76 protein-coding genes and 5 tRNA genes (1 of these 81 running past the window's edge) are annotated in these 115,343 nt (G+C 49.5%); 38 read left to right on the forward strand and 43 right to left on the reverse strand.

Annotated elements, in window-relative coordinates; genetic code table 11:
* Positions 1 to 299 precede the first annotated feature (299 nt).
* Both NEV57_RS05190 and NEV57_RS05195 read right to left on the reverse strand, forming a co-directional pair.
* Positions 300 to 815 (reverse strand): DinB family protein, encoded by a 516-nt coding sequence (locus tag NEV57_RS05190; RefSeq protein WP_257657240.1) that lies wholly within the window; start codon positions 813 to 815, stop codon positions 300 to 302.
* Positions 796 to 2,019, reverse strand: coding sequence for a sensor histidine kinase (locus NEV57_RS05195; RefSeq protein WP_257657241.1), 1,224 nt, complete (start codon positions 2,017 to 2,019; stop codon positions 796 to 798). Before NEV57_RS05195 ends, NEV57_RS05190 begins: the two co-directional genes overlap by 20 nt.
* Positions 2,020 to 2,187: 168 nt before the next feature.
* Between NEV57_RS05195 and gltX the strand changes: the two genes are divergently transcribed.
* Positions 2,188 to 3,708: a glutamate--tRNA ligase gene (gene gltX, locus NEV57_RS05200; protein WP_257657242.1), complete on the forward strand. Its 1,521-nt coding sequence runs from the start codon at positions 2,188 to 2,190 to the stop codon at positions 3,706 to 3,708.
* 20 nt (positions 3,709 to 3,728) lie between these two features.
* Here gltX and NEV57_RS05205 read toward each other — a convergent pair whose 3' ends face one another.
* Both NEV57_RS05205 and NEV57_RS05210 read right to left on the reverse strand, forming a co-directional pair.
* On the reverse strand, positions 3,729 to 6,617 hold the full coding sequence (locus NEV57_RS05205; RefSeq protein WP_257657243.1) for a DEAD/DEAH box helicase: 2,889 nt from the start codon (positions 6,615 to 6,617) through the stop codon (positions 3,729 to 3,731).
* Between the two features lie 83 nt (positions 6,618 to 6,700).
* Positions 6,701 to 8,935, reverse strand: a complete 2,235-nt coding sequence (locus tag NEV57_RS05210) for a helix-turn-helix domain-containing protein (protein WP_257657244.1) — start codon at positions 8,933 to 8,935, stop codon at positions 6,701 to 6,703.
* Between the two features lie 717 nt (positions 8,936 to 9,652).
* Here NEV57_RS05210 and NEV57_RS05215 point away from each other — a divergent pair.
* The 7 genes from NEV57_RS05215 to purU all read left to right on the forward strand — a co-directional run bounded on the left by NEV57_RS05215 (position 9,653) and on the right by purU (position 21,832).
* Positions 9,653 to 9,892, forward strand: a complete 240-nt coding sequence (locus NEV57_RS05215) for a FeoA family protein (protein WP_257657245.1) — start codon at positions 9,653 to 9,655, stop codon at positions 9,890 to 9,892.
* 5 nt (positions 9,893 to 9,897) lie between these two features.
* On the forward strand, positions 9,898 to 11,982 hold the full coding sequence (gene feoB, locus NEV57_RS05220) for a ferrous iron transport protein B (RefSeq protein WP_257657246.1): 2,085 nt from the start codon (positions 9,898 to 9,900) through the stop codon (positions 11,980 to 11,982).
* A gap of 1 nt (position 11,983) precedes the next feature.
* Complete coding sequence (locus NEV57_RS15760) at positions 11,984 to 12,154, forward strand: FeoB-associated Cys-rich membrane protein (RefSeq protein ID WP_372340059.1); 171 nt, start codon at positions 11,984 to 11,986, stop codon at positions 12,152 to 12,154.
* A gap of 46 nt (positions 12,155 to 12,200) precedes the next feature.
* The gene (locus NEV57_RS05225; RefSeq protein WP_257657247.1) at positions 12,201 to 12,701 is read left to right on the forward strand and encodes a cupin domain-containing protein; all 501 of its coding nucleotides are present in this window, start codon (positions 12,201 to 12,203) and stop codon (positions 12,699 to 12,701) included.
* 220 nt (positions 12,702 to 12,921) lie between these two features.
* Positions 12,922 to 18,972 carry an alpha-2-macroglobulin family protein gene (locus NEV57_RS05230; RefSeq protein ID WP_257657248.1) on the forward strand — a complete coding sequence of 2,017 codons (6,051 nt, stop codon included), beginning with the start codon at positions 12,922 to 12,924 and terminating at the stop codon, positions 18,970 to 18,972.
* Between the two features lie 144 nt (positions 18,973 to 19,116).
* Positions 19,117 to 20,985: a DNA topoisomerase IV subunit B gene (locus NEV57_RS05235; RefSeq protein ID WP_257657249.1), complete on the forward strand. Its 1,869-nt coding sequence runs from the start codon at positions 19,117 to 19,119 to the stop codon at positions 20,983 to 20,985.
* Positions 20,986 to 20,989: 4 nt separating this feature from the next.
* Positions 20,990 to 21,832 carry a formyltetrahydrofolate deformylase gene (gene purU / locus NEV57_RS05240; protein ID WP_257657250.1) on the forward strand — a complete coding sequence of 281 codons (843 nt, stop codon included), beginning with the start codon at positions 20,990 to 20,992 and terminating at the stop codon, positions 21,830 to 21,832.
* Between the two features lie 21 nt (positions 21,833 to 21,853).
* Here the strand turns inward: purU and NEV57_RS05245 are convergent, their stop codons facing one another.
* From NEV57_RS05245 to NEV57_RS05260, 4 genes are read right to left on the reverse strand one after another with little or no spacing between them, the layout of a single operon-like run.
* Positions 21,854 to 22,192, reverse strand: coding sequence for a cupin domain-containing protein (locus NEV57_RS05245; RefSeq protein WP_257657251.1), 339 nt, complete (start codon positions 22,190 to 22,192; stop codon positions 21,854 to 21,856).
* Between the two features lie 5 nt (positions 22,193 to 22,197).
* The gene (locus tag NEV57_RS05250; protein WP_257657252.1) at positions 22,198 to 23,094 is read right to left on the reverse strand and encodes a class I SAM-dependent methyltransferase; all 897 of its coding nucleotides are present in this window, start codon (positions 23,092 to 23,094) and stop codon (positions 22,198 to 22,200) included.
* A 31-nt stretch (positions 23,095 to 23,125) separates the two neighbouring features.
* Entirely contained in the window at positions 23,126 to 23,878 is a 753-nt protein-coding gene (locus NEV57_RS05255; RefSeq protein ID WP_257657253.1) for an ABC transporter ATP-binding protein, read from the reverse strand.
* 19 nt (positions 23,879 to 23,897) lie between these two features.
* Complete coding sequence (locus NEV57_RS05260) at positions 23,898 to 24,632, reverse strand: MlaE family ABC transporter permease (RefSeq protein ID WP_257657254.1); 735 nt, start codon at positions 24,630 to 24,632, stop codon at positions 23,898 to 23,900.
* Between the two features lie 186 nt (positions 24,633 to 24,818).
* On the opposite strand from NEV57_RS05260, the gene NEV57_RS05265 reads away from it, so the two are divergent.
* From NEV57_RS05265 to ispG, 5 genes are read left to right on the forward strand one after another with little or no spacing between them, the layout of a single operon-like run.
* On the forward strand, positions 24,819 to 25,538 hold the full coding sequence (locus NEV57_RS05265) for an SDR family oxidoreductase (protein WP_257657255.1): 720 nt from the start codon (positions 24,819 to 24,821) through the stop codon (positions 25,536 to 25,538).
* Positions 25,539 to 25,549: 11 nt separating this feature from the next.
* Positions 25,550 to 26,140: a PspC domain-containing protein gene (locus NEV57_RS05270; protein ID WP_257657256.1), complete on the forward strand. Its 591-nt coding sequence runs from the start codon at positions 25,550 to 25,552 to the stop codon at positions 26,138 to 26,140.
* The gene (locus NEV57_RS05275) at positions 26,133 to 27,104 is read left to right on the forward strand and encodes a toast rack family protein (RefSeq protein WP_257657257.1); all 972 of its coding nucleotides are present in this window, start codon (positions 26,133 to 26,135) and stop codon (positions 27,102 to 27,104) included. Before NEV57_RS05270 ends, NEV57_RS05275 begins: the two co-directional genes overlap by 8 nt.
* 2 nt (positions 27,105 to 27,106) lie before the next feature.
* Positions 27,107 to 27,724 carry an RDD family protein gene (locus NEV57_RS05280; protein ID WP_257657258.1) on the forward strand — a complete coding sequence of 206 codons (618 nt, stop codon included), beginning with the start codon at positions 27,107 to 27,109 and terminating at the stop codon, positions 27,722 to 27,724.
* Positions 27,725 to 27,782: 58 nt separating this feature from the next.
* The gene (ispG, locus tag NEV57_RS05285; RefSeq protein WP_257657259.1) at positions 27,783 to 29,783 is read left to right on the forward strand and encodes a (E)-4-hydroxy-3-methylbut-2-enyl-diphosphate synthase; all 2,001 of its coding nucleotides are present in this window, start codon (positions 27,783 to 27,785) and stop codon (positions 29,781 to 29,783) included.
* 118 nt (positions 29,784 to 29,901) lie between these two features.
* On the opposite strand, the gene NEV57_RS05290 is transcribed toward ispG, so the two are convergent.
* From NEV57_RS05290 to NEV57_RS05300, 3 genes are all read right to left on the reverse strand, one after another.
* Positions 29,902 to 30,414, reverse strand: a complete 513-nt coding sequence (locus NEV57_RS05290; RefSeq protein WP_257657260.1) for a T9SS type A sorting domain-containing protein — start codon at positions 30,412 to 30,414, stop codon at positions 29,902 to 29,904.
* A 167-nt stretch (positions 30,415 to 30,581) separates the two neighbouring features.
* Positions 30,582 to 32,264: an amino acid permease gene (locus tag NEV57_RS05295; RefSeq protein ID WP_257657261.1), complete on the reverse strand. Its 1,683-nt coding sequence runs from the start codon at positions 32,262 to 32,264 to the stop codon at positions 30,582 to 30,584.
* Positions 32,265 to 32,358: 94 nt separating this feature from the next.
* Positions 32,359 to 33,033: an ACP phosphodiesterase gene (locus NEV57_RS05300; RefSeq protein ID WP_257657262.1), complete on the reverse strand. Its 675-nt coding sequence runs from the start codon at positions 33,031 to 33,033 to the stop codon at positions 32,359 to 32,361.
* Between the two features lie 190 nt (positions 33,034 to 33,223).
* Between NEV57_RS05300 and tyrS the strand changes: the two genes are divergently transcribed.
* The gene (gene tyrS / locus NEV57_RS05305) at positions 33,224 to 34,507 is read left to right on the forward strand and encodes a tyrosine--tRNA ligase (RefSeq protein ID WP_257657263.1); all 1,284 of its coding nucleotides are present in this window, start codon (positions 33,224 to 33,226) and stop codon (positions 34,505 to 34,507) included.
* Positions 34,508 to 34,627: 120 nt separating this feature from the next.
* Here the strand turns inward: tyrS and NEV57_RS05310 are convergent, their stop codons facing one another.
* Positions 34,628 to 35,362, reverse strand: a complete 735-nt coding sequence (locus NEV57_RS05310) for a DUF4397 domain-containing protein (RefSeq protein ID WP_257657264.1) — start codon at positions 35,360 to 35,362, stop codon at positions 34,628 to 34,630.
* Between the two features lie 209 nt (positions 35,363 to 35,571).
* On the opposite strand from NEV57_RS05310, the gene NEV57_RS05315 reads away from it, so the two are divergent.
* Together NEV57_RS05315 and lolA1 are read left to right on the forward strand one after the other, a co-directional pair.
* On the forward strand, positions 35,572 to 38,103 hold the full coding sequence (locus NEV57_RS05315) for a DNA translocase FtsK (RefSeq protein ID WP_257657265.1): 2,532 nt from the start codon (positions 35,572 to 35,574) through the stop codon (positions 38,101 to 38,103).
* Between the two features lie 7 nt (positions 38,104 to 38,110).
* Entirely contained in the window at positions 38,111 to 38,770 is a 660-nt protein-coding gene (gene lolA1, locus NEV57_RS05320) for an outer membrane lipoprotein periplasmic chaperone LolA1 (protein WP_257657266.1), read from the forward strand.
* A gap of 57 nt (positions 38,771 to 38,827) precedes the next feature.
* Here lolA1 and NEV57_RS05325 read toward each other — a convergent pair whose 3' ends face one another.
* Positions 38,828 to 39,628 (reverse strand): lytic transglycosylase domain-containing protein, encoded by an 801-nt coding sequence (locus NEV57_RS05325; RefSeq protein ID WP_257657267.1) that lies wholly within the window; start codon positions 39,626 to 39,628, stop codon positions 38,828 to 38,830.
* Between the two features lie 245 nt (positions 39,629 to 39,873).
* Here NEV57_RS05325 and NEV57_RS05330 point away from each other — a divergent pair, with 245 nt between their 5' ends.
* Both NEV57_RS05330 and NEV57_RS05335 read left to right on the forward strand, forming a co-directional pair.
* A complete protein-coding gene (locus tag NEV57_RS05330; protein ID WP_257657268.1) occupies positions 39,874 to 41,043 on the forward strand; it encodes a pseudouridine synthase in 1,170 nt (389 codons plus the stop codon).
* A gap of 47 nt (positions 41,044 to 41,090) precedes the next feature.
* Complete coding sequence (locus NEV57_RS05335; RefSeq protein ID WP_257657269.1) at positions 41,091 to 41,558, forward strand: pyrophosphohydrolase domain-containing protein; 468 nt, start codon at positions 41,091 to 41,093, stop codon at positions 41,556 to 41,558.
* 16 nt (positions 41,559 to 41,574) lie between these two features.
* Here NEV57_RS05335 and mnmL read toward each other — a convergent pair whose 3' ends face one another.
* From mnmL to NEV57_RS05415, 16 genes are all read right to left on the reverse strand, one after another.
* Positions 41,575 to 42,525, reverse strand: coding sequence for a tRNA modification radical SAM protein MnmL/YtqA (mnmL, locus tag NEV57_RS05340; protein WP_257657270.1), 951 nt, complete (start codon positions 42,523 to 42,525; stop codon positions 41,575 to 41,577).
* A gap of 158 nt (positions 42,526 to 42,683) precedes the next feature.
* Entirely contained in the window at positions 42,684 to 46,964 is a 4,281-nt protein-coding gene (rpoC, locus tag NEV57_RS05345) for a DNA-directed RNA polymerase subunit beta' (RefSeq protein WP_257657271.1), read from the reverse strand.
* Between the two features lie 35 nt (positions 46,965 to 46,999).
* Entirely contained in the window at positions 47,000 to 50,809 is a 3,810-nt protein-coding gene (gene rpoB, locus NEV57_RS05350) for a DNA-directed RNA polymerase subunit beta (RefSeq protein WP_257657272.1), read from the reverse strand.
* Between the two features lie 171 nt (positions 50,810 to 50,980).
* Positions 50,981 to 51,361, reverse strand: coding sequence for a 50S ribosomal protein L7/L12 (gene rplL / locus NEV57_RS05355; RefSeq protein ID WP_130856890.1), 381 nt, complete (start codon positions 51,359 to 51,361; stop codon positions 50,981 to 50,983).
* Between the two features lie 77 nt (positions 51,362 to 51,438).
* Positions 51,439 to 51,957 (reverse strand): 50S ribosomal protein L10, encoded by a 519-nt coding sequence (rplJ, locus tag NEV57_RS05360; protein ID WP_257657273.1) that lies wholly within the window; start codon positions 51,955 to 51,957, stop codon positions 51,439 to 51,441.
* Positions 51,958 to 51,959: 2 nt separating this feature from the next.
* Positions 51,960 to 52,658 carry a 50S ribosomal protein L1 gene (gene rplA / locus NEV57_RS05365; RefSeq protein ID WP_257657274.1) on the reverse strand — a complete coding sequence of 233 codons (699 nt, stop codon included), beginning with the start codon at positions 52,656 to 52,658 and terminating at the stop codon, positions 51,960 to 51,962.
* 23 nt (positions 52,659 to 52,681) lie between these two features.
* Positions 52,682 to 53,125, reverse strand: a complete 444-nt coding sequence (rplK, locus tag NEV57_RS05370; protein ID WP_257657275.1) for a 50S ribosomal protein L11 — start codon at positions 53,123 to 53,125, stop codon at positions 52,682 to 52,684.
* A gap of 188 nt (positions 53,126 to 53,313) precedes the next feature.
* Positions 53,314 to 53,859, reverse strand: a complete 546-nt coding sequence (nusG, locus tag NEV57_RS05375) for a transcription termination/antitermination protein NusG (RefSeq protein ID WP_257657276.1) — start codon at positions 53,857 to 53,859, stop codon at positions 53,314 to 53,316.
* A gap of 13 nt (positions 53,860 to 53,872) precedes the next feature.
* Complete coding sequence (gene secE, locus NEV57_RS05380) at positions 53,873 to 54,067, reverse strand: preprotein translocase subunit SecE (protein ID WP_257657277.1); 195 nt, start codon at positions 54,065 to 54,067, stop codon at positions 53,873 to 53,875.
* 16 nt (positions 54,068 to 54,083) lie between these two features.
* Positions 54,084 to 54,154 (reverse strand) — tRNA-Trp (locus NEV57_RS05385).
* A 96-nt stretch (positions 54,155 to 54,250) separates the two neighbouring features.
* A complete protein-coding gene (tuf, locus tag NEV57_RS05390) occupies positions 54,251 to 55,438 on the reverse strand; it encodes an elongation factor Tu (protein ID WP_257657278.1) in 1,188 nt (395 codons plus the stop codon).
* 62 nt (positions 55,439 to 55,500) lie between these two features.
* Positions 55,501 to 55,572: transfer RNA gene (locus tag NEV57_RS05395), tRNA-Thr, on the reverse strand.
* A 66-nt stretch (positions 55,573 to 55,638) separates the two neighbouring features.
* Positions 55,639 to 55,711, reverse strand: a tRNA-Gly gene (locus NEV57_RS05400).
* 97 nt (positions 55,712 to 55,808) lie between these two features.
* Positions 55,809 to 55,889 (reverse strand) — tRNA-Tyr (locus NEV57_RS05405).
* Positions 55,890 to 55,896: 7 nt separating this feature from the next.
* Positions 55,897 to 55,969, reverse strand: a tRNA-Thr gene (locus tag NEV57_RS05410).
* Between the two features lie 172 nt (positions 55,970 to 56,141).
* On the reverse strand, positions 56,142 to 58,316 hold the full coding sequence (locus tag NEV57_RS05415; protein ID WP_257657279.1) for an outer membrane protein assembly factor BamB family protein: 2,175 nt from the start codon (positions 58,314 to 58,316) through the stop codon (positions 56,142 to 56,144).
* 171 nt (positions 58,317 to 58,487) lie between these two features.
* Here NEV57_RS05415 and NEV57_RS05420 point away from each other — a divergent pair, with 171 nt between their 5' ends.
* A complete protein-coding gene (locus NEV57_RS05420) occupies positions 58,488 to 59,642 on the forward strand; it encodes a BamA/TamA family outer membrane protein (protein ID WP_257657280.1) in 1,155 nt (384 codons plus the stop codon).
* A 35-nt stretch (positions 59,643 to 59,677) separates the two neighbouring features.
* Here NEV57_RS05420 and NEV57_RS05425 read toward each other — a convergent pair whose 3' ends face one another.
* From NEV57_RS05425 to NEV57_RS05435, 3 genes are read right to left on the reverse strand one after another with little or no spacing between them, the layout of a single operon-like run.
* The gene (locus NEV57_RS05425; RefSeq protein ID WP_257657281.1) at positions 59,678 to 60,427 is read right to left on the reverse strand and encodes a KilA-N domain-containing protein; all 750 of its coding nucleotides are present in this window, start codon (positions 60,425 to 60,427) and stop codon (positions 59,678 to 59,680) included.
* Positions 60,396 to 60,530, reverse strand: coding sequence for a hypothetical protein (locus tag NEV57_RS05430; protein ID WP_257657282.1), 135 nt, complete (start codon positions 60,528 to 60,530; stop codon positions 60,396 to 60,398). The genes NEV57_RS05425 and NEV57_RS05430 overlap by 32 nt, the downstream gene beginning before the upstream one ends.
* 35 nt (positions 60,531 to 60,565) lie before the next feature.
* Positions 60,566 to 63,274 carry a zinc-dependent metalloprotease gene (locus tag NEV57_RS05435; RefSeq protein WP_257657283.1) on the reverse strand — a complete coding sequence of 903 codons (2,709 nt, stop codon included), beginning with the start codon at positions 63,272 to 63,274 and terminating at the stop codon, positions 60,566 to 60,568.
* A gap of 550 nt (positions 63,275 to 63,824) precedes the next feature.
* On the opposite strand from NEV57_RS05435, the gene NEV57_RS05440 reads away from it, so the two are divergent.
* The gene (locus tag NEV57_RS05440) at positions 63,825 to 65,180 is read left to right on the forward strand and encodes a TrpB-like pyridoxal phosphate-dependent enzyme (RefSeq protein ID WP_257657284.1); all 1,356 of its coding nucleotides are present in this window, start codon (positions 63,825 to 63,827) and stop codon (positions 65,178 to 65,180) included.
* 39 nt (positions 65,181 to 65,219) lie between these two features.
* Here the strand turns inward: NEV57_RS05440 and NEV57_RS05445 are convergent, their stop codons facing one another.
* Complete coding sequence (locus tag NEV57_RS05445) at positions 65,220 to 65,693, reverse strand: hypothetical protein (protein ID WP_257657285.1); 474 nt, start codon at positions 65,691 to 65,693, stop codon at positions 65,220 to 65,222.
* A 51-nt stretch (positions 65,694 to 65,744) separates the two neighbouring features.
* Between NEV57_RS05445 and NEV57_RS05450 the strand changes: the two genes are divergently transcribed.
* On the forward strand, positions 65,745 to 66,611 hold the full coding sequence (locus tag NEV57_RS05450) for a transglutaminase-like domain-containing protein (protein ID WP_257657286.1): 867 nt from the start codon (positions 65,745 to 65,747) through the stop codon (positions 66,609 to 66,611).
* Between the two features lie 11 nt (positions 66,612 to 66,622).
* Here the strand turns inward: NEV57_RS05450 and NEV57_RS05455 are convergent, their stop codons facing one another.
* From NEV57_RS05455 to NEV57_RS05465, 3 genes are all read right to left on the reverse strand, one after another.
* Positions 66,623 to 67,942: a sensor histidine kinase gene (locus tag NEV57_RS05455; protein ID WP_257657287.1), complete on the reverse strand. Its 1,320-nt coding sequence runs from the start codon at positions 67,940 to 67,942 to the stop codon at positions 66,623 to 66,625.
* Between the two features lie 2 nt (positions 67,943 to 67,944).
* A complete protein-coding gene (locus NEV57_RS05460) occupies positions 67,945 to 69,297 on the reverse strand; it encodes a sigma-54-dependent transcriptional regulator (protein WP_257657288.1) in 1,353 nt (450 codons plus the stop codon).
* Between the two features lie 181 nt (positions 69,298 to 69,478).
* The gene (locus tag NEV57_RS05465; protein WP_257657289.1) at positions 69,479 to 70,813 is read right to left on the reverse strand and encodes a TolC family protein; all 1,335 of its coding nucleotides are present in this window, start codon (positions 70,811 to 70,813) and stop codon (positions 69,479 to 69,481) included.
* A gap of 320 nt (positions 70,814 to 71,133) precedes the next feature.
* Here NEV57_RS05465 and NEV57_RS05470 point away from each other — a divergent pair, with 320 nt between their 5' ends.
* From NEV57_RS05470 to NEV57_RS05510, 9 genes are all read left to right on the forward strand, one after another.
* Positions 71,134 to 72,384, forward strand: coding sequence for an efflux RND transporter periplasmic adaptor subunit (locus NEV57_RS05470; protein WP_257657290.1), 1,251 nt, complete (start codon positions 71,134 to 71,136; stop codon positions 72,382 to 72,384).
* A 7-nt stretch (positions 72,385 to 72,391) separates the two neighbouring features.
* Entirely contained in the window at positions 72,392 to 74,770 is a 2,379-nt protein-coding gene (locus NEV57_RS05475) for an ABC transporter permease (protein ID WP_257657291.1), read from the forward strand.
* A 71-nt stretch (positions 74,771 to 74,841) separates the two neighbouring features.
* Positions 74,842 to 75,516, forward strand: a complete 675-nt coding sequence (locus NEV57_RS05480) for an ABC transporter ATP-binding protein (protein ID WP_257657292.1) — start codon at positions 74,842 to 74,844, stop codon at positions 75,514 to 75,516.
* A gap of 174 nt (positions 75,517 to 75,690) precedes the next feature.
* Entirely contained in the window at positions 75,691 to 78,123 is a 2,433-nt protein-coding gene (locus NEV57_RS05485; protein ID WP_257657293.1) for an ABC transporter permease, read from the forward strand.
* Between the two features lie 152 nt (positions 78,124 to 78,275).
* On the forward strand, positions 78,276 to 80,648 hold the full coding sequence (locus NEV57_RS05490; RefSeq protein ID WP_257657294.1) for an ABC transporter permease: 2,373 nt from the start codon (positions 78,276 to 78,278) through the stop codon (positions 80,646 to 80,648).
* 39 nt (positions 80,649 to 80,687) lie between these two features.
* A complete protein-coding gene (locus NEV57_RS05495; protein WP_257657295.1) occupies positions 80,688 to 83,141 on the forward strand; it encodes an ABC transporter permease in 2,454 nt (817 codons plus the stop codon).
* Between the two features lie 80 nt (positions 83,142 to 83,221).
* Complete coding sequence (locus tag NEV57_RS05500) at positions 83,222 to 85,606, forward strand: ABC transporter permease (protein WP_257657296.1); 2,385 nt, start codon at positions 83,222 to 83,224, stop codon at positions 85,604 to 85,606.
* A gap of 229 nt (positions 85,607 to 85,835) precedes the next feature.
* Positions 85,836 to 88,211 carry an ABC transporter permease gene (locus NEV57_RS05505; RefSeq protein WP_257657297.1) on the forward strand — a complete coding sequence of 792 codons (2,376 nt, stop codon included), beginning with the start codon at positions 85,836 to 85,838 and terminating at the stop codon, positions 88,209 to 88,211.
* 231 nt (positions 88,212 to 88,442) lie between these two features.
* Entirely contained in the window at positions 88,443 to 90,020 is a 1,578-nt protein-coding gene (locus NEV57_RS05510; RefSeq protein ID WP_257657298.1) for a hypothetical protein, read from the forward strand.
* 69 nt (positions 90,021 to 90,089) lie between these two features.
* On the opposite strand, the gene NEV57_RS05515 is transcribed toward NEV57_RS05510, so the two are convergent.
* The 3 genes from NEV57_RS05515 to NEV57_RS05525 form a co-directional block, all read right to left on the reverse strand.
* Positions 90,090 to 90,887 carry a hypothetical protein gene (locus NEV57_RS05515; RefSeq protein ID WP_257657299.1) on the reverse strand — a complete coding sequence of 266 codons (798 nt, stop codon included), beginning with the start codon at positions 90,885 to 90,887 and terminating at the stop codon, positions 90,090 to 90,092.
* Positions 90,888 to 90,892: 5 nt separating this feature from the next.
* Positions 90,893 to 92,230 carry an OmpA family protein gene (locus NEV57_RS05520; protein ID WP_257657300.1) on the reverse strand — a complete coding sequence of 446 codons (1,338 nt, stop codon included), beginning with the start codon at positions 92,228 to 92,230 and terminating at the stop codon, positions 90,893 to 90,895.
* Between the two features lie 230 nt (positions 92,231 to 92,460).
* Positions 92,461 to 93,054, reverse strand: a complete 594-nt coding sequence (locus tag NEV57_RS05525; protein ID WP_257657301.1) for a Crp/Fnr family transcriptional regulator — start codon at positions 93,052 to 93,054, stop codon at positions 92,461 to 92,463.
* A gap of 137 nt (positions 93,055 to 93,191) precedes the next feature.
* Here NEV57_RS05525 and NEV57_RS05530 point away from each other — a divergent pair, with 137 nt between their 5' ends.
* Positions 93,192 to 93,920 (forward strand): LytR/AlgR family response regulator transcription factor, encoded by a 729-nt coding sequence (locus tag NEV57_RS05530; protein WP_257657302.1) that lies wholly within the window; start codon positions 93,192 to 93,194, stop codon positions 93,918 to 93,920.
* A gap of 76 nt (positions 93,921 to 93,996) precedes the next feature.
* Here the strand turns inward: NEV57_RS05530 and NEV57_RS05535 are convergent, their stop codons facing one another.
* On the reverse strand, positions 93,997 to 96,237 hold the full coding sequence (locus NEV57_RS05535; protein WP_257657303.1) for an inorganic phosphate transporter: 2,241 nt from the start codon (positions 96,235 to 96,237) through the stop codon (positions 93,997 to 93,999).
* 340 nt (positions 96,238 to 96,577) lie between these two features.
* On the opposite strand from NEV57_RS05535, the gene NEV57_RS05540 reads away from it, so the two are divergent.
* Positions 96,578 to 98,962: an ABC transporter permease gene (locus NEV57_RS05540; RefSeq protein WP_257657304.1), complete on the forward strand. Its 2,385-nt coding sequence runs from the start codon at positions 96,578 to 96,580 to the stop codon at positions 98,960 to 98,962.
* 114 nt (positions 98,963 to 99,076) lie between these two features.
* Positions 99,077 to 100,237 (forward strand): tetratricopeptide repeat protein, encoded by a 1,161-nt coding sequence (locus tag NEV57_RS05545; RefSeq protein ID WP_257657305.1) that lies wholly within the window; start codon positions 99,077 to 99,079, stop codon positions 100,235 to 100,237.
* Between the two features lie 44 nt (positions 100,238 to 100,281).
* Here NEV57_RS05545 and NEV57_RS05550 read toward each other — a convergent pair whose 3' ends face one another.
* Positions 100,282 to 101,142 carry a sigma factor-like helix-turn-helix DNA-binding protein gene (locus NEV57_RS05550; RefSeq protein ID WP_257657306.1) on the reverse strand — a complete coding sequence of 287 codons (861 nt, stop codon included), beginning with the start codon at positions 101,140 to 101,142 and terminating at the stop codon, positions 100,282 to 100,284.
* 19 nt (positions 101,143 to 101,161) lie between these two features.
* A complete protein-coding gene (locus tag NEV57_RS05555) occupies positions 101,162 to 101,722 on the reverse strand; it encodes a carboxymuconolactone decarboxylase family protein (RefSeq protein ID WP_257657307.1) in 561 nt (186 codons plus the stop codon).
* 230 nt (positions 101,723 to 101,952) lie between these two features.
* On the opposite strand from NEV57_RS05555, the gene NEV57_RS05560 reads away from it, so the two are divergent.
* The 5 genes from NEV57_RS05560 (at position 101,953) to NEV57_RS05580 (ending at position 114,587) form a co-directional block, all read left to right on the forward strand.
* The gene (locus NEV57_RS05560; protein ID WP_257657308.1) at positions 101,953 to 104,346 is read left to right on the forward strand and encodes an ABC transporter permease; all 2,394 of its coding nucleotides are present in this window, start codon (positions 101,953 to 101,955) and stop codon (positions 104,344 to 104,346) included.
* Positions 104,347 to 104,401: 55 nt separating this feature from the next.
* Entirely contained in the window at positions 104,402 to 106,750 is a 2,349-nt protein-coding gene (locus NEV57_RS05565; RefSeq protein WP_257657309.1) for an ABC transporter permease, read from the forward strand.
* Between the two features lie 206 nt (positions 106,751 to 106,956).
* A complete protein-coding gene (locus NEV57_RS05570; RefSeq protein WP_257657310.1) occupies positions 106,957 to 109,365 on the forward strand; it encodes an ABC transporter permease in 2,409 nt (802 codons plus the stop codon).
* A 94-nt stretch (positions 109,366 to 109,459) separates the two neighbouring features.
* Positions 109,460 to 111,826 carry an ABC transporter permease gene (locus tag NEV57_RS05575; RefSeq protein ID WP_257657311.1) on the forward strand — a complete coding sequence of 789 codons (2,367 nt, stop codon included), beginning with the start codon at positions 109,460 to 109,462 and terminating at the stop codon, positions 111,824 to 111,826.
* 355 nt (positions 111,827 to 112,181) lie between these two features.
* Positions 112,182 to 114,587 carry an ABC transporter permease gene (locus tag NEV57_RS05580; protein ID WP_257657312.1) on the forward strand — a complete coding sequence of 802 codons (2,406 nt, stop codon included), beginning with the start codon at positions 112,182 to 112,184 and terminating at the stop codon, positions 114,585 to 114,587.
* Between the two features lie 97 nt (positions 114,588 to 114,684).
* On the opposite strand, the gene NEV57_RS05585 is transcribed toward NEV57_RS05580, so the two are convergent.
* On the reverse strand, positions 114,685 to 115,343 hold the 3' portion of the coding sequence (locus tag NEV57_RS05585) for a YceI family protein (RefSeq protein WP_257657313.1). 25 nt of this gene lie beyond the right edge of the window; 659 of the gene's 684 nt are visible here — the last part of the coding sequence; the start codon falls outside the window, past its right edge; the stop codon is at positions 114,685 to 114,687.

Below are 115,343 nucleotides of genomic sequence, written 5' to 3' on the forward strand. Positions count from 1 at the left end.
AAAAACCATATGCCGTTCGAAATAGGTGGACCAGACAGCACTACAAGACTATAAAATAAAATTAACAATAAGAAACAAAAAAAACAGGCAAACGATTGTTTTACATCCGATATCGGAAAAAACCGGACCAATCCGGTTTATAATGGCCGTTACGCAACGATCAAAAAAATAGGAAACGCCCCGAAATAATATCAGCGCGTTTCCTACACCTAAACCGTATCATAAAACCATGGATATGATTCTATGGTATGTTAAATACAAGTATGCGCGTAAAATGTTTTAATTGATTTACGCTTACTTTACTGCTCGTTGAGATATCGCTCGCGGATAATGTTACGGTGATGGTTGAGATGTCCGGCAACGATATAGAGGAATGCGCGAACACTGACCAGACGTTCGGACGCCAGTCCCTTCCGGGCCAGTTCCTGGTCGTTAAAACTCTCAAAAAGGAGCAGGTTCGACCGGCGGACCAAGCTGAATTCCTCGGAAAAGCTGGCCAGCGACCGTTCATTGAACCGTGCATTAGCAACAAAAACTTCCTCCTCAAAGCCGGGCAGTTCTTTCGTATCGTTACGGGCGAAACAAAGCGCGCGGTAGGCCATAATGCGTTCGGTATCGATGATATGCCCCACAACCTCCTTAATGGTCCATTTGCCTTCGGCATACGCATATTCTGATTTTCCGGGGGGGATGCGTTCCAAAAATTCGGGAAATGTTTCCAGCTGCTCATTCAGCAGGCCCATTACATCGCCAACTACCGTTTCAATGTAAGGGGCGAAAATTGCGGGGTATTCGTCAGATCTGAGCGGGTTCATACGTTTGGTTACTTGGTAAAATAATTCGGAATGTCGTTCCTTTTTCTATTTCTGATTCTTTTACAAAAATCTGTCCCTTGTGGTAGTCAATCATTCGTTTTGTCAGACTTAATCCTAAGCCCCATCCCCGTTTCCTGGTGGTAAAACCCGGCTGGAAAACGGCATCAAATTTAGCACGTGGTATGCCCTTTCCGGTGTCGCTAATGTCTATAAAAATTTGCTCTTTTGCAATATTTTCGGAGATCACGATATCAATTCTGCCGGCCGATTCAATTGCATTTGCCGCGTTTTTAAGCAAGTTTTCAAGTACCCAGTCAAATAAAGGCACATTAAGCAATGCCTGCACTTTGGTATCTCCCGAAACATTGAACACGATCTTATCACTGGTACGTACTTTAAAATAATTGACAAAATCAACCACCACTTTATAAACGGCATGGGGTTGCAATACGGGAGTGGACCCGATTTTGGAAAACCGGTCGGCTACCACTTCCAATCGCTTGACGTCGTTTTCCATTTCATAGAGCAATGGATCTTTTTCGGCATCAAACTTCGCCCGTACCAGCTCCAGCCAGGCCATCAGTGACGAAATAGGGGTACCCAGCTGATGAGCTGCTTCCTTGGCAAGCCCAACCCAGACCAGGTTCTGCTCGGACTTACGTATCGAGTTAAACACCGTATAGGCAATACCCAGAAAAATCGCGATAAGGGTAAGCTGCACATAAGGGAAAAAACGCAGCTGATTCAGCAGCAGGGAATCTTTATAATAGACAAACCATTGTCCGCCATTGGGCAGATCGATCACAATAGGCGCGTGGCTCTTCTTCATAATGGCCAGCTGGCGCTTGAAATATAGGGGGTCGTATTGCAGATCGGTATCCGCATTGGTACCCTCCAGAATATTGGTTCTCGTCGAATCCAGGTCGCGCCAGTAAATAATGCTATCCTGCCCGTCGGCGATAATTGCGGGCAATGCGAGGCTATCCCGCACGGCGTAGATAAAGGTAATGAGCTCATCGTCCGGATCGGGCATGGTAATGATGCTCCGTGTACTCATGGCCCAGACCTCCGCCTTCGTACGCTCGGATTTAGACAGGTTTCTGACGAGGTAATTGGTATACAGGAGTGACGCTGCCGCGATAAATGCCGCAAAGATAAGCAACACAAATTTCCAGCGCTGTTGGTTATATTGATACGGATTCATCGACAATGGCTACCACACCCCCTGTGTTTGTTAATTTTCGCCAAAATACATAATTCCCTGTAAATGGTGATTTCGCCTTCCGTATTTTTATGTTTCCGCTACAGAAAAAGCCGGTCAAAGACAGCGGATAGACCGATAAATTTTGACAAATTTAGCTAAGTTTGCACCATGGATGAAAACCGGAAAGTAAGGGTGCGCTTCGCCCCCAGCCCCACCGGGGGGTTGCATTTGGGTGGTGTACGCACCGCGTTGTTTAATTACTTATTTGCCAAACGGCATGGGGGCGATTTTATCCTGCGGATAGAAGACACGGACCAGACCCGCTATGTACCGGGCGCGGAAGCGTATATCCAGGACTGTCTGCAATGGTGTGGGCTGATACCGGACGAGAGTCCGGCCCATGGCGGTGCTTACGGCCCTTACCGGCAGAGTGAGCGCAAGGCCATGTACCGGCAATATGCCGAGCAACTGGTTGCAGACGGTTACGCTTACTATGCATTTGATACTTCCGAGGAACTGGAAGCACAGCGCAAACAGCATCCCAACTTCCGGTATAGCCACGAAAACCGGCTGGAACTGCGCAACTCGCTCAGCCTTTCGGAAGCTGAAACCCGGGCACTTTTGGACGGGGGACAATCCCATGTGATCCGGATTAAAGTACCTCCTGGCGAAACCATCAGTTTTGAAGACATGATCCGCGGCCGCGTCACCTTTGATTCTTCGTTAATGGATGACAAAGTGCTGCTCAAGGCAGACGGCATGCCCACCTATCACCTGGCTGTGGTAGTAGACGACCATCAAATGGCAATCAGCCATGTTTTCCGCGGCGAAGAATGGCTGCCCTCGGCCCCCATCCACATCCTGCTATGGGAATACCTGGGCTGGCGCAGCCAGATGCCCCAATGGGCGCATTTCCCCCTGATCCTGAAACCCGACGGAAACGGCAAGCTCAGCAAACGGGACGGCGATCGGTTGGGCTTTCCGGTGTATGCGATGAACTGGCAGGACCCGAAGACCGGCGATCTGACCAAAGGGTTCCGGGAAATGGGTTTTCTCCCTGAAGCGTTTGTCAATATGCTGGCATTACTGGGCTGGAACGACGGCACCGAACGAGAACTTTTTTCGATGGATGAATTGGTAGCCAGGTTCTCGATCGACCGGATCAGCAAGGCCGGCGCCAAGTTTGATTTTGAAAAGGCCAAGTGGTTTAACCACGAATGGATTAAGCAGTTGCCAAACCAGGCGTTGATGCCACAGATCATGACGGAATTGGCGGGTCACGGTATTGATGCCGACGAAAAGTATGTGGACACCATACTTACCCTGGTAAAGGAGCGACTCACCTTCATGGCCGATTTCTGGGAACAGGCAGCTTACTTTTTCAAGCAGCCCGAAGCCTATGACCTCGCCGCCATACAGCCCCGGTGGAACGACGAAAAGACCGTATTTTTCAGGGATATCCTAACGACACTCGCCGCTTTTGAGCCATGGCACCGCGCCGAACTGGAAAGCTGCTATAAAACGGCGATTCAGGCATCCGGAATGAAAATGGGTGAATTGATGCTGCCCCTGCGGGTGATGCTGGTAGGTGGCAAATTCGGTCCTGATGTGTTCGATATTGCGGCACTACTAGGCAAAAAAGAAACGCTAGAACGCATAACAAAAGGCCTGGCCGCCATTGTGGCATAGTTATCCCGGCCGGCAGAAAATTAGTCGAGTAGCTCCCTGATGTCTTCGACGGAGAGGGATTTGATAAAGCTCTCCTCGGTGGTGATCAGCGTATCCGCGATGGTTTTTTTACGGTGCTGCAACGCCAGGATTTTCTCTTCCACGCTGTCTTTGGTAATGAATTTATAAATAAAGACATTGCGGGTCTGCCCGATACGGTGGGTACGGTCAATTGCCTGCTGCTCTACCGCTGGGTTCCACCATGGATCAAGGATAAACACATAATCGGCTTCAATCAGGTTGAGCCCTACCCCCCCAGCCTTGATGGAGATCAGGAATAACCGCGTATCCTCATCTTCCCGGAACTGCTGAACCACTTCGTCCCTATTCTTGGTAGCTCCATCCAGGTAAGCATAACCGATGCCCTGCTTATCAAAATATTGCTTAAAAATAACCAGCTGCTTCACAAACTGGGAAAATACCAATACCTTATTGCCCCGTTGCAGCACATTGTCCAGGGTATGGATCACGCTTTCGAATTTCCCGGATCCACCCTTGTACGCACTATCGACCATCCGGGGATGATTGGCCAGCTGACGCAGCTTGGTAAGTCCCTGTAGCAATACAATCTGCGGAGCCTTGTTCTTTTCTTCATCCAGGCCTTCCAGTATCGCGTTCCGGTATTCCGATTTGACCCGTTCATACGCCACAGCCTGTTCATCGTCCATGGCGCAGTAAAAGACCTGCTCCGATTTCGGCGGAAGTTCGGTGGCCACCTGATTTTTCGTGCGCCGGAGCACGAAAGGTTTAATCAGCGCCTGCAACCGGCGGGCCTTCTCTTCATCTTTCTTTTTTTCAATGGGCTGTACAAATTCCTTCTGGAAATAGGCATAGCTGCCCAGCAACCCCGGATTCAGGAAAGCCATCTGCGACCAGATATCAGCTACCGAATTTTCGATGGGTGTGCCGCTCAAAATCAGTCGATGCCTGCTTTTGAGGCTTCTGACTGCCTTAAACGATTTGGACGTTGGGTTTTTGATGCTTTGGCTTTCATCAAGAATGATGTAATCAAAGTAGAATGAACCCAGCAACGCTTCGTCGCTGCGGGTAATGCCGTAGGTGGTAATCACCAAATCGTAATCAGCAAAGGCATCCGGCTCCCTGGTCCTGCCGATTCCCGTATGGACGAGTATCCGCAGATCGGGCGCAAATTTCCTGGCTTCATCCTGCCAGTTATACACCAGGGAAGTGGGCATAATGATGAGCGATGTCATTGGCCCCTGCTGGTGCAGCGCGGTTTCTTTCTGCCGCTGGAGCAGCGCCAGCGTCTGGATCGTTTTTCCCAGTCCCATATCATCGGCCAGGCATCCGCCAAAGCGGTATTGCTGCAGAAAGTGGAACCAGTTGTACCCCGCCTTCTGGTAAGGCCGCAGCGTACCCCCGAATTGTGCGGGTTCAGGAACGTCAGTAATTTCGCTGAATGTTTCCAGCTGTTTCAATTTACGGTCGAGTACCAATGCGGTGTGCTCCGAAATATCACTGAGCAAACCGATGTGATACTTGCGCAACCGGATGTGCTTTTTGTCATCCGAAAACTGGAACAGGTGGTTATACTGCGCAAACCATTCCTCAGGGATCATTGCAATTTCGCCATTGGGCAATGTCCATTCACGGATGTGGTTCAGGATATGGTTCCGCAGCAGTGAAAACGGAACTTCGTACGGTCCGAAGCGGGCAATGGCCTTCACGTCGAACCAGTCGTTATCTTCACTCACCGTAAGGTCCACAGTCGTATGGCCGAAGAAGAAACGCTTATGGGGATCTTCCTGGACAATTTCATAACCCATATCAAGGAGCGCGTCATTCTTGTCGCGCAGCCAGTCGAGCACAGACGACGTAACATCTTCGGTCTGCCGCCGTATATCCATGTTGCTGAACAGGGCGTCAGATTTTTCCAGGCCCATGTCCAGCAGTTCCTGCATGCGGTGCTCCTCCCATTGCAGCGATCGTTTGATCCGGTGAAAGGTGTACGTGTCCGTCGCGTCATCGTAGTGCATGCGCACAGTCACCGGATTTTTCCCATCCGCGGTAAACAAGTAAGGGCCGTAGCGAAAATTCAGCTGTAATTGAGAGGTGCCATGTGCGGCATAGAGCAGCTTCACAACCGGTGTAGCATTATGCTGGTGCGTTTTGATCTCAAATCCCTCCGCATATACATGATGCTTTTCGATCAATGCACAGACGAACGTTTCAAAATACTTACGCTCGGTGGGCCGGGTTACCGAGATGTAGCGTTTTTGCAGGAAAGGCGACAATTTCTTCCCTTCCAGCGGCTGGTCAAAGTAATACAACATGTTATCCAGCAGCATCCAAGCCTGCTGGTTAATAATAACCTGGGCATCCTTATACATAAATTCGATGCGCTGGCCCTGGTATTTAATGGTCGGAAAGTAGCGGGTTTCCTCGCTATTCCGTCGGAAATGGAACAATACCGACGCCGGCTGGTCGGCAATCTCAATGCGCTGTTCCGCCGCATACCCGTCTTTTCCCATGAGAAACAACGGCTTGTCGCCGATCAGCTCCAGGGTTTGAAGCAACCGGGTTTCTATTTTGGGCCGGATGTACTCAAAAAACTTCTTATCGAAAAATTTGGTAAAAAAGTCGGCCGGCCTGATCGGCTTCTTGTGGTAGCGCTTAATGATATTGTTCTGCTCTACCTCTTCCAGCAGCTTAATCAGCTTAAGATCCGTATCATCCAATACCCGGGCATAGTCCTTGGATGTATTGCTGAATACGCGCCGATGGGTTAATGAATAGCCGCCGTTGGGGTTTAACTGCACCACATGGGGCTCAATGAGATAGCCCAGATATGGGTGTTCGCATAATGAGTAAACCAATTCATAAGGCTGTGCAGTATCGACTTGTTGCATGTAATCTGACGGTATCCCCGAAATAAAGGCGTTAAAGATACGGATTTTTCACCGATTCCGCCGCTTAAAAATGAAACCGCAACTTATTCCGGGTTATCGCGCTTTTGCAGATGCGCCATTGCGATCCGGATTTCGGTGTAAGTCACCTCATCTCCCAACAACGCCTTCAGAGGCCCCATGGATGTACCGGGATTTTTTTGCAGGGTTTCCACGATATAGGTGAGTTTGGGCCCGTCCATTAAATCCGTTGCCGTTATTTCGTTTCCGATGTAATGCATGAGGTGCTGGGTAACGGTTCCTGCTGTCAGACTGCGCTCAGCCGCAATTTCCGGAACGGTTTTACCTGATTTAAACAAGGCCAGACTAATCCGCCTGGTTTCGCCTTTTGCGGCCTTAGGTTTAGCCGCCGTATCAGGCAGCTCGGTTACGTTGGCGGCTATCGAGTGAAAATCATCGGTCTTCTTCATGACCTCTTCCAGCAGTTCCCCCTGAGCCAAAGCTCCGGTGATGTTCAGGCACTGCAGCAGCTGCTCCCGCTTTCGTTTAACTTCAACCAACAGCGCGGTAACATCGTCAATGTACCGTTTAGTCCGCTTCTTAACCGCCCAGGCACGGATATGGGCTTCGAGCGGCGCGATCAGCCGTTCATCCAGTTGCGGCATGAACCAATTCACTGCCTTCGTCGTGCGTTCGTTAATTGCGTCCTGGTTTAGGGTGGTATCGTCACCCAGCAATGTACGCAACTGATTACGGAACTTATCGGCTACCGCTTTTTGCGCACCACAGGCCGCATGCATTGTATGGGTAAACACCTGTGCCTGGGCCGGATCGGCAATGTTCCGCGTTGTCAGTCCATCATGCAGGGCAGCAGCAGACTCCACCAGCCGGTCCCATTTGAATCCATCCAGCAAAATATGCCCTAAATACTGCTGCTGGGACGTCTTCAGCATGCCTGCTACCGCATCTTCGGGCACCACACCGGAAGAAAATGTGGCAACACGCTCGTCGGTATGAATACTATGTGTATTGATCGGGGCATGCAGCACCAGCCCTTCCAGCCCGCGCAGTCTACTTAACGCCACATATACCTGCCCGGCAGCAAACGACGCCCCAGCATCAATCACTGCGCGGTCAAAGGTAAGTCCCTGACTCTTGTGGATGGTAATTGCCCAAGCCAGCCGTAGCGGAAACTGGGCAAACGTGCCCAATAGTTCTTCGTGTACCACGTCAGTTGTGCTGTCATAGTGATAACGGATATTTTCCCAGACCTCGCGCTGTACACGAACGGCTTCATCGCCGTTTTTAAATCCAACCGTAACCACCGCCTCCGCTTCATCGATCTGTTGTATAAAACCGATTTTCCCATTGTAAAACTTACGGCTTTCCCCACTGTCGTTGCGGACAAACATCACTTGTGCTCCCACTTTAAGTGTTAAGGTTTCATCCACCGGGAAGGACCCCTCGCCGAAATCATCTTTGACAATGGCCTTCAGCTGTACCGGTTTGCCGGGCAATGCCTCCAGTTCTTTCTGGTTGATGGCATCAGCGCGGTGGTTGTGCGTGGTGAGCATAATATAGGGTGCCGATGTGTCAGCGGTAAAATCCGGTTTGCAATAATCATTCAGGATGGCCAGCTGCTCAGCCGTACAGCAATTGTTCCGGATATTATTCAGCAGGTCGATAAATTGCTGATCACGCTGGCGATAGATCGTTTTAAGCTCCAATAAAATCGGCGGATGTTCCTGCAATACCCTGGCGTCAAAGAAGAAAGGGCTTGGGTAATAATGCTGCATGATTTCCCGTTCCCGTTCCTTGACCACGGGCGGCAGCTGATACATATCGCCAATAAACAACAGCTGTAAACCGCCAAAGGCGCGCGCATCACGCCGCACCGAACGCAGAATGGCGTCTATGGCGTCGAGCAGATCTGCGCGGAGCATGGAAACTTCATCAATAACCAGCAACTCGATCTCCCGGAGCAACGCCCGGCGTTGTTTGGTCAGCTTTATCTTACTGAACAGCCGGCGGCGGTTGTAGATATGGCTGTCCTCTTGGTTCCATGCCAGTTCATAATCTTCGATATACATGCCGAAAGGCAGCCAGAATAACGAATGCAAAGTCATCCCCCCTGCATTCATCGCCGCTACGCCGGTTGGTGCGGCAATCGCCATTTTTTTATAGCTATGCTGCCGAATATAATGCAGGAAGGTGGTTTTACCGGTGCCTGCTTTACCCGTGAGAAAAATATTGCGGTTCGTATGGTTTACGAATGAAACCGCTTGCATAAATGCCGTATTCTGTACATCCAGTTTAACCATGCGCAATCAAAAATAGGTTTAAGGTTTATTTAAAACAGTGGAACGGCACAAAAATACATAATTCTTTGCTGTATCGCGGACGGCGGCGGATGCATTTCAACTTAACACTACGCATGCGCATGTCAGTTAGCCGGAACGGCCGCGTATGCAATGCGCTTAATGCTGTTGGAAAACTCTCTTTTTTTGTATTTTGCGTACGGCTGGATGGCTACCCTGACCCGCCGATGATACTTCCCTTACCCTTTCTGTATTCCGTATTCACCAGCTTCACACCTGCTTCGCTGAGAAATCGGATTAAGTCAGTCCGGCATCCATAGTGAGTCCGGCTTTTTCCGGAAAAAACTGGACTCACCCTGGACTCACTATGGACTCACCCTGGACTCACTCCGAAGCAGGTGTTGAAAAGGTTCCCTGCCGGTGCATGGACCGGAGTGGACAGGTATCGGAAACAAGGGAAGATTGTCGGTGCGGTTACCCAAATATCGGATAATTTCCGATAATAACAAATGAAGTGTCACCCGGAGCATTTCCCTGTCAAACCATGGAACGCCGAGCGCCTCTTAACCACCGCGGCAGTCTAACGTGCGCCCAGCGCAGCCGGAAGCCCGGAAAGTGGCCGGTCCGTCCAAATCGACCAATAATCGCTATAATTACAGATTAATCATTTAGATTAATTCTAAATTTAATATCTTTGACCACTATTTTCTTAATCGCGTTATGAGTCAGCATCGATCAATTGCTTCGTTAAGTCCAGGGGAAACCGGAACCATCGCCGGTTACCGATCCAATGATATTCCCATTAAGGTCTACGAAATGGGCCTTTTACCGGGGGAAGTGTTTACTTTAACCCACCGCCTGCCTTTCAATGGCCCCGTTTGCATACGCGTTAAAAATAACCCGAATTCGATTGCCCTGCGTGCAACAGAGGCGGATCTGATTTTAATTGAATCGACATAAGCACCATGACAGAAATGAAAATTGCCCTGGTTGGAAACCCCAACGTCGGCAAATCAACCATATTTAACCAGTTAACCGGATTAAGACAGAAAGCAGGCAATTACCCCGGAGTAACCGTGGAACGGAAAACCGGAACCTTCACGCACCAGCAGGTTAAATACCAACTGATTGATTTACCCGGTGCATATGGCATTCACCCGTCGTCATTGGACGAAGAAGTGGTTTACCGCGTGCTGGCCGATCCACAGAACTCCAATTACCCGGAAAAGGTAGTTGTCATCGGCGACCCGTTCAATTTAAAACGGTCTGTCCTGTTGTATCAGCAGATCCGGGAAATGGGATTGCCGGCGATCTTTGTCATCAATATGATTGATGAGGCCGAGCGGGCCGGACTGGTCATTGATGTCCAGCAGCTGGAGAAGGTGCTGGCTACCAAGGTACTGTTAACCGATGCACGCGCTGGAAAAGGCATTGATGAATTGCGGGCCGCCCTGCAGCATCAGCCTGGCGAATACGCCACCGCTTTTGATATTCCGGAAGAATATACGGCTAGCGTAGCGCAAACGAAACAGATTACCGGCGCCCGGAATAACTACAATGCCTGGCTGACACTATCGCAGAAGCACCACAGGTACCTTCCGGCCGACCAGGCGGATGAACTGGCAACGCTGCGCAAAGACCAGGGCATTAACTACCACCGGCTGCAAATTCAGGAAACCTTGGCCCGGTATACGAAGCTGGACCAACAGCTGGCAACCGCGGTTAAAGACACGACTAAGAAACGGGAAAACGCAACCGCGCGTTTAGACAGGCTGCTGATTCACCCATTTTGGGGCTATGTGATCTTCTTTGCCCTGCTATTGCTGATCTTTCAGGCAATCTATACCTGGTCAGGGCCGTTTATGGACGCCATTGACAGCGGATTCGCCTGGTTAGCCGCATCCACCAGCGAGCTGCTCCCGGCAGGGCCGTTCAACGGACTGATTACCGACGGTATCATTACGGGCATCGGGGGTATTGTCATCTTTATCCCGCAGATCGCAATCCTTTTTATTTTTATTTCGCTGATGGAGGAATCCGGTTACATGAGCCGGGTGGTTTACCTGATGGACAGGTGGCTTAAGCCCTTCGGCCTCAGCGGCAAAAGTGCCGTGCCGCTCATGTCCGGCGCTGCCTGTGCGATTCCCGCGGTCATGTCGGCCCGGACCATTGAAAACGATAAAGAGCGGTTAATCACCATCCTGGTAACGCCCTTTATGACCTGTTCAGCCAGGCTGCCGATTTACATCATCATTATCGGTCTTGTCATCCCCCAGACGAAGTTCATGGGACTGGATTTGCAGGGTCTTGTTTTGTTCGGCATGTATGTACTGGGCGTAGTTGCCGCGTTGGGCAGTGCCTGGGTACTGAAACAGGTAATGAAAACAAGCTATAAAAGCTACCTGATTCTGGAAATGCCCACCTATAAATATCCAGTGGTACGGAATGTCCTGTATAATGTGTGGGACAAAACCATGGGTTTCGTGCTGGGTGCGGGTAAGATTATCCTAGCCATCAGTGTCATCCTGTGGGTGCTGGGGTCGTTCGGAATCAGTGAACGTTTTACGAATGCGGAGGAGATTGTCCGGATGGAAAATCCGGGAATTGACGAAGAAGCATTCGAGAACCGCGTACAGTCAGAACGGCTGGAGTATTCATTTCTCGGTTCCATGGGCCGCGCTATTGAACCCCTAATTGAACCGTTGGGCTACGATTGGAAAATGGGTATCGGACTGATATCGTCCTTCGCGGCGCGGGAAGTTTTTGTGAGCACAATGGCCACGGTATACAGTTTAGGCGGCACAGACGATGAGTTGACCATCCGGGAGCGCATGGGTGCTGAAATTAACCAGAACACCGGATGGCCGGCGTATAATTTTGCTTCAGGCATATCCTTACTGCTGTTTTATGCTTTCGCGATGCAATGCATGAGTACGATTGCCATTGTGCGGAAAGAAACGAACTCCTGGAAGTGGACATTTATACAGCTGGCATTTATGACTGGATTTGCGTATCTTGCAGCGTTGCTTGCCTACCAAATGTTAAAATAATATGGATGCAATTACGATTCAATACCTGATCATCGGCACCTTGTTTGTCGTCGCGCTAGTATACCTGATCCGGCGGACCAGGCGGTCTTTCAAAGGTGGAAAATCCTGCTCAAAGGGGTGTGGTTGCGCATTCACGGAAAAAACAGAACCGTTGAATACCAGCCGGCTTTGAAAACGCACCGGGATTTTCTATATTAGCCCAGATCAAAATATAGACCATGACTTACCAAGCAAAGGAGCAGCTTTTCGCCGAAATTGAAGGGAAACTGACAGAACAGGGTTTCCGGATTGTGCAACAGGACCAGACCCGGCCATGGGGTGGTTTTTTTGTTATCGAAGAAACGCAGGCACAGCAATTTGCAAATACCTATTTCGACGGGCTGAATGTACAGGAACTCAAAATAGCCGGTAAGCTCAGTCCCAAGGTCCTGGTTGTCGCACCCGGAAAACGTCTTTCCTGGCAATACCATCACCGCCGCGCCGAGATCTGGCAGGTGGTACGGGGCACCGTTGGCGTGGTAACCAGCGATACCGATGAGGAGCACGAACTGCAAATGCTGAAACCGGGTGACGTGATCCGCCTTAACCAGGGCGAACGCCATCGTCTTGTCGGACTGGATGAGTGGGGTGTCCTGGCTGAAATATGGCAGCACACGGACGCACAAAATCCTTCAGATGAAGATGATATTGTACGGGTGCAGGACGACTTTGGCCGCTAATCCTGCGACATCCCGTCCCGCTTCCTCCGCTTTTCAGCGCTAGTTTCCCAATCACCGATTTCCCGTCCGTATTTTCCGGCGGTTTTCCCCCAATAAAAAACAGGTGTGGAATACGGATTCCTGTAGCATCCTCGTAGCATAATGCGTCATTATGGAATAATAATGCAATTTAAGTAAGTTTGCATTGCGCACATATTCAGGTATCATAAAAAGAAACAGCATGATCCGCAACCTCTTTTCCGTACTGGTGATGACCATCACCATAACCTCTTTAACAATGGCCCAGCAAGAAACGGCTAATCATTCATTTGAACCGGCATGGAAACAGATTGATTCCCTGATGAATAAGGGACTTCCTCAGTCTGCCGCAAAAATTGCACAGGGTGTACTGGCCACCGCACAGGCAAAAAAAGACGGTCCCAATGCCATCAAGGCAGAGCTGTTTCTCATGAGCGTGGACAATGCGGTTCAGGAAAATGCGGAAATCAGCCATATCCAACGCATCGATTCCATTATCGGGGAAAGTACAGGAGTAGAAAAGGCGCTCTGGCAAAGCATCAATGCCGCGTACTATTGGCAATACTACCAGCGTAACCGATGGACGATCCTTGATCGTACACCAATCGTTGGCACGCCGCCCGCCGACATCGCCACCTGGGATGCGGCAACGTTCATTGCCCGGGCCAGCGAAGGCTATCTCGCCTCCATTATTGACAGGGAAACGCTCCAGGCAATACCGGTTGAACGCTATGCCCCACTGTTGTTGGAAGGCAAAAATACCCGGCACCTGCGCCCCTCGTTATATGATTTCCTGGCCTTCCGTGCCATTGAGTTCTTTCAGAATGACGAGAAAGACGTGATTAAACCGGCCTATCAATTTCAGATCGACGGCACGCTGTGGTTTGAACCGGCCGAACTCCTTGCCGAAGTTAAGGTGAATCCCGCGCATCCGGAGGCCCTACATTTCCGGGCATTGCATACGTACCAGCAGCTGCTGGCATTCCACCTTCACGATAAAAATCCGGACGCGCTGATCGATGCCGATTTACAGCGGCTGGCTTTTGTACACCAATATTCGGTACACCCGCAGAAGGACAGTCTGTATTTACAGGCACTCCGGCTGCTGGAACAGCGCTATTCCGCTGTACCGGCAGGTGCACAGGTCGCGTACCGGAAGCTTGAATTTCTATACAATAGCCGCTCAAACAGCGCCGCAGACACCCTGGACCTGCCGGCATTAAAAAAGCAGCTCGACCTGCTTATTGAACACTTTCCGGCAACAGAGGGTGCGGTGAACGCCTCACAACTCCGCTATGAATTGACCAGCCCATCCGTGGGCCTGCAAAGTGAATCGGTTATACTGCCGGACGAAAACAGCAAAGTGCTTGTAACTTACCGTAATTTAAACCGGGCATTCCTTCGGGTCTATCCGCTGCCGGCATCCCAAGATTCCCGCCAACGGGGACTAAGTGATGAAGAACAGGCCCGTCTGTTGAAAAGCAAGCCGCTCCGCACGTGGGATACGGACTTACCGGGTGCGGGCGACCTAAACGAACATCGTATAGAACTTAAAATAGCGCCGTTGCCGACAGGCAGCTACCTGTTGGTTATTTCGGCAAAGCCGGAATTCACGACCGATGAAAATGCATTGCATGCGGTCCCTTTCCAGGTATCGGATGCCAGTGTGATCTTCCAGAACACAGCGCAGGGTAACTGGCTGGTGGCGCTGCACCGGAAATCGGGCATGCCGCTGCGGGGCGCACAGGTAATCTTCTGGGGAAATAACTGGGATTCGAAGACCCGGAAATATGAATACAGCAAACTTGGCCAATCCCGTACGGATGAAGACGGCAAAGCACTCATTACCGGCTCAGGGATCAAAAGCCGGCAGATCGACCGTGTTTCGTTGGTGTACAATAACGACACGTTACAAACGGATGGCTATTTTTACGTACAGAACAACTCCGGGGATCCGGAAAAATTCCACCGGCAAACGTTCCTGTTTACAGACCGCGGCATTTATCGTCCCGGACAAACCATCTATTTCAAGGGTATCCTGGTAGCACATGACAATCAGCGCAAAAGCAATGCTGTATTAGCAGATGTGAAACGGGAAGTGACCCTCTATGATGCCAACGACCAAAAGGTAACGTCACTGGAGCTGACTACCAACGGGTATGGTTCGTTTTCGGGCAAATTTACCGCACCTGAAAGCGGGCTTACCGGACAGATGCGAATCGCCGACGAAAACGGGACCGTCTACTTTTCGGTGGAGGAATACAAACGGCCACGATTCCAGGTGGCATTTGATACGGTAAAATCGGCCATCGCGTTGAACGAGACGGTGGTCTTCACCGGGCGTGCGCAGGCATATGCCGGCAATAACATTAGCGGCGCGGAAGTAAAATACCGAGTGGTCAGACGGGCGCGGTTCCCTTATTTTTGGGCTTTCCGCCGCTGGGGACAACCCCGTTCCCCGGAAATGGAAATCACCAACGGTACCGTGGTTACACAAGCGGACGGCTCCTTTGAAATTTCATTTACCGCCATTCCCGACAAACAGATAGACCCGGAAACCTTACCGGTATTTACCTACTCGGTTTATGCTGACGTGACGGATATCAACGGGGAAACACAAAGCGGGAACCAGGATGTCAATGCCGGTTATCGGTCGTTGCAGATCCAGGCCAATGTGGCCGAGCAGCTTGATGTCCGAAAGGCACATCAGCTGACCGTGCAAACACAGAACCTCAATCAGGTACCCGTGCCAACCGAGGTATCCATTTCAATTGTTCCGCTTCGTTTCCCGGGCAAACTGTACCGGGAACGCCGATGGGAAAAGCCCGATCAGCACTTATTATCTGAATCGGAGTTCCGCAGCACCTTTCCGGACGACGAATATGGTAATGAGGCCGATTATACTTATTGGCCAGCAGAAGCATCCATCTATCACGCAACGCTGAATACCGCCCAGCAGACCGTCCTGGAATTACCTGCTTCCCTATGGAAAAACGAAGGATGGCATGTGATTGAGTTGCAGGCGACGGATAGCCGGGGCGGTACCGTTACCGAAAAGAAATATATTTATGCCAGCGATCCCATTGCTTCGGCAAAGGCACAATCCGCATTTTCGGTGAACCTGCAGGAGAACGCATTACGTCCGGGCGATACGCTATCCATCGCCGTGAAGACAGGCTTCGACAGCACTTATGTATTAGAAAGCAATACGGATGTCAGCCCGGAATTCACGGCATTTTCCGAATTCCGGCAGATCAGCCGTCCGGTTACCGAGCGCGACCGCGGCGGATTGGGCTATCGCTGGATTTATGTGCATAACAACCGCGTGTATACCGCCGAACAGCAGATCGATGTCCCCTGGTCAAATCGCGACCTTCGGCTGGAGTGGGCGACCCACCGAGATAAACTGCTGCCCAGCGCACAGGAAGAGTGGCGGCTCACGATCACCGGCGATAAAAAAGATATTGTTGCCGCTGAAGTGGTGGCAGGTTTGTATGATGCGTCGCTGGATGCCCTGAAACCGCACAGCTGGTCATGGGATAAGCTTTCACCAAACCGTTACCTCAACGGTTATTGGAATGTACAGGGATTTGATGTGAATTATGGTTCCTTATGGCTGAATAACCTGAATGGCAACCGTCCGGAAAGTTATGACAAACGCTACGATCGGCTGTTCAGCTATGCATCGGTCTTATATGGCAGAAACTTACGGTTACGGGGTGCCACCCGTATGGCCACGCCCGAGGCAGTCCCGGTGATGGAAGAACAAAGCCTTGCCGAAGGAATTGCGGGAAAAGCCAGCGGCATACAGGCATCAGCGGATGCCGTCACTGCCGGTTACGGTGAAGCCGATGACAGTGTTGCCAACCAGGTCGGCGCACCGCCGGTGGAAGCTGCGGAGACTACCGTACCCGCACGCACCAACTTACAGGAAACTGCTTTTTTCCTTCCGGAATTAACGACGGATGCCGAGGGCAACGTATCCATTAAATTTACCATGCCCGAGGCCCTGACCGAATGGAAACTCATGGCGCTGGCCCATACAACCGACTGGAAAACCGGTTACCTGGAGGGCACGGTAAAAACCCAGAAAGACCTTATGGTAATGCCTAACCTGCCCCGTTTTCTCCGTCAGGGCGACCGGGTCCGGATCAGTGCCCGCATCAGCAACATCAGTGCAGCGGCATTGGACGGCGTTGCCGAACTGACGCTGCTGGATGCGACAACCCTGGAGCCGGTACAGGGCTTCGGTCAGGGGGTTATCCAGCAGGACTTTACCATTGCCGCCAGTCAAAGCACGGCGGTGGATTGGATGCTGGATGTTCCCAGCGACTATTATACGCCGGTAGTCGTACGCATTACCGCCCGGGCAGGTAACTTCACGGATGGCGAGGAAAACACCCTGCCTGTCATCACCAACCGCATGCTCGTAACGGAGACCTTGCCGTTACCGGTCCGCGGCAATGAAAACCGGACCTTCACCCTGCCCAAGCTACTGGAGGGCGAAAGCAGCACGTTAACGCATCATGCGCTTACGGTAGAATTCACCGGTAATCCGGCATGGTATGCAGTACAGGCACTCCCCTATTTAATGGAGTACCCTTATGAGTGTGCCGAACAGGTATTCAGCCGATTCTATGCCAATGCACTGGCTGCGCATATCGTAGCCCAGGCACCTCGCGTAAAGGCCATTTTTGATCAATGGAAATCGAGCGACACGACGGTTTTGCTCTCCAACCTGGAAAAAAACCAGGAATTAAAAACCGCGCTGCTGGAAGAAACGCCCTGGGTAATGGAAGCCAAGAATGAAAGTGAACAGAAACGCCGCATAGCGTTGCTTTTCGATAGCCATAAACTTGCCCGCGGCTTGCAGCAGAACCTGGCGAAACTGGCCGAAATGCAGCTTGCCGACGGCAGCTTCCCCTGGTTCATGGGAATGATGAGCAACCGGTACATCACCCAGTACATCGCGACCGGAATTGCCCGCCTGCAAAAACTGGGTGTAGCCGGCGCAAACAGCGAAACGGCAAACGAGATCCTTGCCCAGGCAGTTGGTTACCTGGACAGGCAAATCAACACCGATTATAAACGGTTGATAACGGATAAGGCCGACCTTAAAAAACAGCATATTGGCAATACGCAGGTCCAATACCTTTACCTGCGCAGCCTCACCGGCAACCTGCCAATATCAGACGAATATCAGACCGCATACCGCTATTACCTTACCCAGGCAGGCACTTATTGGCCGCAGTTTAACCCTTACCTCAAGGGCCAACTGGCACTGGCGCTTTACCGCGCCGGCAACGGAAATACGGCTGTTGAACTGGTTAAATCGCTTCGCGAGACCGCTATCCAGCAGGAAGAGATGGGCATGTACTGGAAGGCTATGCCGCACGGATATTGGTGGTATGAAGCACCCATTGAGGCGCAGGCGCTGCTCATTGAAACGTTCTCGGAAATAACGGGCGACACCAAAACGGTAGATGATCTGAAAGTATGGCTGCTTAAACAAAAGCAAACACAGCATTGGAAAACAACGAAAGCAACGGCGGATGCCATCTATGCCCTCTTGCTCAAGGGAAGCGACTGGCTGGTAAACGAGCCCGCTGTCACGATCCAGGTAGGCCCGGAAACTGTCCGGTCTAATGAACTGTCAACGGAAGCCGGAACGGGTTACTTCAAAAAACGCTTTGACGGCAGTGCCGTTACTCCGGCGATGGGCAACATTTCCGTAAATGTGGAAAAAGCAGTTAACGAAGGGGTGGCCTGGGGAGCGGTATATTGGCAATATTTTGAAGACCTGGATAAGATTTCCCACGCGGAAACTCCGCTCAGCCTGCAAAAGCAACTGTACATTGAGCGGAATACCGACCGTGGACCGGTGCTGGAGGAGATTACCGCCACGAATCCATTGAAAGTCGGCGATAAGGTACGTGTGCGGATTGAACTTCGAGTGGACCGCGACATGGAATTTGTGCACCTGAAGGATATGCGTGCCGCGTGTTTCGAACCGATTAATGTGCTGAGCGGATACCGCTACCAGGGCGGTCTCGGTTATTACGAAAGCACGCGGGACGCAGCCACCAACTTCTTCTTCGATTACCTTCGGAATGGAACCTATGTATTTGAATATCAGGTATTTGTATCACAGGCGGGTGACTTCTCCAATGGCATCAGCACAATCCAGTGTATGTATGCGCCGGAATTTAGCAGCCACAGCGCGGGCATCCGGGTGACGGTAGCGGGCGATTAACGTCCTGTTAAGGTTATTGCTGGTCTGTAACGGGTACGGGGAGCGGGCAGAATAAGTAAAAATTGCGTATAATTGCGTGGCAATTGGCAGCCAACGGCTAACCACTGACAGCCGGCAAGTTAGAGCCAACAACGAATAATCAGCATGACAGCATATAACGAAGATAGTATACGTTCACTGGACTGGAAAGAGCATATCCGGCTGCGGCCGGGTATGTATATCGGTAAGCTGGGGGACGGTTCGGCCTATGATGACGGGATCTATGTGTTGCTTAAAGAGGTAGTGGATAATTCCATCGACGAATTTGTGATGGGTGCCGGGAAAACCATTGATATTACGGTAAACGAACACAAGGTTACCGTACGCGATTACGGACGCGGCATACCCATTGGGTCGGTAGTGGATGTGGTTTCCAAGATTAATACCGGAGGTAAATACGACAGTAAGGCATTCCAGAAGTCCGTCGGTCTGAATGGTGTGGGAACCAAAGCGGTAAACGCGCTTTCCAGCTCATTTACCGTGCAGTCTTACCGTCAGGGCAAGACCCGGATCGCTGAATTCAGCAAGGGTGAGCTCCAGCGCGACGAAGAGAAAGAAACCACCCAGCGCAACGGTACTGCGGTGACGTTCTATCCGGATGACAGCATTTTCAGAAATTACCACTACCGCACCGAATTCGTGGAAAACATGATCTGGAATTATGTGTTTCTGAACTCGGGACTGACTGTTAATTTCAATGGGCAGAAGTTCATATCCGAAAACGGGCTGCGGGACCTGCTCGAACGCAACATCGATGCCGAATCGATGCGTTACCCCATCATTCACCTCCGTGGCGAAGATATTGAAATTGCCATTACCCATGGGCAGCAATACGGGGAGGAATATTATTCGTTCGTCAACGGCCAGCATACCACCCAGGGGGGTACCCACCAGGCGGCATTCCGCGAAGCAGTGGTTAAAACCGTGCGCGAATTCTATAAAAAGGATTTTGATGCATCTGACATCCGGGCTTCCATTATCGGTGCCATCGCCATTAAGGTGCAGGAACCGGTATTCGAATCGCAGACCAAAACGAAACTTGGGTCGCAGAACGTCGGCCCGGAGGGTCCAACCGTGCGCACGTTCATCAACGATTTTGTAAAAAAGGCGCTGGACGATTACCTTCATAAGCATGGTAGTACTGCCGATGCCCTATTGAAGCGGATTATGCAATCCGAACGCGAACGAAAGGACATTGCCGGCATTAAAAAACTGGCCAACGAGCGGGCAAAAAAAGCATCCCTGCATAACCGGAAACTGCGCGACTGCAAAGTCCACTACGGTGATAAGCATGAGCGGGTACAGGAGACTACGCTGTTCATCACCGAAGGGGATTCCGCGAGCGGATCCATCACGAAATCGCGCGATGTACAAACACAGGCGGTGTTCAGCTTAAAGGGCAAGCCACTCAATGCGTTTGGCCTGACGAAAAAAGTCGTTTATGAAAACGAAGAGTTCAACTTGTTGCAGCACGCTCTTAACATTGAAGATGGTTTGGATGGCCTGCGTTACAATAACATTGTAATTGCAACGGATGCCGATGTAGACGGCATGCATATCCGCTTGCTGCTGATGACATTTTTCCTGCAATTTTTTCCCGACATCGTGAAAGCGGGGCATGTTTCGATCTTGCAGACACCGCTATTCCGTGTACGGAATAAGAAAGAAACTATTTATTGCTACAGTGATGAGGAAAGGCAGCGCGCTATTCTGAAATTAGGCGGCAAGCCGGAAATCACCCGCTTTAAGGGGTTGGGAGAAATTTCCCCCGAAGAATTCGGCCTTTTTATTGGAAAGGATATGCGGCTGGACCCGGTTATTCTGTTAAAAGAAAACAAGATTATGCAGCTGCTGGAGTATTATATGGGTAAAAATACACCCGATCGGCAGAAACACATTGTCAACAACCTGCGGGTTGAGGTCGATATCGCCGAAGAACAACATCCGAAGAATACTGAAGAATTGGTAGCCTGACATCATGATAAACCAAACCCTGATTCTCATCCAATGCCGTGATGCCGTCGGCTTGGTTGGCCTGATTGCAAATACGGTAGCCGCACATCACCTGAATATCGTAACCATGCGTGAATATGTCGATGAGGCGGCCAATCGATTTTATGTACGCATTGTCTGTGCGGGTGAAACCACCGAACCCGGACGGCTCATTGAAGAACTGACGCAACGGCTTCCGGCAGGAGCTACCGTAAAGCTGAACCCGCCACAGCAAAAACGCTTTGCCATTTTGGTGACCAAAGAACACCACTGCCTCGGCGACATTATTGTGCGGCATTTTTTCAATACGCTGGGTGCGGAAGTATGCTGCGTGGTGGGCAATTACGACGATTTAAGTGCATTCACGGCACGGTTTGATATTCCTTTCCATCACGTTAGCCATGAGGGAAAATCACGGGAGGAATTCGAGGAACAGGTTGCAGCCGTACTCCAACCTTATCAGCCGGACTACCTCGTGCTGGCTAAATTCATGCGAATCCTTTCACCCGACTTTGTAGCGCGATATCCCGGCAGGGTCATCAACATCCATCATTCTTTCCTTCCGGCATTCATCGGGGCTAATCCGTACAAGCAAGCCCACGTACGTGGCGTCAAATTAATCGGTGCTACCGCACACTTCGTAACCAATGATCTTGATGAAGGACCTATCATTGCGCAGGATATCCGTACCATTAATCACAGTTATACGGTAAAAGACATGGTCCGTGCGGGGAAGGAAGTGGAAAAATCCGTGTTGAGCAAAGCGCTTGCACTGGTAATTGAGGACCGCGTAATCATTACCGGCAATAAGACCGTTGTTTTCGAATAGCGCTCACCGTTTATCGGGATGCTATGGAAGAAAATCTTCGCGCATCGGACTAAAAATATCAATCAGTACTCCGGCGGCTATGCACCGGCAACCGTGCACGGCATTTGGTGGCACATAGCAACTATCCCCGCTTTGGATGGTGTAGGTACGTTCGTCGACGGTGTACTCAAATACACCGCTCGCCACATAAGTTACCTGGGTATGCGGGTGCTGGTGTGTAGTCCCGATTGCATGTAATTCAAACTGGACTTTGACGACCATTACATCCGCATTGTACGACATGACCTTCCGCCGGACACCCTCGCCGAGGTCCTCCCATGGGTGTTTACTGTCTTCAAAAAGCAGCTGATCTGGTTCCATGGTGGTTAACGGGTTTTACGGAATTTACCGAAGACGCCCAGTGGCAATTTATTGCCGGCGGTGGCCTGTAGATACAGCTCGCCGGTTTCCAGCTGCGTTACGGAGGGAATAGCGGCGCGGATGAGGTTTTCCACGATAACCGAAGAGAAGCCCAACGAATACGTGTTCAGGATCAAGAAGTGTTCCTGCGGATCCAGTAACTGGACCACGTCACGCATCATTTCAGCAATGTGATCTTCCAGTTTCCATTTCTCACCTTTCGGACCGTGGCCGTAGGCCGGGGGGTCCAGGATAATTCCGTGATAGGTGTTCCCCCTTTTTAACTCGCGTTTCACGAACTTCAGCGCATCCTCAACCACCCACCGGATATCCGACAGGCCCGATAGTTCCTGGTTTTCGTTCGCCCAGGTGACCACCTGTTTGATGGAGTCGACATGCGTCGTATCAGCGCCCGCGGCACGCGCAGCCAGTGATGCGCCGCCTGTGTAGGCAAAGAGGTTCAATACTTTGGGTTTGGGTGCCTGAAATAACCGGATGGTATCGGCAATGTAATCCCAATTGACAGCCTGCTCCGGAAATACCCCAACGTGTTTGAACGACGTCAGGCCCAGCCGAAGTTTAATGGAGATTGCCTTGGTTCGATAGGTAATGTGCCAGCGGTCAGTCAATTGCGGACGCTTCTTCAACCACTCGCCCGTTGTGGCAGACCGTCCCCGGAAGCGGATATCATGGCGTTGCTGCCATACCGAATCGGAAAGTGCTTTTGGCCATACGGCCTGCGGTTCGGGGCGGATCAGCACCACGTTGCCGAAACGCTCGAGCTTCTCAAAATCGCCGCAGTCGATGAGTTCATAGTCTTCCCAATGCTGGGGAGTGAGAAGTTGGATACTGTTTGCTGCCAAAGTAATCGTTTTTTCCGCCAAAGATAAAAAATTAAAACCGCTCTCTGGCTGCCTTCATAAATGGACTGGCAAAGACAAAGTCATTCAGTTCCTTCACATCGGTATGGGCAATTTCCTTATTGGAACCTTCCCACCATTTCTTCCCTTTATACAGATACAGGATATAGTCGCCGATGCCCATTACTGAATTCATGTCGTGGGTAACGACCACAGTCGTACAATTGTACTCCGCCGTTAGGTCGGAGATCAATTCATCTATTAAAATCGCCGTTTCGGGATCAAGGCCCGAGTTGGGCTCATCGACAAACAGGTACTTCGGACTCATGCTGATTGCCCTGGCAATGCCCACACGTTTTTTCATACCGCCCGAAAGTTCAGCCGGGTACAGCTTGTTTCGGCCGGCCAGGTTTACCCGTTCCAGACAAAAGTTGGCGCGGTCAAGTTTCTCGCTCTTGCTCATTTCAGTGAACATCTCCAGAGGGAAAATAATATTCTGCTCCACCGTCATGGAATCGAACAGTGCCGAATTCTGAAACAGCATACCGATTTCTTTACGGATCGGGATCCGGCTCTCAAAATCCATGCGCGTAAAGTCCTGATTATCGTATAATACCTTTCCCTGTTCGGGTGTATGCAGGCCCACCATGCATTTCAGCAATGTACTCTTGCCCGAACCGGACCCTCCAATAATCAGGCTGATTTTACCGGGTTCAAACGTGGCGTCAATACCGTTCAGCACCTGGTTATCGCCAAACGATTTATGTATATGCTGTACTTCAATCATGTATGTGAATCTGCTAAAGCTAAAGCATTAATGCGGTTACGATATAATCGGCTGCCAAAATACTGATACAGCTGATGACTACACCCCGGGTACTGGCCTGTCCGACTTCCAGCGCCCCGCCCCGCACATAAAAGCCCTTAAACGCCGAAACGGAAGTGATGATAAAACCAAACACAAATGCCTTCACCAAGGCAACAGCAACCGTATATCCTTTGAACCCGTCGGTAATTCCATTGATGTAATCCACGGGGGTAACGGCACCTGAGAATGCACCCCCCATTAATCCGCCAACCAACGCCAGAAAAATAGACATAATAACCAACATCGGAATCATGGTGATGCCGGCGAGTATCTTCGGAAGGATCAAATAGCCCGGCGCATTGATGCCCATAATTTCAAGCGCGTCAATCTGCTCGGTTACCCGCATCGATCCGATCTGGGAAGAGATGGACGAACCTACCTTTCCGGCCAGCACCAACGCCGTGATGGTGGGGCTCAGCTCCAGGATACTGGAATCGCGGTTAATCTGGCCAATGACCGATGACGGGATGAGATCGGAAACCAGCTGAAAGGCAATTTGCATGGTCATTACCGCACCGACAAACGTCGAAATAATCGCGATAAGGCCAAGAGAACCCACCCCAATTTCATTCATCTCATGGATGATTTCCTTCCAGTAAATCCGCCATTTTTCAGGCCGTCTGAATACTGATTTCAATAAAAGCAGGTATCTGCCGAAATAGGTAAAAAACATAAATCTGCCTGAATAGTCCGCTAAATATACGTGTTTTGAAATTATGCCGGAACAATAAATGCCCAAAGCGGTTGCATTGCCTGCACAGGCAAAACGAAACGGCGTATATTTTGTTTGTTATTCTTGATAAATAAAACTTAGTATTTTTGGCAAAACCGGCAAATTGAACAATAAAATCCAGATCGTATGACGCCCCTATCCAATAAAACCGCACTCATTACCGGAGCAACCAAAGGAATGGGTGCCGCTATTGCGGAAAAGCTAGCCCAAAACGGGTACAATCTTTTGCTGTGCGCCCGTGATACGCACGCATTAAACCGCGTTAAACATCAGCTGGAACAGACCTACCCGGCAATTTATGTAACGACCTACCCTGTTGATTTCTCGCAGAAGCAGCAGGTGCACGACCTGGCAGAACAGGCCACCGCGCAAAAGGATGCCATAGACATTCTTGTCAATAATGTGGGTATCTACCGGCCGGTATCCGTGCTGGACGAAACCGCAGAAGACTATGAAGCACAAATGCAGGTTAATTATTATACAACCTACCACCTTTGCCAGGCAATCGGCCGTGTCATGCGTAAAAATCGCAGCGGCCATATCTTCAATATCAGTTCCATTGCAAGCCGGTCGCCTGTAGCGACAGCGGGAACGTACACTGTAACAAAGTATGCGATACGTGGTCTAACCCAGGTATTGCGGGACGAATTACGGCCTTACGGTGTGCGAGTTACGGAAATCGTCCCCGGTTCTACTCTGACGTCATCATGGGAAGGGACAACAATACCGGCTGACCGTTTTGTATTACCGGAAGACATTGCTCAGGCTATTTTGACCTGTCTTCGGGTAAGTGAGGGTGCTAATGTGGATGAATTGGTCGTAACACCGAGGTATGGTAACATATAATTTGAAAAGATATGGAAAAGAAACTTCAGCGAATCCCGCACGAAGGAGCGATCGCGGGGATTTGTGCCGGCTTAGGGGAATACTTTAACATTGATAAAACCTGGGTCCGGATTGTATTTATACTCAGCGTCTTTTTTGCCGGGTATGGTATTGGCCTCCTTGGCCCCATAGTCTATGTGGTATTGTGGATTGTATTGCCGGTAAAGGCAGCATTTCTGTCCAGGGATCCCTTCGATGTCGACTACCGCGCGCCGGGATTCCAATCCCGGGAAGCCCCTGCATATGAAGCAGCAAATGCCACCGGCCGGCAAACCAAAAAATCAAAAGACCGATATGTTGCGGGAATCATCCTATTGATGGTGGGAACCTTTTTCCTGCTGCATCAGCTCAATGTATTTTATTGGCATGATTTCGCCCGCTTTTGGCCGGTGGCGATCATCATTCTCGGAATAGCGTTGCTCGTTGGAGCGTTCAATACGAACCAGCGCACCGCGCCATTGCAACATGAGGATGAATATGCAGCTACCGCTCCATCCGAACCGGATGAAAAGGGTGCACCTCAGGCGGACAATGACACACTAAATCATCGCGATCATGAATAAGGAAAAATTTGGCTGGGGGCTCGTCCTGCTGTTTGTGGGCGGTATCCTGTTACTTGATAATTTATCGATTATTGACTTTTACTGGCGCTCGGTGCTCCATATGTGGCCCGTTATCTTAATTGTCGTAGGCGTGAACCTGCTGGTACCAAAACGTGGTGCAGGCTCGTTAATCTCCATTGTCGTAACCGTCGTTGCCTTGGCTTTTTTAGCGTATCGGGGTACCATCCCTCCCAATGGCCGGCAGTGGTTCAGTGAAGAACGCCGGGGTTGGGATTCCGAACGCAGGGAACGTAATGAAAGGCGCAGGGAACGGAACGAGGGGCGCAGGGAGCGGTCGAGCGGAACGTTTACCCACGATTATGACAGCGCCATTACGGAGGCGCACCTCGACATCCGCGGCGGGGCGGTAGCTTATGAAATTACCGGCCATACCGAGCGTCTTTTCAATGCTGAAGCAACGAATACTTTCGGTGCACATCACCTGGAAACCACCACTACCGGCAATGTCGCCCGGCTGCTATTCAGCATGAAAAACGATGGTGATGGCCGTTGGGATTTGGATGCAGATGATAACCAGGCCCAGATTAGCCTCAATACCCGTCCGGAATGGCATATCAATCTGGAGATGGGTGCCGGCAGTGCGGAATTCGACCTCACTGAATATAAGGTTGCCAGTCTTCGTTTCAAGGGTGGTGCCGCATCATTTGAAGCCCGACTGGGTATGCCTCTAGCGGAAACGGTCATCAGCGCGGAGTCGGGTGTAGCGGATATCGAAGTGGAAATACCCCGCGCTGCGGCTTGCCGGATTGTTATTGACTCCGGGCTTTCGTCCAAGGATTTTCCTGGATTTACGAAACAAAACGACGGATCATATACCACGGAAAATTATACCGGAACAGCGAATCATTTTATTATCAACCTCAAAGGCGGGCTAAGTTCTTTTTCGGTGCAACGTTATGACTAAGCGTGGAAATACAGCATGATCAATATGAAGTTGTTCTTGCGGGAAAGCCGGCGGGACCCTTCACGTTGGATGAACTGCGCGATATGTCGCTCCATCCAACGGATTTCGTAAAACCTATCGGTCAGCCGGAGTTTAAAGAATTACGGGAATGGCCCGAGCTGAGCAGGCTCTTGCATGTTGAGCATCAGCTCACGCCGCCCCAATATTTCGCTACGCTGGATGTACGCTTATTGAGTACAGCTATCGATTACTTTATCGCATTTTGTTGTTACGCCATCCTGGCAGCCATTTATCTGGCTGGCGTAGCAAATAGCCGGGAGCATATTCCCACGCTTCTTGCCGGCCTAATATTGGTCCCGATCATCAAATTTGTCTTTTGCGTGATTGCCGAAGGTTCAAAAAGACAGGCTTCAGTCGGAAAGATGCTTGTTGGGATTAAAGTTACCGATCAACAGGGCAAACCGATCGGCTATGGACGTGCACTGCTGCGTAATGTGGCTAAGCTGGTGGGGGTCGCTACGCTGGGCATTGGCTTTTTTGCTGGTTTCTTCGACCGGAAACAGCGCTGTTGGCACGACAGGATTGCGGACACGCTGGTAATTAAAGATCGGCTTCTCTGATTTCTCCCGTGGCCGTCTGTGTATGCTTTTCGCTTTTTATCGCTAACTTTGCGTTATTATGGATACCAAAATCGGAAACTCCCTACCTGGCGGTTACTGCAATTCACTGACGGCATATTCGAGGTGGCATACCCGTGAAGTTTCCATTGGCGACGTACCCATGGGGGGGACTCATCCGATCCGTATCCAGAGCATGACTACCGTAGATACCATGGATACCCAGGGCTCGGTAGAACAGACCATCCGGATGGTGGAAGCGGGTTGCGAATACGTGCGTATTACCGCGCCCAGTATCAAGGAAGCGAACAACCTCGCCGAAATTAAAAAAGCACTCCGCAAACGGGGATACACGGTTCCGCTTGTTGCGGACATCCATTTTACACCAAATGCCGCAGAGGTGGCCGCACGTATTGTGGAGAAGGTGCGTATCAACCCGGGAAACTATGCCGATAAGAAAAAATTTGATCAGCTAAATTACACCGAAGCGGCGTACCGTGCCGAGTTGGACCGTATCTACACAAAATTTGCCCCACTGGTAAAAATCTGCAAAACATACGGTACTGCCATGCGCATCGGCACCAACCATGGTTCACTGTCCGACAGGATCATGAGCCACTATGGCGATACGCCGGAGGGCATGGTGGAGTCTGCGATGGAATTTATCCGGATCTGCGAAGATTTAAACTATTACAACCTGGTCATCTCCATGAAGTCCAGCAACCCACAGGTTATGGTACAGGCGTACCGGCAGCTGGTTGAAAAAATGGTGGCGGAGGGGATGAACTACCCGCTGCATCTGGGGGTAACGGAAGCCGGCGATGGCGACGACGGCCGTATCAAATCGGCCGTGGGTATAGGGACATTACTGGAAGACGGCCTTGGTGATACCGTCCGCGTTTCCCTGACTGAAGAACCCGAACTGGAGGCGCCGGTAGCTATTGCATTGATAAACCGTTACACCAACCGGCAGGCAAAAGCAGAACCGGTAGAAACGGCACGTAATACATCATATCCCGAGGACCTCACCCCATCGCCTTACCGCACAGAAGAAGTCAATGCTTTTATTGGCGGATCATTGGTACCGCGTGTCGTTGTCGACATCTCCCGAAGTAACCTGAAAGATCCCCAGGTGCTCTCCGATGCGGGTTACCGATATGACATCCTGTTAGACAAGTATCACATGGGTGAGCAGTCGGTCGATTTTGTATACCTGGCAGATGAGTTACCCTCATTTACCATGCCCGGGAACCTCAAGCAACTATATAATTATAAGACATGGCAGGGCATCAGGGACAAGGCGAACATTCATCCCGTATATCAACTGGGCGAGTTTGTAACGGCTACGGAAAAAGACAGCTATCTTAATCTGGTTCGTATCCGCCGCGCCGACCTGTATACGCCGATCTTCGAATCCCTCCCACTGGATAAGACACTTGTTTTCATTGTGGAAACTGATGAACTTCACGGGATGGCCGACCAGCGGCTATTCTTTTCAGCCATCCGTACACTCGGCCTTACTAATCCGGTAATCATCCGGCGGTATTATGCCCCTGAAACTTTTTCCGGACCGGCAGGTGATTTTATGAGTCCCGAAGAGCCTGTCTCTAAATTACAGCTTTACGCAGCTACCGATATGGGAGCGCTGTTGGTGGATGGGATGGGTAATGGCGTATGGATCGATTCGCCGGCTACGCCGCTCAATAAACTGGTAGCAACTTCATTCGGGATCTTGCAGGCAACCCGGTCACGCATTTCCAAAACCGAATATATTTCCTGCCCAAGCTGCGGACGTACATTATTTGACCTTCAGGAAACTACACAGATGATCCGCAGCCGGACCAATCACCTGAAGGGACTTAAAATCGGGATTATGGGATGTATCGTTAACGGACCGGGGGAAATGGCCGATGCGGATTATGGATATGTTGGCGCAGGTCCTGGAAAGATCACGCTGTATCGTGGAAAGGAAGTGGTTAAACGCAATGTGCAGTCGGCCGATGCACTGGACGAGCTCATCGAAATTATCCGCGGAGACGGCCGCTGGATAGACCCCGAATAATCCCATAGGAACCATTCCGGAACCGAACAATAAAATAAGAGATAGCTGTAGGGGTTAAGATCTTCGTCCCGCACGAAGGTGCGATGGAAAGGATTGTACTAAAAACGTAAATGGAAGGTTACAATACGGAAATCCGCTTTATCACGGTTTCGGTACCTGCAGAAACCCGGATAAAATAGAACCCGTTAGTGAGTTTGTCGTTGGTTTCAAACGCGTGGTGCTGGTTTCCTGCATCCAGCTGCTGGTCAAGCAATGTCATTACCTCATTCCCCAATGCATCCATCACCTTAATGGAAACGGCCTGCTGTTTACTGAGCCTGAATGAAAGGTTAATCTGATCGACCACCGGATTTGGGAATACTTTTACGTTACTCAGCAATTTATCGTCCATGGAGGCATTGCCCATCCGGAATGGGAAAAATCCTTTTAGGGCACCGAAAAAGGAACGCTGCCTGCTTTCCATATCCTCACTCTGAAATGGCCGTAATGATTCAGGGGCCTCTCCCTTTCTCATCAGGCTGCTATCTGCTGCTGTAGGAGCCGCCGGCATCAGTGCAGCGTCCACACTTCCAATCAGCGTGGCTGCACCTACCATTAGCATGACAAAAATGTCTCGTAAAAACTTCCTCATACAGTAATTAGCAATGACGACTAAGGTTATCCGTTGGTGTAAACCCACACCCTTCATGACAAATGTAGAATAAAAATGATATATTACCTAAGTAACGTTAAAAAAAGTCTTTTTTTTAACAATTTTTAACAGGCTTTTACGTTGGCGCGGGATTTCATTACCGCTTTTTATCTGCGGGTCTGATTCAATACGGAGTGCCGATAGCCGTATCCGAAATACACCAGCAGCCCCATCGCCAGCCATACCAAAAATATCATCCAGTTACTGGCACCCAATTGGGACATCAGGTATAGGTTAAACAGAATACCCGCTACCGGAAAAAGTGAGAAATTAAATTTAAAGCCCATGACGCTGAGTACGGCCCACGTCAGCCAAAAAATAATGATCAGTAATTTGTGTGCTATAATTTCCGTTATTGACAGTTGGCGCCATTCAGCGATCAGCTCCGGTTCCCCATAATAAACCCATAGCATGGCAATGATTAACCCTAATGAAATCAGGTATTTGCCATTTATATAGGGCACCCTGAATTTCGATTGCCTGGAAATTCCTGAATGATCCATATAAAGCACACCCGCACATACCAGAATAAATGCAAAAAAGGTACCTACACTGGTTAAGTCGACAAAGAAATCCATTTTAAAAAACAGCGCAGGTACGGCTACGATGATGCCGGTAACAATAGTTGCAAACGAAGGTGTTTTATATTTCGGATGGATCGTGGAAAAACGTTTCCAAAGAAGACCATCGCGACTCATGGTCATCCAGATACGGGGCTGTGCAAGCTGAAAAACCAACAATGCGCTGGTAATCGCTACAACTGAGGTTACCGAAACAATACCGGCCATATAATCCATGCCTACGTATTCAAACACATACGCCAGCGGGTCCTTTACATTTAACTCCGTATAATGGACCATGCCTGTCAATACCAGTGTAATCAAAATATATAATACCGCACAGATCAGCAGGCAAAGAATCATCGCCCGCGGCAGATCCCGTTGGGGATTCCTACATTCTTCCGCCGTCGTTGATATGGAGTCAAATCCGATAAAAGCAAAGAAAACGGCCGCGACACCACTCATAATGCCATCAACGCCATTCGGCGCGAATGGCACCCAATTTTCCGGCTTTACAAAGAAAATCCCACCGAATACAACCAATAAGATAACGCCGATTTTCACGGCAACCATGATATTGCTCGCTGTCCTTGATTCCTTGATGCCAATGTAAACCAGCCAGGTAACCAGAAAGGTGATGAGGCCTGCGGGTAAGTCAAAAATAATCGGAATATCTCCTATCCGCGGGGCATCCACGTATGCTGCCGCGGCCGCCTGATCCACCTTGGAAAGTGACGCCATACCACCTGCCCCCAATTTGGCATGTGCTTCAATAGCATAGGCCGGGGCCATGGTGAGCCATCTTGGGATCACGATCCCGAAACCTTCCAGCATACTTACAAAGTATTGCGACCAGGAAATAGCCACTACCATGTTGGAAACGGCGTACTCCAAAATAAGCGCCCACCCAATAATCCAGGCAAATAACTCCCCGAAAGCAACATATGCATAGGTATAAGCGCTGCCCGAAACAGGTACGGTGCTGGCAAATTGCGCATAGGAAAGTGCGGTAAATACACAGGCAACCGCCACAAACACAAATAAAAGCGATACTGCAGGCCCGCCGTTGTAACTGGCAAGACCGATGGTGCTGAAGATACCGGCCCCTACGATAGCTGCAATCCCAAGCGATACCAGATCACGTACGCCCAGTACTTTGGCCAATCCACCGTGTGGTGCACCTGCCAGCAACTGATCGATCTGTTTTTTTTGGAAAAGTCTGTTTGCCATACGCGGATAACATTTGGTTAGCCCACTGTTAACCGGTCAAACTTATAAAAAAAACCCGACGGAGCAGCCAATTTTCGGCAAGGAGGAAAAGAAGTTATGGCAATAATGGTCCGATCTCATCAAATATAAGGTTAAAGTCCCCGTTCATTTTTTTTGCGTAGTCCCTTAAGCTTGCCGTGATCTGTTTTTTTTGGTCCGCTGTAATAACGACACGCCAAAGCCGTCTGCAAATGTTGATCAGCGCAAAAGTAATCTGCTCAAACTCCCGGTAACTGCCTACATACCGTGCCTTTATAAAGCCGTCGAAATAAGTAAAGAAGAACTCCGTATCAGGTACGTCACATATTTTCAGAAACCGGGCTACCGTATCGCGGTCGGCCGCAGTTAGGTAAGCATAAAAATCGTTTTCATTCACCATCCCGTTTTCAAGCAGCAGGTGATCTAAAAGTAATTCAAGGGCGATATGCGATAAAAACGACGGCCGTATCGCCGTAGTCTCCACTGCGGGCGCCAGCAGCAGTTTCAGCTCGTGGGTGTTTTCATAAAAAAAAGGCGCATTGTGAAAAAGCCGATCCGTTTCGATATGCCGCATCCACCCCTGATACAGGCTATTCAATTTGGGGTTATTACCCAGTTTGGTTTCGTATTTATGCGCCTGTATGTTAACTTCTTTAGCTGCATTTTTTACTAAATCGGGCAATATACTGCCCAGCACCAACTCAGGGTTGTGGCTATATCGTTCAAAATAATAGTGCGAAAGGAAATTCATGCAGCCCGTTTTAGCTTAACGTGCACTTATTGTGCCAATGTCTCCTGTCGATATTCCTCCCTGCTTCAAAGGCCTATTATGCATCATCTGATACCAAGATAACAATTTCAACGCATAAATTTACGCATAATCTACTATCTTTGCGGTCGTTTTACGGGAGTCATCCGAAAGCTTAAAACAGGGAATTACCATGAATTTTGTAGACGAATTACGTTGGCGGGGTATGTTGCAGGATATCATACCGGGTACTGAAGAATTACTGAATAAAGGACCGGTTTCAGGTTATATCGGCTTTGATCCGACGGCAGATTCACTGCATGTGGGGCACCTGACCCAAATCATGACCCTGATTCATTTCCAGCGTGCAGGGCACAACCCTATCGCGTTGGTTGGCGGTGCCACCGGCATGATCGGCGACCCATCTTTCAAATCCGCAGAACGGAACTTGCTTGATGAAGCGACCTTGCAGCACAATGTAAACTGCCTCGAAAAACAGCTGCGGCAGTTCCTGAATTTTGGCGAAGGACCGAACCCGGCAAAAATGGTCAACAACTACGACTGGTTCAAAGAATTTAGATTTCTGGATTTTATCCGTGATGTCGGGAAACTGATTACGGTGAATTACATGATGGCAAAAGATTCTGTCAAAAGTCGGCTGGCAAGTGAAAACGGCCTGTCGTTCACTGAATTTTCATACCAGTTGATCCAGGGCTACGACTTCTACCACCTGTGGAAGCACCACAATTGCCTGATACAAATGGGCGGGTCAGACCAATGGGGAAATATTGTAACTGGAACCGAATTTATCCGCCGACAGGACGCCGGTACCGCCTACGGCGTTACTACGCAACTGATCAAAAAAGCAGACGGCAATAAGTTTGGGAAAACCGAAAGTGGGGCAGTCTGGTTAGACAGAACAAAGACCTCACCATACCGGTTTTACCAATTCTGGCTCAACGCAAGCGACGATGATGCAAAAAACTGGATTAAGATATTCACACTGAAATCCCGGGAAGAGATCGATTCGATTATTGCCGAGCACGACACAGCACCGCATTTACGTATTGTACAAAAGGCCCTGGCCAGTGACATCACCGTCCGGACACACGGTGAACAGGACTACGAAACCGCCGTTAAAACCTCGGAATTTCTATTTGGCAGCGGTTCCCTGGAGTTCCTCAATGGAATGGACCCCGCAGGCGTACTTGACGTATTTGACGGCATCCCGCAGTTCGAGATTGATAAGACCCAGTTTGAGACTGGCATTAATGTATTGGACCTGCTGGCGCAATCTTCGTCTGTTTTCCCTTCCAAGGGCGAAGCACGTAAAATGATACAGGGTGGTGGCGTTTCTGTTAACCGGGAAAAACTCGGCAATACGGAACAGGTATTTACAACTGCGGACCTGGTGAACGGCCGTTACCTGGTTGTGCAACGGGGTAAAAAGAACTATTTTCTGCTAACAGCGGTATAAAAGTATCGCACGAACCATTAGCCAAAAAAAACCGCTCCCGGGCGGGAGCGGTATCCATCCACCGGTTGGCGGATGGACTTCAATCAACCTAAATTTATGGAGAATCTTAAACTACAACGATCAGTGGGTAATTACCTCATGGCCGAAAGCCAGCGATTCATCGCCCTCACTTTCAAATAAGCCTTTAACCCATATCGTGTAAATTTTATTATTTTCCGGCGTAAAATCGAACGTATGGACGACATCGGTACTGCCGTGTTCCAGGATATTAAATGTGTGAGCCGTACCAGCTTCCACATCAAAAAAGTCGACAACATCCTTAAATTCCATGTCGCTTGCCAGCACATCATCTTCCCCTTCCTCTACAATATCCAGCGATGGGGCATCCGGGCTCAGTTGAATAAACCGGATTTTCGCATTTCCCTCAGCCGGAGCCGAAGGGTCGTCTTCCGTCACCATGATTTCCAGTTCATCATAACCCACTACATACAGGGTATAAAAAGTACCGGGAACAAAATTTACCGTCGCATAGGCCAACGGCGGGGTATCCACGTTGCGCTGGGGGTCAAATACGCGGGCCAGCCGGCTTCCGGGATAAGCATTCTTGTAAGGCAGCACATCCGTGTATGCAAATTCTTCACCCCAGTAGCGGTCATTCAGCTGGTTGTTGTCCAATCCGATATCAAGCCCTTCCGAACCTGGTACGGCATTCAGCGCGGCAGTTGCAGAAATTTGACTTGGTCCGGTATCGTCCTTCAGACAGCTGCCAAACGCGATCACTACGCCTAACATCAGCACGGCCAGCGAAAGGCGGTTACGTTTTCCTGTTTTTCTAAATTGTATCTTTTTCATCATTATATTTTCTTTAATAACTAACCATTGTTGTTATATCGTCATCACGTATATCTGCAAACAACTTTTTAAACCGGATGTTTTGATAAAACGCGGCCCGCGTATAAAACGCTACAGTCCGAAAAAAAACCGATCAAACAGCATCCGGTTAGCCACAATCATTTTATCTGTAAAAAATCGTAAGTTTGTCTCAAACATAACGTGTCCGCTAAATGTCTGGAAAAGGAAACTCATTCAGAAAAAACACACCATACGATACCGGAAGCAAGTCGCCCGAACGAAAAAAAACCGAGCGTAGGCGTAATTCCGGCACAGCTTCAGGAAAGACCGTAGGCGCAAAAATTGTCAAAATTGCCGGTCTGTTTCTACTGGCCATGTCGGTTTACTTCCTCATTGCCTTTATTTCCTACTTATTTACCTGGCAGGAAGACCAGAGTTACATCTCCGCAACCAACGGAAGCTGGGACACGCTGTTTAAAACCCGGGAAGAGCTGGAGCTTGCCGGTGTTGAGCAGCCTGTTGTGGAAAACTGGATGGGAAAATTCGGCGCATTGCTTGCCCATCAGTTTATTTATAAGTGGTTTGGGGTGGCTTCATTCATTTTTGTGGGTATCTTTTTTGTCATCGGGTATCGCCTGTTGCTGAAAGTGCGGATTATCTCCATTTGGAAAACACTGGTCTACTCCTTATGTGCGTTAATATTCATTTCGGTCACGCTCGCCTATATTCATGGTTTTGCCAGCAATTACCCGCATTTTCTGGAAGGTGAATTCGGGTTTTGGACCAATCGGTTGCTGCAGGCGCAAATTGGTGTGGCCGGCGTAGGCGGTTTGCTCATTTTCGTCATACTCACGGTACTGATTATGGCGTTTAACCTGGATTTTAAGCTACCTGTCCGACAACCGAAGACCACGAATCCGACACCGGAAACGGCCTATACCGCACGTGAAGAAAACCGTTACCTGGAAGAATCGGAGTACCGGATCGATCCGGTTGAATTCAGCCTCAATAAGATGAAAGACGAGGCACCGGTGGAACCGCCTGTGCCGGCAGCTGCGGAATCCGGGCAACAGCCGGATAAGCGTCCGGAAACACCCGATTTCACGGTAGCGCCCGTGGCTGAAAAGCCCGAACCAAAAAAAGAGACCCTGGCACCCGCACTTACGGTTTCAGCCATTAAGGAAGAGAAAAGCATTACTACGGCCGACGAGTTAGTCGAGAAGGTAGGACAGTACGACCCCAAACTGGATCTATCGGGATACCAATACCCAACACTCGATCTCCTTCGTGATTATGGCTCTGGAAAAATAACGGTCAATAACCACGAACTGGAAGCCAACAAAGATAAAATTGTCGAAACGCTGGGGAATTATAATATTGAGATTGCCAAAATCAAAGCAACCATCGGCCCTACCGTTACACTGTATGAAATTATCCCCAAACCGGGGGTACGTATTTCCAAAATCAAAAACCTGGAGGACGATATTGCACTGAGCCTTGCCGCATTGGGCATCCGGATCATTGCGCCCATGCCGGGCAAAGGTACTATCGGCATTGAAGTGCCCAACAGCCATCCGGAAATGGTATCCATGCGATCCGTACTGGCCACAGAGAAATTCCAGCATACCGATATGGACCTACCCATCGCACTGGGAAGAACTATTTCCAATGAAGTCTTTATTGCTGATTTGGCGAAAATGCCCCACTTGTTGGTAGCCGGTGCTACTGGCCAGGGTAAGTCTGTGGGTATCAACGCCATCCTCACCTCTTTACTGTACAAAAAACATCCAGCGGAACTGAAGTTTGTACTGGTGGACCCCAAAAAGGTGGAACTTTCGTTATTCAAAAAAGTAGAACGGCACTTTTTAGCCAAACTGCCCGGCGAAGAAGATGCTATCATTACCGATACCAAAAAGGTAATTAATACCCTCAATTCACTGTGTATCGAAATGGATAGCCGTTACGACCTCCTGAAAAACGGACAGGTCCGTAACCTCAAAGAGTACAACGCCAAATTCATTAACAGGCGCCTGAACCCCGAAGAGGGCCACCGTTATCTCCCTTTCATTGTATTGATTGTCGATGAATTCGCCGATCTGATGATGACTGCCGGCAAAGAGGTGGAAACCCCCATTGCCCGCCTGGCACAATTAGCCCGTGCTGTCGGTATTCACCTGGTAATTGCCACCCAGCGCCCATCCGTGAATATCATTACCGGTACTATCAAGGCCAACTTCCCTGCCCGGCTTGCTTTCCGGGTACTCTCCAAGGTGGATTCACGGACTATTCTCGACTCCGGAGGTGCCGACCAGCTGATCGGCCGTGGGGATATGTTATTGGCTACGGGAAGCGACCTGATCCGGATACAGTGTGCTTTTGTAGATACGCCCGAGGTCGAAGAGATTTCCGAATTCATCGGCAGCCAGCGGGGTTACCCTTCGGCATTCCTTCTCCCTGAATATATCGACGAAAACGGCGAAAGCGGAACCGGAGATTTCGACATGAGCGATCGCGACCCGATGTTTGAGGATGCCGCACGCCTTATTGTGCTCCACCAGCAGGGATCGACTTCACTTATCCAGCGTAAATTAAAACTGGGATACAACCGGGCCGGCCGGATCATCGACCAACTGGAGGCCGCCGGCATCGTAGGGCCATTTGAGGGCAGCAAAGCCCGCGAAGTGCTATTCCCTGACGAATATTCATTGGAACAGTTTTTGGATGGGTTAAAGAAAGATGCTTAAGATAGCCATGAGAGAAGCGAAACGATTTGGACTGTTCATCCTGTTTTTAGTTGCTGTAACCAGCGTTTATGCACAGACGGATGCAGCGGCAAAAGCATTGCTCGATAAAATGAGCAGCACATATAAAGGTTATAAAACGGTTCAGGCTAATTTTACCGTCACTGCCCGGCAGTCGCCGCAGGCAGCTGCTGACTATTCGGAATCAGGGGTCATCCTGATCGAACCGTCTAGCGGAAAATATCACATTACCATGGATAGCCAGGAGCTGATCAGTGATGGCAAAACGCTGTGGACGGTACTCAAGGACGTCAGTGAAGTACAGGTTACCGATGTAGACAACAGTGCCACGGCCATTTCACCGGTCAATATCTTCTCATTTTACAGCAGTGGGTACAAATACGTATCGGCCGCGGACGAACGTGCTGGAAATACGGCATTGCATGTGATTGAACTTTCACCGGAAGATACGCAATCGCCGTACTACAAAATCAAGCTGCGGATCAGTCAATCCACGAACCTGCTCTACGATGTAACGGTTTTTGATAAGAATGGTATGCGGTATACCTATGCAATTAAAGGTACGAAAGCGAATCCAACGGTTCCGGCAGGCCGGTTTACTTTTCAGCAGAGTCAATACCCGGGGGTAGAAATTGTAGATCTTCGCTAGCCGGCAAAGGCATACCTCTCAGCCGGTTATCCGGCAACAGGGGGTGCCCCTGACAGCCTATAATTTATGATCTTCTTCCTGTGCATCCGGTGTTGCATCAGCCAGCAGTGCTTTGTTACGCTCGCGGTGCAGCCCTGGATGCTCGATAATCTCTTTTACCGAGATCAGCTTGTACACATAGCTGCCTGTTTCCCGGTTAAGTTTCAGCTTGAAATAGTTATCTTCCCGTTGACGGCTAATTGCACGCTGTAAATTTCCCTCACCGATATTGTAGGCGGCTGCAACCAATGTCCAGCTATTAAAGACGCGATATAACGACTTCAGGTATTTCGCAGCGGCCACAGTTGATTTTTCAATATGCTGGCGTTCATCAACTTCATTGTCGACGCGGAGACCAAAAGCCCGGGCGGTGCTGGGCATAAACTGCCAGTAACCCGACGCACCCCGGTGCGATGTCGTGCCATGTGCGAGGCCACTTTCCACCAAGGGAATGTATTTAAAGTCTTCAGGGACGCCATACCGGCGTAAAACGGAAGCCACTTCCGGTAAATCGGACTGCGCCTTACGGTGCAATAGCTTCGACCACTGTTTCCGGGAATATGCCTTGAGATAGCGCATCATTTTCTGTTCAATTTGCTTGTCACCTAAAGGCAGGTTCTCTTCCGCAAAATTCAATGATGCAAAATAGGGGGAGTTTCGAACTTGATTAATATCATCCAGCCAAAAATCGCTGTACGATATGGTGTCCTGTTGCAAAACGGCCTGTTCTTCACTGACTGCTGAGTTATATGAATATAAATTAGACAGCAACACCAGCCCCAAAACCGCACTGCAACAGAGCAGTTGTTTTTTTATCATGCATTACCTTTCTGTAATAGACCGCCCGGTTAAAAATGGGGGGAAATTATTACTTGATCCAAAAGTTGGTCGCAAATGTAAAAATTATCTCGCTATCTTACAAACACTTAGTTAACAACGGCTTGACTTTTAACAAAATTTAACGTACCTTTTCTGGTTATTTTTTTGTAAAAAACAAGGTCACTCGCCGTTAAACGCATATTTTTAGCTACCTTTGCGGTTCACATTTTTCTACGGTAAAAATCATGCCATTAAGTAACAAACGGAACAGTCGCGACGACAAATCCAGAAAAAAAGGTAGATCGGCAAGCCCTTCCGCTCCCAGCGGCTATAAATCCAGGGGTCAGGACACACAGGCAAGTAACAGGAATCAACCGGGACGGAAGTCCGGTCCTTATAAAGGCCGCTCCGGCGAGTCAGGTCGCCCCTACAGCGGCGGCCCACGGAAAACCTGGGAAAACGATGAACCATCGAACGGACCGGACCGTAAACCCGCACCTTATAAAGGCCGATCGTCCGGACCGGGGCGCCCTTATAGTCGGGACACGCGAAATGCGCATGAAAACGACAATACCCAGCATCGTGCCTACCGTGAAAAACGGGCGGATAGCCGCCATGGTGCCGACGCAACTAAGCCTGTATATGAACGGCGTCGGGGAACATCCCGGAAGCCATTCCAGCAGGAACCTGAAAATAACGGACTGGTCCGCCTCAACCGGTACATTGCCAACGCAGGAATCTGTTCCCGGCGCAAGGCAGATGAATTGATCGAGGCAGGCGTCATCCGGGTAAACGGCGAAGTAGTTACCGCGTTAGGTACCAAGGTCGATCCGGCGAAAGACGATATTCGGTATAATGGCGAACGCCTGCAACGTGAAAAAATGGTGTATGTGCTACTAAATAAGCCAAAGGACTATATTACCACCACTGACGATCCACAGGAACGGCGTACCGTTATGCAATTGGTTGCCAAGGCCACCCGTGAACGGATTTATCCGGTAGGGCGGTTGGACCGCAATACGACCGGATTGCTGTTGCTGACAAACGACGGGAATCTCTCTGAGAAACTTTCCCATCCACGGAATAATGTCAGCAAGATTTACCAGGTGGAGCTCCATAAGAACCTAACGCAGGGCGACCTTAATAAAATTGCATTTGGCGTGGAACTGGAAGACGGTTTTGTCAAACCTGATGCGATCAGCTACGTCCAGGGTGGAAGCAAACGGGAAATCGGTGTCCAGATCCATAGTGGGAAAAACCGCATCGTACGCCGCATATTTGAATCACTCGGCTACGACGTCGTGAAGCTCGACCGGGTAGTCTATGCCAACCTGACCAAGAAAGACCTGCCCCGCGGCCGCTGGCGTTTCCTGGAAGAAAAAGAGATTATCCAGCTCAAGCATTTCATTAAATAGCAGTTAAGCGTGCTATATTCAATACTTACGACGAAAAACCATTAAGCATGACAGACCCGAAGACGTTGACAGCCGTTGCCGAATTTCACCGTACGTTTCAACACCCTATATTGGCCCAGCCTGCCATTCCTGACGAAAAACGATGCAACCTGCGTGTTTCCCTTATCTCCGAAGAGCTGAAAGAACTGGAGGAAGCCATCGCCAACCGAGATATTATCGAAATAGCCGATGCCCTTTGCGACATTCAGTATGTGCTTTCCGGTGCCGTTCTGGAGTTTGGCCTGGCCGATAAATTCGCCGCATTGTTCGACGAAGTCCAACGGTCGAACATGAGCAAGGCCTGCAAAACCGTACAGGAAGCGGAAGCTACCATGTCACATTACAAGGCAAAAGGCGTAGAATCATACTATAAGGAAGTCGATGGATTATTTCTGGTATTCCGTACCGAAGACAACAAGACATTGAAATCAGTTGCGTATTCGCCTGCCGACCTGAAACAGGTGCTGGAAGGTTAAACCACACGCGATCGGATTATTTCGCTTTATACTGACTCCCTTGGTAAGCACCCCGGCGTTCCAGTTCTTTATCAATATGGGTCTGAATAGCCGATTTTCCCTTGCCCCAATTCGGTGCAATCAGTAGCTCCTGATCCGCCAGGCCAAACAGGCGCTGGATGACGATATCAGGCCTAAGTAAGGGAATAAATGCACAAAGAAAGTCGGTATAGCCGGCTAAGCTGAACACCGGAAAAGGATTACGTTTATACTGTACGCCCATAATGGATCCCTCGACAATATGCAAATGATGCAGTTTTACAAACTTAATCTGCGGAAACCGGTTAATCTCATCGGCATAGCGCAGCATCATTTCCCTTGTTTCCCAGGGAAATCCGAAAATGGTATGCACACAGATATCAAGCGGGCTGTTGGCAACCAGGCCGAGGGCTGATTCCAGTTCCTCGTGGCTGCAGCCCCGGTTGATGCGCTCCAGCGTATCGTTATAAATCGACTCCATACCCATCTCCAGGTCCACATCATATCGGTCAGTGTAACTTTCAAGCAGCGCCACCTTTTCAAAGTCGATGCAATCCGGCCGGGTGCCAACGGACAGGCCCACCACGTTTTCCGGAGCGACGCTCAATGCTTCATCGTACAATGCCTTGAGGTAGTGGGTCGGTGCGTACGTGTTGGTATTGGGTTGAAAGTAAATCACGAATTTCTCTGCACCGTAACCATTTATCGCGCGTTGAATCCCTTCTTCCACCTGCTGACGGATAGTGGGTAATGTACGGGCAGATTCGGGGGTGAACGAATCCACGTTGCAGTAGGAACAGCCCCCATACCCCTTGCTGCCATCGCGATTCGGGCATGTAAAATTGCCATCCACGATAATCTTGAATACGCGTTTACCGTCGTATTTAGCACGCAGGTAGGCGCCATAATGATTGTACGGCTTTTGTCCGATATCCAGTAGGGTACCCATAGCGATTGCAAAGATACGATTTAGCCGTTAGCTTTCAGTGGTTGGGATTCAGCGGAAACAAAAAAACCGCCGGGCATTTTCCAATGCCCGGCGGTTCATTTTATCCTGATCGGCCGGCCGGTCAGTAAACACCGGCTACCGATCAAACAATCCACTGATTAATCCTCTTCTTTGGAAGCCAGCAGCTGATCGTATTCCTCCTGGGAGCCCACGATAATCCGTTCGTAATCGCGTAGCCCGGTTCCCGAAGGAATCAGGTGTCCTACAATCACGTTCTCCTTCAGTCCCAACAGGTTGTCACGCTTACCTGCGATTGCCGCCTCATTCAGCACTTTGGTTGTTTCCTGGAAGGAAGCCGCCGAAATGAATGATTTGGTACCCAATGAAGCACGGGTAATTCCCTGCAGTATCGGGCTGGACGTAGCAGGAATGGCATCCCTGACATCCACTAATTTCAGGTCGCGGCGTTTTAGGCTGGAATTCACATCCCGCAATTTACGCAACGAAACAATCTGGCCGGGTTTCAGTTCATTGGAATCTCCAGCGTCTACCACTACTTTCTTATCGTAAATGTTATCGTTCTCTTCCATGAAGTCCCACCGGTTAACTGCCTCTTTCTCGAGGAAACGGGTATCGCCTGGATCGGCAATTTCCACCTTCTGCATCATCTGATGCACAATGGTTTCAAAGTGCTTATCATTGATTTTTACCCCTTGCAGGCGGTATACTTCCTGAATACCATTTACCAGATACTCCTGTACTGCCGATGGACCTTTAATCGCCAGGATGTCTGCTGGAGAAATCGACCCGTCTGACAACGGCATACCGGCTTTCACAAAGTCATTATCCTGTACCAGGATGTGCTTGGAAAGCGGCACCAGGTATTTCTTGATCTGTCCATCGCGTGACTCGATGGATATCTCGCGATTACCGCGTTTGACACCACCAAGTGTCACCACACCATCGATTTCGGTTACTACTGCCGGGTTAGACGGATTACGGGCTTCAAACAGCTCGGTCACCCGTGGCAGACCACCTGTAATGTCCCGCGTTTTACCAGTAGAACGGGGTATCTTGGCCAAAATCATCCCTTCTTTCACATCCACCTGGTCGCTCACAGAAACGTGGGCACCAACCGGGATGTTGTACGTACGGATAACCGCACCTTTTTTATCCAGGATCTTAATGGCCGGGTTTTTCGTTTTATCCCGGGTATCAATAATTACCTTCTCACGGTGTCCGGTTTGTTCATCGGATTCCTCGCGGAACGTAACCCCTTCGATGATCGATTCAAACTCCACTTTTCCGGCAAATTCGGAAATGATCACCGCATTATAAGGGTCCCAGGAGCAGATACGCTGCCCTGCGGTTACCTTATCCCCCGCATTGACATACAGGTATGACCCGTAAGGGATGTTATTGGTCATGATCACCTTATTGGTTTCCGGATCAACGATACGGAGTTCGCCAGAACGGCCAATCACTACCTGATCCGGCCCTTCCTCGCCTTCGTGCGGTACCGAGCGAATATTTTCCAGTTCAACAACACCGTCAAATTTTGCCAGAATCTGGGATTCTGCCGCAATGTTCGATGCCGTACCACCCACGTGGAACGTACGCAGTGTAAGCTGTGTACCCGGCTCACCGATGGACTGCGCAGCAATCACACCAACAGCCTCACCCTTTTGCACCCGTTTGCCGGTTGCCAGGTTACGGCCATAGCAGAGCGCACATACGCCACGCCTACTTTCACACGTCAATACCGAGCGGATTTCCAGTCCTTCTACGGCCGAATTTTCAATTTTCGCCGCAATCTGTTCGTCGATATCCTGATCTGCCGCTACCAGCTGTTCACCCGAAATGGGGTCATATACATCGTGCAGCGATACACGGCCGAGTATCCGGTCATATAACGGCTCAATAACATCTTCGTTATCCTTCAGGGCAGTCGTATAAACACCCCGCAGGCCACCGCAATCCTCGTCCACCACAATCATATCCTGGGCCACATCATGCAACCGCCGGGTCAGGTAACCTGCGTCGGCCGTTTTCAGTGCCGTATCCGCAAGACCTTTACGGGCACCGTGTGTCGAAATGAAGTATTCCAATACCGAAAGTCCTTCCTTGAAGTTCGAAAGAATCGGGTTCTCAATAATCTCACCTCCGGAAGAGCCCGATTTCTGCGGTTTAGCCATCAGGCCCCGCATGCCGCATAACTGGCGGATCTGCTCCTTGGAACCCCGGGCGCCTGAATCCAGCATCATATAAACCGAATTGAAGCCCTGGTTATCCGTAGAAAGAATCTCCATTACATTAGCCGTCAACCGGCTGTTAATGCGCGTCCAGATATCGATAATCTGGTTGTAACGCTCATTATTTGTAATGAAGCCCATGTTATAGTTGTTCGTCACTTCCTCTACTTCGCGGGTTGCCTGGTCGATCAGGTCAGACTTGGCATCCGGAATATTGAGGTCCTGCAGGTTAAACGAGAGCCCACCCCGAAATGCCATCTGGAACCCAAGCTCCTTAATGTCATCCAGGAACTGCGCCGCACGTGCCATACCCATGGTCTTTACCACGGATCCGATAATATCACGAAGCGACTTCTTGGTGAGCAGTTCATTTACATAACCGATTTCCTCGGGAACAACCTGGTTAAACAGCACACGCCCCACGGTCGTTTCGATAATCCGTTCTTCCAGCGTACCTGCCTGATTGCGGACAACCGTTTTTACTTTGATAAACGCGTGCAGATCGACCTGCTTCTCGTTATAGGCAATGATCACCTCCTCAGCGGAGTAAAAGACCATATCCTGCCCCTTAATTACGCGGGTTTCATCTGTTTTCCGGCCCTTGGTCATGTAATAAAGACCCAATACCATGTCCTGCGAAGGAACCGTAATCGGGGTTCCGTTAGCCGGGTTCAGGATATTGTGTGATGCCAGCATCAGGATCTGTGCTTCAAGGATCGCCGCGTTGCCCAACGGCAAGTGTACCGCCATCTGGTCACCGTCAAAGTCGGCGTTGAACGCCGTACACACCAACGGGTGCAGCTGGATGGCCTTACCTTCCACCAACGTGGGCTGGAAAGCCTGGATACCCAAACGGTGCAGCGTAGGTGCCCGGTTAAGCAGCACAGGATGTCCCTTCAATACATTTTCGAGGATATCCCACACTACCGGATCCTTGCGGTCCACAATTTTCTTGGCCGATTTCACGGTTTTTACAATACCGCGTTCAATCATCTTGCGGATGATAAACGGCTTATACAGTTCGGCTGCCATATCTTTCGGCAGTCCGCATTCGTGCAGTTTCAGGTTCGGCCCGACCACAATGACCGAGCGCGCCGAGTAATCCACCCGTTTACCCAACAGGTTCTGGCGGAAACGGCCCTGCTTACCTTTCAGGATATCGGACAACGATTTCAATGCGCGGTTACCTTCCGTTTTCACGGCATTTACCTTACGCGAGTTATCGAACAGGGAGTCAACCGCTTCCTGCAACATCCGCTTTTCGTTCCGGAGAATTACTTCCGGCGCCTTGATTTCCATCAGGCGTTTCAGGCGGTTATTCCGGATAATCACCCGGCGATACAGGTCGTTCAGATCGGATGTCGCAAAACGTCCGCCTTCCAATGGCACCAATGGGCGCAGCTCGGGCGGAATGATCGGTACAATTTTAACAATCATCCATTCCGGGCGGTTCTCGATCCGATCCCGGGAACCACGGAATGCCTCCACTACCTGCAAACGTTTCAAGGCTTCGTTTTTCCGCTGCTGCGACGTTTCGTTGGCTGCTTGATGGCGCAGATCATAAGAAAGTTGATCCAAATTAAGGCGTTTCAACAGCTCCTCCAGCGCCTCCGCACCCATCTTGGCGATGAATTTCTGCGGGTCGGTATCATCAAGGAACTGATTTTCCTTCGGCAGGGTATCCAGGATATCCAGGTATTCCTCTTCCGTCAGGAAGTCCATGTAATTAATACCATCCTCTTCTTTAACACCCGCCTGGATCACTACATACCGTTCGTAGTAAATGATCATATCAAGCTTCTTGGTGGGCAGACCCAGCAAGTAGCCGATTTTGTTAGGGAGGGAACGGAAGTACCAGATGTGTGCCACGGGAACTACCAGGCTGATATGCCCCATACGTTCACGGCGCACCTTCTTTTCGGTTACTTCCACCCCGCAACGGTCACATACGATCCCCTTGTAACGGATACGCTTGTATTTACCGCAATGGCATTCGTAGTCCTTTACCGGACCGAAAATACGTTCGCAGAACAAACCGTCACGTTCCGGTTTGTACGTCCGGTAATTGATCGTCTCCGGTTTTACCACCTCGCCGCTTGAGCGTTCCAGAATGGTTTCCGGAGAAGCCAGACTAATGGTAATCGAGGTGAAGTTGCTTTTTATTTTATTATCCTTTTTGTAAGACATACTTTCTTTTCTAAAAGTTAAAGCGCTATGCTTGATTAATCCAGCGTGATATCCAATCCTAAACCACGCAGCTCATGAACGAGTACGTTGAAGGATTCCGGTACAGACGGTGTTGGCAGATTATTGCCTTTGACGATCGCTTCGTACGTTTTCGCCCGGCCCACCACGTCGTCCGATTTAACGGTAAGGATTTCCTGAAGAATATTGGAGGCACCGAACGCTTCCAGTGCCCACACTTCCATCTCACCAAACCGCTGGCCACCAAACTGTGCTTTACCGCCGAGTGGCTGCTGGGTAATGAGCGAGTACGGACCAATGGAACGTGCGTGCATCTTATCATCCACCATGTGGCCTAATTTCAGCATGTAGATAACACCTACCGTGGTCGGTTGGTCAAAACGCTCACCGGTCAATCCATTGTACAGGTACGTACGGCCCGATGCAGGAAGTTCGGCCTTAGCCACCCATCCTTCCACCTCTTCCGTAGAGGCTCCGTCAAAAATCGGCGTCGCAAATTTGACACCCAGTTTCTGTCCGGCCCAGCCCAATACCGTTTCATAGATCTGACCCAGGTTCATCCGCGAAGGCACACCCAATGGGTTCAGCACGATATCAACCGGCGTACCATCTTCCAGGAACGGCATATCTTCATCCCGCACAATCCGCGCAACGATACCCTTGTTCCCGTGACGGCCTGCCATCTTATCACCTACCTTCAGCTTCCGTTTTTTAGCGATGAACACCTTGGCCATCTGTACGATGCCCGACGGCAGCTCATCCCCCACGCTAATAGCGAATTTATCCCGCTTATAAGCACCCAACTCCTCATTTAACTTGATGTTATAGAAGTGAAGCGTCTGCTTGATCAGCTCATTCTTTTCGTCGTCAGTTGTCCAGCCCGTAGGATTTACATTCGTATAATCCAGATCGGTCAGGATTTTCTGGGTAAACTTGGCGCCCTTAGCGACCAGCAGCTCCTTATACACATTGTAAACACCCTGTGAAGTTTTGCCGTTTACAATCGCAAACAGCTTTTCAATCAGTTTGTCCTTCAGCACTTTCAGGGCCTTAGCATGTTGCGCATCCAGCTGGTCAAGCACGCGTTTTTCTTCTTCTTTACCCACTTTCTTGGCCCGTGAGAACAGCTTCGTATCAATGACAACACCGTTAATTGAAGGCGGCGTTTTCAATGAAGCGTCCTTTACGTCACCGGCCTTGTCGCCGAAGATCGCACGGAGCAGCTTCTCTTCCGGTGAAGGATCCGATTCCCCTTTCGGCGTAATTTTACCGATCAGGATGTCACCCTCCCGCACCTCCGCACCAATGCGGATGATGCCTTTCTCATCCAGGTCTTTCGTAGCCTCTTCCGATACGTTCGGGATATCCGCCGTCAATTCCTCTTCACCCCGTTTGGTATCGCGCACTTCGAGCTCAAATTCCTCAATGTGCAGTGAAGTAAAGATGTCCTGGCTGACCACCCGTTCCGAAATCACGATAGCATCCTCAAAGTTAAATCCTTGCCATGGCATAAAAGCCACTTTCAGGTTGCGTCCGAGTGCCAGTTCGCCATCCTGGGTTGCATAACCCTCGCAAAGCACCTGTCCTTTTTCCACCTTTTGGCCGGTTTTGACAATCGGCTTCAGGTTTATGCAGGTACTCTGGTTGGTTTTCTTGAACTTAATCAGTTTATATGTTTTTACGTCATCGTCAAACGACACCAGCCGGTCGTCGTCTGTCCGGTCGTAACGGATCTTGATCTCCTCGGCGTCCACATATTCCACTACACCGCTGCCTTCGGCATTGATCAGTGTACGTGAATCGCGTGCCACGCGTCCTTCCAATCCAGTTCCCACAACCGGCGCCTCAGGCCGCAATAGCGGTACTGCCTGCCGCTGCATGTTGGAACCCATGAGGGCCCGGTTAGCATCATCGTGTTCCAGGAACGGAATCAGCGAAGCAGCGATGGAAGTAATCTGGTTCGGCGCAATGTCCATCAGGTCCAGTTTTTCCGGCTCGATAACAGGGAAGTCACCTTCATACCGGGCTTTTACCCTCGGCGTAACGAAGTTACCCTTATCATCGTATTCCGCGTTGGCCTGAGCGATGGTTTTACCATCTTCGTCTTCGGCAGACAGGTAGATCACCGGTTCTTCCACGACTACCCTTCCGTCTTCTACTTTACGGTAGGGGGTCTCAATGAATCCCAGGTTATTGATTTTCGCATGTACACAAAGCGAGGAAATCAACCCGATATTCGGACCTTCCGGTGTTTCAATGGTACATAAACGGCCATAGTGGGTATAGTGCACGTCGCGCACCTCAAATCCCGCCCGTTCACGCGACAAACCGCCGGGCCCTAAAGCCGACAAACGGCGTTTGTGGGTAATTTCTGCCAGCGGGTTGGTCTGGTCCATGAACTGTGACAGTTGGTTGGTACCAAAGAAGGAATTGATCACAGACGAAAGCGTCCGGGCATTGATCAGGTCCGTAGGCGTAAACACCTCGTTGTCGCGGATATTCATCCGTTCGCGGATTGTACGCGCCATACGCGACAGGCCTACACCAAACTGCGTATACAATTGCTCGCCCACGGTACGTACGCGCCGGTTGGACAAGTGGTCGATATCGTCGACCTCTGCCTTGGAGTTGATCAGGTTGATCAGGTACTTCACAATGGCGATGATATCCTCACGGGTGAGCACTTTAGTATCGTCCGGTGTATCCAACTGCAGCTTGCGGTTGATCCGGTAACGGCCCACGTCGCCCAGGTCATAACGTTTGTCGGAAAAGAACAGGCGCTCGATGATGCCGCGAGCGGTTTCCTCATCGGGTGGTTCAGCATTACGCAACTGGCGGTAAATATGCTCAACAGCCTCTTTCTCCGAGTTCGATGTATCTTTCTGTAACGTATTGTATATAATGGAATAATCAGCGTTGTTCGACGCATCTTCCTTCGTCAGGATGATGGATTTCACACCGGCGTCGATAATCAGGTCGATATGGTCATCTTCCAATACCGTTTCGCGTTCCAATACGACCTCGTTTCGGTCGATTGACACCACCTCACCCGTATCTTCGTCCACAAAATCCTCAATCCATTTTTTAAGTACCCGTGCCGCAAGTCTGCGGCCCACATATTTTTTGAGCCCGGATTTGCTCACTTTCACTTCATCGGCCAGCTCAAACAATTCCAGGATGTCCTTGTCCGAATCGTAACCGATGGCCCGTAAAAGTGTAGTTACCGGGAATTTTTTCTTACGGTCGATATACGCGTACATGACGTTGTTCACGTCTGTCGCGAATTCAATCCATGATCCCTTAAACGGAATAACCCGAGCTGAATACAACTTGGTACCGTTCGTGTGGCGGCTCTGTCCGAAGAATACGCCCGGCGAGCGGTGCAGCTGGGATACAATAACGCGTTCAGCGCCATTGATGACAAAGGTTCCCTTCGGGGTCATGTAGGGGATAGTCCCCAGATAAACGTCCTGCACGATGGTTTCAAAATCCTCATGTTCTTCGTCGTTACAGGACAGGCGGAGTTTCGCCTTGAGCGGGACGCTGTAGGTCAGGCCACGTTCGATACACTCCTGAATATCGTAGCGCGGCGGATCAATAAAATAATCCAGAAACTCAAGCACAAAGATGTTCCGTGAATCAGAAATGGGAAAGTTTTCTGAAAATACCTTGAACAGCCCTTCCTGGTGGCGGTTGTCTGAAGTTGTTTCAAGCTGAAAAAACTCCCTGAAAGATTGCAATTGCACATCCAGAAAATCGGGGTAGTCGATCACCTTTTTACTGCTTGCAAAATTCACTCTTTCGTTTTGAATACTTTTGTTTGCCAAGGGAATAAGAATTTAGTTTAATTTAAACTGTGCACACGATGCCGTTTTCTGCCTTAGGGGCCCATGTACGGCATAGACATGGTATGATAGGGGAAATATCATAAATAGGAATAGACTCTGACGAAATACACGTCAGAGTCTAACCCGTTCAGGTATGTTGTATGACCTAATTTATTTGATCTCAACAACAGCTCCTGCTTCTTCAAGTTGTTTTTTCAAAGCTTCTGCTTCGTCTTTTGCAACACCGGCTTTCAATTCTTTAGGTGCGCCGTCAACCAAGTCTTTCGCTTCTTTCAGGCCAAGTCCTGTCAGGTCTTTCACCAGCTTTACAACAGCCAGTTTCTGGCCACCGGCTTCTTTCAGGATGACATCAAAGGAAGTTTTTTCCTCAGCAGCAGCAGGTGCATCACCACCTGCAGCCGGACCAGCAACAGCAACAGCTGCAGCAGCAGGCTCAATGCCATACTCATCTTTCAGGATTTGAGCTAACTCGTTAACTTCTTTTACTGTCAAGTTTACCAACTGCTCAGCAAACGCTTTTAAATCTGCCATTTTATTTTAATTTTTTGAATTACGTTTTAAAAAAATTTTAATTAATCACGCGGAATTTTTCCGTTGGGAGCCTCCGCTTAGCCCCGCTCCTGTAAAGTTTTAACCAATCCGGCCAGGGTGTTACCACCGGACTGCAGTCCGGAGATGACATTCTTGGCAGGCGACTGCAACAATCCAATGATGTCGCCGATCAATTCGTTCTTCGATTTCAGTCTGCTCAACACATCAACCTGGTTGTCTCCAATGAAGACCGCCGCATCAATGTATGCGCCTTTCAGTACCGGCTTATCGCCTTCTTTCCGAAGTTCCTTGATCAACTTGGCCGGTGCACTTCCCGTTTCTGAAAACAGCATCGTAGATGAGCCCTTCAGTACGCCGAGTAATTCTTCCGAATCCACTCCAGCTTCTGTAAGTGCTTTTCTGATCAGCGTGTTTTTCACCACCTGCATCGCAATGCCTCTATCGTAGCATTTGCGGCGGATGCCATTCACGGTAGCTACCGTCAAATCAGCAGTATCAGCAATGTAAAAATTACCGTAAGATTTAATCTGCTCGGCTAAAGCTTTAACAATTTCTTGTTTCTCTTCTCTTTTCATGATTAAATACCTGCTACTGATTTACTCTCTATTTGGATTCCCGGGCTCATGGTAGAAGAAAGGTAAATGCTCTTGAAATACGTTCCCTTTGCAGCCGATGGCTTCAACCGGGAAATCGTTTGCAATACCTCCAGGGCATTCTCATAGATCTTCTCGGGAGCGAAAGAAGCCTTACCGACCGATGTATGAATGATGCCTGTTTTGTCTACCTTGAAATCAATCTTACCGCCTTTAACGTCGGTTACTGCCTTGCCGATATCAGTTGTTACCGTGCCGGTTTTCGGATTTGGCATCAGGTTACGCGGACCGAGGATACGGCCCAGTTTACCTACTTTTGCCATCACGCTGGGCATGGTAATAATGATATCAATGTCGGTCCATCCACCCTCGATTTTGCTGATATAGTCGTCCAGTCCCACATGGTCTGCACCCGCTGCCTTTGCTTCTTCCTCCTTGTCCGGAGTACAAAGCACCAGTACGCGAACGGTCTTGCCTGTACCATGCGGTAATGTTGCGATACCGCGTACCATTTGGTTCGCTTTACGGGGATCCACGCCGAGGCGTACATCGATATCCACCGAAGCGTCAAATTTGGTATTGGTAATATCCTTCACCAGGGCTGCTGCCTCTTGTAAAGTATATGCTTTGCCAACTTCAATCTTGGATAGTGCCGCTTTCTGATTTTTTGTTAATCTTGCCACTTTCTTAAATTGATTTCGTTAAATTAATTGTTCCAGGGCGCGTTACCGCTCACCGTGATGCCCATGCTGCGTGCCGTACCGGCAACCATACGCATGGCAGACTCCACCGTGAACGCGTTCAAATCCGGCATTTTATCCTTCGCGATGGTTTCCACCTGTTCCCAGGTTACCGACCCCACTTTTTTCCGGTTAGGTTCACCGGAACCACCCTTTAACCCTGAAGCCTCAACCAACTGGATTGCAACAGGAGGGGTTTTAATGATAAAATCGAAAGATTTGTCGCTATATACCGTGATAACAACAGGCAATACTTTGCCGGGTTTATCCTGGGTACGTGCATTGAACTGCTTGCAGAACTCCATGATATTCACCCCTTTCGCACCCAAAGCAGGTCCGACTGGAGGAGATGGATTTGCAGCGCCGCCCTTCACTTGTAATTTTACTAACGCACTGACTTCTTTTGCCATTTTACGATGTTGAATTAATTAATAAATGTTTGTTAGTAAGGTGGAAGCATTATAACGTAACATTTAGATTTTGAAGCGCTTTTGTGTAAATTGCAAATGCACCCCAAAAGGAGTGCAAAGGTACAAATATTTTTCTAATCACAAAGCATTATGAAAAATATAGGCGAATTTTACCAATTCGCCTGCAATTATTCTTTCTCCACCTGGATATAGTTCAGCTCCAACGGGGTTTTACGGCCGAACACTTTTACCATGACTTTCAATTTCTTTTTCTCCTCGTTCACCTCTTCGATCTCACCGGTGAATCCATTGAACGGTCCGTCGTTGACCTTGACCAATTCGCCCACATAGAAAGGCACATTCATCAGCTCGCCCTGCTCCGACATTTCGTCTACCTTGCCGAGAATACGGTTGATCTCGGCCGGGCGCAATGGGATCGGTGTTCCGGCTTTATCACCCAGAAACCCGACAACACTATTAATATTCTTGATTACGTGCTCCAGCTCACCATCCAATGCCGCTTCCAACAGCACATATCCCGGATAAAAATTACGCTCTTTCGCTACCTTCTTCCCATCACGCATCTGGTAATATTTCTCCATAGGGATCAAAACCTGGGGTACAAGGTGGTTAATGCCCAACCGGTTTACCTCAGCCTCGATATATTGCTTAACCTTTTTCTCCTTTCCACTAACGGCCCGTACAACGTACCATTTCAGTTCTTGATCTGCCATTTTCACTCAACAATTAAGATGCAATACCGTAGAACAACTCGAGCACGCCACTTGAAGCCTTGTCCATCGCGAAAATCACCAATGCGATGATGATCGATGCCACCAACACTACGATGGCTGAACTCTGCAGTTCAGACCAAGTAGGCCAGGTGACCTTTTGGGTCATTTCGGTATACGAGTCTTTTATAAAACCAAGTACATTTGCCATGTTCTATCAAAATTTGCACGGGCACCAGGATTCGAACCCAGATCAAAGGTTTTGGAGACCTCTATTCTACCATTGAACTATGCCCGTGTGTCAGTATTTAGACACGATTAGCTAACCAGCACAGTGACTGATTAGCTAATCGTTTATAGAGAATACGCTAATCAACCCTTAACGGATTGCGTATTACTTAATAATCTCAGTCACCTGACCGGCACCTACCGTTCTGCCACCTTCACGGATAGCGAAACGAAGACCTTTTTCCATCGCGATTGCGTTGATCAGTTTTACTGTGATCGTTACGTTATCGCCAGGCATTACCATTTCCACGCCATCAGGCAACGCGATCTCGCCGGTTACGTCTGTGGTACGGAAATAGAATTGCGGACGATATTTGTTGAAGAAAGGCGTGTGACGGCCACCTTCAGCTTTTGACAATACGTAAACTTCTGCTTTGAACTCGGTGTGCGGAGTTACCGTACCGGGTTTACAGATAACCATACCCCGACGGATATCGGTTTTCTCAATACCACGCAACAGCAGACCTACGTTATCACCAGCCTCACCGTAATCCAGAATCTTGCGGAACATTTCCACACCAGTAACGGTAGACTTCAGGTTTTCAGCACCCATACCCAGGATTTCCACAGGATCTCCGGAGTTGATCACACCGCGCTCGATACGGCCGGTAGCAACGGTACCACGACCTGTGATCGAGAATACGTCTTCGATCGGCATCAGGAACGGAAGATCTGTCAACCGTGGAGGAATCGGAATGTAGTTATCCACTGCATCCATCAGCTCCATAATTTTGTCTACCCATTGCTCTTCGCCGTTCAGGCCACCCAGTGCAGAACCACGGATTACCGGAATATCATCACCAGGGTATTCGTAGAATGACAGCAACTCACGGATTTCCATCTCAACAAGATCCAACAGCTCAGGGTCGTCCACCAAGTCAACTTTATTCATGAAAACCACCAGGGCAGGTACACCTACCTGACGGGCCAACAGGATGTGCTCACGGGTTTGCGGCATCGGACCGTCCGTAGCAGCAACCACGATGATCGCACCGTCCATCTGCGCAGCACCAGTAACCATGTTTTTCACATAGTCAGCGTGACCCGGACAGTCAACGTGTGCATAGTGACGGTTTGCAGTTTGGTATTCAACGTGTGATGTATTGATGGTAATACCCCGCTCTTTTTCTTCGGGCGCAGAGTCAATCGAGTCGAAAGACCGTGCTTCTGAAAGCCCCTTATCTGCCAATACTTTGGTAATCGCTGCGGTAGTTGTCGTTTTCCCGTGGTCAACGTGACCGATTGTACCGATATTCAAGTGCGGCTTACTGCGGTCAAATTTCTCTTTTGCCATGTTTATGCGAATTAGTAATTTAAAATTTTATTGTATTTGAATAATTGTATGTTACTCTTACGAGCCAATGATGGGACTTGAACCCATGACCTCTTCCTTACCAAGGAAGTGCTCTACCGCTGAGCTACATCGGCTTGTGCCTATAACTAAACTCCGCCAATACACTGCTGTGACTTGACAGAGCTGGTTAACACATTAAGAGCGGAAGACGGGTCTCGAACCCGCAACCTATAGCTTGGAAGGCTATCGCTCTACCAATTGAGCTACTTCCGCTTTTTTATTTTGCCTTATTTTTATTCGAGCCTGCCCGGCTTTCTGGGCCTCGAAACTGCGACCGGCAGCCCGATCAATCGGGCTACCTTTGCAGGAGTGGGGGGAGAAGGATTCGAACCTTCGAAGCCGAAGCAACGGATTTACAGTCCGTCCCATTTGACCGCTCTGGAATCCCCCCAACTTAGAGCCCCCTGCCGGGATCGAACCAGCGACCTACTGATTACAAGTCAGTTGCTCTACCAGCTGAGCTAAGGAGGCAAAATATTTCAAAAAAACGTCTATTCCCACATGTCCCGCTCTTCTCCCGACTACTTGATTACAAGTTGGTTCAAGCGCCCTTAGCACCCTTCGCTTTAGGGACTGCAAAGATATACAAACTTGAATGAATTCAAAAAAAATTTAGAAAAATCAATTCATGCGTCGCGACGGATTATTCCGGTAGGGCAAAGGCAACATAGGAATCACCCGACTTAGCTCCCAATTTCCCTCCCCCGCATGCGATAACCACGTATTGCTTGCCATTTACTTCGTATATAGCCGGTGTGGCAAATCCAGCAGCCGGCAGGGCTGTTTCCCATAGGAGCGCGCCTGTACGCTTATGGAAAGCCCTGAATTTCCCGTCCTTGGTTGCCCCGATAAACAGCAGTCCGCCCGCGGTTACCGCGGGACCGCCGTAGTTCTCCGTTCCGGTCGTTTCCACTCCCCTGGACTGCAGCTCCGCGTCTTCGCCGAGCACTGTCTTCCATACCAGTTCCCCGGTATGGAGATCGATGGCATTCAGCGTGCCCCACGGCGGCGCGATTGCCGGTTTCCCCGATGTGCTCAAAAACCGGTTATATCCCGATATGTTGTACGGAATCCGGCGAAAGGCCTCTATCGGTGTCGGCTTCCTTTTTTCAAAAGGCATATCGGCCGCCGGCCCGGCACCAAGCACATACGCGGTAATGGCGGCCTGCTCCTCCGCTTCCAGGTGGCGGAATGCCGGCATCATCCCCCGGCCGGCCCCGATAAATTCAGTGAACGCCTTTGGCGTATACCGCTCCGCAACGCCCGCAAGCGAAGGATAGTTCCCGCTTCCCTTCCGGTCGGCACCATGGCAGGCCATGCAGTGCTGCTGGTACAGGGCCCTGCCTGCTTCCCCATAGGTAACGGTTTTCTGCTCCGCCTCATCCACATCCCACATTTCCATCACCCAGGCCATCTCATTGGCGTTTACGTAGAGCATCCCCGTCGTTGGGTCCACGGCCGGACCTCCCCACTCGGCACCGCCATCAAAACCCGGAAAGATCACGGTTCCCTGGCGGGACTGGGGCGTGAACAGGCCGTCCGATTTATACGACCGCAGCCGTTGCCGCACTTCTTCATATTCTTCCTCCGATAAATGCGGGTTGATGTCCTTTTCCGTGAATGACTGTCGCACAAACGGGGCAGGTTTCTGCGGAATGGGCTGCGTAGGCCACAGCTTTTCCCCCACCAGTTCCGTAACGGTATCTACCGGTGTTTCGCTGATCGGAAAAAGTGATTTGCCGGTTTCCCGGTCAAACAGAAACACAAAACCGGTTTTCGTTGTCTGGGCCACCGCATCGATCTCCGTCCCGTTATGATTCACGGTCAGCAGCACCGGTGCCGACGATGGATCCCAGTCCCAGGTATTGTGGTGGATGTATTGGAAATACCAGCGCAGCTCCCCTGTTGCCGCGTCCAATGCCAGCAGGCAGTCGGTATACAGGTTGGAGCCCGTCCGCTTCCCGCCGTAGAAATCCATGGCGGCCGAGCCGGTGGGGGCATATATGATTCCCCGGTCGTGGTCGATGGTCATCCCCATCCAGTTGTTTCCCCCGCCCGTCCATTTCAGCATTTCCTGGTCGTCCCAGGTCTCCGAGCCCGGCTCGCCCGCCCGCGGGATGGTACGGAATGTCCAGGCAATTTCACCCGTACGGACATCGTAGGCCCGGATGTGTCCCGGGGCCGCGTCCATGGCCTCCGATACGCGCGTACCGGATATCACCAGGTTCTTGTACACCGACGGAGGTGAGGTATTGGTAATGAAAAGATCGGCGAAGTCCGCACCCAGTCCATCGTGCAGGTCTTTCCTGCCATGCACCCCGAAAGTCTCGACCGGCTTGCCGGTCTTGGCATCAACTGCATGCAGGAACGGGCCCGCACAGTAAAAAATGCGGCTGTTGCCCGCGTCGTCGCTCCAGTAAGCGACACCCCGGTTGTTGTTTAATCCGAAATCCGCCGGACGGTCAGCATCCTCCCCGAAGGGCGCATACACCCATTTTTCCCTGCCCGTCGCCGCATCAATGGCAAAGAGGTTCAGCTGGGGCGAAGTACCGTAGAGCACACCATCTACCATAATGGGGTTACATTGGATCTGGGAACCTGCCGCGGTATCGGCGTCGCCGGTATGGTATTCCCATGCCACCGTAAGCAGGTGCACGTTGCCCGTGTCGATCTGAGTGAGCGCCGAGTACTTATTTCCCGTCGCATTACCTCCCGCGGTTTCCCAGCCTGCAAAATGAAGGTTTTGGCCACGGTTGCACGCACAGCATGCAGCGAATACAGAACCGGCCATCAAGAGGTTGCTAATGTATTTATTCATGAAATTACCCATTCCGGGGGAGTGTAATGTTTAAACTGGCTGCGCAAGCGCGCTAATCCAAAGAAAGGAATATTCGGACATAATTCCAAATAGCGTCCCGAAGCCGGCACAAAAACATACCATTAGCGGGGATTCTTCGGGAATCCGTATCTTCGCTGCACAAAATTCACTATGGGTATCGCACCACGTTTCTTCATCAGTATAATGTTTTGCACGCTGTTGCTGCCCGCGGCAGCGCAGGAAAAGAAAAGCCTGTGGGACCACAAGCTGATCAAGCGCTTCATCTCGTCCGAAAAGGACAGCAGCCGGTCAGCGGGTTTCGTAGCCGTACCGGCGCTGGGGTATGCCCCCGAGACCGGGCTGGAGTTCGGTCTGGCCGGTGTATATAATTTTTACCTCAACAAAGCCGACACCACAATCCGCACCTCGAACGCTACGTTTGTCGGCACATTCACCACCGAGCGGCAGACCAACCTCAAACTGGAGTCCGATATCTGGACCACCGGCAACCAATACCATTACAGCAGCGAGCTGCGTTTCCGTAATTTCCCGTTCAATTATTATGGGCTCGGAAATGCTACAAATCATGCCGACGAGGACGTGCTGGTCCTGCGGCTTATCCGTATCCGGCTGGAAGGCGAACGCAGGCTGGCGCCCCATTATTATGCGGGACTGAATTTTGCGTTTGAGGACTACGGATTCAGCGATAAGGAACCCGGCGGAATTTACGGCACACAGGTGCCTGTCGGACACAGCGGGGGTACCCACGTTGCCGTGGGCATTTCCCAGTCGTATGATACGCGTAACATTAATACTTACACTACCAAAGGTTATTATGCCCACCTGAAATATGCTTATTCGCCGGGACTGTGGGGTGGCGACAGTTTCAAGGGAAGCCTGCTCGAGACCGACCTTCGGGCATTTTATCCGCTGACCGGCTCCCTCACGCTCGGACTGAATGCCATTTACAAAACGACCATCGGATCCCGCATCCCCTTCTATGTATACCCCGAGCTCGGAGGCGATATGATGATGCGCGGTTACTACACCGGGCGGTACCGCGACCGCAGCCTGCTGGCGGGGCAGGCTGAATTCCGCTACCGCTTCCATCCGCGGATCGGCGTAGCGGCATTTGCCGGAACGGGATCAACTTACCGGGACGGACTTCAGAACGCCCGCTTTATTCCCTCCTATGGCGGCGGGGTCCGTTATTTCTTCGACCTCGAACACAACAGCAGTATCCGTCTGGAATACGGTGTGGGTGAAAAACGCCCCGGAGAGAAACGCCAGGGCGGATTTTATTTGTCGTTGAGCGAGGCTTTTTAGATTAAAGCACGATGTATCTGAAACAATAGTCTGTTCTATCTCAATTTTTTAATGCTACTGTTTTCTAACAGTGACTTCATTTGTATAATAGCTACTCGGTTTAACTCTTTTAATCTACTAGTCTGTGATAGCCCTTTTCTGATCAACAGCGCGTTAATACTTTCCAGATTACTGAGTCTGATCAACAGCGCGTTAATACTTTCCAGATTACTGAGTACAACCAGCTGTTCAATGGTCGCTTCATCACGAACATTCCCTTTTGCTTTGGGATTCTGTTCCCTCCATTCTTTCGATGTTATGCCAAAGAGCGCGACGTTCAATAGGTCAGCTTCATTAGCATAGACAAAACTCGCTTGTTGTTTTGTGATTTCTTTGGGTATCAGGTTTTCTTTGATTGCATCGGTATGGATACGGTAGTTGACTTTGGCCAACGTGCGTTGGAAATTCCATTCTAATCTGGACTGCTTGCTTTCAGTTTCTTTTAGGCGTTGAAATTCTTTTATCAGATAGATTTTGAATTGTGGACTGATCCACATCCCAAATTCAAAAGCAATATCAGGGTGCGCATAAGTCCCTCCGTATCTACCGACAGCTGCTTTTATCCCAACAGCATTAGTTTTTTTAACCCACTCTTTTACACTTAGTTTATAACTGTTCAGGCCTGCCTGACTTTTAATTATGGCAAATTCGCCATAATTAAAATCAGGATTATAGACACCTTCCCAAATCCCAAGATATTCAACGGTATTCCGGTTACGAAGCCAATCCGAAATAAAAATCACCATCTTTTGCTTTGAGCATGTCTGTCAGAGAAATATATTCTTTCCCTTTGTCAAGGATAATACTAATCTCCTTACCTTCAACCTCAATTTTCTTGTTCTTTGCCATGATATCAGGTTTATTGATAGGATTGATTAATTAAGCTACCCCCCATGTACCGATAACGTCCGGTCAATCAGAAACACCAAATGCTTCCGGTGCGCTGCCGACTGCGGATCGGAACCTCCGGCACCGTCCAGTTTGGTCCGGATTTCCATCAGCGCGGCGAACGATGCCGACTTGCTGGCATAATCATACCCGCCCGTAGCTTCCAGGATGCTTTTCAGTGCATTTACATAAACCGTCTGGAGGTTCTGGCGCACCAGGCTGACTTCGCCCTGAAGGTCTGCATCAAATATGTTCGATGTCAGGTCGTGCATCACCTCAGCTACCGAATAATCATTGCCATACAGGCTACTGTTGTTGATACGAGACAACGTGCTGGGATGCAATATGTGGGAAAGGGTGGTCGTTTGCAGCGAACGGAACGTATTCTGTGGCTTGTAATCTTCCGTTGTGCTGAAAAAATTAAAGCCGCGGCGCTGGGGTTGCAGGTAAGGGAACAACGGGTAGTCCACCGTAAACGCATCGGGGGCATAAATGTAGCGGCCCAATAATTCCATGGCTTTCTTCTGGGTTTCCAATGGTACCGGTGTGTAGGGTTGGGCGTCCGTCTCCTGTCCCACGAAACTGCGATCCACATATACCCCGCCGATATAACGGCTGATGGCGTTGGCCATATCCGCACGCTGGCGGTTGAGCTGGCCGTACCGCAGCAGCAATTCCTGATACCCCTGGTCCGGGTGGCTGAACCGCGCTTTTAACAGCACCATCATATCGTTGACCAGCAACAGCCGCTCCTCACCATAAGCCATCATGTCATTGGAAAGGTCATTGACATTGACCCGCGGGTCAATAGCCTTGCCCGGACTGCGCATATCATCGGCATCGTTTCCGAAAGCCAGTTTCGGGTCGGTGCTCCGCGCCAGGATGCGGTGAAGCCCCGCTTCTTCTGTTTCCGGGGAAAAGGGGGTATACCCATATTCAATTGCCCAGATATCATACGGTCCGGCTTTCGTCGTGTAATAATCGCCCTGCCGGCTGCGGTCGCGGCTCACATTGATGGCCGGGTAGTCCATGACCGAACCCTGTAACCCAAGCTTATGGGTCAACTTCATATCGTGCAGCTGTTCCGGACTGAGCATCTGGCTCGCCCGCATGTTGTGGTTAAGGCCAAGGGTATGGCCCATTTCGTGCATAATCAGGTAATATAGGAATTGTTTATGCATTTCCCGGACAGTTTCGGCCCGGCGTTCCGCAGTCAGCTCCGCATCCAACGTTTCCACGGCCACCAATCCGGTCTGGAATTGCAGGCTCAGCTCATTACCTATCCGGCACAGCAAGGCCGGGTTTGGCGGCCCCTCCGATATCGCTTGTTCCTGCGGTGAAACCGCCTGTTCCGGATGCGCCCAGGATGGTGCTACGGCCGGGATTCCACCATTAAACAAGTAGTCGTATACCGGCGTTCCCGCACCGGTCTTCCATTCCACGGTAATATCTGCCCCCATGATCTGTCCGGTCAGCGGGTTGAAGAAACTCGGGCCAATGGCACCGTAACTTGGCTTAGCGGACGATTTCCAGCGGATCACATTGTAAGCAACATCCGCGGGATCCCAGGTAGCTGTGTCAGGCATCTCCTTCATCACAATCGCATTGCGGAAACCTGCGGCTTCAAACGCCTCGTTCCACTTTTCTCCTGCCTCCTTGATAATCGGGCGGTATTCCAGCGGTGTGGTGTTCTCAATCCAGAATACGATCGGCTCCACCGATTCGCTGATCCGGGCATCGGGGTTTTTCTTCTCCAGGTGCCAGCGGCTGATGAAGTCGCGGTACGGGGTAGCGGAAATGGATGTCAGGTCGTCGACCTGCGCACCGAAGTAACCCACACGGGGGTCATCCCGCCGTGGACGGTAGCTGTTTTCAGGCACAGCCAGAAAAGAATGCTGCATCCGGACAGTTACATAACGCGCATCCGTGATGTCCTTCCCCCCACCGTTCAGCGGCGCGGGGTTCTCGTATGCCAACCGCACCACAATATCCGTATTGCCGGGAAATGAACGCACCGTATCGTAACTCGACTTCGAGGTGCTCAGGCTGCCGAGGTTAAACACGGTTGCCGGTGATGTGCCCGGCGGAATCACCGGTTTCACGGCATCCAGCTTATTGCTGATGAACAGGCCATCGATCGGGATGAGGTAGCCCGTGCTGTCAGAGGCAGCAATTTTCTCCGAATGAAAAATGGCTTCTGCAACGTCGGCATTAGCGGCCTTGCTCACCGGATTGGCCGGGTCATAATAGAAAGCGGTGTTTTTCCGTAGGAATTCGATCTTGTCCTGGTTCCTGCGGATACTGAACAGCCACGTTTCACGGATCATGTTTTCATTGAGGTACAGCTCGTTGGGTCCGCCCATGGAAAAGCTTTGGTAAATAAAATCCCTGTCCAGCTGGTCCTTGGCGACGTAAAGCTGCAGGCTGGATGTTGCGGTATCGCGGTATAACGTAAACAGCCCTTCGATTTTTCGGCTCGACTTTACCTTATCGGCAATGGTGGGTTTTTCCTCTTTTTGCTTTTTCGCATCAGTCGTATCTCTTTTCGCGGTATCGGTTACGACAGTCGTGTCCGGCTTGCGTTTCAACGTATCGGTAACCAGCGTATCCATTCCGCCGGATGTTCCCCCGATCCCGCCTGCAAAAGCAGCGCATACCAGTGGACTGATTAGAAGCAACAACGCTGACCATTTTTTTATTTTCATGATGACCATTCCTTTCGCTATTTTTTATTTTTTTAGGTTTCCGTCCGGTTGACGAATGCAAATATAGTGAAAGATCTTTTCGGGCAAATCGCATCGGCCGCACAACGGTGCAGAGGCCGATATAAAATGATTTCATTTTTGCCTTTTTGTTGTAATTTATTCAATATCATCCGGTTCTTTCAAAAAAATCATTTATTGGATACGGTATTTGACCGATGATTTAATAAAAATGAACAACATCGGATTTTGATCGGCTTTTCATCAGGATGACCTCCAGATTTCATCGTACCTGTTTCGAAATGAATCCGCGGTAAGTCCACCATGAGTCCACGGTGAGTCCACGTTTTTCCGACAAAACCCGGACACACCGCGCAGGCAATGCAGCTGCACCGTCCATGGATATTGTAGCAGGGCCGACCCATATCCGAACCGGCCGCCTACGTTGCCAGGCCCGCACCGGACCAGCCGCAAAACAATTTTCGCACACCCGAAGCAAAGTCGGCCAAAGTTCATTAGCTTAGTCCCCGTACACCTAACTCGTTATAAACTTATGGAAAAGAAGATTCTCCTGAATGAGCGTGATATGCCCACGCAATGGTATAATATTGTGGCTGATATGCCCAACAAGCCACTCCCGCCACTGCATCCGGCCACCAAGCAACCGGTGGGTCCGGATGATCTGGCACCGTTATTCCCCATGGAACTCATCAAACAGGAAGTGGCTACGGCGCCGTATATCGATATACCGGAAGAAGTACAGCAAGCCTACCGCATCTGGCGGCCTACGCCCCTGGTTCGGGCAACCAACCTGGAAAAGGCGCTCGGTACGGACTGCAAAATCTACTTTAAATACGAAGGAACAAGCCCCAGTGGCTCGCACAAGCCCAACACCGCAATTCCCCAGGCGTACTACAATAAGCAGGAAGGCGTAAAACGCATCATCACTGAAACAGGTGCCGGCCAGTGGGGCACGGCATTGAGTTTCGCCTGCAGCCACTTCGGCATTGACTGTGAAGTCTATATGGTACGGATCAGTTTCGACCAGAAGCCTTACCGCAAAATCCTGATGAATACGTTCGGCGCTAAGGTATATGCCTCCCCTACCAGTAACACGCAGGCCGGCCGGAATGCCCTCGCCGCCAACCCCAATACACCCGGGAGCCTGGGCCTGGCAATATCCGAGGCCATCGAGGTCGCCGTGGGCGACGGACAGACCAAATACGCGCTAGGCTCGGTGCTCAACCACGTCCTGCTCCACCAAACCATTATCGGGCAGGAAGCCAAAAAGCAGCTGGAATATACCGGGGATTATCCGGATATCATCATCGCGCCGTTGGGCGGCGGCTCCAATTTCGCGGGCATCTCCTTTCCGTTCCTGAAAGACAAGATCGCGGGGAAACCCCTGCGCTGCGTCGCCGTGGAACCGGCCTCGTGTCCGAAACTGACCAAGGGGAAGTTTATGTATGATTTCGGCGACACCCAGGGATATACGCCGCTGCTCCCCATGTATACGCTGGGACATACCTTTACCCCCGCCGCAATTCACGCGGGTGGCTTACGCTACCACGGCGCCAGTGTGCTCTGCAGCCAATTGCTGAAAGACGGACTGATCGAAGCACAGGCTATCCAGCAGCTGGAATGCTTCGAAGCCGGTGTCCTGTTCGCCAAGGCCGAGGGTATCGTACCCGCTCCCGAAGCCAACCATGGCATCGCGCAGGTGATCCGGGAGGTCAATAAGGCCCGCGAAGAAGGTGTATCAAAAACCATCCTCTTCAACCTCTGCGGCCATGGTTTTGTGGATATGGCAGCCTACCAGGATTACTTCGACGGCAAACTACAAAATCATACGTTTACGGATGCCGAACTAACCGCAGAACTGGCCAGCCTGGAAGCGCTGCAGCCCTAATGGACTACCGGGCCGGCGAATGGCCAGCCAACGCTTCGGCTAACGGATCCGGAAATGCTCCCGTGCCTGGCCGGAGCGGAAAAAAACCAGCTGCACCCGGAAGAGATCGACCGTGACGGTCACTTCCGGGCGTGCCTTGATAGATTGCCAGAGCAGTTTTGCCTTTGCATTCCGATAGCTATCGGTAAGCAGCAGTACGCTGCCGGAATGAAGTTTTGGCCACAGCGCCCGAAGCCCATCGGCAGTCTCCCCGGCATCACGCCCGGTAGCCAAAACGAAATCCAGCGGTTCGGGTGCCGGACCGCTGCCCGGTTCATATACCTCCCGGGGCCTGAAATGGTCGACCAGCCGCGCGACCAGCCGCACGACCCGGTCGCGGGATTCCCCCGGCTGACGCCTGGCATAGATCACTTCATCAACCAGCCGGTACACAAAAGGCGAATGAGTGCCATGCCGCGTATTGGCGGTCAGCAAATGCTGCACGTAATCCAGGTAAAACCGGGCGCTTTTCATGCGGACAAATATGTGGATTTTTTCTAATCCATATTTTGTAACTTTGTCTTAATGGATAATAAAGAGTTAGATTCGTTAATCAGGCTGCTGGACGATCCGGACTCGGAAGTTTTCGAGCACGTAGAACAGCGGTTGCTCACCATGGGCCCGGAAGTCATCTCCCAGCTGGAGTCGGTGTGGGAGCAGTCTTTTGATGTGCTGCTCCAGACACGGATCGAAAACCTGATCCACAAGATCCAGTTCAAGGATGTGCTGGAGGAGCTGGAGCTGTGGCGGCTGAGCGGTTCATTCGATCTTTTGCAGGGGCTCACCATTGTCAACAAGTACCAGTACCCCGATGTGGATGAACAGAAAATCATCAACCAGATCGAAGCCATTAAAAGGGACGTATGGCTGGAAATGATTTACAGCATGAGTGCGGTGGAAAAAGTGCGCTTGCTGAATAATGTCCTGTATAATGGATATGGTTTCTCCGGAAACACCAGTAATTACCACGACCCGCAGAATTCTTACATCAGTCAGGTACTTGAAAGCCGCAAGGGCAACCCCATCCTGCTTTCGTGCGTTTACAGCATCATTGCCCAGAAACTGGACATTCCCATTTACGGGGTAAACCTGCCAAAGCATTTTATCCTGGCCTACACGGAAGACCATACCCCCGTTGAGAATAAGAACGGTGTGCTGTTTTACATTAACGCCTTTAACCGGGGCCAGATTTTTGGACGGCACGATGTAATCGCTTTTCTCAAGCAGCTTAATTTAACGCCCAATGACGATTTTGTGCTGCCCTGCAGCAATTTGGACATCATCACCCGGGTGCTGCGCAACTTATCCACTTCCTATGCCCAGGCCAGCAATGCCAGCAAGCAGGCGGAAATTGACCAGCTGTTGGACGTGCTGACGGCGGACGAGGTATAGTGGACAGTTACCTAAAACACAAGCGTAAACACACTGCCTTCCCCTTCTTTGCTGTCGACGAGTATATTGCCACTGTGCAATAGCATGATCTGTTTGCTCAGCGTGAGGCCGATGCCGCTTCCGTTTTTCCGGGTGGTAAAGAAAGGGATAAAGATGTTCTCCAACAGATCAGGGGGAATACCTTTGCCATTGTCCTGCACCTTGATATAAGCCCGTTCGTTCTTCCGTGACGCACTGAGACTGATATACGGAAATTTCGTCGTGCTCACGGCTTCAATGGCATTGATCAGCAGGTTGATCAGCACCTGTTCGATCAGGTCGACATCCAGGTCAAGTTCCAGCTTGGTATCTTTGAGAATAATATCAAGTTCGATGTTTTTCTGCATCAGCGTCGGTTCCATCAGCTGGTAAAGATTTTCGAACACATCGGCAATCTGCACCCGGCTGGTATTCAGTCGGTCGATCCGGTTGAGCGACCGGTAAGTACCGGCGAACTTAAGCAACCCTTCGCTCCTTCCCCGGATGGTCTGCACGCCGACACGGATATCTTCGAGCTCCTCACTCTGCGGCATCTGCTGCAGCCTGTTTTTCAGGGTATCGGCCAGCGACGATATCGGTGCAATGGAATTCATGATCTCGTGGGTAAGCACACTCAACAGCTTCTGCCAGGCTTTTGACTCGGTCTCATCAATGGTTTCGTTGACGTTCTGATAGGTGATCAGCCGGTAGCTGCCTTCGGCGGTCTGAAAATCCCGCGCATAGAGCAGCACCTTTAGGTTTCCGCCCGCCGCCGGCAGCGTTTGCAGCAAAGCGTTTCCGATGACCAGATCAACGGTCTGCCGGTAAAGTTCTGGATTCCGCTTTTCCAGCGCCGAAAAATCGTGGAGGTGGGGAATGGCAAAAAGGTCACGGAAGGCTTTATTCATCCAGATGACCTTGCCGGAATTTTTATCGTATGACAGGATGGCCGTACCCACAATATCCAGGATCTGTTGCAGGTATTGGTATTGGATTTCCCTGTCGCTGCTTATTTTCCGCAGTATGGCGTTTACATTGTTGAACGCCTCGTACATCGGCCTCAATTCCGCAGACATGCCCTGGGTGCGGAATACGCGGGTAAAGTCCCGGTATTTTGCGGCTTCGGCAAATTCATCAAGTTCCCGGTAAATACGCCATTGCGCACGAAAATTGATCACAAACAGCCAAATACATACAAGCGCTACCAGAAGTGCCAGCCAGTAGTTGGCCTGCACAAGCAAATAAAGGAGTACGCCCAGTGCGATGAATAACGCCAGGCCCCGCCACAGCATCAAGCGCCTGATTGCCTTCATGATCAGATATCGTATTTGTTGAGCCGCCTGTACAGCGCTGCGCGGGTGATTCCCAGCTCCCTTGCCGCCTTGGTGATATTACCATTATGCTTATCGACCACATTCCGTATGGTTGCGCGTTCAAGTTCACCTAAATTATGCGCTGCCTCGGCGACTTCAGCTGGTGCGCTGCCGGGTTTGTTTTCTATCGGAGAAAAGATAATGTCGGCCGGTGTAAGCAATTCCTGCTCGGCCATGATGACTGCGCGTTCCATGCTGTACTGAAGCTCCCGTACATTGCCTGGATAGTGATAGGTCAACAATTTCTGGCAGGCTGCTTCACCCAGTTTTACTTCGGGTTTCAGGTATTTGGCTGCATATTTTTTCAGGAAATGATTCGCAATCAGAACGATATCCTCCCCGCGTGCCCGAAGAGGCGGCACCTGGAGCTCCACCGTATTAATCCGGTAGATGAGGTCGCGCCTGAACCGGCTTTCATCGGCCAGTGTCTCCAGTGGCACGTTCGTGGCGCAGAGCAGCCGGATATCCACCGGCACCGGGCTGTTGCTTCCCAGCGGCACCACCTGCCGGTTTTGGAGGGCGGTCAGCAGCTTAGCCTGCTGGCGCAGGGGAATGTTGCCGATTTCATCGAGGAACAGCGTTCCTGCGTTGGCCGCCTCAAACCGGCCTTCCCGGTCGTCACGGGCATCGGTGAATGCCCCCTTTTTATGCCCGAACAATTCACTTTCGAACAGCGTGTCGGTAAGCGAGCCCACATCTACCTTGACATAGGGTTTCTCCGCCCGCATGGATTGGGTATGTATTGCGGCCGCGATCAGGTCCTTGCCGGTGCCGTTTTCGCCAAGGATCAGGATATTGGCATCGGTGGGTGCTATTTTTTTTATTTTGTAGAACAGTTCCTGCATGATGGCCGATTCCCCGATCAGTTCCATCGGCGGGGCCACCGAAACCGGTTTGGCGGATTTGCCCTTCTTCTGGTTCGCGAGCGTTTCTTCGATGATGGCCATCAGCTGCTCGTTCTGCCAGGGTTTTACCACGAAGTCCACCGCACCCTGTTTGAGCGACCGTACGGCCAGGTCAATAGCGCCGTAGGCCGTAATCAGGATCACGGGAAGCTGCGGCTTTAATGCATTGACCCGGTTGAGCCAGTACAGCCCTTCGTTCCCTGTGTTAATGGCGCTTTTGAAATTCATATCCAGCAGCATCAGGTCTACGTCGTTCCGGCTTAACAGTGTAGGGATATTTTCGGGATTGTACTCGGTGATGACTTTCTTTACCCGGTTTTTCAGCAGTAAGGTTACTGCGGTGAGTAAATCCCGGTCGTCATCTACTACTAAAATGGTTGCATTTTTCACGGTATATGTATTAGGTAAGTCCGGAATCTTATTCCATTTTTATCAAAACTACTATAAAATATCCATGCTGACGCGGGTCAACCCTACTTTTTTATTCGTAAGCCCACAAGATTTAAGGCGACATGAAAACGGAACGAAAGACCGGTGCTTCTATCTATAGCGGAATGCGCCGGCCGTCTACCTAAAACTGCAGGTTCCCACTGTAATAATCGATCATCAGCTGCCGCATGATCCATTCGTATTTCGAGATGAGGAGCCTGGCGTTGGTCGTATCCATTTTATTCTTGGCGATCAGAAAGGGAACTGAATCAATATCGCCCGCCTCAAACCTAATTTCCGCAATCCGGTATGAAGCGCTGAAACTGGCGGATTCCTCGACGAGGTTATTGTAGCTGTCCTTGGCCAGTGCCAGGTCGAAGATCGCCCGGTCTGTCTGCTGCCGCAGCGCATTTCGCTGGTTTTCCTCCAGGTATTCGGCATTGGACACCGCCAGCTTGGCACGTGCCACATTATTCCGGGTGGTTAACCCGTTGAGCAGCGGGATGGATAGGGTGAACTGCAAATACCGGCCCAGGTTATTCTGCATCTGACGGCCATAAGACAGGTTCTCATTGCCCGAATAATTGCTTTCGAAGCCGGCACCGACCTTCAGGGATGGAAAATAAACAGAACGGGCTACTTTCAGTGCAACACTGGCCTCTTTTGCCCGTAATGCAGCGGCCCGAATGGCAGGCAGCGTATTTACCGCATAATCGTAAAGCTGTACATTGTCAGCGGGCTGCGGGTCGGCCAGCAGCTCCTCGCCCAACGGACGGATTTCAACCGCACTTCCCGGCGGCAGATTCAGCAGGTTGGCCAGCGCCACGCGGCTATTGTTGCAGCTGATGAGCAAATCATTAACAGCAGTCTGGTCGGCCATATATTGTCCCTTGAGGTCGTAATAATCACCCGGATTGATGGCTCCTTTTTCATGCTGTATGGTTGCCTGATTCAGCTTTTGCTCGGTTACCGCCGCATTCAGCTCGGCCTGTTTCAGCATATCCTGCGCAGTAAGCAGCTGCACATATGCAAGCATGACATCCAGTTTTACCTGGTCCTGGACATTGTTGTTTTCCATTTCTGTTGCCTGCAGGGCGATGGCCTGCTGGCGGATGTTGCGGAGTGTACCCAGTCCGTCAAACAGTGTCAATGAACTGCTGATATTCTGGTTGCCTGCGGTAAACCGCCGCTCGATATACTGGTTGGTGGTCGGGTCGATCCGCCGGCCCTGGCTGAGCGAATGGCCCAGCGTGGCGTTCAGGCTGGGCAGCTGGTTCTGCCAGGCTTGCCGCCGGTCAATTTCCGCCTGCTCAATCAGCAGCCGGCTCTGCTGGGCGTTGATGTTCTGCTGGAGTGCAAGCGCGATGCATTGTTCCAGGCTTAAGGTATCCACATCGGCGACCTGGCTTCTGGCTGCGGAAAAAACCAGGCATAAGCAACTGATCAGGGTAAAACTATATAAATGATAACGTTTCATTGTTTATTTACTTTGCTCCTATCCTTCCATAGCCTGTGCCAAACTAACAGGAAGCTGAAAAACAACACCTTATCGTATATGGTGTTCGCCTGAGGTGTTCGCAAACGGACACCCGCTGTCCGCTTTCGGATAGCTTTCATTTTTCAGCACCCGTGTTAATTATTGAAAATCAATGCATTAATTTTATGGCACAACATTGCATAGCTAATTGGCACGGATGAACAGGTGATGGCTGGCAAGGCAACCACCTGGCCGACGAGAAGGAAACAACAATAGAAAAGGACCGGAAGCACAGGACTGCCGGCTGATAGCTAAACAAAATGGACAGAACATTACCAAAGAAAAAATGGAACAGTAAACGGATTACCCTGGTTGCCGGTGTATTGGGTATCCTCGCATTAATATCCGCCAGTTATTATTTCACTTCCGGCAATTCGCAGCTCAACGTGGATGCCGAGCGCATTACCATATCCGAAGTAAAAGAAGATGCCTTCCGGGAATTCATACCCATTAATGGTACGGTATTACCGATTACGAGTATTTTCCTCGATGCTTCCGTAGGTGGCCGTGTGGAGGAAAAATTTGTGGAAGACGGGGCACACCTCAAAAAGGGAGATCCGATTATGCGGCTTTCCAATACCGACCTGGAGCTGAGCCTGGTAAGCCAGGAGACCCAGGTATACAATAACCTTACCCAGATGCAGATCGCGCAGACCAGCGCCCAACAGGCCTCTATTGCCACCCGCAACCAGATGGCCGATGTGGAAAATGCCCTGAAGGAGGCCGAACGGGTATATAACCTGAATAAGTATCTTTACGAGAAAAAGGCGATCGGTTCGCAGGAATACCAGAAAGCCGTGAATGAATTCAATTACCAGAAAGAGCGGCTTACGCTGACCCGCGAAAACGTGTTGCAGGATTCCATCCGCAGCAAGCAGTCGCTGGAACAGAGCAAGCAGGTGTACGGGAGTACGATGTCGGCACTGGAGCTGATGCGCCAGAAGGTGGGCGACCTCATCCTCCGTGCGCCCGTGGATGGACAGTTGACCTCCTTCGATGCTGAAATCGGCCAGAACAAAACACCCGGCGAACGCTTAGGGCAAATTGACGTGCTTACCGGATTCAAAGTGCGCGCCGACATCGACGAGCATTACATTTCACGGATCTATCCCGACCTTGAAGGCGAGTTTACCTTTGCCGGCAAGAGCTATCGGTTGGTCATCAAAAAGGTATATACCCAGGTAACCAATGGCCGTTTCCAGGTGGACATGGAATTCGTAAACGAGGTCCCTGATGGCATCCGCCGTGGGCAGACACTGCAGATCCGCCTGGCGCTGAGCGATGAAACAAAAGCCGTGCTGCTGGCCAAGGGCGGATTTTATCAGCAAACCGGCGGCAACTGGGTGTTTAAAGTTTCGGAAGACGGAAATACGGCGTATCGGGTAGACGTGCAACTTGGCCGGCAAAATCCCGACTATTATGAGGTGATCAGCGGGTTGCAGCCCGGGGATAAAGTGGTAACATCCAGTTATGAAACGTATGACCGCGTGCAGGAATTGAATATTAAGTAACAACGAGATGATCAGAAATTACCTTAAGATCGCATTCCGGAACCTGGTTAAGAACAAGGTCTATTCCACCATTAATATTACCGGACTTGCCATCAGCCTGGCGGCGACGATCCTGATTTTGCTTTGGGTATGGGACGAGCTGGGTTACGACCGGATGCACAGTAAGGCTGATCGCATTTATCAGTTGTCCAGTACTTTTGATATCACTTCGGATAATTTATGGCCGGTTGGGCCTCCGCCGCTGGCCGAATTTGGTAAAGCGGAGATACCAGGCATTGAAACTGCAACCCGTCTTTGGAAAAGCCGGGCGGTCATCACTACCATCAACGACAACCATAAGTTTACCGAAAAAGGTCAGCATGTTGACCCGGCTTTCTTCGAGATTTTCGATTTTCCGCTGTTAGCCGGAGACCGGCAGCATCTTTTTCCTGACAATCAATCCATTATACTAACAAAAGCATTGGCCAAAAAATACTTCGGCAACAATGAAGCGCTCGGGCAGACGGTGCTTGTAAACATGGACCCCCTTGTTGCAGCCGGGGAACGGAATTTCACAGTGACAGGCGTTATTGATGATTTCCCGCTGAATTCATCCATACAAACGGATTTTCTGCTGCCCTTTGATCTGCTCGATGAAATTCCGGGTACGGAAGGGATCTCCGAACAATGGGGCAACTTTGGCTTCCCAACTTATTTCCTATTAAAGGCAGGCACAGACCCACAAAAAGCAGCGAAACAGCTGGTCGACATTCACCGCAAAAACAATGAAAGTGAATTTTTCAACAGGTTAGTCTATTTTTTGCAGCCGCTTGAAAAAGTGCATTTATTTGACGCCAAAGGAACGGAACGGGGTATGCAACAGGTACGCATTTTTGTGCTTGTCGCCGGTATTATTTTATTGATTGCCTGCGTGAATTACGTCAATCTCATTACCGCACGTACCGCCCGGCGGGGAAAAGAGGTAGGTGTAAGAAAGGTCGTAGGAGCAAATCGCACCCACCTCTTTTACCAGTTTATTACCGAATCGGTTCTGGTATTTCTCATCGCAACGGTGCTTGCCATTGCATTGACATATGTGGGGATGCCCCTTTATAATAACCTGTCTGGCAAGGAGATGGAATTTAGCCTCCTGGATACGCGCATCTGGTTGCTGTTCGGCAGCACCCTGTTAGCGGTTGTGATACTGGCCGGCATCTATCCAGCGTTGCTGCTAACCACATTTAACCCCATACCTGCATTAAAGGGAATGATGGCCGGCATTGGAAAAAACAGCGGTTTGCGTAAGACGTTGGTTGTATTCCAATTCAGTTGTTCCATTATCCTTATCATTTCCACCATTATGATCAGCAGGCAATTGGATTACATCCGCCAAAAGGAATTGGGCTATGACAAAGCGAACGTATTCTTGTTTCCACAGCTCAATTTTTTAAGTCGGTTTGAAGCGATCCGGACGGAACTGGAACGCCAACCGGGCATTAGAGGTGTTACTGCGGCCAGCGGCGACATCAGTAACATGGATACGGGCACAGGCGACATCGAATGGGAAGGGAAACCAGCAACTATGGCGAATTACATGGTGAGCTACATGGCAATTGACCATAAATTCATGGATGTTCTTGACGTACAGCTGACTGAGGGCCGGGGGCTCACCGGTACCCCGGCCGATTCTGGCTATATGCTGCTCAACGAAACGGCGGTCAAGCAAATGGGACTGAAAAATCCCATCGGCATGTCTATTGTTTTCCGCGACCGGCCCCGCACAGTCATCGGTGTAATAAAGGATTTCCACTTTAACGACTTAAAACAGGCTATCGGACCCTGTGTTTTGTTTTCGGATTCACGTTACGCGCTCGGAGGTATGTATGTCAAAACTTCGGGGACAGATGCATCATTAGCTTTGGATGCCGTAAAGAAACTATGGAAGCAGTATAACAGTGCATTCGAGTTAGATTACCATTTCATGGATGAATCGTTTGATAATTTTTATAAAAGCGATATTCAGGTGGGAAAACTGTTTAACATATTCGCCGGCATCGCCATTTTAATCTCCTGTCTCGGCCTATTCGGACTGGTGACATTTACGGCGGAAACCAAGGTGAAGGAAATCGGCATACGCAAAACACTCGGCGCCAGCGTGACCAATGTGGTGCTGTTGATATCGCGTGACTTTCTCCTGCTAGTTGGTCTGTCACTGTTAGTCGCTTTTCCAGTTGGCTGGTGGATGATGAACAGCTGGTTAGCCAATTATGTATACCACACCGGTATCGAATGGTGGGTATTCGTTGTTGCAGGAACGGCCGCCTTCGCCATTGCAGCTATCACGGTATGCGGAAAGTCCGTAAAAGCGGCGCAGGAAAACCCAATAAAAGCGTTAAGAACAGAATAAGTTAACTATAAACACATGTGCCCGCGCGCTCAGTTTAACTGATGCAGCTAAGGCCAATTGCTGATAACAACATGATCAAAATCTCCAATCTCCAAAAATTCTACCGCACCGAGGAAGTGGAAACGGTAGCGCTCAACGACCTGAGCATCCACGTCAAAGAAGGTGAATTCGTTGCCGTCATGGGACCATCGGGCTGCGGAAAGTCGACACTGCTGAATATTGTTGGTCTGCTGGACGACCTGGATGAGGGAAGCTACCTGTTTAACAATATTGAGGTGGCCAAATTCAACGAACGCAAACGTTCTGATCTGCGCAAGCACAATATCGGTTTCGTGTTCCAAAGCTTCAACCTGATTGATGAGCTGACGGTATTTGAAAACGTGGAACTGCCGCTGATTTATACAAAAGTACCTGCGGCTGAACGTAAAAGACGGGTGGAGGAGGTGCTGGAAAAAGTGCAGATCATGCACCGGCGCAATCACTTTCCGCAGCAGCTCTCCGGCGGACAGCAACAGCGGGTGGCCGTCGCCCGTGCCGTGGTAAACCATCCCAAGCTGATCCTGGCGGATGAGCCCACGGGTAACCTTGATTCGAACAACGGTAACGAGGTAATGCAGCTGCTGACGGAGCTCAACGAAGCGGGAACCACCATTGTAATGGTAACGCACAGCGAGCACGATGCCCGCTTTGCCGACCGGGTAATCCGCATGCTGGATGGCCAGGTGCTGATGGAGACGGTGGGGTAGGTGCTGTTTTAGCCTATTGCTCCCCGTCTGGATCCGGGGCGCTTCGCTGCCGTCTCCAAGGCCGGGATCGCAACAGGCTAAAACAAATAGTGGGTGGAAGCGAAAGAATAACGGCGAACTACTTTTAACCGGAGGACAATGCCAAAGCTAATTGCTAACGGCTAACAGCTATAAATGATGAAAAATACGCTCAAAATCACGCTACGAAACCTGAACAAGAGCAGGCTGTTCACTGCACTCAATGGTATTGGGTTAGCGGTGGGACTGGCCGGATTCATGCTCATTGCCGCCTATGTAATCGATGAGCTGAGCTTTGACCGTTTTCATGAAAATGCCGAACGGATTGTACGTGTTGATGCCCATATTGGCATCGGCGAAAGCAGCCTGGACATGGCACAGACCAGTGACATGATGGGCGGGGTATTAAAGAATGACTATCCCGAAGTGGAGGAATATGCGCGTATCTATGCCGCAACAGGATCGAAATTAATCAAAAAACAGACGCATTGGATTAATGAACCCAGTGTAGCGCATGCAGATTCCACCTTCTTCCGGGTGTTCACGTTCCAGGGGATAACCGGCGACATCCAAACGGCACTGGCCGGCCCCAACAAGGTGGTGCTTTCCGCTTCAGCCGCCAAAAGGTATTTTAACACCACGGATGCGGTTGGCAAAACGCTGGAAACAAATGACAACGGGAATACCGTGTATGAGGTGACCGCAGTCATCGAAGATATGCCCCGGAATTCGCATTTCCGGTATGACATGCTGTTTTCCATGGACAATGCCCATTATGGCGACTGGGGCGAATTTTTATCCCATAATTTTAACACTTACCTCCTGCTGCGGCCGGGAACGGATACGGAAGCACTGGAAGCGCGGTTGGAACAATACGTTCAAAAATACTGTTTGCCCGCGGCGAAGGGTATCATGGATATTTCCAGCATGGAGGAGTTCCGTCGGCAGGGTAATCGGTTCTATTACGCGCTTACACCGCTTACTGACATTCACCTGCATTCAAACCTGACTGGTGAACTGGGGCCGAATGGCAATATCCAGTATGTGTATATTTTCGGGGCGATATCCCTGTTCATCCTGCTGATTGCCTGTGTGAACTTCATGAACCTCTCGCTGGCCCGGTCAGCTAACCGCGCCAAAGGTGTGAGTGTTCGCAAAGTGCTCGGCTCCTCAAAAGGAGCATTGATTGGGCAATTCCTAGCCGAGTCTGTCTTCCTGTCGGTATGCGCAACTGTACTGGCACTGCTGCTCGTTTTTGCCATTCTGCCCCTGTTCAATACGATTTCGGGCAAGTCCCTCATTTTTGCCGACATCATAAATTGGCGCACGCTTCCGCTGGTTCTACTGCTGTCGCTGGGCACCGGCGTGGTTGCCGGCTACTACCCGGCGTTGTTTCTTTCGGCAGCCAAACCGGTAAAAGTGCTGAAATCGCAGACTGTTATTGCATCAGCAAAAAGCCCCATGCGCAATGCACTGGTGGTGTTTCAATTTACCGCTTCCATTGTCCTTATCATCGGCACGTTGGTCGTTGCCCGTCAACTGCAATATATCCAAAGCAAACAGCTGGGTTACGAGCGTGAAAACATGATCCTCGTTAACGATTACTATGCGCTGGGCAACCAAACGAAAACATTCCGGGACGAGGTGCTGCAACTATCGGGCGTAAAAATGGGTACGATCAGCGGATTCCTGCCGGTGTCGTCCTCAAACCGCAGTGACAATACATATTCCCGCGGGGCGGTGATGTCGGGCACCAATTCGGTATCCATGCAGAGCTGGCGGGTAGACGATCAGTACCTGCCTACATTTGGCCTGGAGCTGAAAGCGGGGCGGAATTTTGACCACACCCGGCCTGCGGATTCAACGGCGGTGATCCTGAACGAAATTGCAGTCAGGAACCTGGGCTACACCGGTGATCCCGTTGGCGAAAAACTTTATTTCACCTTGAATGGCGAGCCGGTGGCATACGACATTATCGGCGTGGTAAAAGATTTCAATTTTGAATCGTTGCGCGATCCCGTAACACCGCTGGGCTTTTTCCTGAAGGATCACCCGATACAGGCTGCATTTAAGGTACAGCAGGCCAATATACCGGCGTTGATCAGCCAGATGGAACAGCTGTGGGATAACATGGCTCCCGGATATCCATTTTCCTACCGGTTTATGGATGACGCATTCGACGCCATGTACCGCAGCGAGCAGCGGACAGGGCTATTAAGTTTGTGTTTTTCTACCATAGCCATCCTGATTGCCTGTCTGGGCCTGTTCGGCCTCGCCGCCTTCACCGCGGAGCAACGCACAAAGGAAATCGGTGTCCGCAAGGTACTGGGTGCTTCGGTATCCGGCATCGTGCAGTTGCTGTCCAAAGATTTTATAAGACTTGTGCTGTTTGCCTTGGTCATCGCCTCACCCATTGCCTGGTGGGCGATGAACCATTGGTTGCAGGATTTTGCCTACCACATCGACATCCAGTGGTGGATGTTTGCGGTGGCTGGCCTGGCGGCCGTGGTGATTGCTTTACTGACGGTGAGTTTTCAGGCTGTAAAAGCGGCGGTGGCCAATCCGGTCGAATCTTTACGTGATGAGTGATCGGTGGTTTGTGATCAGTAATGAAAACAAGTAAAGGGTGATGGGTAATTGAATAAGCAGAAATGAAGTAGCATCAGGGTAATGGAGTAAAAATAGCTGTAATGGCATGGTGGGTTACTACCATCGGCCACCAACCACTGAAAACGAAAAAAATGATAAAGAACTATTTCAAAACCGCGTGGCGAAGCATCGTAAAAAATAAGTTTTATACGATGATTAACGTGATCGGGCTATCGTTAAGCATAGCTACGTCATTGGTTATCTTCTGTATCATCCGTTTTGAGACAAGCTTTGATCATTATCACCATGCATCCGACCGCCTGTATAAAGTGATGTCGCACGATGTCTTCGGTGAATTAAATTCCCATATTCCCCAAGGATTGATGAAGGCCCTTCGTCAGCAGTTTCCAGAAATAGAAAAGGCAGCTACGGTGTATCGTTTTGATCCCTCGGTTATCCATGCGGGTGAACAAAACTTCAAAGCGGAGAACTCCTATTTTGTACACCCGGAGTTTTTTGATATGATCGATGTGGAATGGGTAAAAGGTTCTCCGGATGTTTCGCTTACCCAGCCTTACCAGGTTGTATTGGATGAGCCTACCGCGCTCCGTCTCTTTAATGGTGACGCTATGGGTAAAACCATCCGATATGACAATAAATTTGACGTAACTGTATCAGGTATTATTAAAGCAGTTCCACCGAACTCAGACTTTCAGCTGAGGTTCATTTTTTCGCATGAAACACTGGCAAAATATATGCCTGAAATGGCCAATGCGGATTATTGGGATGGTGGGGATTCCTGGCATCAGGGTTACGTCTTACTTAAGCCTGGCGTAAATCCGACTGATATTGAATCGGGTATTAATAAACTAATTCAATCTTATCTGGCCGACAACAAAACACATTACAAAAGCTTTACCTTATTACCTTTCTCTGCAATCCATTTTGATACCATCACCGATATTTTCAATTATGCAACCCCGGGATGGCTGTTATATGTTTTAGGAGGTGCGGCAGTTTTACTATTGCTCATTGCCTGTATTAATTATATCAATATTGCCATGGCACAGGCTATGTTGCGTGACAAGGAAACAGGTATACGAAAAGTACTGGGCGGAACCCGATGGCAGATTATCGCCTCTTTTATGGTTGAAACAGCGGTGATTGTGTCCATATCCTTAATCGTCGGCGTTTTCCTGGCTAACGCAATGCTTCCTTACTCGGGCCAGTTATTAAATACACAGGTATCATTGGCCGACTATTGGGATATCGGTGCTATACTTTTTATAGGCTGCACCTCGCTTTCGCTTTGTGTGGTAGCGGGTGGATATCCCGGATGGATGCTGGCACATTTCTCACCTGCAAAACTCCTCCGTACCACGCTGTTTGTCCCTCGCGCAGGAGGATTTGCCCTGCGGAAAGTATTGCTGGTGTCTCAATTTATCATCGCACAGTTGTTGATAATCTGTACAATCATAGGCATCCGACAGGTAAACTACCTTTATGATAAAGAATTGGGATTTGATAAAACGGGCATTATAGCCGTCAATATGCCCAACGCTGAACATATTTTCAGGGAACGATTACGGAATAACCTCTTGCAACATCCAGCAATTAAAGAAGTAACATTCGGTTTAACTACGCCATCAAGTATTCATAACTGGTGGTGGGGACAGGTTAAATACCCAGGCCTGATTCACGGTGAGGAGCAGTTTCGCCAGCAATTCGTCGATACGAATTATTTTAATTTTTTTAATATCGCTTTAATTGCGGGACGTAATTTTAATCAGGCTGACACCACAAGAGCCGTCGCGATGATAAATGAAAAAGCCGCACACGAAATGGGGCATTTAAACGCGTCGGCAGCTATCGGAAACCGCATAGAAATGTGGGGCGACACGTATGAGGTTACCGGGGTTGTCGATAACTACATTTCCCAAAGCCTAAAAGAAGACATTACACCACATATTTATTTTTACAATGGCCGCTTCTTTACAGCCATGATCCGAATAGCTCCGGCAGAGCGCAGTGAGGCAATAGCGGCTATCCGCGAGGAATGGAAGCCGATTTTTCCAAACAACTTTTTTGAATACCGCTTCCTGGATGATGAGTTAAAAACCTTTTACAGCGGGGAAAACAAGTTTGCTGGCATGCTCTCCTTATTCACGGTAATAAGTGTGATAACCAGCTGTTTGGGGATATTCGGGTTGGTTTCGTTTATCTGCCGACGCAAAACGAAGGAAATTGGGATCCGTAAAGTGCTTGGCGCGTCAGTAGTTCATATCGTGCGGATGCTGGCATCCGATTTTATGAAACTTATTGCTGTAGCTATTCTTATTGCCTCCCCTATTGCGTGGTGGGCTATGAATAAGTGGCTAACTGAATATACTTACCGCGTGAATATAGCATGGTGGATTTTCGCTATTGCGGGATTGATAGCAGTTGTTGTTGTGACAATTACTGTAAGCTTCCAAACTATCCGGGCGGCCGTGGCCAACCCCGTGGACTCGTTGAGGGATGAATGATGTTGCAATAAGCTATAAAGCGGTATAAAGCATACAACAATGATAAAGAACTATTTAAAAATCGCCTGGCGGAACCTCGTGAAACACAAGTTGTATTCCGCTATTAAGATCGGGGGCTTTGCCTTTAGCATTGCCGCCTGCGTGTTAATCACTTTATTTATCCGGCATGAAATCAGCTATGATCGCTCGTACCCCGATTCGGATCGACTTTACCGCGCGGTCATGTCCATCAACGATGACAAAGGCGATCCGCGAGAAGGCACCTCATTTATGGCGCCTTTTGCGCCGACGATGAAAGCTAACTTCCCCGAGATTGAACACGCAGGACGGCTGTTACCCAATCCATTATTTGGCGCAGGGAGTAATCAGGTGTCCACGGCAGACAATCCGGAAAGCCTGCATGAAGACGGAATTGTATATGCCGACCAGGAATTGCTAAATGCCCTTCAGCTCCCCATGATTCAGGGCGATCCGCAACATGCCTTGGATGAGCCCAATACAGTGGTATTGACCGCGACTAAGGCAGGTAAATATTTTCCGGATGGAAACCCTGTCGGTAAGGTCATCTACCTGAACGACAACAAGGAAAAACCGTACACCATTAAGGGTGTGCTGGAAGATATTCCTAGCAATTCACACCTTTATGGTTTTGATTTTTTCCTTTCACTGGCCGGAGAACCGTTTTACCCGGGAGAACAGACGAATTGGCTGGCCACCAATTACGTGACATACTTTAAGGTAAAATCCGGAACAGACTTGAATCAACTGGCAAAAAAAATGGTTTCGAGTGTCATGGATACCTATTATATTCCCGCCCTCCAGGGAGCCGGAATGCAGGTAGCTATAGCCCGGGTAAAATCAGCAAAACTCATATTCCAGCCCGTATCGGATATTCATTTGCATTCGCATGAGATTGCGGATTACGATGTAACTACAAGGAACAGTGGCGACATCCGCTTTGTGTGGTTGTTTGGAGGTGTTGCCGGATTTATTCTGCTGATTGCCTGCGTCAATTTCATTAATTTGTCTACCGCCAAATCAGCCAGCCGTGCCAAGGAAATCGGTTTGCGGAAAGTAGTCGGGTCGTACCGCAGCGGGCTCATCCGGCAATTCCTGACCGAATCTACATTATATAGCCTGCTTTCCATTGCACTGGGCGTCCTGCTGGCGTGGCTGTCCTTGCCGCTTTTCAATCAGCTGGCCAACAAACAGCTGGTATTCCCTTGGGACAACCTGTGGCTGGCTCCCATCATTGGGCTATCCGTGATCATTATTGGGCTGCTTTCAGGACTTTACCCGGCTTTTTACCTCTCGGGATTTAAGCCGGTGCAGGTGTTGAAAGGTCAATTGAGCCGGGGCGCTAAAAATCCACTGCTGCGCAATGGGCTGGTGGTGTTTCAATTCACGACTTCCATCATTCTGATTGTGGGAACACTGATCATTAATAATCAGATGCAGTTTATCCTGAACAAAAAAATCGGGTTTGACAAAGATCAGGTGATGGTGATTCAAGGCACCCACACGCTCGGTGACCAGCTACAGACGCTGAAAGACGAGCTGGAAAAGCTTCCGGAAGTACAGCATGTTACGGTGGGCGATTACCTGCCTGTACAGATGGGTGGTGTAAAACGCAACGGCAACCCGATTTGGAATGAAGGGAGAATCAATGAGGATGTTGCCGCCCAGGGACAGTTCTGGGAGGTAGATGATGATTATTTGCCGACGCTGGGCATCCAGCTGATTGACGGGCGCAACTTTGACAAAAATAGAGCCGCTGATGCCGACGCGGCAATCATTAACCAACGGATGGCCAAATTACTCAACCTGGAAAACCCGGTTGGTAAACGCATCACCAACGGCGGGAAAAATATGCTGGTTATCGGTGTGGTGGAGGATTTTAATTTTGAATCCATGCGTGATGAAGTGGGTGGGGTTGTCCTCGCGCTGGGTAATAGTCCCACGATGATGGCAGTGAAGTTGAATGGGCAACACATGGCTGAATCAGTTGCGGGTATTTCCGCATTGTGGAAAGAATTTTCACCTAACCAGGCTATCCGGTTTACCTTCCTCGACGAAAGCTATGCCGCCATGTATGAGGGTGTGCAACGCACGGGAACGATTTTCACATGTTTTGCCGTATTGGCCATTATGATTGCCTGCTTAGGGTTGTTTGGCCTCGCTGCCTTTACCACCGAGCAGCGTACGAAGGAAATTGGTATCCGCAAGGTGCTCGGTGCATCGGTTACGGGCATCGTACAGCTCCTGTCAAAAGATTTTATACGACTTGTGTTGTTTGCCTTGGTCATCGCCTCGCCAATTGCCTGGTGGGCGATGAACCAATGGTTGCAGGATTTTGCTTACCGCATTGAGATCCGGTGGTGGGTATTTGTCCTGGCAGGGTCGGCGGCAGTGCTGATTGCATTGCTGACGGTAAGTTACCAGGCCGTAAGGGCAGCCGTAGCGAATCCGGTCAAGTCGTTACGCGACGAATGATCGGGCATTGTTGCAATAATGAGTTACAATAACACACGGGTTGCTGACTACTGGTCGTTAACCACCGAACACGAAATAAAATGATAAAAAACTATTTCAAAATCGCTTGGCGGAACCTGGTGAAAAGCAAAGGATACAGCGCCATTAATATCGGCGGTCTTGCTGTGGGTATGGCAGTGGCCCTGCTCATTGGCCTTTGGGTACATGATGAGCTGACATTTGATCAGTACCATAAAAATTATGCCCACATTGCGCAGGTGATGCAGCATGCTAACTTCAACGGCACTGTGCAGTCACAGACATCCAATCCGGGAGTAATGGGACCCGAGCTGCGCACTAAATACGGGAGTGATTTCAAGTATGTCGTCCAGGCTTCATGGCCGGGCAGCCATTTGCTTTCCGTCGGCGATAAGCACCTGACTCAAGACGGGATATACTTTGAACCGGACGGTCCGGAAATGCTTACGCTTAACATGCTGGAAGGTACACGGGCTGGTTTAACAGATCCGCACTCCATTATGCTTTCCGCCTCCGCAGCCGAATCGATGTTCGGTAAGGAAGACCCGATGAATAAAACCATTACGCTTGACAGGCATTTTGAAGTAAAGGTTACCGGGGTTTATGAAGACCTGCCGGACAACACATCGTTCCGCAACTTGAAAATTATCATGCCGTGGGAATTGTGGTATATTCAGAACCCCTGGGGTAAAAACATGAACAATCCCTGGGGAAGCAATTTCAGCCAAACTTTTGTGCAAATCGCGGACCAGGCAAGTATGGAAGAGGTGTCTGCGAAAATTAAAAACGTCAAACTTGATAATGTCAACGAAGGAGCTAAAAAATACCAATGGGTAGTGTTCCTTCACCCGATGCAAAAATGGAATCTGTACAGCGAATTCAAGAACGGCGTGAATACCGGCGGAAACATCAGAAATGTCCGGCTGTTCGGCATCATCGGTGTGTTTGTGCTGTTGCTGGCCTGTATTAATTTCATGAACCTGGCAACTGCCCGGAGTGAAAAACGGGCGAAAGAAGTGGGCATCCGAAAAACGGTAGGCTCCTATCGCAGTCAATTAGTATTCCAGTTTTTTGCGGAATCTTACCTAGTTGTATCACTTGCCTTCGTGCTGTCTCTGCTCCTTGCGCTGCTATTTCTACCCTTGTTTAATGATGTGGCGGGTAAGCATATGGCCATCCCCTGGTTAAGTCCGTTGTTCTGGTCGGCCAACCTGACCTTCATTTTGATTACCGGGTTGCTGGCGGGCAGTTACCCTGCGCTGTATCTTTCCTCTTTCCAGCCATTGAAAGTGCTGAAAGGAACGTTCCGCGTGGGCAGGTTTGCCACAGCGCCCCGAAAAGTGCTGGTCGTCGTGCAATTCGCGGTATCTGTCATGCTAATCATTGGGACAGTCATCGTTTACCAACAGATCCAATACGGCAAAGGCCGGCCCGTCGGGTATACCCGGACCGGCTTATTAAACCTGAATCTACAGGATGAAATAAAAGATCACTTCGATGTGGTAAGGACAGAGCTGAAAAACGCAGGGGCAATCACGGAAATGGCAGGAAGTTTCAGTCCCTTAACGAGCGTCTGGAATACCAATGGCGGCTTTGAATGGGAAGGCAAGGACCCGAATTTAGCGGTCGATTTTCCAAACAACTCCGTATCCTATGACTTTGGTAAAACCGTGGAGTGGGAAGTTAAGGCCGGTCGGGATTTCTCACGGGATTTTGCTACGGATTCGCTGGCATTCGTCATCAATGAATCGGCCGCCAAAATTATCGGATTTGATGAGCCCGTGGGAAAAACACTTCGGTGGGACGACGGTGTTTATACCATAATTGGCGTAGTAAAGGACATCCTGCAGGAATCGCCTTTTTTTCCGGTCCGGCCTACGGTATACCACCTGGGTGCCTCCGGCAACCTGTCAAACCTAGTGGTAAGACTGAACCCTGACCAAAGTACCTCCCAGTCAATACGCGCAATAGAAAAGATCTGGAAAAAATACACACCCACCGTGCCGTTTGATTACCAATTTGTAGATCAGGAATTCGGAAACAAGTTCATGGCGGAAGAACGGATCGGGAAGCTTTCTTCTTATTTCGCCGTTCTTGCCATTTTCATTTCCTGCCTGGGATTGTTTGGCATGGCAAGCTTTGTGGCGGAACAACGGACCAAAGAAGTTGGCATCCGCAAAGTATTAGGCGCCAGCATTGCGAATCTTTGGGGGTTGCTTTCAAAAGAATTTGTGGTGCTCGTCATTGTGGCCTGCATGATCGCTACCCCGATTGCTTATTACTACCTGCATAGTTGGCTTGCAGGTTATGATTACCGGGTCACAATCAGCTGGACCGTATTTGCGGTAGCCGCTGCTGCTGCGCTGGCTATCACGCTGGTGACAGTAAGTTTCCAGGCGATAAAAGCGGCGGTAGCTAACCCAGTCAAGTCTTTGCGCAACGAATAAGCTGCGCAACAGCAAGATCCCGAAGGGTTTGGGGATAAATGCATTGGGGGATGAGTGACCGGAGATACGGGGTCGGCGAACGGTGATCTGTGATCAGTAGTGAAAACAGGTGATGATTGAATAAGTAGAAACGACGTAGCACCAGGATAATAGCGTAAAAATAGCTGTAATTAACGGTTTGCAATAGCACGGTAGGTTACTGACCACCGGCCAATGAACACGAAATAAAATGATAAAAAACTACCTAAAAACCGCACTTCGGAATCTAAGACGGCATAAGTCGTTCTCGCTACTGAATATTGCCGGGCTGTCTATTGGCATGGCGGCCAGCATTTTGATACTATTATGGGTACAGCATGAGAAAAGCTACGACCGCTTTCATGCACATGCCGGTCAGCTGTACCGGATCGCATCGATAGCCAGTGAAGATTTCCAGGCGGCGGTAAATCCAGCAGCCATGCCTGCGGGACTGCAGGCTGAAATCCCATTTATCAAGAATACTGTCCGGCTCAGCCATCCTTCTACCAATGTCTTTGAATACAACGACAGCAGGTTTGAGGAAAAAAATGGTTTTTATGTGGATTCCACATTTTTTGACGTGTTTTCCTTTCCGTTAGCCGCAGGCAGTGCCAATACCGTACTTCAGCGACCTGATGCCATCCTGATCACGGAAGATATGGCCAAAAAGTATTTTGGGAACGCCGATCCGATTGGCAAAACACTGCGGAAAAATAACAGCGAATGGGTTACGGTAACCGGTGTACTGAAAAACCTGCCTTCCAACTCGCACCTCCAATTTGATTATATTATGCCGATGGCCGCAATCGCCCACACGCATAATGACCTAATCAACAATGCGTGGGGTAACTTTAATTTCTATTCCTATCTGCTATTGGATGAAAGTTTCCATCCTTCAGCTGCCAATCTGAAACAGTTTGAAGCGCAGATAAATGCCATCTACAAAGCGAATGCAAGCCCGACGAAAATAACCTTCAGGTTACAGCCCATCACAGACATCCACCTCCACTCTCACCTTCAGGTAGAATTGCCCGGCAATGGCAATGTCCAGTATGTAAATATTCTCTTCGTGGTTGCCATCTTTATCCTGGCCATCGCCTGCATCAACTTTATGAACCTGTCTACGGCGCGTTCTGCAAGACGGGCCCGGGAAGTGGGATTGCGAAAGGTGGTGGGCGCAGCACGCTGGCAGCTGATTACCCAGTTCCTTGGCGAAGCCATTGTGATTGCGTGCTGCTCCCTGCTGATCGCCATCACCCTGGTTTGGCTGACGCTTCCGCTGTTCAATCAATTGGCGGGAAAGGAACTGGAAATCAGTTTTGACGGAAAACTATGGTTCCTGCTAATCGGCATTGCGCTGGCGACCGGACTGGTTGCCGGCAGTTATCCGGCGCTGTTCCTATCCGGATTTCAGCCCATCAAGGTACTGAAAGGGAAGCTCAGGCTCGGCGGAAGCGCTAATTTACTTTTTAGAAATGTACTGGTTGTATTGCAATTTGTTGTGTCTATTGTATTAATTGTGGGTACCATCGTGGTCTATAATCAACTGGAATATATCAAAAAACGGAATGTCGGATTTGAAAAGTCAAACCTGGTATATGTACCAATTAAGGGGGATTTAGCCAGCAAGCCCGATGCCTATCGGAACGAATTAAGCCGACTGTCGCTAACGGCGGATTTTACCATCATTGACGATGTGCCTACCAACCTGACGACGGGCATCATGGACGTACAATGGGAAGGCAGGGACCCCGAGTCTTCCATCGTCATCCCCACATTAGATATCGATGAAAACTTTGTGGATGTTTTCCAGGTGGAGATGGCGGCCGGGCGGGCCTTCTCTCGGGAATTCAGCGGTGATTCAAGCAATTTTATCATTAATGAAAAGCTGGCAAGCATCATGGGACTGGATGCAGAAACAGCCGTCGGCAAGCCGCTGACTGTTTGGGGCCAGCAGGGCATGATCGTCGGCGTAACGAAGGATTTTAACTTTAAACCCATCCAGCAGGCGGTTGAGCCGATTATTATGGAATTCAACCGGTGGCCGTGGGACGGCAAAGCAGTCGTACGCACAAAACCAGGTGCTACAGAGGCCACTATCAAGGCACTGGAAAACATCCATACCAAGCTGGATCCTACATATCCCTTTTCGTATCACTTCCTCGATCAGGACCTGGAGAATCTTTACCGGGGAGAGCAGCGGCTTGGCAGTCTGTTCAACTTGTTCGCCGGCCTGGCTATCTTTATCTCCTGCCTGGGGTTGTACGGGCTGTCGGCCTTTATCGCTGAACAACGGGTTAAGGAAATCGGTATCCGTAAAGTGCTGGGTGCTTCGGTGGGCAGTGTAGTCCAACTGTTGTCGCGGAATTTTGTTGGCCTGGTGATGATTGCCATCGTTATCGCTATTCCGGTTGCGTGGTACATGATGAATAGCTGGTTAATCAGCTTCGCCTATCGGATAGACATTGGATGGCCGGTATTTCTACTGGCGGCCACGATCGCCGTAGCGATCGCTCTGCTAACGGTAAGCTACGAATCGATCAAAGCGGCGGTAGCGAATCCGGTTGAGTCTTTACGCGACGAATAAATTATGCAATAGCAAGGTCCTGTTTCCGGGACCGATTCGTTGGGGAAGGCTGTTGAACAGCTTTCCCTCTTCGATTGACATCCCTTTTTATCGGCTTTCCCAGCTGCTTGTCGACCCTAAACGTATCTTATCGATTCACAAACCACGACCCTGGGGGAATGGCTTTCTTTGTGAAAAAAATCGAAATGATGTGTCATCAAATTATGCAAACCTCAACCTACGGGGAAACGGTTGAGCTACCCGCCCTGGCAGGTACTGAGCAGGCTGAAGTACCACCCCCATGCCCCTGTATCCACACAGGTCAGTGTCTACGTTCTCCGGCATACATACTGGATATGCCGGTTCTGGAAGCCCATATTCTTTTACTACTTGGAATTGACTGATATGCGCCTTTTTACCATCGCAATAGTACTGTGTATGCTGACGATTAGTACCGAGGCCACATTAGCTAAACCAGCGGAACAGGATAGTACGACCGTGTATCCACTGCAAATCGACCTGCCTATACTCGACCTGCCATTCCAGCGAGATGCGGCACGCGCGGGAGAATTGTTTGACAGTTATTCGATGCAGCAGGCACTGGCAGTGACACAGAACCTACACCGCGTTAACTACCACTTTAACAATAAACTCTGGCAGGGTATCATCCGTCCGGACAGCAAACGAAGGCACGTGTATAACCGTATTGCCGCTAACGTCACTTCCGGTCTGGTTGATTATGTATTTACCTACTACGGTATTGTACTCTCCGCACAATGGATGCACGAGGAATTCCACCGAGCCGGATTAACCATCAAAGGCATATCGTCTTATGACGAAACGTATAACCGCTTCAATGGCGGATTTGCCAACGGGTCGGTGAGCCGCGTAAAGGACGAAGACCTCATCCGACTGAAAAAGGAGGTTCCCCAGGCGCTGGTCCGTAGCTTTGCCGCCGGTATTGAAAGCGAATTCCTGTTATTGCGGGGACTGCAGAAGGACAACTTTTTCAGTGGATCCAAGTATGCCAATATTGCGTTGAACATCCTGCTCACCAAGCATGCGATCAACTATGTGAACCAATTCAAACAAAAAGACTATAATGCCAGCATCGACAGTATGAATGCGCATGGGCTGGCCGTGGCCGACCGTGATTTCGTGGGCTGGGACTTTACCCCATGGGTATACGATCTGCACCGTCCGGATGAGCCTTACGAAGCCCGCGGCAGGCATCCGAGCGGTGTGGGGATAGACCGGGCGATCAAGACCACGTCACTGACCGACGAAGAGTATCGCTACCTGGAACGGATGGGCAGGATGCAATATCTCAACTTCCTTTCACCGTTCATGATCGGAGTCAACCGCATCCGGCTGAATGACCAAACGGCATTCAACGTGGCCGTAAGGCATTACCTCAATTCTTTTGGATACGACCTAACGGCGGATTTTTTCATTGACCACCGCGAAAAGCAATACCTAGTCAGTCTGCATGGGTATCGTAACAAATACCGGTTGCTGCCGGGTGTTGAAGTGGAACGGAGCCCTTATGTGGTCCGTATCAATGGACAGAAACCTCTTTTATTGCAGCCGGCAGTGCTATTATGGTTGCAACCCAACGGCTTTTATGACCGCAAAGCCCGGCCCGGCGGCCTGTTTCGTGTGCAGGGCTCCTATGCGCTGGATAACATCTGGCGCATTGTTGCAGTAGCTGAAGGAAAGACCAATGGCTGGGTAGCGGGTAACCCTTACCTTGATGCGAAGGCCGGTTTCCGCTTCGGGGTATCGGCTTCTTTCAATACGGGGAGCAGACGCATCGCGACGCTGATGTAATGAGCGCCGACACAGGATGCCAAATGCGATACGCTGCTGTGCCGCTGCTTATTAAGCGCGCTGATGGCATTACCGATACGGTTGCAATGCTTCCACCAACTCCCGATAGTCCTTTCGTGTCAATCCCGGCCCATCGGTAATTTCCCATAGGGCACTTTGGATCAGGGTATAAATGATCCGCCACTCCGGTGTTTTATAGTCTTCGTCGAACATTTCCTGCGGATTATAGTGCTGTGTGAGCCGTAGCTTGGGATAATCTTTCAGCAAATCCAGCAGTTTGCGGACGTTCGGGTCGGTTGTAACCATTCCCAGTCCGTACATGTCTTTGCCAATGGGATAGTCCTGCGTATCCCACTGCTGGTTTTCCTCCCAAGGGAATGCCATGGAATAGTTAAGACAACCCAGGCCAAGGTATACGGTAGTCGTGTCCGCGGGCGTACTGATATCCACATAAGTAGGTGGCACCTGAATGCGTACGGCAGATGTTAGGATACCATTCTGTGTGCGCCCTTCATGCTTAAACAGGCAAATCAAACCACCCGGCACTTCGACGGTGACCGTTACGTTTAAGTTATTGACAAAGCTCACGTCGGCATAAAACGTATTCAGGCTTCCGTATAGCAATCCCAGGTCCGGATCGAATGGCTTATCCGGTCGAGCCACCACTTCAATTCCCTGGGGCAGCTCCCAGGGTATGCCTGAAGGGATGCCTCCTGTATCCCCTAAACCAGGCTGATCTTTCGATGAAGGGATGACAATATCCCAGTCGTTTCCTTCTTCCAGCGGATCGGGCATGCCCGGACCTTCGCCTTTACCACAACCTACCAATAGCCAAATCATCGTGGTGTAATACATCCATTTATTCATTGTTGTTATAATTTAATAAATTCCACTCTTCTGTTTTGTACCCGGCCCGCTGCGGTTTGGTTATCGGCTACCGGCTCAGCTTCGCCCTTGCCGCCTGTTTCCAACCTGTTGCCATCGATCCGGTATTCGGTCTGCAGCATTTCGCGCACGGCGGCGGCACGGTGTTCGCTGAGTTCAAGATTGGCTTTATCATCGCCCACTGCGTCTGTGTGGCCAATAATGCGGACACGGATATCCGCGTGCTGGGTGAGTACGGCTGCAATGGCTTTCAGTACACCGGCAGATTCCGGTTTAACCGCCGCCGAACCGGTATCAAACAAAATGCCTGTCGTGCTGAATTTACCTTCCTCCACCAGTTTATGCCGGGTATCGGGCAACCCTCTGGAAATTTTGATATTGCCGAAATACACGCCGATCTGCTCGTCATTGTAGGGACTGCTACCCAGCTGGAAATACAATTGGTTAAACTCACCTGCTTTGGGGATGCCTTTTGGTACATCATATAATTTTTCGCCGTCCACCCAGATGCGCAGCCGCTCCTTCTGTCCCTGGATGGCGACGTGTGATACTTTCCCGTACCATTGGCGCACCGATTGATTCCTGGTGGGCGGACTATTGAAATACCGGCTATATTTCTCGTAACTCTCGAGCACGACATTTCCGGCATCGGCAAGCGGGGAGACTTCCATATAAAAAGATTTATCACCCTTCGGGTCGGACAAAAGTTTGTTGGAAGTCGCGGACTCGCTACCTGAAGCCAGCAGCCCAAACTGAAACGACGGTGGCAGCCAGCCTTTGAAATCGTACTGCAGTACCATGTCGAATTCCACTGTAAAGTCAGGACCGAAAGGTTTTTCGTTATCTGTTAAGACAACCGTGCGCTGCGCCATGCGCAACCATTGGCCGGGAATCCCACCCAGGCTGACAATCACCGAGCTACCGTTGCTATTCCATCCGGTCGGCAGCTCGCCGATGGCCTCTCCGGAAAAGTCGTTAGCGTACAATACCGAGTCGCCCGGAACAAAATCATACTTGCTGAATGCTTGGATAGCTGTCGTTGGGTTATCGGTCGTGTCATTTCCGGATACCGCACGCTCACCTGCCGCGGGCTGGCCATCCGGCTCCTCGGTTTTCCCACCTTCCGTTGCCGATTCGATGGCCTTATCGACTCCTTTGGAGACCGCCTTTTCAGTTTCGTTCAATACTTTCTGCGTAGCAGCCTGTGCCGCCCGATCTTTGATTTTGCGAAGAATAGACTGCGCCTGCACCGCTGTCGGCACAGCGCCGAAAAGTACGGCCACCATTGCGGCAATTACCACTTTGTTCACTGATAGATGCTTCATGACATTAAAATTAATAGTCACAAAGCTAGCTGCTCCGGTCAACGAGCGCCTCCCGTTTCGATAAACAGCAATATAACGGCATGAACGCATTATAGCTTCGATGAAGCTCCGGTTCCACTTGTCAGTGTCTTTGTGGCTTCATCGACTCCATAAATCGTTTATCAAAAAGCAAGCAACGGAAAAGGATCCGGTGTCAGAGAGCTGCCAGTGGATGGCATCGGACTCAACAGCTATTTCTGGCCAAGCGTCTTCCTGATCCGGCTTAGGCTGTCCTGGTGAATCGCCAAAAATGAAGCAATATATTTCAGGGGTACCTGCTGAATGACCTCCGGCTGGGTGTCCATTATTTTTTTATACCGTTCTTCTGCCGTCATACATATCGCATCAATCTGGTTGTCCTGCAACCAGGTCAACAGCCGATCCATGATGGCCAAATCCATGTCATACATCCTGGGTATCGCTTGTTTTAATAACAGGGCGCGCTCCTTATCCCATACCAAGACATCGATTTCAGTCAGCGACTCCAACGCGCAGGTGGATAACTGTCCGCTCTGGAGGTATAGCGGCGTAGACAAAAAGTGATTTGTGGACACAATACCCAATGTGTGATCAACGCCCTTTTCCATCCGGTATAAGCGTGCAATACCGCTGTTCAGGAAGTACAGCGTATTAACCGCTTTGCCCTGCTCCATAATAACGGTGTGCGGTGGCAAAACCCGGTGCTGCGTATGGGAGCTGATGAATTTGAACTCATCAGGCGTGAATAGTATTCCATACTGTTGCGCAATGTGGCAGACATTTTCAAAATGTTTCCGCGGTATCATCAATAAATAGTTTATTATCAGTCTAGTACAGCACTAAAATACAAAAAAAAGTGAACCGGCGCAATTTCTGACATATGTCAGTTTAAGGCGTGGTCGCAGCGGATAACTTTGTACAACCATTATAACGAATAAATACAATGGGAAAACAGACCATATTGATTGTGGATAGCGATCCTTCCGTTAGGCTGTGGCTGCGGGAATACATCAAGCACCAGCCCTATCCGTTTGTATTCTGGGAATGCTGCAATGGCCTGGAAGCCGAAAAGTACATCAACGCCTTACAGCCGGACCTGGTATTTATCGCGGTGCAACTTCCTGGGAAAAGCGGCTTTGCGGTCATGGACTCCGCCGAATACCAACCATCCGTGATCTTTACATCCACATCTACCCAAGATGCAGCGAAAGCATTCGAACATCAGGCAATTGACTACCTCATCAAACCATTGACAGCTGAGCGTGTAAAGCTCGCCCTGCAACGTTTTGATCATTGGCGGGGAGCTGCCCACAAAAAAAGTACTGCGAGCGAACCACAAATTAGTTATCCGGTACGGATCCTGGCAGAAAAAGGACAGCGGTTAACCAGTATACCTGTCAACAAGATTACGCACCTGAAAGCTGATAAAGATTATACCTGGATTCATATGCTAAACGGAGAATCCTACCTGAGTACCACCGGCATCGGTCAGCTCGAACGTAAGTTGAATCCGCAATGCTTTATCCGGATTCATCGTTCTTATATCATTAACATCGATCACATACAGGAGTTGTATCGCGATATCAGTAAACTTTTTGTATCGCTGCCGAACGCCATTGAAATCAACGTTGGCCGCAATTACATTCCTGCCGTAAAGGAGCTTATTTTTTGATCTTGATTTGGCAAAGACGAGGCGTTACCTTCGCTCAGTACTACCCAAATCAGAACAATTTTAATAGCGAGTATGTTTAGTTCTCAAACTTGTCGTAAATCTTACATATTCTGAAAAGTACAGCCTGGATATCCCGGCTCTGAAGGAAAATACTGGTCTGAAGCAGTGCCTGCTTACTGCCGATATCTTTGCGACGGATAATATCCAACTCATTCCCGAAATTGATATTGATGAATTCCCGGATTTCATTCCTGCTTTGGCGAAGCAGGGGTAAATCGGGCCCATCTTCTTCGTTGAGCTCATTTATCGCCAGCCGGAAAAATTTATCCATCTTATCTCCCAGTCCCTCCAAAGTAACAATAAAACCATCGGCAAGCGGGGCATGCAGGTTTTCGATATACTGTACGCTTTCCGCACTCATGAATTTTGCCGACTGGAGCATATCCTGTATGAGGTCGGCACCATGCACGATGACTTCGGCTGATCGGCGGTCTGCAGCACCTAGCTTCCGGATAGCCCGCAGGCTGTTACGCTTCAGCTTGTACGAGTATTTGATCAGGTCCATCAGTTCCCTATCGGTCTTCCGGATGGCCGACACATCACCCGCCCGTATCCCGTTCAGCACCGTACTGTAATGCCCAGAGATTTCAATGATCATCGTCACCAGCATGTTCTTGCTGCGGATGTATACGTCGAGGTCTGGCTCTTCCAGCAAACTAAGTCTGCTTCTTTCGATTTTCGATTTCTGCTCTCGATTAGCGAATTTTATGTTGGACACAATGATGTAAACGAGCACTACCCCCATCAATAGCCCGGTTGCCAACACTCCCTGAAAGATCACAAATACGAAAAAACCCGCTACCGAAAACGCAATCAACGCAGTGATAAACCACCCACCTATTACGCTGAGCACACCGGTGACCCGATACACTGCCGATTCGCGCCCCCAAGCCCTATCGGCCAGTGAAGTCCCCATGGCTACCATAAATGTGACATAAGTGGTAGACAGTGGCAGTTTCTGCGATGTTGCCCAAGCAATCAATATACTGGCCAATATCAAATTGGTTCCCGCCCGCACTAAATCGAAAGCGGGTGCATCCTCGTCAACCTGCGTAGCTTTGCTCAGCTTATCCCGTTCGAAACTCAGGTTGTATCGTCTTTTGACATTCCGTGGGATAACCGCATCGAATACATTTCCCAGCAGCATTGCAGTTTTGACCACCCTTCGCGATACGCTATTGGGTTTGAATCGGTCATCGTTGCCGTCATCACCTTGTTTACCAAGGTTTATTTCCGTCTCGGTTACCTTTTTCGCTTTCGCACTCAGCCAGAGTGTCAGCGCCATGACCACACCCGCTATCCCCAGCATATAATTGGGTACGATGACATCGCTTGTGGCCAGGTAATCTTGATACATTGCATCGGCCGGCACGCCGCTTCCTAACCAGTTTTGGTAGGCCAGCAACCCCGTAATTGGCACCCCAATGAAATTGACGAGGTCATTACCTGCAAACGCCATGGCTAGGGAAAAGGTTCCCGCGAGCACAACGATTTTGAGTGGATTTATCCCATACTGCCGCTGGAGCCAAAAGCATATCCCCGTCGCGACGACCAGCACCAGCAACATCACAAAGACTACATTATCAAGGATCATCCCCACCCACTCGCCTTGTGCCAATGTGGTTCCCTTAAGCCCTTTGATCAACAAGAAATAAATGATAATCGCGATTCCTACACCAGAAAACAATACGCCTAAGCTTTTTATCCGCGTTTCATATTGGAATGTAAACGCAGCGCGCATAAAGAATTGAACAATAAGCCCGGTTGAAAATGCGATGAGAATAGACAGGAAAATCCCAGAGACAATGGAAAAAGTGCTGTCCATGTTGATGTATTTCATCACTTCACCAATGGTTTCTCCCTTTTCAGCAGCAAACAGGAAGCCCATGATCATGGATGCGCCTAGTAATTCGAAGACAATGGAAACCGTTGTTGACGTGGGCAGACCAAGCGAATTGAAAATATCGAGCAGTACGATATCAGCCAACATGACAGCCAGGAAAATCCACATAACCTTGTCGAATGTAAAATGTTGAGGCTGGAAAATCCCTTTCCGGGCAATTTCCATCATTCCGCTGGAAAAAAAACATCCGATCAGAATACCCGCCGAGGCGATGAGGATAATATTCCTGTAGGTAGTGACCTTACTGCCGATTGCTGAATTCAGGAAATTAACGGCATCATTACTGACACCCACAATCAAATCTGCGATAGCCAACACAAGTAGTACCGCAACGATAAACAACATGTAATCCATAGAAGCTACTATCTACTTATTCGTATTGCAAAAATGTAAATTTATTGTTATCAGATAATTTCCAATAAGTTAAGTTAATGTTAATAAAAACTAAGTAAAATACAAGGAAATGAATTTCCCTGATAAGGTAATTCCGTCCGCCCAACAGTATTTCATCACTCGGCCTGTAACCTTGTTTGCACAAAAAATACAAATTCCTTTGTTCGCATCCGAACAATATCTGTTCAATATCGAACACTTTCGCCAAAGCAATAAAAAATAACCCACTGATTCAAAATAACTTACTAACTTGGCGTAATAACTGGGATAAGTTATTAACCAATAGCTGAAGCCTAAAGATATGTTGAAGAACTATTTCAAAATCGCTATTCGTAACCTTTGGCGTACTAAATCATTCACGATACTCAATGTATTGGGGCTGGCCATCGGCATGGCCTCAGCAGCACTTATTCTCCTATGGGTGCATAGCGAATATACATTTGATCGGTTTTATGCCAATACCGATCGGCTTTATAAAGCTTATAACCGAGATAGCTTTGATGGTCTTACGATCATGTGGGATAGGACGACAAACCCTTTGGGGCCGGCATTGAAAAAAGACTATCCTGAAGTGGAACGCACGTCCCGATATACAAAGGGAAACTTGTTGCTCAGTATAACTGATCATTCTTTTAGCCCTGATGGCGCGTATGCAGATAGCGGTTTTTTCTCCCTGTTTGATTTTGAGTTCATACATGGAAACAAGGGAAGTGCCCTGCATTCCGTCAGTGGCATCGTTATTACTCAATCACTAGCCAAAAAGCTATTCGGCAGGAAAGACGCAATCGGAAAAATAATTACCGTAAACAATTCGGATAATTTCACCGTAACCCATGTTATTAAGGATCTGCCGGATAACAGTCATTTCAGGAACGTCGAATATTTACTTCCATGGTCTTACCTGGAAAAACTGGGGTTATGGCTCCCCAAAGATTCATGGGCCAGAGGCCCTGCTACTACATTTGTACTATTAGATAAAAATGCGGATATCTTGGCCGTCAATACTAAAATCAATTCCATTTATAAAACGTATGCCGGTGAAGATATAGCATTGGCCGCCGATCGCGAAATCGTACTACACCCCGCTGAAAAATGGCACCTTTATGCAGAGCCTGTCAATGGCGAATTGATCGGTGGCCAACAACTTCGCATGGTTCAGCTTTTTATTGCCATTGCAGGATTCATTTTGCTGATTGCCTGTATTAATTTTATGAACCTGAGTACGGCCAGAAGCGAGAAACGAGCGAAGGAAGTAGGCATTAGGAAGGTCATGGGAAGCCGTAAACATACATTAGTCGGCCAATTTCTAGGAGAATCTATCTTGTTGACCATTATAGCGGGAATATTAGCTTACCTTATACTGGTAATCAGCCTACCTGCATTTAACACGTTGGTACAAAAGGAGCTTTCGTTAGAGACCGATAACCCACATTTTTGGTTGCTGACGTTCGGCGTTATCCTGTTCACCGGTATCCTTGCCGGTAGCTACCCAGCATTTTTTCTATCTTCCTTCCGTCCTATCCATACCCTCAAAGGTAGCCAGTATGCCACTCAACATACGTTTTCGCCGCGCAAAATCCTGGTGGTATGCCAGTTTACCTTTTCCATTCTGCTGATTGCCTGTACCCTGATTATCCGAAATCAAATTGCTTATGGGCAGGCACGGGATACTGGTTACGATCGAAATAACTTAATCCGTGTTACCCTCACTGGAAAGATATCCGAAAACTACAATATCATTCGACAACGGCTACTCGATGAAAGAGCGGCCATTGCTTTGACTAAATCCCTCGGCAGTATTACCGGATGGGGCAATGGTTCGTTTGGCTTTTCATGGCGGGGCAGTACAGAAGCAGACACGAAGCAGGTTTTCGTGGTATTAAGTACCGACATCGACTTCCAAGCGGCTATGGGTGTACAAATCGTACAAGGACGGGACATTGATGTTTATACGTATGCGACAGACTCTGCTGCTATCTTGCTGAATGAGGCTGCGGTAAAGGACATGCGATTGGAGCGTCCTATCGGGGAGGTAGTACGGCACGGTGAAGAAGCATTTACAGTGGTCGGCGTGGTTGCTGATTTCATCATGGATTCACCGTATGAGCCGGTATGGCCGTTGATGGTCTTCGGTCCGCCAATGGGATTCAATTTCACGTACATCAAACTCAATCCGCAAAACAGCACTGCAGAAAACCTTACCATTGCGGAAAAGATTTTTAAAGAATACAACCCCGGCTACCCGTTCGAATATCAATTTGTCGACGAGGCCTATGCCCAAAACTTCAATGATGAGCAACAGATCGCTACGCTTACCGGACTTTTCTCCGGACTAACCATTTTTATCTCGTGCTTGGGCCTTTTCGGTTTAGCCGCTTATATGGCCGAGCAGAGAAGCAAGGAAATAGGTATCCGGAAAGTGTTGGGTGCTACGATAAGCGGCATTGTCAGACTACTTTCAACCGAATTTGTAAAATTGGTGGCCATTGCCTTTATCATTGCATCGCCTATTGCCTACTACCTCATGAATCGATGGTTACAGCATTTCGCGTACCGTATATCATTTGAATGGGATGTGTTTGCGATTACTGGGGCGCTGGCGGTAGCCATCGCGATAGTGACCGTTAGCTTTCAGGCGATACGGGCTGCAATAGCCAATCCGGTCGAGTCTTTACGCGACGAATAAGTCGTGTAATGGCTAATTCCAAAGAATTTAGGATTGACACGCTATAGGGCGAATAGTGGAGGAAATCCAGCGGAATTTCACAATAGTATTTTGGTATGTCGAATAAGATTTGTTATGAAAAGAACCGCCTACATAATTAGTATACTTTGCCTATGCTTCAATTGTTTCACCGTGTATGCGCAGCAGTCACAGCAACCCGACAACGACAAACTGCTTAAGCTTTACCAAACTCAACAATATCTGGAAGCTGCCGAATACCTCAAGACGTTTTACTCGGATACCGTGGCAGATCCAGCAGTATTGGATCGATTGGGGTACTGTTATCGAATGGCGGGCGCCTACGCACAAGCGGAGCCGTATTATCTCCGATTGTATACATTAGACAGCCTACAAGTTTCGACTTTATTGAATTTAGCCACCATTTATGTACAGCGCGGACTTTACGCACCAGCGACAACTTATTATCAGCGGATTATTGCATTGGACACGGCCCACGTTACGGCTTATACGGCGCTTTCCGCGATGATGAGAAGGAAAGGTGACCTCCCATCGGCCTATGCTTATTTGGAACAGGCGAACCATCACCAATCATCAAATAGTGATATAGCCTATGATTTTGCTCAGCTGTGCATAACTTTCGAGCAATATGCCAAAGCTGACTCCGTTCTGGAGTTGGCACTGACGACAGATCCTGGTCATGGTCTGCTCCTGCTGGGCAAATTGCAGGTGGCCGAAAAATTGGAGAATTACAGCGATATGGTAACAATCGGAGAACAACTGGTTACACAGGGTGACGAAAGCCAGCAGGTAATGTCACTACTTTCCCGTGGATATTTTCATACTAATGATTTTGCAAGTTGTCAAGCAACTTACGAGCGATTGCTGGCCATTTACGAACAAATGGGGGAAATTGATTACTATTACCTTGCCATGGCCTATAAGGCAACTAAACAATATAAAGAAGGTCTGGCCTGTATGGACAAGGTATTGGAGCTTGCCATCTCACCCAACACGGCCTTCTATTATGGCCGCATAGCCGACCTGCATGATCTCGCTAATCAACCATCGGCAGCCGCATCGAGTTATCTGCGCAGTTTCCAGTTTGAAACCATACCGCTCCACTATTATAGCCTCGCCGTTATTTATGATCATAAATTAAACAATCGCCACAATGCCCTTCGGTATTATCGGTTGTACCTCAAGCAAAACCCGCCGATAGAAGAAAATCAATATCGCCAATACGTACAGCAACGGATCAAAGAGCTGGAACCTTAGCTATCAACATAAACCTCACCAGTTAACGGCCCCGTTATCGGTATTCAGAAGGCCGTATTTGATTGCCTGATCTGGAGCTTATCAGGGTTGCGAACATATAACAGGCGGATAATTTCCGTTTCCGCTGTTTCAACGCATAACACCGAATCGAGTTCGCCTGTTAAACGGTGAATAAAAAGTATCGCCGGCCTGCCATTCACGAAGGCGGCCCGATATTCGAAGTCGTTAAATTTATTTTCCGGAAGTTGCATAACCCCAAAAAGAAATTTCAGCACCTTATCCCGGCCGAGAAGCGGTTTGCGCGCGGCTTCTCGTTTGCCCCCCCCATCACTGAAAAATTCGACATCACTGCGGAGCACTGCTTCCAGTTGCGTACGGTCTTCACACTGCAATGAAAAAAGGAACGCATCGAGCAGCGAGCGATGCTTTGATGGATCAACGGGTTTGAATCGCTTCCGGCTAAGTTTCTTATGCGCACGGTGCAACAACTGCCTGCAATTTTCCACTGACGTACCTATCAGCTCCGCGATATAATGGTATTCCTCGGAGAAACTTTCGCGCAGGATAAATACCGCACGTTCAACCGGGTTGAGGCGCTCAAGCAGGAAAAGCAGTCCGTATTCAAGTGTTGGAGGTGTTTCAAAATCGAGGGTGATATACGGCTCGGGCAGCCACGACCCGATGTAGCTTTCCCGTTGCCTTTTCAACTCCTGAAGACGGTCAATACTTTGGTTAACCGTCATGCGTCCCAGATAAGCCTTTGGCTGTTTAACCCCTTTTACGGAAGTCCATTTTTCATAGACATCATGAACGACATCTTCCGCATCTGCCACAATACCCAGCATGTTGTAGGCAATATGGAAAAGGTATGGTCGAAGTGCAATAATTTCTGCTGTCAGTTCCATATCATTTCCACAAAGATAGTCAGTTAGCTTTTCTTTTCGCGATATCGCAAAGCATATCCGAATGGATGTTGAGGCCAATATTGCCGATGTTGTAGTAAAACTCTGTGGCGACGACCCAAACGATTTCACAGATCGAGCGCTCGTCATAATGTCTGGCAAGTTCGGCAAACAGGCTGTGTTCCATTTTTCGGTCGCGCGCCAATTGGGTAACAAAATCAAGCAGTGCCCGCTCCTTATCACTGAAAAGCTCGCTGGTCTGATAACTGTCCAGTGCATCAAATTTTGCCTGGTCCATGGCAAACCTAATCGTTTGCGCCCGTCCGATATCGATGCAGAAATGGCAAACATTGATTCGTGCCACGCGTTCACGGATAAGCATAACCGTTTCATCCGGCAATTGCAGCTTCTTATCGAGTTGGGCGATTTTCCCGGAGAAACTCCCAAAGCTGAGCGGAAGCCGGGCGGCCATTACTTTAATAGGTGTCAATACTTTCCCGAACCGTTTACGGGTGAAAAAATAAACAAGTTTCCAAAGCACGTTTTTAGGTGCTTCGATGGGTGTAAGAAATGGAGTATCCATAATAGTCAACAGTGTTATATGTGTGCTGTAGACCGTAGACCGGAGGATGGTCGTTTTGTGACAAAATAGGAGAGAAATAATCGATGAGCGTGCCCGCTTCCGAACAGAAGATGTCCGATATCGGACAGTTTTTGCAATATATCCCCTAATAAGCTGCTGATTAAAAAAGGTTTATTACTTTGGCGTAATAACTGGGGGAAATATGATGTCTGATCTTGCGACCCTATATTATGATAAGCCACTATCTCAAAACTACGTTTCGATACCTGTCCGAAAATAAGGGTTTTTCGATCATTAATCTTTGCGGCCTGGCAATAGCGCTTTGTATCGTTTACCTCACCTTCTTTTACATACGGTTTGAATTAAGTTACGACCGGTTCCATACCAATGGTGAGCGTATTTATCGGGTCAGTACTGACATTGAATATACCTCGGGCACAACGCAAGAAACCAGTGCAGCCCCATTGGCGGGGGCGCTCCTGCAGCATTTTCCCGAAGTAGAAAATGCTGCCCGTCTATACCTCGACTATTTCATCATTTCCAAAGGTCAGGAGAATTTCGGTGAAGAAACCCTTTTCTATGCTGATTCCGCAGTGTTCGATGTATTTTCCTTTCCCCTGTTAAGGGGTAATAAGTCCACCGTTTTCGACGCCCCTTTTAACCTCGTCATTTCTGAGACCGCCGCCATTAAGTACTTTGGCACGACAGACTGCCTGAACCAGACGCTGCTGCTCAGCGGAACGGTTACTGCCACCGTTACCGGCATAATGAAAGACATTCCATCCAATTCACATATTCAAACCGATATGCTGCTGTCTGTATCGTCTTTGTTTTCCTTCCCTGCTAACAGGAACCGGCAGGAAAACTGGCAGCAGTTTGGTTTTCTCACCTATGTGTTGCTCAAAGATAACATGGCAATAGCACCGTTCCAAAAAAAGCTTAATGCCTTTGCCCACTCGCTCCCGTTGACCGACCAGCAGCAGTACAGTTTTGTGATAGAACCTTTAAAGGACCTATACCATCACGGCAGCACCCGGGGCAATAAGGCAGGAACCACCGTTTCCGGTAATTATACCAACATTTATATTTTCGCTTTTGTAGCTTTTTTCGTGTTGTGTATTGCCTGTTTCAATTACATCAATTTAACCACGGCACTTTCCATAAAAAGAGCAAAAGAAATCGGCGTCAGGCAAGTTATGGGTGCTACTACTCGGCAGCTGGCGACACAGTTTTTTATGGATGCGCTGGTGCTTTCCACCCTGGGTTTCCTGGCCTCGGTCGCCCTGTCTGCTATTGCGATCCCATGGTTTAATGAATTGGCCGGCAAAGCCATCATCAACAATTTTTCAACTTATCTGGCCTATCTTCCTTATGCGTTGGCCATTGCCCTTTCTACCGGAGTACTTGCTGGCATTTATCCAGCAATTTTCCTGTCCCGGTTCAAACCCATCACCACATTAAAAGGAAAATTCTCCGGCAGCAACCATGGTATGGTATTGCGGCGCAGCCTTGTCATTACACAGTTTGTCATTTACACACTCTTAACGGTAGCCACCCTTGTCATTTACCGGCAGGTTCATTTCATGCGTAATACACAGCTGGGCTTTGAAAAAGCCCACAACATAGCTATTGATTTTCACTACGATACACGGATCAGAAACCATCAGGAGCATGTTAAGCAGTTGCTTACTGAAATACCGGGTGTAACCGCTGCAAGCTTTTCCGCGTATATCCCCGGCAAGCCCAACCGGGAATTCCCGACATCTATTGAGGGCAGCAACGGCACAATGGAAGAAATACAGTCCGATGCTTACTTTATCGACAGCGATTTCTTGCATCAATACGGCATCCAGGTCGTAGCTGGGCGCGGGTTTTCAGCAGCAGTTTCCGATGATATTCGTACACGCATGCTGGTAAATGAAGCCTACGTCAAGCAGCTGGGCTACAGTAATCCTCAGGATATTATTGGCAAACGATTCAGTCAGCTGGGCAGCACCGGCGAAATCATTGGCGTGGTAAAGAACTTCCATTTCCAGTCTATGCGTGAAGAAATCCAGCCCCTTGCCATGCAGATCGCCCCTGGCTTTTTTACGTTTTTAACGCTTTCCATTTCACCGGGCAATATTCCCGCCACCCTCGAAGCGATCGAGCAGAAATGGCACGACATCGCACCAGGCCTTCCGTTGATTTATTCCTTTACAGATGAAACCTTTGACGCCCAGTATCAGGCAGAAGAACGTTTCGGCAAATTATTTGTCACGTTTGCCGGCTGCTCCATTTTTATTTCCTGTTTGGGTCTTTTGGGATTGGTATCTTTCAACACCCTGCAGCGCACCAAAGAAGTGGGTGTCCGGAAAGTACTGGGTGCATCCGTTTTTCAGGTAATTATATTGCTCACCCATGAGTATATCCGGCTGGTAGCAATTGCGTTCCTTCTGGCTGTTCCGCTCGCCTGGGTTGTTATGCATCAATGGCTTGTCAATTTTGCTTACCGCATTCAGATCCAGTGGTGGATGTTTCTGCTTACAGGAATCAGCGCGGTATTAATTGCCATACTCACCATTGGCTTGCTGGCGATACGGGCTGCTCGGGCAAACCCGGTAATCGCATTGCGGGATGAGTAACGGTCACGCACAGTTAAATGAAATCAAACCGGCATATCTAAAATAAACAATAGCCATGCTAAACCATACTTTACTCCTCATCTATCGAAACTTAAAACGGTACAGCGGTACATTTATCATCAATCTTATCGGTCTCTCGTGTGGCTTAGCCTGCGTGCTGATGATTTACCTATGGGTAGCCGATGAACTAAGCTTTGATAAATACCATGAGCGTGTCGACAGGATTTATCAGGTCATGAGTAATACGGCTAGGGAAAACGGTATTGAAACAAAAAAGGACACCCCACATTCACTGTCCGAAACCCTGGCCTCAGACATGCCGGCAGTTGAATACGCGGCCACCGTTACGCCGCCGCAGTTTTTCCCTGCATTTAGCCTGTCCATTGATGACCGGCAGGTAAAAGCCATAGGAAAATTCGCCGGCACGGATTTCTTCCGGATTTTCTCCTATAAACTTATCGAGGGGAATAGTCAACAAGTACTGACGAATCAACATGCTATCGTGTTGTCCAAAAGCCAGGCGATGAATCTGTTTGGCTCCACATCGCGTATTGTTGGCAAAACCGTTACTTGGGAGGTCGCCGGTATCCAACGACAATGTGTAGTAACCGGTATGTTTGAGGATATTCCGGCAAACAGTTCCGAACATTTCGACTTCGTTTTACCCTTCTCCGATTTTTTGGCTATCATGGATATGGAGCCAAGCTGGAATCCTGAACCTTTTAATACCTATTTAGCGGTTAAAGAAGGAGTGGATGTTCATTCATTTGAGCAGAAGCTTAATACTTACATTGCCAATAAAAGCGATAATAACAGCACCGCTTACTTCCTTAAACCGTACGCTGATAATTACCTATACAGTAAATATGAAAATGGAAAGGTCGCAGGGGGAAGAATTGAATATGTGCGGATTTTTTCACTTATCGCTTTTTTTGTCCTGGTCATTTCGTCTATAAATTTCATGAATCTTACCACTGCCAAAGCGTCAAAAAGAGTTAAAGAAATTGGAATAAAAAAAGCGATGGGTGTAAAAAGAGGAATCATTATCGCCCAATTTTTACTGGAAGCACTTGCCATAAGCATCTTGGCATTATTCATTGCATTCGTTATTACATTCGCTCTGTTACCACAATTTAACCAGATTACACAGAAAACGCTAAGCTTCCATTTTAACACCGACTTTTTACTGACAATTTTAGCTATTACTTTGGCTACCGGCTTCTTATCCGGCAGTTATCCCGCGTTATATCTATCGAATTTTAAACCTGTAACTGTATTGACAGGGAAGATCAGCAAAGGCAAAGGAGAATTATTTACAAGGCAGGGGCTGGTAATATTTCAGTTTGTACTCTCGATTATATTAATTGCATCTGTTTTCGTACTCCATCAACAGTTGAATTATATTCAGAACAAGCACCTTGGGGTCAATAAAGACAATGTCGTTCATTTTGAATCGGGCGCTGTCTCCGAGGCCTTCCTCAATGAAATACGGAATTTACCCGGTGTATTGGATGCTTCGAATATGATCGGAAATTTTATTGTCAGTGATTTCTCATCCAAAGGTAGTATTGCTTGGAACGGCAAGCAAATCCCCACACAATCATTCGGTGTAAATTACGGACTGATTGAGACGTTGGGGATAAAGGTTAAGGAAGGCCGATCATTTTCCAGGGATTTTAGTCGAGGCAACACCCAAGTTATTCTAAATGAAGCCGCTGTCAACACCATGGGCCTTAAGGAAGCTGTCGGCACAATCATCAGTGGTGGGCGAAATGACATTGAAATAATTGGCGTTGTCAACAACTTTCACTTTCAATCACTTCATGAGGCCATAATGCCCGCTCAAATTCGATTGGATACAACCGGGGCGACAACTTTTTTCGTGAAAATTGAGAACGACAGACAACAAGAAGCACTCCAGCGTTTAGCCGACCTTTATGAGAAATTCAATCCCGGTTTAACGTTTGATTACGATTTTTTAGATCAGGACTATAAAGCACTATATGCCGGAGAACAGCGGATCTCTGTATTAGCGCGCTACTTCGCCGGGCTGGCGATCGTTATTTCCTGCCTCGGTCTTTTCGGGTTAGCTGCATTTTCCGCGGAGGCGAGATTCAGGGAAATAGCCGTCCGAAAAGTCCTGGGACTGAGTGTACCCGGTGTCGTTTGGTTATTATCAAAAGGGTTCTTAACGCTTCTGCTGATTGCCATTTGCATTGGTTTACCAATCAGCTACCTACTCATGTCCGGTTGGCTTCAAAACTTTGCATTTCGGATCGATCTACAATGGACGTACTTTGTTGCTGCGGCATCACTTGTTGTGGTTGTCGCACTATTTACGGTCGTGATGCAATCGCTTAAAGCAGCAGTGGTTAATCCAGTGAAATCACTGCGGTCAGAGTAAGCTTCATTTGAGCCATTTACAGCTGGTTGCATGCTTATCGCTCAGCGATATAAAATCATTGAGGTGCTATTGCCCGCTTTCGAACAGAAGCTGTCCGATATCGGACAGCTTCCACAATATATCACCGAATAACTCATTGATTAAAAACAGTTTATTACTTTGGTTCAATAAATGATTGTGACTCACGGGCCAACAAGACTCACAACATGCTACACTCCGTAAAAACTGCCATCCGTAGTCTACGTGCCGGGAAACTGTACACGTTAATTAATATATCCGGGCTTGTATTGGGGGTCACTGCCTGCTTGCTAATGTCTACCGTAGTATTAGACGAGTGGTCGTACGACAAGCAGTGGAGCCGTTCGGAAAACCTCTACCGAATGGTGTCTGTTAGTCCTGAAGGGTCATCATTTACACGAAAAAACGGTGCAGTGTATGCTGGCGTAGCACCTGCCTTAAAACAGGATTTTTCGGAGGTTGAAGAATATGGGACGCTCTACCTACAACCCATAAACCTCAAAATAAATAAAGAAGACCCTATCCCGATCAAATTAAACATACTGCACGCAGACAGTGCTGTCCAGTACCTATTAGACATTAATCTGCTTCATCATCAAAACCTCACGCCCGATGGGGTGATACAAAAAATCATCGTGTCAGAAACTTTCAAGGAAACGTACTTTCCAAATATGGATCCGGTGGGCAAGCGAATATACGATGTGCCGAACTATTCAGAGAAAGCAAATGAATACCTGATTGCCGGCGTAATGAAAGACCTTCCCGCAAACACCCATTTACGGAGTGACGTGGTGTTATTACAGGACCGGCAGGAAGAAGCACTGAACAAAGGAGATTGGGGAGTATTCGTACGGCATTATATACTTTTGCGCCCGGGCACAGACCGCCGGGGGTTTGAAGAAAAAATAAACCGATGGTACCAAGCACAGATGGAAGAACAGGACGTTACCCAATTCGAACTTCAGCCAATTGGGGATGTATACCTGCATAGTGAAGATGTGCCGGCTTATCAAATCATCAAAGGCAACATCCGGCATAGCTATATCTTTTCCGTAGTTGCCTTGCTCCTATTATTGATTGCATGTATTAATTTTATTAACCTGAGTATCGCCAGGGTGAGCAGCCGCCTGAAAGAAACGGGCATGCGAAAGATACTGGGGGCATCCAGACGACAACTTATTGCACAGTTTCTCCTCGAAGCCCTGCTTACTTTTGGAATCGCGGGATGCATTGCTATATGCGTATATTACGGCTGTATTCCGTTCGTGGAACAGTATATCGGTCACCCGTTGGCCATCACCCTTGGTGTCAGCTGGACGTATATATTGGGAACAGCAGGCTTCTTACTTTGCATATGCTTATTCGCCGGCTTATATCCCGCGTGGTTCATTTCCGGATTCAAAGCCGCGGGAAGCATCAACAAGCTCATAACTTATGGAAATACCAATCAAGGATGGCTAAGGAAAAGCCTGGTTGTGGCGCAGTTCAGTATTTCAATTATCGTGTTGGTTGCCATGCTGGTCGTACAGCGGCAGATACACTTTATGAAGAACAAGGACGTGGGCTATCAGGCCGACGGATTAATCAGCATCAACCATGTTACATGGGATGGTAAAACCGACGTGATCCAAACGGAACTGCAAAAGCATCCGGATATTTTATCCGTAAGTTTCAGCAGCTGGCTACCCACACAGGGAGCAGGTTATATGACCCGGAATGTCACTGATCCGAACGATCCGAATAAAAAAATCGAAGTGTGGTTTATTGCCGGTGATCCCAACCTTGCTGAAACACTCGGATTACGGCTGAAGGAGGGTCGTTACCTACAAACCGATCGTACAGCAGATGCCATTGACGCCAATGACCTCGAAGCTGAAGCAAAGGCGATACGGCCAGGCATCATGACAGCCAGTACGGCCCACCTGTTGGGCGTGTCGGAGCTAAACCAACCCCTTGCAGACGCACGGATTCTGCCGGTTGGTATTGTGGAGGAATTTAACAGCCTGTCTTTGCACCGGGCAACCGAACCCACGGTCATCCTGGGGTATCGAGACCCGAAGTCTGGGGCAATGCTGATCCGGGCCAGACCGGGCACCGAGCAGCGGGTCATGCGTGCCATCGGGGATATTTGGAATCAGCTATATCCCGAAAAGCTGCTGGACATGAAACTCGTTAAAGAAACGCTGGCCGCACAATATGAAACAGAGGAAAAATTACGGACATTATTCAGCCTGTTCAGTGGGCTCACCATGTTATTGGCGGCGTTGGGCATATTCGGTCTGATTGTACAGGCCGTGGGCTTGCGCACCAAGGAGATCGGCATCCGTAAAGTACTTGGCGCATCAGTAAGCGGCATTTTACAGCTGCTTTCAAAAGATTTTGTCAAATTAGTATTGCTCGCCCTGGTCATCGCCTCACCTATTGCCTGGTGGGCGATGAACCGGTGGCTACAGGGCTTTGCTTACCGTATTGACGTGGAATGGTGGATATTTGTCGTGGCCGGATTGGCAGCAGTGGTCATCGCATTGCTAACAGTTAGTTTCCAGACCATAAAAGCCGCAGTAGCCAATCCAGTCGACTCACTACGGGATGAGTAATGAATGCTGAAGACGACCACAAAATAAATAAATTAAAAAAACGCTAAAATCCGCTCGATTTACTGGGATACAGTAACGCAAAAACAAACAGATAATGTTACGAAACTACATAAAAATTGCCTGGCGAAACTTAGGAAAAAACAAAGGATACTCCGCGCTCAACATCGGCGGACTGGCTATCGGTATGGCGGCAGCGTTACTCATTTTACTGTGGGTACAGCACGAGTTAAGCTTTGACATGTTTCACAGTAAACGCGATCGATTATATATGGCCGGAAACCAGGCAAATATCAACGGTACAATTTCTACCTGGTTTGCCACGCCGCAGCCGCTCGGACCGGCACTCAAAAACGAATTCCCTGAAATCACACGTACAAGTAGGCATTACGATCTGGGAAACTCTGTGCTCCTTACCGTCGATGAGAAGAAGCTGATGCCCAAGGGCGCCATCATAGATTCCACATTCCTGTCCATGTTCAGCATTGATCTTTTGGCTGGGGATCGCACATCCGCGCTCCGGAACCCAAACGATCTCGTCATCAGTGCCTCGCTGGCCAATCGGCTCTTCGGCCGTACCGATGTGATTGGCGAAACCGTCAAGCTGGACACCGCTGATCTGGCAACAATAACCGGCATAATGGCCGATATCCCCGACAACTCCCGTTTCCGTGGCATCGAATACTTGATTCCCTGGAGTTATTTTGAACAGATCGGATACACAGATAATTATTGGGGCAATAATTCCGTCACGAATTACGTCGAACTGGCTCCTAAGGCTTCCATCGATGCCGTCAATGCTAAAATACGAGACATTACCATCAGGCACAGCAATGGTACGCAGCAGACCGACGTATTCCTGCATGCGTTGCCCGACTGGTGGCTCCGATCTACGTTCGAAAATGGACATATTGCCGGAGGTCGGATTGAGATGGTCAGCCTGTTTGCGGTCATCGCCGGGTTCATCCTGCTTATTGCCTGCATCAATTTCACGAACCTCAGCACGGCACGGAGTGAAAAACGCGCCCGCGAGGTAGGTATCCGCAAAATGGCAGGGGCATACCGGCAATCCCTTATCGGGCAATTCCTAAGCGAATCGATTCTGATCGCGGCCATTTCCGGATTATTCGCCATCGCTATGGTGCTGATGGCGTTACCGGCCTTTAATACCCTCGTGGAGCGACAACTGGCGATTGATTTTACGAACGGCGGCTTTTGGCTGGCAATGATTGGGTTCATTCTCCTGACGGGCATACTGGCAGGCAGCTATCCGGCATTCTTCTTATCGGCATTCAATCCTACAACCGTACTGAAAGGCACGTTCAGAAAAATGCACACGGCTTTCAATCCCCGCAAAGTACTCGTCGTAGTCCAATTTGCTATTGCAATTGCGCTTATTGTGGGCACAATTGTGATTCATCGCCAGATCCAGCATGGGCAGTCCCGCGATCAGGGATATGACCAAAGTCAGGTCGTCTATTTGCTGGAGCAGGGACAAATAGCAAAAAACAGCCAATTGATTAAACAAGCTTTGTTAAATGAAGGCATAGCGGAGTCAGTAACCCGCAGTCTTTCGCCGATTACAGAGGGTTGGAGCAGCACCTGGGGAATTGGATGGCCGGGCAAACAGGCGGATGACCGGACGATGTTCGACCGCCTTTTTGCCGATGAACACCCGGTGCGCACATTTGGTCTTTCCTTAATTGAAGGCCGGGACTTTGACCCCTCCCAATACCAAACAGATTCTTCGGGTGTGCTGCTGAACGAAACTGCGGTAAAGGCCATGGGATTTGAGCGTCCTGTTGGCCAGGTGATCCAGGATAATGGTAAGGATTGGCACGTGGTAGGTGTGGTGAAAGATTTTATCATGGGCTCCCCCTTCAGCCCGGTTGCCCCGTTGGTCATTGAGGGCGCGGGTGGATTTTTCAATGTGCTGCACATTAAGCTTAGCCCTACACTCGGTACAGCCGAGGCAATACGCAGGACAGCGGATGTGTTTAAGCGCTATAACCCCGACTATCCATTTGAATATACATTCGTGGACCAGGCTTATGCCGAAAAGTTCGCCGAAACGAAGCGGACAGGTACATTGGCCGGGCTATTTGCCTTTCTCACCGTTTTCATTTCCTGCCTCGGGCTATTCGGGTTAGCAGCCTATATGGCCGAAAACAGGACCAAGGAAATCGGCGTACGCAAGGTGCTGGGTGCATCGGTGTTGTCAATTACCAGGCTGCTGTCCCGGGAGTTTATTTTACTGGTATTGATTGCCTGCCTGGTGGCGTTTCCCATAGCTTATTGGGGGATGGATAAATTCCTCCAAACGTTCGATTACCGGATTTCAATGGGTTGGGAGGTATTCGCCTTAGCAGGTGTTGGGGCATTGCTGTTGGCGCTGGCCACGGTGAGTTCTCAGGCCATCAAAGCGGCCATGGCCAACCCGGTCGAGTCGTTGCGCGACGAGTAAGTCGCATAACTGTTAGACTCGCTGCGGGATGGGCAGTAAGCCCCCCTGCCCGTAACCGAACAGTTGCTGTTCATATACGAACAGATGACATATTATAATTCCGTCAAAAAATATTGATTATCAATAAGTTAATACATTGGCACAATTTCTATCACTAAAGAGACAGGTTAAATAAATAATGTGTTAATAGTTGGGATCGCAGGAAAAGAGGGGTCTGCATTGCCACAGGCCAAGTATTGTTACCGGAAATATTATTTCGATAAGAAACAGTCACCTCCTTTCCTGCGTCTATTTAACTTGTAGCAAGTCTTAAATGGGCAAAAACAAGCGTTAACCGCCGATAGAACAGATAATCATGTTAAAAAACTACTTCAAAACCGCTTGGCGGAACCTGATCAGGCAGCGTGTTTTTTCCGTAATCAACATTGTGGGACTGGCTATCGGTCTGGCAACATGCCTCCTCATCAGCCTATTTGTAATAGACGAATTGAGTTACGACCGCTTCAACGAAAAAGCGGACCGCATTGTGCGCGTCGTGTTTAAGGGGACGGTCCGTGGTGGTGCCATCAATGAGGCCCATGTCATGCCTCCCGTGGCCCAGGCACTGAAGGCGGAATATCCCGAAGTTGAGGAAGCAACCCGGATCCGCCGCGCGGGCAAGCCATTTTTTGAAGTGGATGATAAGCTGTTTTACGAGGAAGAAACCGCCTTTGCCGACGCCAATATTTTCGATGTCTTTACACTGCCCATGCTCCATGGCGACCCGAAAACAGCGTTAACCGAACCTTACAGCGTCGTGATCACCGAGCGGGTGGCGAAAAAATACTTCGGAAAGGAAGATGCGGTCGGACAGGAGATCCGTATCAGGGACGACGAAATGCCACTTAAAGTAACCGGCGTCATCAAAAACATACCCCGGAATTCACACTTCCATTTCGACCTGTTCGCATCCATGGCTTCATTTCCGAATGCCAATTCCACCTCGTGGATGGAATCTGAGTTTTTCACTTACCTCGTACTGCGTCCCGGCTATGATTACAAAACGCTCGAAGCCAAACTGCCAGCCGTGTTTGAAAAATACATCAGCCCGCAGTTCCCCGAAGCGTTCGGCATGAGTTATACCGACTACCGCAAAGCCGGCAATGAAATCGGCCTCCGGCTGCAGCCGCTTACCGATATCCACCTGCATTCGGATTTCGCGTACGACCTCAGTGCGCCGGGTGATATCCGGTATGTCTATATCTTTGGCGCCGTTGCCCTGTTTATGCTGTTAATTGCCGGCATCAATTTCATGAACCTTGCTACCGCCGGGGCATCCAAAAGAGCCAGGGAGGTGGGTGTACGTAAGGTGCTGGGCTCTGGCCGGCGGGTACTGGCCTATCAGTTCCTCACCGAATCCATCCTGATTGTTTTTATCAGCCTCCTACTGGCCATAGGTATTGTGGTTGCTGCACTGCCCCTCTTCAACCAGCTTTTGGAGGAAACATTCACGCTGGATTTTCTGGGCAATGGCTGGGTACTTTCCGCGTTGCTGCTGCTTGGCCTGGTTGTCGGCATCCTATCGGGCAGTTATCCTGCTTTTTTCCTATCGGCCTTTAAACCGGTAGCCGTATTGAAAGGAAAGCTGACACCCGATAATAAAGCCATTGGCCTGCGCAGCGGCCTGGTGGTGTTTCAGTTTTTTATTTCCATCGTGCTCATTTTCTGTACGATGGTCGTATACCGGCAGCTGCAATACATCCAGCATAAAAAGCTGGGATATGATAAGGAGCAGGTATTGGTCCTCCAGACGTGGCCGTTGGGTGCCAACGAGGCAGCGTTTAAGCAGCAGCTGCTGCAGGATGCGCGGGTGATTAATGTAACCAGCTCCTCCTATGTGCCCGCGGGAGCTTCGGGCAACAATAATTTTTTTGTTCATCCTTTCGGGAATCCTTCGGATGGGGTGAAAACCTTACGGTACGACGTGGACGACCACTATCTCCAGACACTTGGGATCGAACTGAAGGCCGGCCGTAATTTTTCACCGGAATACGGCACCGATTCAGCAGCCGTTATTATCAACGAAGCGGCAGCCGTAGCATTTGGCTGGAAAGACAATGCGCTGGGGCAGGCGCTGGCAAGTCAGGAAAATAAAGCGCTAAGGGTCATCGGCGTAGTAAAGGATTTCCATTTTAAGTCGCTGCATGAGCCGATTACACCGCTGGTTATGATGATGAATGCAGGTTCTGGCAACCTCATCGTTAAGATTAAGGCCGGTGACACCGAAGGCTTTCTTCACACGCTTGAAGGGCGGTATAGTGCCTTCAACCCCGATATACCGCTTAGCTATTCTTTTCTGGATGACCGCATCACCAACACCTACCGGATGGAAATGAAAACAGGGGATATCCTGGGTATATTCGCCGGACTGACCATCTTTGTGGCTTGCCTGGGATTATTCGGGTTGGCTACATTTATGACCAGTCAGCGCACAAAAGAAATTGGAATACGGAAAGTGCTCGGCGCATCGGTAAGCCAAGTGGTGGGTATGCTCTCCTCCACGTTTGTCAAGCTGGTGCTGATTGCGTTCCTTGTGGCAACACCCATTGCATGGTGGATCATGAACACGTGGCTGGAAACGTTCGCTTATCGCATCGAAACACAGCTTTGGATAGCGGTATCGGCAGGCGTAATGACGCTGGCCATTGCCCTACTGACCGTTGGTTGGCAAGCGGTCAAAGCGGCCACGGCCAACCCGGTCGAATCTTTACGGGATGAGTAGCTACTGCAAGATGCCATCGGCAGCGTACCGGTTATCATAAAAAAAAGCCACCCCGGAAATCCGGGATGGCATACGATATTAATAAAATTAACGATGATCAGTTTACCGGGGCAGCGGCAATATCAACACCTACCTCAAAATCCTTCGCTACAATCCAATCGGCAGGATCCGCCTCGGCAGTACCGAATTTAAGTCCCCATGCCGTACGATCTACCGTGAATTTGGCAGAAACGGATGCGACATTATTTTCTACTGCAATCCGGGCAGGGAAAGAAATATTGATGGTGCTATCCAACAGTGTCAGGTTACCACTAACGGTTTTGTTTGCTCCCTCCACCGCACTGCTTGCTGCTGTACCGGCTAAATCGGCAATGGATGTAACCTCAAAAATAGCCGTAGGGTGTGCTTCCGCATGGAAGAAGTCAGCGCTTTTTAAATGGGCCTGCAGGTCCTCCACCTTCTTATCGGCTTCCGTTACTGAAGCAGGGTCTACCCATAGGGAATTCACATCAATGGTAAATGTTCCGGCAGTAACCTGGTCACCGTCAACCGTCAGTTCGCCGGATTGGATGTTGAGTGTGCCCCACCGTGGTGCAAACCCGCCTTTATGGTAAGCCTTCCAGTTTACGTTGCTGCTGTCCAGGTTAAGTGCATACGTAGCGCCCTGTCCTTCTGCAACGGCTTGCTTGGAATCGGTAGTCGCTTTGTCTGCACCGGGGTTGTTGCAGGAAAGGGCAAAACATGCAGCCCCTACAA

The sequence above is a fragment of the Parapedobacter lycopersici genome, assembly GCF_024643285.1.
In the GTDB taxonomy this organism is placed as follows: Bacteria; Bacteroidota; Bacteroidia; order Sphingobacteriales; family Sphingobacteriaceae; genus Parapedobacter; species Parapedobacter lycopersici.

Excerpts from the sequence above, each read along its gene's own strand:
- NEV57_RS05190 (WP_257657240.1), bottom strand. The coding sequence starts at position 815 with ATGAACCCGCTCAGATCTGACGAATACCCCGCAATTTTCGCCCCTTAC.
- NEV57_RS05195 (WP_257657241.1), bottom strand. The coding sequence starts at position 2,019 with ATGAATCCGTATCAATATAACCAACAGCGCTGGAAATTTGTGTTGCTT.
- gltX (WP_257657242.1), top strand. The coding sequence starts at position 2,188 with ATGGATGAAAACCGGAAAGTAAGGGTGCGCTTCGCCCCCAGCCCCACC.
- NEV57_RS05205 (WP_257657243.1), bottom strand. The coding sequence starts at position 6,617 with ATGCAACAAGTCGATACTGCACAGCCTTATGAATTGGTTTACTCATTA.
- NEV57_RS05210 (WP_257657244.1), bottom strand. The coding sequence starts at position 8,935 with ATGGTTAAACTGGATGTACAGAATACGGCATTTATGCAAGCGGTTTCA.
- NEV57_RS05215 (WP_257657245.1), top strand. The coding sequence starts at position 9,653 with ATGAGTCAGCATCGATCAATTGCTTCGTTAAGTCCAGGGGAAACCGGA.
- feoB (WP_257657246.1), top strand. The coding sequence starts at position 9,898 with ATGACAGAAATGAAAATTGCCCTGGTTGGAAACCCCAACGTCGGCAAA.
- NEV57_RS15760 (WP_372340059.1), top strand. The coding sequence starts at position 11,984 with ATGGATGCAATTACGATTCAATACCTGATCATCGGCACCTTGTTTGTC.
- NEV57_RS05225 (WP_257657247.1), top strand. The coding sequence starts at position 12,201 with ATGACTTACCAAGCAAAGGAGCAGCTTTTCGCCGAAATTGAAGGGAAA.
- NEV57_RS05230 (WP_257657248.1), top strand. The coding sequence starts at position 12,922 with ATGATCCGCAACCTCTTTTCCGTACTGGTGATGACCATCACCATAACC.
- NEV57_RS05235 (WP_257657249.1), top strand. The coding sequence starts at position 19,117 with ATGACAGCATATAACGAAGATAGTATACGTTCACTGGACTGGAAAGAG.
- purU (WP_257657250.1), top strand. The coding sequence starts at position 20,990 with ATGATAAACCAAACCCTGATTCTCATCCAATGCCGTGATGCCGTCGGC.
- NEV57_RS05245 (WP_257657251.1), bottom strand. The coding sequence starts at position 22,192 with ATGGAACCAGATCAGCTGCTTTTTGAAGACAGTAAACACCCATGGGAG.
- NEV57_RS05255 (WP_257657253.1), bottom strand. The coding sequence starts at position 23,878 with ATGATTGAAGTACAGCATATACATAAATCGTTTGGCGATAACCAGGTG.
- NEV57_RS05260 (WP_257657254.1), bottom strand. The coding sequence starts at position 24,632 with ATGTTTTTTACCTATTTCGGCAGATACCTGCTTTTATTGAAATCAGTA.
- NEV57_RS05265 (WP_257657255.1), top strand. The coding sequence starts at position 24,819 with ATGACGCCCCTATCCAATAAAACCGCACTCATTACCGGAGCAACCAAA.
- NEV57_RS05270 (WP_257657256.1), top strand. The coding sequence starts at position 25,550 with ATGGAAAAGAAACTTCAGCGAATCCCGCACGAAGGAGCGATCGCGGGG.
- NEV57_RS05275 (WP_257657257.1), top strand. The coding sequence starts at position 26,133 with ATGAATAAGGAAAAATTTGGCTGGGGGCTCGTCCTGCTGTTTGTGGGC.
- ispG (WP_257657259.1), top strand. The coding sequence starts at position 27,783 with ATGGATACCAAAATCGGAAACTCCCTACCTGGCGGTTACTGCAATTCA.
- NEV57_RS05290 (WP_257657260.1), bottom strand. The coding sequence starts at position 30,414 with ATGAGGAAGTTTTTACGAGACATTTTTGTCATGCTAATGGTAGGTGCA.
- NEV57_RS05295 (WP_257657261.1), bottom strand. The coding sequence starts at position 32,264 with ATGGCAAACAGACTTTTCCAAAAAAAACAGATCGATCAGTTGCTGGCA.
- NEV57_RS05300 (WP_257657262.1), bottom strand. The coding sequence starts at position 33,033 with ATGAATTTCCTTTCGCACTATTATTTTGAACGATATAGCCACAACCCT.
- tyrS (WP_257657263.1), top strand. The coding sequence starts at position 33,224 with ATGAATTTTGTAGACGAATTACGTTGGCGGGGTATGTTGCAGGATATC.
- NEV57_RS05310 (WP_257657264.1), bottom strand. The coding sequence starts at position 35,362 with ATGATGAAAAAGATACAATTTAGAAAAACAGGAAAACGTAACCGCCTT.
- NEV57_RS05315 (WP_257657265.1), top strand. The coding sequence starts at position 35,572 with ATGTCTGGAAAAGGAAACTCATTCAGAAAAAACACACCATACGATACC.
- lolA1 (WP_257657266.1), top strand. The coding sequence starts at position 38,111 with ATGAGAGAAGCGAAACGATTTGGACTGTTCATCCTGTTTTTAGTTGCT.
- NEV57_RS05325 (WP_257657267.1), bottom strand. The coding sequence starts at position 39,628 with ATGATAAAAAAACAACTGCTCTGTTGCAGTGCGGTTTTGGGGCTGGTG.
- NEV57_RS05330 (WP_257657268.1), top strand. The coding sequence starts at position 39,874 with ATGCCATTAAGTAACAAACGGAACAGTCGCGACGACAAATCCAGAAAA.
- NEV57_RS05335 (WP_257657269.1), top strand. The coding sequence starts at position 41,091 with ATGACAGACCCGAAGACGTTGACAGCCGTTGCCGAATTTCACCGTACG.
- mnmL (WP_257657270.1), bottom strand. The coding sequence starts at position 42,525 with ATGGGTACCCTACTGGATATCGGACAAAAGCCGTACAATCATTATGGC.
- rpoC (WP_257657271.1), bottom strand. The coding sequence starts at position 46,964 with ATGTCTTACAAAAAGGATAATAAAATAAAAAGCAACTTCACCTCGATT.
- rplL (WP_130856890.1), bottom strand. The coding sequence starts at position 51,361 with ATGGCAGATTTAAAAGCGTTTGCTGAGCAGTTGGTAAACTTGACAGTA.
- rplJ (WP_257657273.1), bottom strand. The coding sequence starts at position 51,957 with ATGAAAAGAGAAGAGAAACAAGAAATTGTTAAAGCTTTAGCCGAGCAG.
- rplK (WP_257657275.1), bottom strand. The coding sequence starts at position 53,125 with ATGGCAAAAGAAGTCAGTGCGTTAGTAAAATTACAAGTGAAGGGCGGC.
- nusG (WP_257657276.1), bottom strand. The coding sequence starts at position 53,859 with ATGGCAGATCAAGAACTGAAATGGTACGTTGTACGGGCCGTTAGTGGA.
- secE (WP_257657277.1), bottom strand. The coding sequence starts at position 54,067 with ATGGCAAATGTACTTGGTTTTATAAAAGACTCGTATACCGAAATGACC.
- tuf (WP_257657278.1), bottom strand. The coding sequence starts at position 55,438 with ATGGCAAAAGAGAAATTTGACCGCAGTAAGCCGCACTTGAATATCGGT.
- NEV57_RS05415 (WP_257657279.1), bottom strand. The coding sequence starts at position 58,316 with ATGAATAAATACATTAGCAACCTCTTGATGGCCGGTTCTGTATTCGCT.
- NEV57_RS05420 (WP_257657280.1), top strand. The coding sequence starts at position 58,488 with ATGGGTATCGCACCACGTTTCTTCATCAGTATAATGTTTTGCACGCTG.
- NEV57_RS05425 (WP_257657281.1), bottom strand. The coding sequence starts at position 60,427 with ATGGTGATTTTTATTTCGGATTGGCTTCGTAACCGGAATACCGTTGAA.
- NEV57_RS05430 (WP_257657282.1), bottom strand. The coding sequence starts at position 60,530 with ATGGCAAAGAACAAGAAAATTGAGGTTGAAGGTAAGGAGATTAGTATT.
- NEV57_RS05435 (WP_257657283.1), bottom strand. The coding sequence starts at position 63,274 with ATGAAAATAAAAAAATGGTCAGCGTTGTTGCTTCTAATCAGTCCACTG.
- NEV57_RS05440 (WP_257657284.1), top strand. The coding sequence starts at position 63,825 with ATGGAAAAGAAGATTCTCCTGAATGAGCGTGATATGCCCACGCAATGG.
- NEV57_RS05445 (WP_257657285.1), bottom strand. The coding sequence starts at position 65,693 with ATGAAAAGCGCCCGGTTTTACCTGGATTACGTGCAGCATTTGCTGACC.
- NEV57_RS05450 (WP_257657286.1), top strand. The coding sequence starts at position 65,745 with ATGGATAATAAAGAGTTAGATTCGTTAATCAGGCTGCTGGACGATCCG.
- NEV57_RS05455 (WP_257657287.1), bottom strand. The coding sequence starts at position 67,942 with ATGAAGGCAATCAGGCGCTTGATGCTGTGGCGGGGCCTGGCGTTATTC.
- NEV57_RS05465 (WP_257657289.1), bottom strand. The coding sequence starts at position 70,813 with ATGAAACGTTATCATTTATATAGTTTTACCCTGATCAGTTGCTTATGC.
- NEV57_RS05470 (WP_257657290.1), top strand. The coding sequence starts at position 71,134 with ATGGACAGAACATTACCAAAGAAAAAATGGAACAGTAAACGGATTACC.
- NEV57_RS05475 (WP_257657291.1), top strand. The coding sequence starts at position 72,392 with ATGATCAGAAATTACCTTAAGATCGCATTCCGGAACCTGGTTAAGAAC.
- NEV57_RS05480 (WP_257657292.1), top strand. The coding sequence starts at position 74,842 with ATGATCAAAATCTCCAATCTCCAAAAATTCTACCGCACCGAGGAAGTG.
- NEV57_RS05485 (WP_257657293.1), top strand. The coding sequence starts at position 75,691 with ATGATGAAAAATACGCTCAAAATCACGCTACGAAACCTGAACAAGAGC.
- NEV57_RS05490 (WP_257657294.1), top strand. The coding sequence starts at position 78,276 with ATGATAAAGAACTATTTCAAAACCGCGTGGCGAAGCATCGTAAAAAAT.
- NEV57_RS05495 (WP_257657295.1), top strand. The coding sequence starts at position 80,688 with ATGATAAAGAACTATTTAAAAATCGCCTGGCGGAACCTCGTGAAACAC.
- NEV57_RS05500 (WP_257657296.1), top strand. The coding sequence starts at position 83,222 with ATGATAAAAAACTATTTCAAAATCGCTTGGCGGAACCTGGTGAAAAGC.
- NEV57_RS05505 (WP_257657297.1), top strand. The coding sequence starts at position 85,836 with ATGATAAAAAACTACCTAAAAACCGCACTTCGGAATCTAAGACGGCAT.
- NEV57_RS05515 (WP_257657299.1), bottom strand. The coding sequence starts at position 90,887 with ATGAATAAATGGATGTATTACACCACGATGATTTGGCTATTGGTAGGT.
- NEV57_RS05520 (WP_257657300.1), bottom strand. The coding sequence starts at position 92,230 with ATGAAGCATCTATCAGTGAACAAAGTGGTAATTGCCGCAATGGTGGCC.
- NEV57_RS05525 (WP_257657301.1), bottom strand. The coding sequence starts at position 93,054 with ATGATACCGCGGAAACATTTTGAAAATGTCTGCCACATTGCGCAACAG.
- NEV57_RS05530 (WP_257657302.1), top strand. The coding sequence starts at position 93,192 with ATGGGAAAACAGACCATATTGATTGTGGATAGCGATCCTTCCGTTAGG.
- NEV57_RS05535 (WP_257657303.1), bottom strand. The coding sequence starts at position 96,237 with ATGGATTACATGTTGTTTATCGTTGCGGTACTACTTGTGTTGGCTATC.
- NEV57_RS05540 (WP_257657304.1), top strand. The coding sequence starts at position 96,578 with ATGTTGAAGAACTATTTCAAAATCGCTATTCGTAACCTTTGGCGTACT.
- NEV57_RS05545 (WP_257657305.1), top strand. The coding sequence starts at position 99,077 with ATGAAAAGAACCGCCTACATAATTAGTATACTTTGCCTATGCTTCAAT.
- NEV57_RS05550 (WP_257657306.1), bottom strand. The coding sequence starts at position 101,142 with ATGGAACTGACAGCAGAAATTATTGCACTTCGACCATACCTTTTCCAT.
- NEV57_RS05555 (WP_257657307.1), bottom strand. The coding sequence starts at position 101,722 with ATGGATACTCCATTTCTTACACCCATCGAAGCACCTAAAAACGTGCTT.
- NEV57_RS05560 (WP_257657308.1), top strand. The coding sequence starts at position 101,953 with ATGATAAGCCACTATCTCAAAACTACGTTTCGATACCTGTCCGAAAAT.
- NEV57_RS05565 (WP_257657309.1), top strand. The coding sequence starts at position 104,402 with ATGCTAAACCATACTTTACTCCTCATCTATCGAAACTTAAAACGGTAC.
- NEV57_RS05570 (WP_257657310.1), top strand. The coding sequence starts at position 106,957 with ATGCTACACTCCGTAAAAACTGCCATCCGTAGTCTACGTGCCGGGAAA.
- NEV57_RS05575 (WP_257657311.1), top strand. The coding sequence starts at position 109,460 with ATGTTACGAAACTACATAAAAATTGCCTGGCGAAACTTAGGAAAAAAC.
- NEV57_RS05580 (WP_257657312.1), top strand. The coding sequence starts at position 112,182 with ATGTTAAAAAACTACTTCAAAACCGCTTGGCGGAACCTGATCAGGCAG.